The sequence below is a fragment of the Porcipelethomonas ammoniilytica genome, from assembly GCF_025567485.1.
GTDB classification, from domain to species: Bacteria; Bacillota; Clostridia; order Oscillospirales; family Ruminococcaceae; genus Porcipelethomonas; species Porcipelethomonas ammoniilytica.
The window spans coordinates 1-115,343 of record NZ_JAOQKH010000005.1; the positions used below are offsets into that span (position 1 = coordinate 1).

A 115,343-nucleotide genomic window follows, 5' to 3' on the forward strand; every position below is an offset into this window, starting at 1 on the left:
GTTTACAGTAATATTCCATATGGTATTGCTTGAAGGTACTGTTATCGAAATATTATTATTAGGTATCAGAAGTGAAAGATTAGAATTGGAAATTGCATTTTCAAAAGTAACCGTATTACTGTATCTTGAGCTTTGATTTTTAATATAATCTGTTGCAGTTTTTACTTGTTGATTTTTATCAGTCATTTCGCTGTCAGACCATGTCTGGTTTGTACCGTTAATTGTTGCGTTTAAAAACACACTTACAACCAACTGCTTTCCAGTACAATTTTTAGCAGATCCTCTGTTTACAAGGGAAGGATATACCCCTGTGGTACAATTACTAGTATAATAAGGCGTATTTAAGAAGCAATCATTACTAAAAGCTATACCGTCAAGAACATTGATATTATTACCGTTATATGTAGCCTTCGGATAATTTACAGTGGTTAAGCTGGTACAATCTGCAAATGCTCTTTTACCAAAATCTATATTTTTATATTTATTTATATTTACTGTTTTTAAAGAAGAACAGTTTTTGAAGGCTTCTAAACCTACAGAAAGAAAAGCCTGTGAATTGCCTTCAAATGTAACCTGAGTTAATGCAGTACATCCACGGTAAGCACCGTTACTAACACTCGTTACTGAATCTGGAATACTCAGTGATGTAAGACTCTGGCAGCCTTCAAAAGCAGATATATCAATAGAATATAAAGACTTTGGAAGAACTACACTTGATAAATTATAACAGTAAGAAAATGCATTTACTTTTATATCTGTTAAGTTTGAAGACAAATAATTAATGGATACAGTACGAAGGTTAGTACAAGTATAAAATGCTCCTAAATTAATTTTTTTTACAGAATCCGGAATTGAAATAGAAGTTAATGAAGAACAGTTTGAGAAGGAGAGAGACGGTATTTCTTTTAAAATTGAATTGGAGGCAAAAGATACCGTAGTTAGCTTTTTACAAAATTCAAAACAAGACGTAGACATGTTCTGTACGGTATTCGGAATAGAAACATATGTTAAATTACTGCATTTATAAAAACACATTTGACCAATGTTTTGAATTCCTGAAGAAATATAAACTCGTTTAATTGTACTATTCTCTCTGAAAGCATTATAACTCAATTTTTTAACAGTATATGTTATACCGTTATTGGTAATTGTAGATGGAATAGTAAGATATTCTGATGAACCTGTGTAACCTGTTATTGTTGCAGTTGTTCCTGAAACAGTGTAAACAAATCCTGAACTGGTCGTTTCCGCACTGGCTGATATTGATAGATTCTTAAATACAAGAATACTATCATTTGATGTAATTGAAAATGCAGCAATAAAAACAATGGAAAGTAAAGCAGATATAATTTTTTTCATAATGATTCTCCTTAAATTAATTTATTAAGCATGCTTATAAACACATTATATACCAAAAATTTACAGAAATCAACATATAAATATAAAATTAATTAAATATTTACATTATGTCTATATTTTGTATAAATATAAAGTGTAGAATATAAATGTAGTTTATGACTGTTTACCATCTTTTCATTAAAAGTCCCCACTTGACTTATTAAGTTCAAGTGGGGATTTTAATTTTTAAAGACTTTCTGTTGCGTATCTGACAGAACGATATTGGTAGCCTTGCTGAGCGTTTCATGTTAATGTTAAGTACGTGTATAAAATATTGATTAGTTTTTTATATAAGCGTTTTATGGTATATGCTTTACTTTGTTTTTTTGTTACAATTGTCGTAGTAAGTGTCGTAGTCGCAATTTTAAATAAAAATAACGCCGTTCACAATACCTTGTAAACGGCGTAGCTATGTGGTTTATGATGGAGCTGTTTAACGGACTTGAACCGTCGACCTCTTCCTTACCAAGGAAGTGCTCTGCCAACTGAGCTAAAACAGCATAAAATTGGTTGGGATAGGTGGATTCGAACCACCGGAATGACGGAGTCAAAGTCCGTTGCCTTACCACTTGGCTATATCCCATTGCAATGACTATAATATTATACCAAAAAAAAATAGAGATTTCAATAGTATAGAAAAAAATTAAAATATTTTTGGTAAAATTGACTGCTTATCGACCTTGAGTTTGTGCATTGTTGCTAAAAATAATTTACAAAAATATTGAAAAATAAAATACAACAATTGACAGTGGCTTAATTTTATGGTATAATTCATATATAGTTTAAAAAATTCGTATTCCTTTTTGGGAGTACGGATTTTTGATTCATAGAGGACGGTATTATTCAAGTAAAAAATCAAATGCGTAATAAACATGTTCATAATCAGAAAGGATTGATTTATAAATATGATAAAGGAAATTTCAAAAAGTATAAGGGAATATAAAAGAACTTCAATTGCCACTCCTGTATTGGTATCGTTAGAGGTTGTAATAGAGTGTATAATTCCGTTTCTCATTGCTAAGCTTGTAAATGAGATCAAATCAGGCTGTGAATTGAATTTAATAATCAAGTACGGAATAATACTGTTTATAATGGCTGTATTGTCTTTGCTGTTCGGAGCTTTAGCAGGCGCAACGTGCGCAAACGCTTCCTGCGGACTGGCAAAAAATCTCCGCAGGGACATGTTTTACAATATTCAGAAATATTCATTTGAAAATATTGATAAATTTCTGACTTCGTCGTTGGTAACACGTCTTACGACAGACGTTACTAATGTTCAGAACGCTTATATGATGATTATCAGGAGCGCTATCCGTGCGCCGCTTATGATAATTTTTGCATTGGTCATGGCTTTTATAATGGGTGGAAAAATGGCGTGGATATTTCTTTTTGTCGTACCGTTTCTTACAGTCGGACTGTCGGTGATTGTCTATAAAACTATGCCGCTTTTCCGGAAAGTATTCAAGAAGTACGACAATTTAAATAATTCCGTACAGGAAAATATCAAGGGTATGCGTGTAGTAAAGGCTTTTGTAAGAGAGGATTATGAACAGAAGAAATTTGATGCAGCCGCTTCGGACGTCTGCGCTGATTTTACAAAAGCAGAAAGAATTCTTGCATTGAATAATCCGCTTATGCAATTTTGTCTTTATGTAAATATGACCTTTGTATTGTCCTTCGGTTCTTATACTATTATTACGTCTCGTGGAATGGATTTAGACGTAGGTCAGTTTTCCGCTTTATTGACATATGGATTTATGATGCTTGCCAGCCTGATGATGCTGTCCATGATTTTTGTCATGATAACAATGGCCGCTGAATCTGGTAAAAGAATTGCAGAAATCCTTACGGAAAAGAGTACTCTTACCAATCCGGAAAATCCGGTTTATGAGGTTGCTGACGGTTCGGTTTCATTTGAAAACGTGAGCTTTAAATATTCTCTGAAAGCGGAAAGAAGAGCGCTTGCAGATATAAATCTGAAAATTAAGTCAGGGGAAACTATAGGTATTATTGGAGGCACCGGTTCGTCAAAATCGACGCTTATACAGCTTATTTCCCGTCTGTACGACGCTACGGAGGGTACTGTTAAGGTTGGAGGTATAGATGTGCGAAGCTACGATCTGGAAACTCTCAGAAATCAGGTAGCAGTAGTATTACAAAAAAATATTCTGTTTTCCGGTACGGTCAAGGAAAATCTTCGTTGGGGAAATAAAAATGCTTCTGATGAAGAATTAAAGGAAGCCTGCCGACTTGCATGTGCAGATGAATTTATCTCACAGTTTCCCGACGGTTATGATACATATATAGAACAGGGCGGTGCAAATGTATCCGGAGGACAGAAGCAAAGACTTTGTATTGCAAGAGCTTTGCTGAAAAAGCCGAAAATCCTGATATTGGACGATTCTACCAGTGCTGTAGATACAAAAACGGATTCCGGCATCAGAAAAGCCATGAGGGAGTATATTCCTGAAACAACAAAAATAATAATTGCTCAGCGTACTGCTTCGGTTGAAGATGCAGATAGAATTATCGTTATGGACGGCGGAAAAATCAGCGCTGTGGGAACTCATAAAGAACTGCTTGAAAGCAATGCAATATATCGTGAAATTTATACTTCTCAGAACAAGGCAGGTGACAATAATGAAGAATAAAAATGTAAAAAAAGGAGTTATCGGACGGCTGCTTAAAACTATGCATGGCTTTTATCCTGTTATGCTGCCGGTTACGGTTATATGTATTGTGTTCAGTGCGGTAGTCAGCTCTGTTCCGGCAATATTTATGCAGAACATCATTGCAGTCGTAGAAGAAAACTGGCAAAACGGCGATTGGGAGGCAGTAAGCTCAAAAGTTTTTCTTTATGTGGGAATTCTTGTCGTATTCTATATTTTGTCGCTGACGGCAGGCTTTGCGTATAATCAGCTTATGGCAATTATGACTCAGGGTACTCTCAAAAAACTGCGTGAAAAAATGTTCAACGGAATGCAGCGACTGCCTATCAAATATTTTGATACGAACAATCACGGCGACATTATGAGCCGTTATACAAATGATATAGATACTCTCAGGCAGATGATTTCTCAAAGCTTTCCGCAGCTGCTTATTTCTTCAATTTCAGTTATTACAGTTTTATGTCTTATGATCTATTACTGTTTATGGCTGACCTTAGTTGTTTTGACGGGCGTTGTAATTATGTATTTTATTACAAAGAAAATCGGCGGCGGTTCGGCAAAATATTTCTTTCGTCAGCAAACGGCGCTCGGAAAGGTTGAGGGGTTTGCCGAGGAAATAATGAACGGTCAGAAGGTCGTAAAGGTATTCTGCCATGAAGAAGAAAGCAAGGCGGATTTTGACAGGCTTAATGAAAAGCTTTTTTATGAATCCCAAAAGGCTAACAGATATGCAAATATTTTAATGCCGATTCTGAATAATATAGGTAACGTTTTATATGTTATCGTTGCTGTTGCAGGCGGAATACTTCTGGTTTTAGATGTGCCTAATATTAGCGTTTCAGGTATGGCGGTAAGCATTAGTATTATAGTACCGTTTCTGAATATGACCAAGCAGTTTGCCGGAAATATCAATCAGGTTTCCAATCAGGTCAATGCCGTTGTTATGGGAATGGCGGGTACGGAACGTATTTTTAATCTGATGGATGAGCAGCCGGAACAGGATAACGGATACGTTACTTTGGTAAATGCAAAGGAGGAAAACGGAGTTCTTACCGAATGCTCAGAAAGAACCGGATTATGGGCATGGAAGCATCCGCATACTGCCGAAGGAACTGTTACATATACCAAGCTGACCGGAGACGTTCGTTTGTTTGATGTAGATTTTGCATATACAGAGGGGAAAACAGTGCTGAAAAATGTCAGCATTTATGCAAAGCCGGGACAAAAGGTGGCTTTTGTCGGCGCAACAGGCGCAGGAAAGACTACCATTACTAATCTGCTTAATCGTTTTTATGATATTGCCGACGGAAAAATCCGTTACGACGGTATAAATATTAATAAAATTAAAAAGGCTGATCTGCGCCGTTCTCTGGGAATTGTCTTACAGGAAACAAATTTATTTACAGGTACGGTTATGGAAAATATACGCTACGGCAAGCTTGACGCAACGGACGAGGAATGTATTGCCGCCGCAAAACTGGCAGGCGCAGACGATTTTATAACACGTTTGCCTGACGGATATCAGACTTATCTTTCCGGTAACGGAGCTAATCTTTCTCAGGGACAGCGTCAGTTGTTATCTATTGCCCGTGCGGCGGCTGCCGATCCTCCGGTTATGATTCTTGACGAGGCGACCTCGTCTATTGATACCAGAACGGAAGCTATTGTACAGAAGGGTATGGACGCTCTTATGGAAGGAAGAACGGTATTTGTTATCGCTCACCGTCTGTCAACAGTTAAAAATTCTGATGTTATTATAGTACTTGACCACGGAAATATTATAGAACGGGGAAATCATGACGCACTTATTGCTATGAAAGGTCAGTATTATCAGCTTTATACCGGAGCTTTTGAATTGGAGTAAAAAATAACTTGATAAAAATTAAATATTATGGTATAATATTATTTTATAAGAAAGAGGCAAATGTAAAATAAATGAGTATATTAAATGTTGAACATGTAACACATGGTTTCGGCGCAAGACAAATTCTCGATGACGCTTCGTTTCGGCTTCTTAAAGGAGAGCATGTAGGACTTGTAGGCGCTAACGGCGAGGGTAAATCTACTTTTTTGAATATAATTACAGGTAAGCTTATGCCGGATGAGGGAAAGATAGAATGGTGCCGCCATATTACTACCGGCTATCTTGATCAGTACAGTACGCTTGAAAAAGGAAAAACTATATACGACGTTTTAAAAGATGCATTTCGTCATTTAAGCGGACTTGAACAGGAAATGCTGGAGCTTTATGATAAAATGTCAGACTGCACTGAAGAAGAAATGAATGAAATGATGGAATCTGTAGGAGAAATTCAGGATATTCTGGAAACTAATGGGTACTATACTATAGACAGCCGTATTTCCGAATATGCTAACGGTCTGGGACTTGGCGAGATCGGTCTCGACCGTGATGTTTCAGAGCTGTCCGGCGGTCAGCGTGCAAAGGTACTGCTTGCAAAAGTACTTTTGGAAAACCCTATGATTCTGATTCTTGATGAGCCTACTAATTTTCTTGATGAAAATCATATTAACTGGCTGAAGAATTTTCTTCAGAATTATTCAAATGCATTTATATTGGTTTCCCATGATATTTCTTTTTTAAACAGTGTAGTCAATGTTATCTACCATGTTGAAAATGCAGTTTTGACACGTTATACAGGCGATTATGAAAATTTTCAGCGTATGTATGCGCTGAAAAAGCAGCAGCTTGAACAGGCTTATGAAAAACAGCAAAAGGAAATTGCAAACTTGCAGGATTTTGTGGCTCGGAACAAAGCGAGAGCCGCTACAGCAAATATGGCGCGTTCACGTCAGAGAAAGCTTGATAAAATGGATGTTATTACTCTGGCAAAGGAAAAAATTAAACCGTCCTTTGATTTTCAATCTGCAAGAACTACCGGGAAGGTAGTAATTGACGCGGAAAATCTTGTTCTCGGATATGGGGAACCCCTGACCAGACCCATGAGTTTTCAGGTAGAACGTAATAAAAAAATTGCAATTAAAGGTGTTAACGGACTTGGAAAGTCGACTCTTTTAAAAACAATGCTTGGAATTATTCCGTCTGTGGAAGGAAGCGTTAAGCTTGATCAATTTACTGAAATATGCTATTTCGAGCAAGAGGAAATAGCTTCAGAAAAAACTGCGCTTCAGGAAATATGGGACGAATATCCGTCTATGACTAATGCGGAGGTTCGGGCGGCTCTGGCAAGATGCGGTCTTACTACCGAACATATTACTTCACAGGTACGTGTACTTTCAGGCGGTGAAAACGCAAAGGTTAGACTTTGCAAACTTATGTTAAGACCATGTAATCTTTTGGTACTGGACGAACCTACCAATCATCTTGATACAGATGCTAAAGAAGAACTTAAGCGTGCTGTGGCAGCTTACAGAGGTACTGTCGTTCTGGTTAGTCATGAACCGGAATTTTATATGGATATTGTAACGGATGTCTGGAATTTGGAGGAATGGACAACTAAGGTAATTTAACTTTTTATAAAAGTTATTGATTATTTTAAAATAAATTATAATCATTTTTTTATAAAACTCTTCCCATTTTGAGAAAATTATGGTATAATAAATATGATTATGTTATTAGTGGATAACCACTTTTAATTTCAGGAGGTTTTAGCATGAATATTAATGAACTTTACAGCCTTTGGTGTGAAAAAGCAGTTGATGATCCTGATTTAAAGCAGGAGCTTATTTCAGTTGCTGATGATTCCGAGGGTATTAATGATAGATTTTACCGTAATCTTGAGTTCGGAACAGGCGGCCTGAGAGGCGTAATTGGTGCAGGCACTAACAGAATGAATATTTATACTGTAAGAAGAGCTACTCAGGGATTTGCTGATTATATCAATGAAGCCTTTGATAAGCCTAGTGTTGCTATTGCTTATGACAGCCGTATTAAATCTGACGTTTTTGCAAAAGCTGCCGCAGGAGTATTTGCTGCAAACGGTATTCACGTTTACATATACGGCGAGCTTATGCCTACTCCTATGCTCTCGTTTGCGGTCAGAGAACTGAACTGTCAGGCGGGAGTTATGGTAACGGCCAGTCATAATCCGTCAAAATACAATGGATATAAGGCTTATGGAGCAGACGGCTGTCAGCTTAATCTAACGGACGCTGAAACAGTTATTAAAAAAGTTAATGCGCTTGATATGTTCGACGGAGTAAAGCATATCAAATTTGATGACGCTGTTGAATCGGGAATGGTCGAATATATCGGGCAGAGCGTTATTGATAAATTCTATGAAAATGTGCTTGCGCAGGGACTGAATACCAATCTGGTAGCAGACAGCGGTCTGAAGGTTGTTTATACTCCTTTGAACGGAACAGGAAACAAGCCGGTAAGACATATTCTTAATAAAATCGGAATAAAGAATGTTACTGTTGTTCCGGAACAGGAAATGCCCGACGGTAATTTTACAACCTGTCCGTATCCTAATCCGGAGATCAGGGAAGCTTTGGAACTTGGTCTTAAGCTATGCGATGAGGTAAAGCCTGACCTTCTTCTTGCTACAGACCCTGACTGCGACCGTGTGGGAATTGCTGTTCCTGACGAAAACGGTAATTACGTTTTGTTTAGCGGTAATGAGGTCGGAGCTATGCTGCTTGAATATATTTGCAGTGAAAGAACAAGACAGGGTACTATGCCTAAAAATCCGATAACTGTTAAGACAATTGTTACGACAGATATAATTAAGAAAATTGCTGAAAAATACGGCGTTGAATTAATTGAAGTGCTGACAGGATTCAAATTTATCGGCGAGCAGATCGGTATTCTGGAAAAACAAGGGGAAGAGGACAGATTTATATTCGGTTATGAAGAAAGTTATGGCTACCTTGCCGGAAGCTATGTAAGAGATAAGGATGCTGTAAATGCTTCAATGTTAATATGCGAAATGGCAGCATTTTACAGAATGAAGGGTATTTCACTTATTCAGGCTCGTGAAAATATGTATAAAACTTACGGAGTTTATTATCATACCCAGCAGAGCTTTACATTTGAGGGTAAAGCAGGTATGGAAAAAATGAATAGTATTATGGAAAATCTTCGTAAAAACTATGTGGCTGAAATAGGCGGTCTGAAAGTTATTCTTTTTGAGGACTATCTTGAAGGTATTTCAAAAAATGTTGAGACAGGTAAAATAACTGAAATCAAACTTCCTAAATCAAACGTTCTTGTGTTCGGACTGACTGATGGCGCTAAGGTTATTATCCGTCCATCAGGTACTGAACCTAAAATCAAGGCTTACTATACTGCTATCGGCGAAACGCAGTCAGATGCTCAAGCGCTTGAAAAGAAGCTTGCAGAAAGTTTTTCAAAGCTTATTAACTGATTTGGAATTTATACCAATTTTATATTAAATATTTTAAAGCAAATCTGTAAAAAGATTTGCTTTAATTTTTAAAAAACAATAACTTGTAAATGAAATTATATAAACCTATTGACAAGTTATGAAATCAGTGCTATAATTATATCAAAAGGAGGAGAAAAAGATGAAGAAAAGTGTTTATAGTCTGGTTTTGATGGACGATGTTGTCAATGCGATTGACGATATGGCGTATCAGATGAATACCAGCCGTTCCAATCTGATAAATCAGATCCTTGCCGAGCATGTTTCTTACATTACTCCTGAGATGAGAATGAAAGATATTTTTGATTGTGTCCGGACTATGATGGATAATCATTTTCAGATTCAGGGACAGGCGTCAGATGCTATGCTTTCAATACGCAGTCCGCTGAGATTTAAGTATAAGCCTACAATCAGATACCGTGTGGAGCTTCTTCGTGAAATGAAAGAAAGTACATTTGGATTTTTGTCTGTTTCTTTCCGTACTCAAAGCGTTCAGCTTATAAACGCTTTGGATTCATTTTTCCAATTGTGGTATGCAATGGAAAATAAATATATAGGAAAATATTTTGAGAACGGTATAGAATACGAATATTCTGACGGTAAATTTATAAGGCATTTAAAGATTGCGGAAAATGTCAGTCATATTGACAGCGATAAGCTTGGAAAAGCTTTAGGAGAATATATTCGTTTAATGGATTCAGAAATTAAAATTTATTTTGAAAATCTTGACTTTCCGGAATCAGCAGTTATAAAAGTGGAAAAACTTTATAATGAACATTTACCATATATGACGATTATTTAAGGAGGAAAAAATTATGAATGCACAGAAGCTTACTCAAAAATCAATTGAAGCTGTTCAGTCTGCACAGGATATTGCAATTGAATATCAGAATAATGCAATAGAGCCTGAACATCTTATGTATTCGCTTTTGAATCAGGAAAACGGACTGATACCTCAGCTTATGACAAAAATGAATATAGAAAATCAGTCGATCAGCAATTCAGTACTGTCAGTGATTTCTCAGATGCCTAAGGTTTCCGGAAGCGGAAGGCAAAGCGGCACAGTTTATATATCCAATGAAGCTGACAGGATTATGGTAAATGCTGAACAGCAGGCAAAAAATATGAAAGACGAATATGTATCTGTCGAACATATTTTTCTGGCGATTATTGAAAATCCGACTAGTAAGTTAAAAGAAATTTTAAAAGTATTTTCTGTAGATAAGAATAAATTTCTTAAAGTACTTATGGAAGTAAGAGGAAATACAAAGGTTACAAATCAGAATCCTGAGGAAACATATGACGTTCTTGCTAAATACGGTCAGGAACTGGTTGAGCTTGCAAGAAACAATAAGCTTGATCCTGTAATAGGCAGAGACAGTGAGATCAGAAATGTTATCAGAATCCTGTCAAGAAAGACTAAAAACAATCCGGTTTTGATCGGTGAACCGGGTGTTGGTAAAACTGCGATTGCTGAAGGACTTGCATTGAGAATCGTAGCCGGAGACGTTCCGGACAGCTTAAAAGATAGAAAGATTTTCTCACTTGATTTAGGTTCACTGGTTGCGGGCGCTAAATACAGAGGCGAATTTGAAGAACGTCTAAAAGCAGTACTTTCAGAAATAAAAAAGAGCGAAGGCAGAATAATACTGTTTATCGACGAACTTCATACTATTGTCGGTGCCGGAAAAACTGACGGCGCTATGGATGCCGGTAATCTTTTAAAACCGATGCTTGCTAGAGGTGAACTGCATTGTATAGGCGCTACTACTTTGAATGAGTATAGACAGTATATTGAAAAGGACGCAGCTTTGGAAAGGCGTTTTCAGCCTGTAATGGTAAATGAACCCACGGTTGAGGACACAATTTCCATTTTAAGAGGTTTAAAAGAGCGTTATGAGGTGTTTCATGGTGTTAAGATCCATGATCAGGCGCTGATTGCAGCCGCAACTCTTTCCGACAGATATATAAGCGATAGATTTCTTCCTGATAAGGCAATTGACCTTGTAGATGAAGCCTGCGCTATGATACGAACTGAAATAGATTCAATGCCTACAGAGCTTGATGAAATTTCAAGAAAAATTATTCAGCATGAAATTGAAGAAGCCGCACTGAAAAAAGAAGATGATAAAATTTCAGCGGAACATCTTGCAGAAGTACAAAAGGAACTTGCAGAAATGCGTGAAAAGTTTAACAGTATGAAAGCAAAATGGGAAAATGAAAAAAATGCAATTACTAAGGTACAGAAACTCAGAGAAGATATTGAACAGGTCAATGCAGATATTGCAAAGGCTGAAAGGGAATATAATCTTAACAAGGCTGCTGAATTGAAATATGGCAGACTTCCATCGCTTCAAAAGGAACTTGAAGAGGAAGAGGTTATTGCCGAAAAGGCAAAAAGCGGAGATTCATTGTTAAGAGATAAAGTAACTGATGAAGAGATTGCAAGAATAATTTGTAGATGGACCGGTATTCCAGTATCCAAACTGATGGAAGGGGAGAGAGAAAAACTTCTGAATCTCGAGGGAATACTTCATAACAGAGTTGTAGGACAAAATGAAGCTGTTGAAAAGGTAAGCGAGGCTATTCTGCGTTCAAGGGCAGGCATACAGGATCCTGACAGACCTATTGGTTCGTTCCTGTTTTTAGGTCCTACGGGCGTAGGTAAAACAGAACTTGCAAAGGCGCTTGCTCAGTCGCTGTTTGATGATGAACATAATATTGTTCGTATTGATATGAGTGAGTATATGGAGAAATTCAGCGTAAGCAGATTGATAGGAGCTCCTCCCGGATACGTAGGATATGAGGAGGGAGGTCAGCTTACTGAGGCAGTAAGAAGGAAACCTTATTCCGTGGTACTTCTTGATGAAATTGAAAAGGCACATCCTGATGTATTCAATATACTTTTGCAAGTTTTAGATGACGGACGTATTACGGATTCTCAGGGAAGAACTGTTGATTTTAAAAACACTATCATTATTTTAACTTCAAATCTGGGTTCACCGTATATTCTTGACGGTATTAATGAAAACGGCGAAATCAGTGAGGAGGCAAGAGAAAAAGTCGATGCACTTTTGAAACAGCAATTCAGACCGGAATTTTTAAATCGTCTTGATGAAATTGTTTTCTATAAGCCGCTGACAAAAGGTGAAATTTTCAGTATTATTGATCTTATGATTGGCGATTTGAGAAAGCGTCTTAAGGAAAATCAAATTGATGTTGAGTTTACTGATTCTGCAAAGAACTATATAGTGGAACAGGGTTATGACCCTAACTATGGTGCAAGACCGCTAAGAAGATTTTTACAGCGTAAAGCAGAAACATTGATCGCAAGGAAAATTATTGCAGATGATGTAGCGCCGAATACTACTTTAACAGTAGATTATGACGGTGAAAAACTATTCGTTAAGTAAAATAAAAAAGGCTCAGCATATTGCTGAGCCTTTTTATTTATATTATTTATTAATACTTCTCTTAACATAAGTTGTATGAAGTAATTCGTGAGCCTTATGGCTTCCCGGTTCACCGAGATAATTAGCATAAAGTTCCTTAATAACAGGGTTTTCATGTGATTTTCTTATAGTTCTGCTTGCGTCCAGATCATAAAGAACCTTTGCTCTTTCAGCTCTGATATCAGTAAAGTTTCTGATATTTGCAGGCTGTTGTGGCTGACCGCCGCCGTTTACACAGCCGCCCGGACATCCCATGATTTCAATAAACTGATAATCAGCTTCACCATTCTTAACTTTATTAAGAAGTTCTCTTGCATTTGAAAGTCCACTTGCAACTGCAACCTTGACATTCATACCAGCTACATCATATGATGCTTCCTTGATGCCATCAGTACCACGAACGTCATTGAAGTCTACGGAAGGAAGTTCTTCACCTGTAAGTTCTTCAACAGCAGTTCTCAGAGCAGCTTCCATAACGCCGCCTGTAGCTCCGAATATTACGCCTGCACCGGTTGACACACCCAGTGGATCATCAAACTTTTCATCAGGAAGTGCAAGGAACTGAATACCGGCACGTTCAATCATTCTTGCAAGTTCTCTTGTTGTAAGAGCAATATCAACATCCGGATAACCAGCACCGTCTTCATCGTCACGTCCGATTTCGAATTTCTTTGCAGTACATGGCATGATACTTACAGAAACTATATCCTTAGGATCAATGCCTTCCTTTTCGGCATAGTAAGATTTAACAATTGCGCCGAACATCTGCTGAGGAGATTTACAGCTTGAAAGGTTTTCTGTCATATCAGGGAAGTAGTGCTCACAGTACTTAACCCAGCCAGGTGAACATGAAGTAATAAGCGGAAGCTTGCCGCCGTTCTTTACTCTATCAAGGAATTCATGTGCTTCTTCCATAATTGTGAGGTCAGCTGAGAAGTTTGTATCAAATACCTTGTCAAATCCGAGTCTTCTTAAAGCAGCTGCCATTTTACCTTCAACATCTGTACCGATCGGCAGACCGAAAGCTTCGCCAAGCGCTGCTCTTACAGCCGGAGCTGCCTGAACAACAACATGTTTTGAAGGATCGGCTATAGCTTCAAATACTTCCTTTGTATTATCCTTTTCGGAAATAGCGCCTACAGGACATACGGCAATACACTGTCCGCATGAAACGCAGCTTGTTTCACCCAGTCCCATTTCAAAAGCACTTTCAATAACTGTATTGAAACCACGCTTATTAGCGCCGATTACGCCGATTCCCTGAACCTTTTCACAGACTGCTGTACAGCGTCTGCAAAGGATACATTTATTGTTATCTCTGTACATATGAGCAGCGGAATTATCAATTTCATATTCATTTTTAACGCCGTCATAAGCGCATTCGTCATCTACGCCCATATCTCTTGCCAGTTTCTGAAGCTCGCAGTTATGACTTCTTACACATGACAGACATTTTCTGTCATGATTTGAAAGTATAAGCTGAAGGGTCTTCTTTCTGGATTCAATAACCTTAGGAGAATTTGTCAGAACTTCCATTCCTTCGCTTACAGGGTAAACACAGGAAGCAACGATTCTGAAACCTCTTCCTTCATTTGCTTCAACTACGCAGATACGACAGGCGCCGATTTCATTGATATCCTTAAGAAAGCAAAGTGTAGGAATATCAATGTTAGCCATATGGGCAGCTTCAAGAATTGTTGTGCCCTTAGGTACAGAAATTTCCATACCGTTAATTTTAAGATTAATATTTTCCATTCTCTATTCCTCCACTATTTTTTGCTTATTGCACCAAATTTACATTTTTCGATACAAGCGCCGCACTTGAGACATTTATCCTTATCAATAACATGAGGAGTCTTAACAGCGCCGCTGATAGCTCCGGCAGGACATACTCTTGAACACAACGTACATCCCTTGCACTTTTCAGGGTCAATTTCAAAGCTTAACAGATGCTTGCAGACGCCGGCAGGACATTTTTTGTCTACAACATGCGCTACATATTCGTCTCTGAAGTAACGTAGTGTTGAAAGAACAGGGTTAGGAGCTGTCTGACCAAGACCGCAGAGAGAATTCTGTTTTATGTAATAGCAGAGTTCTTCAAGCTTGTCTATATCTTCGAGAGTACCCTGACCTCTTGTGATTTTATCAAGCATTTCGTACATACGTTTTGTACCGATACGGCAAGGAGTACACTTACCACATGATTCATCAACAGTAAATTCAAGGAAGAACTTAGCAATATCAACCATACAATTGTCTTCGTCCATAACGATAAGACCGCCTGAACCCATCATTGAACCAATACTGATAAGGTTGTCGTAATCGATCGGAATATCCATATGTTCAGCAGGGATACAACCGCCGGAAGGTCCGCCAGTCTGAGCAGCCTTGAATTTCTTACCGTTAGGAATACCACCGCCGATTTCTTCAATAACTGTTCTGAGAGTAGTACCCATCGGAACTTCAACAAGACCTGTATTGTGAATTTTACCGCCCAGAGCAAATACCTTTGTACCCTTTGATTTTTCAGTACCCATTGACGCAAACCAGTCAGCGCCGTTTAAGATGATCTGAGGAATGTTTGCATAAGTTTCTACGTTGTTAAGGATTGTAGGCTTCTGGAACAGACCTTTTTCAGCAGGGAATGGAGGACGAGGACGAGGTTCGCCTCTGTTTCCTTCAATAGAAGTCATAAGAGCAGTTTCTTCACCGCATACGAATGCTCCGGCACCAAGTCTCAGACCAATATCAAATGAGAAGTCTGTACCGAAAATATTATTTCCAAGAAGTCCGTATTCACGAGCCTGCTTGATTGCAATTTCAAGACGTTCAACAGCGATCGGGTATTCTGCACGAACATAGATATAACCTTGTGTTGCACCGATAGCATAGCCTGCAATTGCCATAGCTTCCAGAACAACGTGCGGATCGCCTTCAAGTACGGAACGATCCATAAATGCACCCGGGTCGCCTTCGTCGGCATTACAGCATACATATTTCTGATCGGCATCCTTTACAATGTTTCTTGCAAGCTTCCACTTCATACCTGTAGGGAAACCGCCGCCGCCTCTTCCTCTGAGGCCGCTGTCGAGGATCGTCTGGATAACATCGTCAGGAGTCATTTCAGTCAGGACTTTTGCCAAAGCCTGATAGCCGCCTTCTCCGATATATTCGTCTATATTTTCCGGATTAATAACACCGCAGTTTCTGAGAGCAACACGGTGCTGTTTTTTATAGAATGCTGTATCCTGAAGAGACTTGATACCGTTGTCTGTTACAGTTTCCTGATATACCAGTCTTGTAACAATACGGCCTTTGAGGAGATGTTCTTCAACGATTTCAGGGATATCTTCAACCTTAACCATTGAATAGAAAGTTCCCTCCGGATAAACTATCATAATAGGACCTAAAGCGCAGAGACCGAAACAACCGGTTTTAACAACCTGAACTTCTTCTTTGAGTCCATTTTTCTCTATTTCTGAAACAAGAGCTTTTTCAATTGCAGCGCTTCCGGAGGAAGTACAACCGGTTCCGCCGCATATTAAAACGTGTGAACGATACATAATTTTATTTCCTTTCAGCTGTGTAATAGCTTTTGACAGCAAATTTTTCGCAAGTTATACAGGATTTATTATCAGATTGTATATTCGGATACAACCTGTCCGCCGATAAGATGCTTTTCAATTACTTCTTTAGCTTTATCAGCATTCATGTTTACATATGTAACTTTGTCTTTTCCTTTTTCGAAAATTTCAACAATAGGTTCCAGCTGACAGTTTCCAATACAGCCGGTTTGTGAAACCATAACTTTTTCGATATTTTTTTCGGCAACTCCGTCTGCAAAAGCTTTAAGAACATCTCTTGCACCGGCAGCGATACCGCATGTACCCATTGCTACCAGAACTTTAGTACTGTCCGGATCTTCTGCCCTTAGTGTAACCTGATTTTTCATTTTATCTTTTATGGCATTTAATTCATCAATCTTCATTTTTTCCTCCTTGAACGGAAATTTTTTTCAGATAATCTGCAAAACATGCAGAATCAGCTTTATATATGTCAAAACACTTCAATTTATTTTCAAGATATTTTTTTTCTTCGTTTATTGTTCCGGCACTAAGAGAAAAATTTTCATAAAATCTATTAGTAAATTTTTCTGAATCACAGTTTACCGATACGCCGTTTATATCAATACAGACATAAAAATATATTTCCGGATTTGAAATAAACGCCGAGTATACGGTAGAAAAAATGTCGCCGACAGGGATACAGTTAATACTGTCAGTACAAAATACCGCCTTAATTTCAGTACCGTTTTTTTTATCGGATTCAACACTGAAATTTCCCCCCGACAGCTCGGCGGCATACTTAAAAAAAGGAATGCCTAAGCCAGCTGCTTTATTTTCTTTAGTTGTGAAAAAAGGATCAAAGCATTTGTGAAGCTGCATTTTTGTCATTCCCGATCCGTTGTCGCATATACGTACTGTTATTTCATTACTGTTTATAGGTTTAATTATATGTATTTCAATTATTGTTGCGGACGCATATAAGGAATTTTGTAAAATATCAAGAATATGAAGAGCAATTTCAGAGAACATATTTAGTCAGCATATTTTTTAAGGATATCATCTATATCGTCAACTGTTAGACGACCGTAAACATCTTCATTAACAGTCAGAACCGGTGCAAGACCGCAGGCTCCGATACAGCGGCATGCTTCCAGAGAGAATTTACCGTCAGGTGTACATTCACCGCCGGCGATGCCAAGCTTTTCCTGAAGCTTATTGAAAATATCGCCTGAGCCTTTAACATAGCATGCCGTACCAAGACAGACTGATATCTTATATTTTCCCTTTGGATTTAGTGAAAACTGAGAATAGAATGTAGCAACGCCATAAATTTTTTCCAGCGGAATATTTAATTCGTCAGAAATAATTGTTTGTACTTCAATGGGAAGATACCCATAAATATCCTGTGCTTTCTGAAGAATAGGCATTAGAGCACCTTTATCATTTTTCTTTTCGGCAATTACTTTCAATAACTCTTCTTTTTGTTCAGCAGTGCCATTAAAAGAAACAGTATTTTTGGTTTTACTCATTATTAAACCTCCTTGATAATATAAAGTATGCAAAAAAGCACACTCCTTATTAAAATTTTAACATATTTCGATCAGAAAATCCATAGATTATATGACTAATCAAATACTCATAATTTTGTTGATAATTAACAATAACGTTAATTTATTCACAAACATAAAAAATATCTGATAATTGTATTTTATATTGTTAAGTACTTTTATTTTTCTTAAAAATATGCTATAATCATTAAAAACATATGGATTGAGGAAATGTTATGGAAAAAATAAAATTACATTATACTGTAGATGACAGCGATTTCAGCAATATGGGTTTTGTATCAGGTGACGTTCAGGAAAAGCTGAAATCAAAGGGCTTTTCACAGGAAGTAGTACGTAAGGTTTCAACAGCATTGTATCAGGGCGAAATAAATATGCTTATTCATGCCGGCGGTGGCAAAATTGAAATAATTATTGACGATAAATGTATAATAATGATTTTAAAGGATAACGGTCCGGGTATTGAAGATATTGATAAAGCTCTTGAAGACGGTTATTCAACTGCCGACGAGCATGCCCGTTCTTTGGGATTCGGCGAAGGTATGGGATTCAGCAGTATGCAGAAATACAGTGATGAAATGCACATTTATTCTGAAGCCGGCATAGGAACTACATTGATAATGAAGGTATTTGTAAATGAAAATAAGTGATTTAATTAATAATAGAGCTTTTAAAATATATTTCTATAACGGGACAAACAGTATTATCAATAATATTGTATGCTCGGATCTTCATAGCTATGCCTTAAATAAATTAAATAATAATGATATATGGATTACAGTTATAGCTCATATGAATACTTTAGCGGTAGCTAAGCTTAAAAATATTGCCTGTATAATATTGGCAGATGGAATTAAACCTCCTCAGGATATTCTAAAAGCGGCTCAGGAACACAAAATTACAATTTTTTTAAGCCAGTATCCTGTTTATGAAACAGCCATAACGGTAAATAATATAATGAACGATAAATCAGTCAGGGAGGGGGAGTGATGAAAATTAGATATGGTTTATTGGCATTTGAATTTATAATACTTGCATTTTTTGCTTTGCCGGTATTGTCAAAGATATTAAATCCCGGAAATGCTTTTGGTATGCTTATATGTATTATTTTAATTTTGATAACGATTTTTTGGGAAAAATTCAGATTATTCTGTATGGAATTATGGAAGCATACGGGAGGAAAAATCATAATAATTTCAGTTTCTGCCGTTATAATTGCCGGACTTATATATGTTTTAGTTCTTACCGGATTAATGATTCATGCAAAGGAAAGAGTCCCTGACAAGGCGGACGCAGTTGTAGCACTTGGATGTAAGGTAAACGGAGAAAATCCCAGTAAAATGTTGAAAAGACGTCTTGATGCAGCCGAGATTTTTCTGTCGGAAAATGAAGATGTAATCTGTATTGTATCAGGCGGAAAGGGTGATGATGAAAAAATATCTGAAGCTCAGGCAATGAAAAATTATCTTGTGGAAAATGGTATTGAGCCTGACCGTATAATTATGGAGGACAAGTCTGTTAATACCTATGAGAATCTGGAAAATTCTTGCAGGATACTTGAAGAAATGGGCATAGGTAAAAATATTGCAATTGTAACAGACGGATTTCATCAATATAGAGCCGGTTTTATTGCTAAAAAACTAGGATATGAACCGTCGGCAATAAATGCGGTGACAGATTTTTATAATCTTACTTTGACGCCGACTTATTATGTCAGGGAATGGATGGCTGTCACTAATGAATATTTAAAGGAATTGAAGTAAAAAGTATTATCGGTTTCTAGTGAAATTTGGAAAACCCGTATCATAAAATGATACGGGTTTTTATGTTAATCGGTACTGTCTGTAAGCGTTGATATAAGTGTATTGTACAGGGAGTCATTACGCTGATCTGGAGGCGACAGGGGAGAATTAGTGTATAAACCGAAACTATTTTCATGGTAGGTGTGGTAATTAAAATTTATGCCGTATTGAAAACAAATATCAATTACATCTGATACCCATTGTTCACCGCCTCTGTTCTCTGAAAAGCAATTTATACCTGCGCCGAATTCACCGCAGTAAACCGGAACATTGTTATCAATTGAAAACTGAATATTATTAATAAGACTTGTTTCTATATAATTTTTGTCAAGAACATAGGCAGAATCAGAACTCCATACGTCTACACGTGGTCTTACAACAGCGTCCTTTTCAGCATTTACAACTTTAAAATATCCGCTTGCTTTATATTTATGTCCCTGAACTGCTGAGATATTGCTTTTTCCGAAATTAGCGTCGTCAGTAGTTCCGTATATGCAGATAGAAGTGTTATCGTCATACCCAATAGAAGTGCTCAGGTATCCGTTTCCGGAGCTGTTATTTGACCAGAAGTAGAATAAATTACTTTTGTTAAAATCGTCATAATAAACTGTTTTTATAAATTGACCGTTTTCATCATATTCGTCAATTTTTAAATTATCCGCATATGCAACACCGTTTTTACCGAGATTCTGCGCTTGAAAAACCAGACTCAGAATCTTATAATTATCATTGTTAATATTCATAAACGAGCTTTCTAGATACTGCCATTCTCCGTCGGACAGATCTGCCGAATCACCGTTAAAAGTAGCGTTCTCCCATTTGGAATCATAGGACATTGCCAGATTTTCATCAGGATATGAATAGTCATAGCCTCCTGTACCAGCCCAGTCAAATCCCTGATGAGTATAAATATGCGGTTCATAGTAATGAAATTCATAAACGATATTATCGCCGTTTACCCGTACGTAATTATTATCATCATTAAAATTGGCCCATTGAGATTGTCCGGTTTCAGTATCTTTTGCAGCGCAGAGCCTTTCGACAAATATAAGATGATTTTCATCTTCTGATCTTATACCGTCTGTAATTTGCTGAGCGAGCTTCTGCCATTGAGTAAGACAGTCTTCAGCAGTGGTGACGATAGGTACTACCGGTTCATTTACAATACCATATCCGAGGACTGACGGTTCGTTACTGTATCTTCTGGCTATTTCTGTCCATAGGGCAATAAGACGCTTCTGATTTTCTTCATTAGTCCATAGAGCCTCGCCGTTTCCCTGGGATTGGTAACCTCCCTGAGGATAATGCATATTGAACAGCAGTCTTATACCGTATTTTTTTGCCTGACTTATATTCTTATCAAGCCATTCAAATCCTTTTTCATTGTATGTATACGGGTTGCTGTCAGATTCAAATAATCCATAATTAATATAGAATCTAACGGAATTAAATCCCATATCGGCAAGTTCTTTATAGCTTTCTTCAGTGTGATGGAGGTTTTCAGGCGGATATGAAGGATTGCTCCATACATTATTTCCGAAAGCCATTCCTTTGATCATGTATTGTTTTCCGGTTTCATCGACAAGAAGCTTACCGTCTGCTTTTATAAATCCGGTATATCCGTCGGAGCTGACCAACATTCTTTTTAGTTTAATAAGGTCGAATATATTAACGTTTCCGTCATTGTTTATATCTGCATTTCCGCTGATAGTACATTCATTGTTAATCAGAAAATCAGATAAAATTTTTACATCATCAATGTCAACTGTCATATCGGAATTTAGATCGCCGTTAATTGTGTTATCATTAAACGCTCCATGTGCGTGTATAGCAAAACAGCTTACAAGAACGGCAGCCGCAACTAATGACCTGAATATTTTCATTATTTTCATATTATCAGCCTCCTTTATGAAATTTTAACATAAAATAAAGCATAAGTCAATAAATTTTGAACAATAAAGCAAAATTCCGCAGAAAATAATTTTACTGCGGAATTTTTGGATTTAATTTATTCGCCCAGTCTTATCATTTCATTAATACAAACCTTGGCTTTTTCAATTTCTTCCATATCCATTTTGATTTCAAACGCTTTACCGTTGTCCAGATTCTGCAAGGTTTTATAAACGTCCATAAGAGTAGTAAGCTTCATGTTAGGACATAAAATTTTCTTTGAAAGATTGTAAAATTCTTTATCCGGACATTTATACTGGAGATGTTCGGTAATACTTATTTCCGTACCGATAATAAATTCCTTATGGTCTGATTCCATTGCATATTTCATTATACCGGATGTTGAACCTATGTAGTCGGCGGCGTCGGTAACCTCCGGACGGCATTCCGGATGAACAAGTACCAAAGCTTCCGGATGTTTTTCTTTTACGCTTTTAAGGTCTTGCAATGTAACGGATGCGTGTACGGGACAACCGCCCTGCAAAAGTTTTATATCCTTGTCAGGAAGCTGTTTTTGTACATAGCTGCCCAGATTACAGTCAGGTATAAATAAGATTTTATTGTTTTTGATTCTATCTACAATTTTTACGGCTGTAGCAGATGTGACGCATACATCGCAGACTGTTTTTAATGCTGCGGTGGTATTTATGTATGCAACTACAGTACGGTCGGGTTCTTTTTCTTTTAACTGAGAGATTATAAAAGGGTCCATCTGTTCAGCCATGGGACAGCCTGCTTCTGAATTTGCAAGAAAAACTCTTTTATCGGGGGAAAGCATTTTAACGGTTTCCGCCATAAAGTGTACTCCGCACATGATAAAAGAATCGCAGTCATACTTTGCAGCTGCCGTACTTAAAGCATATGAATCACCTGTTTCATCGGCAATTTCAACAATTTCTTTTGCCTGGTATGAATGCGCAAGTATTACGGCATTTTTTTCTTTTTTTAATTTTAGTATTTCTTCTTGTATATTTTTTATCATAATACCCTCCGGAATAATTATTGTTTATTAAAATCTTCAGTATCTGAAGATTGTTTTTCATTGTTGCTTTCGGTTTTTGATTTTTTATTATTCAATAAGATTTTTTTACTTTTTTTATAAAGCTTAATAAATCTTGAAGGTGACTTTTTACTGCTTTTCTGTTCATCTTCGCATTTATAATATGCCGTTGAAACAGGTAATTTTTTTCTTTCCAGTTTAGTATTTACCCATTCTCTTATTATATTGTAAAATACCGCAAAAATAGGGATAAATACAATCATTCCAATAGGACCGAAAAGTCCTCCGCCTACAAAAATAGCAAAAATAATCCAGAAAGACGATAATCCAAGTGAATTTCCAATAATTTTAGGCCCTAGTATATTTCCGTCAAATTGCTGAAGAAGTAATATAAAAATAATGAAAATAATTGTTTTTTCCGGAGTGGTCAGAAGAATGAGGAGTCCGCACGGAACAGCTCCTATAATCGGCCCGAAAAACGGAATCATATTTGTTATACCTATAACAACGCTCAGAAGTACCGCATAATTTTTAAGTCCCATAAATTGGAGACCAATAAATGTAAGTATTCCTATAATAAAAGAGTCAAGCGCTTTACCGGTAAGAAAATGACTGAATGTATGGTTAGTTTGCGATGCAATTTTCAGTACAGTATTTCTGGGCCTTTCCGGAAGGATTGCGTATACGATTTTTTTAGCTTGTGCAATAAAGGTTTCTTTGTTGTAAAGAAGATAAATTGAGACAATAAGTCCTAAAAGGCAGTCCTTTAAACCGATTATAAAGGACCATGCGCTTCCTGTAACATTTGCAATAATACCGTCCTTTGCGATTAAGCTGTCTAGCATAGGTTCAAATTTTTTCACATAATCAAGAATAACATGCTGGATATTATTGAATTCGCTATTAAGAAAATCGTTGATTTTCGGATTCTTTTCAAGAATAGAGCTTATTTTATTAGTAAGAAAATTTTGAAGATTATTAAAATATGCAGGCAGACTTTGTATAAAATCTTCCAGAGTGTTTAATATTTCAGGAACGATAGAGCATACAATAGCGATAATAATGCCCAGCATTAATATAAGTGAAATTCCTATAGAAACAGTTCGGCTTATAGATCTGCACTTTTTTGTCCTGCGGAATAGCTTTTTTAAATGCTTATCACATAATATAACAAACGGATTTAAAATATATGCAAAAACTATTCCCCAGATTATCGGAGAGAGTACTTTAATTATTTTATGAATATAGTAAAGAAAAGTATTATATTTAAAAACTAAAGCCACCAGAAAAAGACATGCAGCAAAAACAAGTATACAGTATACCGCAACGGTATTGCTTTTAGTATTAAATTTAATTTTCATAGAAATCTCCATTTTCTCACAAACTTATAATTTAATTATACATCATTTTCTGAAAAAATGGAATACTTTTTTATAATGTTTTTTGTATAATTAGAAGAAAGATGTAATAAATATAATAATTATCATTACAGGTGCAAAGAATTTAATAAGAAATGTTAAGGTTTTTTTAAAATATACTTTATATAATCCGCCTGACGATAATTCTTCAAACATATTTTTGGTTTTCCAGATATACCCGACAAGTATGCAGATACATAATCCTCCTATAGGCATGATAATTTTATCGGACAATATCATCAGCATATCGAATATTGAATGACCGAAAAATCTGATCTTGTTAAAAATTCCAAAGGAAAGCGAAGCGGCAGTCCCTAGCAATATAAATCCTATACCGGGAATTATACACGCTTTTTTTCTTGACCATTTCATATTATCAATAAAGTATGATGCTATAACTTCAATTAATGAAATTGCCGATGTAACTGCGGCAAAAAATACCAGCAGAAAAAAAATAACAGCAAGATATTTACCGTACTTCATATGGTCAAAAACGTAAGGAAGAGTATTGAAAAGCAGTCCTGAACCGGCTGTGGGTTCGAGGTTAAATGCGAAAACAGCAGGAAGAATTGCAGTACATGCCAGCAAAGCTATGATCAGATCAAAAACAGGAATATATAAGGAATTTTTTTGTATATTTGAACTGCGGCTTAAATAGCTGCCGTAGGTGATAAGCGTACCCATTCCCAGACTCAGACTGAAAAAAACCTGTCCCATTGCGTTAAGCAATATAGAAAATATATCGGAAAAAGAACTTACCGCTGACAGATCGGGAATAATGAAAAATTTTAAACCGTTTAATGCGTTTGGCAATTTTATTACATTGATTGCAATTATTATAATAAATACTGCAAGCATAGGAAGAAAAATTTTGCTTATTTTTTCAATCCCTCCGGAAATTCCTTTCATTACGATTATAATACATATAATTGCAAAAGTAATATGCCATAAAATTGGTTCGTAAATAGATTCGGTAAAATTTTTAAAATATTCAGAAGGGTTATCTATTGATGAAGATATAATATATTTAAACAAGTATTTTAAAACCCATCCGCCTATAACGCTGTAGTAGCAGAGTATTATGAAAGCTCCCAGCACGCCTAATCCGCCTACGAATCCCCATCCGTTTTTTATTTTATTGCATGCGCCGATAGGATTCAAACGTGTGTTTCTTCCTATAGCCATTTCTGACATAAGTATAGGAGCGCCAAGTAATACTAAAAGGATCACATATGCTATAATAAAAATACCTCCGCCGTTCATTCCTACAACATAAGGAAACTTCCACAGGTTTCCTAATCCTACTGCCGAACCGGCCGCAGCCATAAGAAAACCGAAGTTTGATGACCACTGATCGCGTTTTTTCATAATAATTTTATTTACTCCATTCATTAACGTTATACTTTCTGCATTATTTTATGCAGTTATTGTAAAGTTATTAATTTAATTTTTAATTTGATATAATCTCTTTTCTTTATTTGAAAAATGTGATATAATAAACGTAAAGATTTTTTAAATTTATTTTATAGGGAGAGAAATCATGTCATCGCTATCATTTTACGAATTGAAAAGAAAAGCTTTAAAAAAATATTTCGGAAGAATGAATGAAAAACAGAAAGAAGCAGTATTTGCAGTAAACGGTCCGGTTCTTGTTCTTGCCGGAGCAGGAAGCGGAAAAACAACGGTTATTGTAAATCGTATTGCAAATATGATCAATTTTGGAGACGCTTATTATGACGACTCTTATCAGGGTAGTGCAGAGGACTGCCGCTTCCTTGAAAACTATATAAACGGCAGCGACGCCGATCTGGAACAGCTTAGGGAAACTATTGCAGTACGTCCTATAAAGCCATGGAATATACTTGCCATTACTTTTACAAACAAGGCTGCGGGCGAGCTTAAAGAAAGGCTTCGTACCCTTCTGGGAGAGGACGGAGATAATATCAATGCGGCAACATTTCATTCCGCATGCGTTAGAATATTAAGACGTGAAATTGATAAACTAGGATATCAGAGCAGTTTTACGATATATGATTCTGATGACAGTCAGCGAGTTGTCAAGGCATGTATGAATGAACTTGGAGTATCCGAAAAACAGTTTCCGCCAAGATCTGTTTTGTCTGAAATAGGCTTTGCGAAGGACAGGCTTATGGAGCCTGAAGATATGGCTGAGGACGCTGCAAATGATTACAGAAGGACAGTTATCGCAAAAATATACCGTGAATATCAGAAAAAATTATTTGCTTCAAATGCTGTGGATTTTGACGATATTATAAAGCTTACAGTAAAAATACTAAATGATTTTCCCGAAACTCTGGAATATTATCAGAACCGCTACAAGTATATTATGGTGGACGAGTATCAGGATACAAATCAGGCGCAGTTCAGACTGGTAAGTCTTTTATCTTCAAAGCATAATAATTTATGCGTTGTAGGCGACGACGATCAGAGTATTTATAAATTCAGAGGAGCTACGATAGAAAATATTTTAAGCTTTGAAAAACAGTTTGTCGGCAGCCGAGTAATAAGACTTGAACAGAATTACCGTTCGACTCAGACTATTCTTGACGCTGCCAATTCAGTTATTAAGAATAATTCCTCAAGAAAACCAAAAGAATTATGGACGGACAGCGGTCAGGGAGATAAAATAATATGGTATAAGGCTCAGGATGAGCGTGATGAAGCTTCTTTTGTAGCTTCGAAGGTTATGGAGTATGTTAAAAACGGCGGCAGATTTGGAGATAACGCCGTACTTTATAGAATGAATGCCCAGTCTAATCTCATTGAACAGGCATTTGTAAAAAGCGGAGTTCCTTATCGTGTGTTCGGAGGTATGAGATTTTACGACCGTAAGGAGATAAAGGATATTACTTCTTATATGGCAGTAATAAATAATAATAATGATTCCCTGAGAATGAGAAGAATTATAAATGAACCTAAAAGGGGTATAGGTGACAGTACACTTGCCCTTCTTGACGATATTACCGGAGATTTGGGTCTGACGCCTCTTGAAGTAATGAGGAATGCCGACGAATATCCTATGCTTGCCAAAAAATCTGCGGCTTTAAAGAAAACTGCGGCTATATTTGATTATCTTGCTGAATTTGCGGACGAAAATCCTTTGGACAAATTTTTTGATGAACTCCTGAAAAAAACAGGTTATCTGGAATATATGAAAAGTCTGGGAGACGAAGGCATCACAAGACTTGAAAATATTAACGAACTTAAATCTACTATTATTTCATATATGGAAGATGCAGAAGAACCTTCGCTTAACGGATTTCTTGAAGAAATCGCTCTTTATACCGATATTGATAAAATGGATGCGGATGCGGACGCCGTTGTTATGATGACTGTTCATTCAGCAAAAGGACTGGAATTTACAAATGTTTTTGCAGTGGGAATGGAAGACGGGATTTTCCCTAGCGGAAGATGCTTTGACAGTGAAGAAGAGCTTGAAGAAGAAAGACGTCTTGCATATGTTGCAATTACAAGAGCAAAAGAGCGTCTGTTTTTAAGCAGCGCTTCTCAGAGAATGCTTTTCGGAACAACACAGCGTAATTTCACATCAAGATTTATAAAAGAAATTGATAAAAATCTTATTGAAAAGAAAGATAATACTATTGTCGGCAAATCGGACAAGCCTCCTGTACAGGCGGTTAAGTCAATGAGCTTACAGCAGCAGCTTGCAAAAAATAAAAGTAAGTCTGTTCCTTCGGCTTCGGCAGCTTTATATTCTGCTGGAGAAAGAGTAAAACATAATATTTTCGGAGAGGGGACTATACTTAGTGTGAAGCAAATGGCAAGCGATGCTATGCTTGAAATTGCATTTGAAAAAGTGGGTACTAAAAAAATTATGGCAACATTTGCAAAATTACAGAAAATATAAAATAGCAAAAATTATACCCTCCGGAAAATTATCCGGAGGGTATTTGTTAATGCTCAGGAATTAGCATCCACAGCCACAATTGTCATTGCAGCCACAGCCGCAGCCATTATTGTTCATAGAACCATTGTTACCGCAGCAGCAGAACAAAAGAATTAAAATAATGATCCACCAGCAACTACCATTTCCTGAAAAACCGCATCCACAACCCATAATTAGCAACTCCTTTAATAAATAAAATGTATTGAAGCGGAAACTTTATTGTTTGAATCCGTTTCATAGTACATAATATGTTATAGTGAAAAATGTGTTACAGATTTATCGGAAGAAATTAAAATTAATTATTTGAATTACATCGACATATATCGCATTGATTTCGTGGCATACTTATTAATGGATTAATATGAAAGGTGAGTGGACTGATGAATAATAATTTTGAGATGTTTACAAGAAGAGCAGTAAATTCTATTGAAACGGCAATCGAAGCGGCGTCTCAGATGGGGCATACTTATGTTGGTACAGAGCACATTATATTGGGGTTTGTTCAGGAGGGCGGAAATATTGCGGCTTCTGTACTGAAATCAAATAATATAACGCTTAATGATATATACGATCAAATGGTATTGTTTATCGGCAAAGGTGAAAAAACACATCTGACATATGACAATTTTACTCCTGCATTGAGAAGAATATTTAACAGTGCAGCAGCTGCTGCGGAATCGTCGGGTACGAAGCTTGTAGGTACTGAGCATATTTTCATGTCGCTCTTAAAGGAACCCGGCTGCGGAGCAATGAGTTTTCTTAGGGCAATGGGAGCAAATCCGGCAAAGCTTTATAATGACTGTGCAGGCGCATATACAGGGGAGATACCGGCAGAGGTTTTAAAATACAGTCAGCCGGACAGAAAACAAATTCCCACACTTTATAAATACGGAAAAAGTCTTACAGAGGAAGCTCTTGAAAGAAAACATGATCCTCTTATAGGACGGGAAAAGGAAATTGAAAGGGTTTTACAGATTTTAGCAAGACGCAATAAAAATAATCCATGTCTTATTGGTGAAGCCGGAGTAGGTAAAACAGCTATAGTAGAGGGATTAGCACAAATTTTTGTAAGCGGAAAGGTACCTGATGAGCTTAAAAATAAAAATATTTTTTCATTGGATCTTACCGCAATGCTTGCCGGAGCAAAATACAGAGGAGATTTTGAGGAGAGAATAAAAACATGTATTGAAGAAGTAATTAATGTTGGCAACGTAATACTATTTATAGATGAAATTCATTCTATTGTAGGCGCCGGTGCGGCAGAGGGAGCAATTGATGCGGCTAATATTATTAAACCTCAGCTTGCAAGGGGAGAGATACAGATAATCGGCGCTACAACTATAGAAGAATACAGAAAAAATATTGAAAAGGATTCTGCTCTTGAAAGAAGATTTCAACCGGTACTGATAAGCGAACCTGATGAAGATCAGACATTTAATATATTAAAAGGTCTGCGTGAACAATATGAAAATTATCATAATGTAATAATAAGTGATGAGGTTATAAAATCTGCTGTGAATCTGTCTGTTAGATATATAAATGACAGATTTTTGCCTGATAAAGCAATCGATATTATTGATGAGGCGGCGTCAAAGGCTAAAATACGCGGAGCAAGGAAGGAATCATCAAGAGAAAAAAATGATGTCTTACAAATGACAGATGAATTTATTACATTAGAAAGTATTGAAAAGGCATTTAAAAAGAAATCAAAAAATTCCGTATTGCGTCCGGTAAAAATTACAGTTGACGATACGGCAGGCGTAGTTTCAGAATGGACGGGGATACCTGTAAAGAGTATTTCAAAGGATGAAGAAAGCAAATTATTAAATCTGGAAAGTAATCTGCGAAAAAGAGTTATCGGACAGGAAAAGGCGGTTTCTGCTATTGCCAAAGCAATAAGACGAAGCAGGACAGGTTTAAAAGAACCGAATAAGCCTATAGGTTCTTTTATTTTTATGGGTCCTACAGGGGTAGGTAAAACAGAACTTTCAAAAGCGGCGGCAGAATTTATTTTTGACAGTGAAAGAAATCTTATTAAAATTGATATGTCCGAATATATGGAAAAGCATTCTGTTTCAAAGCTTATAGGAGCGCCTCCGGGATATGCGGGATTTGATGAAAGCGGTACTCTTACCGATAAAATCAGACGTAAACCTTACTGTGTTCTTTTATTTGATGAAATTGAAAAAGCGCATCCTGAAGTATTGAATATTCTTTTGCAAATTCTTGAAGACGGAGTTCTGACAGATTCTAAAGGCAGGAAAACTGATTTTAAAAATACACTTATAATTCTTACTTCCAATATAGGTTCTGAATTAATGTCTGAAAGCGTCAGACTGGGATTCGGAGAAAATAATGATTCTGATGTCAACAGTAAGGTTAAATCTGAATTGAAAAGGCAGTTAAAGCCTGAATTAATTAACAGACTTGATGAAATAGTGATATTCAAACCTTTGGAGAAAGGCGATCTTAATGCAATTACCGTAAAGATGCTGAATGAATTAAAAGAAAGAGCTGAAAAAATAGGTATAAAGCTGAATTTTGACAGTAATGTTCCTGATGAACTTATTAATGAAAGTGAAGTAAAAAAATATGGTGCAAGGTATATTAAACGTTCTGTTTCGGAAAAAATTGAAAATCTTATTTCTCAGCAGCTTCTGGAGGGTCATATAAATAAAGGTGAAGAAATTGAAGTTATTTATGACGAGGGAGAATTTAAGCTTGCAAGTCCGCTTGTATATAATACTAATCCTTCGTAACTAAATTGGTATAAAATAACAAAACTCTTGCGAATATTGTATGAAATCGCTAACGGAGAATTTAATATTATGTACTGCCCACAGGCTTTGGTCTGTGGGTTTCTTTTTTTAACGGGTATTAAACCTGAAAAGTATAAAAATATAGGACATTTTTTCGAGCAGTAAAAAAAGACGGTTAATTCCGTCTCAATTATTTCTCTGAATAAAAAAACTTTACATAATTTTTTTTCTGACTATTTTATTTTTCTTTCCTGATAGTCATATCAGTTATAAATCTCATAAATATAATAAAAGATTTCGCAAAAGAACATAATTTGCGAAAATTTCTATAATACACTATCCTTTATTATAGCATTTAGTAATATAAAATGCAATAGCTTTTTGAAAAAAATTGGTATTGGAGGAGAATATGGACGGATATAATATTTATTTAAGACAAGATGGTCGTTGGGAAGGAAGAATTTCGCAGGGCAAAAAGGAGAACGGCAAACGAAAGTTCCTTTATATTTTTGGAAAAAGTAGGGAAGCAGTTAGAAATAAAATTGATGAACTGAGAAAAAATTCTATCCGCAGCACTTCAAAAACAGTCGATGAACTTTTTGGTGAGTGGTATAAAAGTATATGCTACAGGGTTAAGGAGTCAACCCTTGCAAATTATCGTACGAAGGCATTGAACCATATACTTCCCGAATTTGGGCATATTCCGGCATCGGATATCAATTCCGATAAGATGTATTCTTTTATAGAAAAGAAACGAAATGAGGGTTTATCAAACAGATATATAGGTGATATTATTGTACTAATGAAATCAGTTTTTAAATATGCTGTTAAGACCTACTGTATCTATAATCCTTTGGAGGGAGTGTCACTGCCGAGAAAGAAAACCTCTGACATAAGGCTTTTAGATAAAAAAGAACAGCTTTGTCTTGAAGAATATGTCTCTAAAATCCACAATTCAACAACCTTAGGCATAACTCTAGCCATGACAACAGGTATCAGAATTGGTGAACTTTGTGCACTTCAATGGAAAGACATTGACCTTGAAAAACGTATTCTGACCGTCAGTAAAACTGTTCAGAGAATACAACTTCACGAAGCAGACAGAAAGACTAAGCTTATAATAACAGAACCGAAAAGTGAATCTTCGAAGCGTATTATACCGATACCCGAAGTTGTTGTTGCTTTTCTCAAAGAAATGAGAGAAAATGATGAAGATTTTGTTGTTTCGGGTACTTCAAGGGTAATTGAGCCGAGGACAATGCAGTATCGTTTTGCTAAAATACTCAAAAACGTTAATTTGCCGTCAGTTCACTTTCATGCTCTGAGGCATATGTTTGCATCAAATTGTATAAGACTTGGCTTTGATATCAAGGCACTTTCTGAAATACTCGGTCATTCAAGTGTTGAAATAACGCTTAACCGCTATGTTCATTCGTCATTTGAACAAAAAACTGAATATATGAACCGTATAACTATTTGTGTATAAACAAGTTTATCGTGAAATATGTTCTTTTGCGAATTTTAATAATTGGTTATGAATGTATTATATCCAATTATATAGCTGTTATGAGACAATACCTGGCCAAAATCGGGGAAGCTGTGATTAAAAAGGTGTTATTTGGAGGAAATGAGTTTTTATGACTAGATTGAATTATAAAAAAGTACATATCCAATTTGATGAGATAAAAAGCTTTATAAGAAAAGTTGAATTTATTTTTGAAATTATGATTCTTTCATTTATTTTTTTTCTTATATGGAAATTCATGTATCATATACCGCTTTTGAGTGGCGGAGGTTATATTCTTATACTTATATATGCTTTTATTATGTTTATGCTTTTTTTGTATTCGGATGCTTTTAAATTCGGATATATGAAGTTTACAGATATAATTATATCACAGGGATTGTCAATAATTATTCTTAATTGTATTACATATTTTCAAATATGTCTTATAGCTCATAATATGATATCTTTTTTTCCTATAATACTTATGACTGTAATTGATATTGCAGCAGCGTTTTTATTATCGTTAAGTTTTACTGCAATATATCATAAATATTGTGTTCCGAAACATATGATAATGCTTTATGGAAGAGAAAATTCACTTCTTCTGAAGAAAAAAATGGATCAGAGAAAAGATAAGTATTGTATTGAACGTATGATATATTGTGATGATTATACTTTTGAAGAAATTATTACAGAATTTGAAAATTACGATGCTGTTATTTTAAATGACATTAAGGCAGAATTGCGCAATAAAATTCTTAAATACTGCTATAGTAACTCAATACGTGTATATTCCGTGCCAATTTTATCTGATATTATATATTCAGGAAGTAAAGATATAACCTTGTTTGACACCCCTCTCAAGCTTATTCATGGATGTGGTTTGAGTTTGGTGCAGCGTTTTGTAAAGAGAACTATGGACTTGATTTTTTGTTTAACAGCCATGATACCGTCATCTTTTATAATGCTTATTGTTGCGGCGGCTATCAAACTTGAGGATGGTGGAACGGTATTTTACCGTCAAAAACGTGTAACACGAAACGGCAAAAAATTTGATATTTTAAAATTTCGTTCTATGATTGAAGATGCTGAATCTGACGGAAAACCACATCCTGCCATAGATAATGATAACAGAATCACAAAAGTTGGAAAGGTGATTCGAGCATTGCGTATAGATGAGCTTCCGCAACTGCTTAATATAATTAAAGGCGATATGTCAATCGTAGGACCGCGTCCCGAACGTGTCGAGCATTGTGAGATTTACAGAAAGGATATTCCTGAATTTGAATTTCGCAACAAAGTTAAGGGCGGTCTGACAGGATATGCACAGGTATATGGTAAATACAATACAACAGCTATAGATAAACTCAGACTTGATTTAATGTACATTGAAAATTATTCATTTGCACTTGATATAAAGATAATACTTATGACCTTACGTATACTGTTTAAAAAAGAAAGTACAGAAGGTTTTTATGAAGCTGATAGCAGGCTTAAGGAAATAAAAGAGAAAGAATTATTGAGGAAGTGAAAGGAATATGAATTACAGTGTTTTAATGTCCGTATATTATAAAGAAAACCCGCAATATCTAAAGCAAGCTATTGATAGTATGTTAAATCAGACATTGAAGCCGGAACAATTTGTAATTGTTGAAGACGGAAAATTAAATGATTTTTTACATAAAATGGTGATGTTATATAAGGAAAAGTACAGCGATTTATTTACCGTTATTGAACTGAAGGTAAATGTAGGGTTGGGTATGGCACTTGATATCGGACTCCAGCACTGTAGAAACGAACTCGTTGCAAGAATGGATTCTGACGATATTTCGTTACCTGAAAGATGCGAGAAGCAGGTTAAGCTTTTTGAATCAGATGAAAATCTTGTGATAGTCGGTTCAAATATTGATGAATTCTGGGATAATCCGACAGAGATAAAATGCTCACGTGTTGTACCATCAGAGCATGAACAAATTGTTAAAAAAATAGGTCGTATTCAGCCATTTAATCATCCGACAATAATGTATAAAAAATCTGAAGTTATCAGGTGCGGCGGATATGGAAAAATCAGAAGAAAACAGGATAGGGATTTATTTTCCCGTATGATTAATATGGGCTGTAAAGCAAGAAATATAAATGAATCTTTATTGCTGTTTCGTTCCAATGCCGATAACTATAAAAGAAGAAAAAGCTGGACTTATTGTAAAAGTACAATTGAAGTAACATATGCAATATGGAAACGTGGGCATTGTTCGATTACGGATTTAATTTATGTAACAATAGGTCAAATGATTTTATTTTTTGCTCCCATGCCTGTTATGAAATTAATTTCGGATAAAATATTGAGGAGAAAAATAATATGAACATTATGTTTATTATACCACGTATGGGCGGCGGGGGTGCGGAGAGAGTAACCGCACATATTGCAAATTATCTTTCAGAGAATGATTATGACGTTACCTTAACAACTTTTATTTCCGGTGAATCGTTTTATTCATTGAATAAAGAGATAAATTATATTGGTGCGTCCTGCAATGTAAGTAAAAAATCTGTATTGCGACAGTTTAGTATGATAAAGGAATTGTTTAAGGCAGTAAAATATATATCAAAAATAATTGATGATATAAAGCCGGATGTTGTGATTTCAATGCTTACTACTGCTGATATTATAACTTATATGGTAAAAAAGTATGGAAAATATCATAATTTCAAATGGATTTCTTCTGAACGTGCTGCCCCTTCTGAACGAAACATTATTTATCAGCGAATTCTGAATAAAATATATCAAAGTACGGATATGTTTGTTTGTCAAGGGAACGTCATGTTTGATTATTACAGCTTTGTTCAAAATAGATGTATTATAGCTAATCCGTTGTTTTCATTAAAATTACCTGAAATTATTGAAGAAAGAAAGCCTATGGAAATTGTTGCATCAGGAAGACTTGACCCACAAAAAAATTTTTCTTTGTTGATAGAAGCTTTTAGTATGGTACTCAAGGAAATAAATATTAGTGTAACCTTAAAGATATATGGAGAAGGACCTCAAAGAAATACTCTTCAAAGTCAAATAAACGAGTTGCAGTTAGGTGATAAAATAATTCTTGAGGGAAGCGTCAGTGATTTGCATGATCGTATAAATGGTGCAGCTTTATTTGTTCTTTCTTCAAATTATGAAGGATTTCCAAATGTTTTGTTAGAAGCTATGGCAATGGGACTTCCGGTTATTTCTACTGATTTTCAAAGCGGAATTGCCCGTGAATTAATTGGCAGTGAAAACGGAATTATAGTTCCAGTCGGCGATGTGAGAGCATTGAAAAGCGCCATAGTAAAAATCTTGAACAATAAAATATATCGTTTAAAAATGCGTAAAAACAATCCTTATGTGAGAGAACAATATAATATTGATACTATTATAAAAAAATGGCTTAAAATTATTGAAATGAGATGAAAAAAATGAAAGATAAACTAATAAAGATACTTAAAAACCCGGGATACATTTTTATTGCACTCAGTCGTCTTGGTTTTTTCAAGAAAATGAATGATGAAAAATATCTTTGCATTGTTTACAAAATTAGAACTGGAAAAACGTTAAACCTTGAAAATCCGAAAACTTTTAATGAAAAACTTCAATGGTTAAAGCTTTATGACAGAAAAATCGAATATACCACAATGGTTGATAAATACGCAGTAAAACAATATGTTGCCGATAAGATAGGTGAGAATCATATTATTCCAACACTTGGAGTATGGGACAAATTTGAAGATATTGATTTTGATAAGCTTCCGAATAATTTTGTTTTAAAATGTACACATGATTCGGGTGGACTTGTAATTTGCAGAGATAAATCGAAGCTTGATATGAATGCTGCAAAAAAGAAATTAAATAAAAGTCTCAAACGAAATTATTTTTATGCAGGAAGAGAATGGCCTTATAAAGACGTAAAGCCGAGGATTATTGCGGAAAAGTATCTTGAAGAAAAAGGGAAAACTGTTCCGGAAGATTATAAGGTATACTGTATAAATGGTAAACCAATATATATTGTTGTTTTTCATAATCGTTTTAATCATGGTGAAGAACTTAGTGAAACGGTTTACAACACTGCGTGGGAACCACAGTATATTTCACTTGATGAACATTTTAAGGTAAGTAATATTGTTGAGTCGGTTCCGGAGTGCCTTGATAAAATGCTGAAATATTCTGAAATATTATCAGAAAATATTTGTCAATCCAGAATTGATTTTTATATAGTAAATAATCATTTGTATTTTGGTGAAATAACGTTATATACAGCTTCGGGATTTCAAAAAATGATACCGGAAGAAATGGATTATAAACTTGGACAAATGATAAAATTACCGAATAGGAAGGAAATAGAGTTGGTATAGTGGGGGATTTTGAAAAGAATCATGTATATATATATTCTGATATTTGTTTTTATTGCATACTTTTTCATGATTGAGAGAATGATTGAAACACGTCATGCAATTACATTTAATAGTTTATCTCACTCCAATTTAGAATGGAAAAGATTTTTTCAATTTTTATTTCTACTTATTATGTCTGTACTTTGGTTCATCTCAGCTTTTCGTGATGAACATATAGGGTCTGATCACGGAAATTATGTAGATGCATTTCATAATATAGAGAAGAATGGTGATGCATACTTTACTGAGAAAGGGTATGTGCTTTTAAACAAGATAGCCATAATAATAGGCGGTGGGACTGTTACTTTAACAATACTTGTAACCACTCTTATTTTATTGAATTTTATTATCTATATAAGAAAATATGTATCACCTGATTATTATATCTTTTCCATTTTAGTTTTTGTGTTCCAGCCTTATCTCTACATACAATGCTCTTTTAATATTATGCGTCAAGGGTGTGCCATTGCAATAGTTTTGCTGTCAATTCCTTTTTTACTTCAAGGAAAATGGGTGAAATACATATTTACTATTTTAATTGCTTCTACCTTTCATTCTTCAGTGTTAGTTATGCTTTTATTGATTTTATTCAGAAAAATTGATTTTACACCTACTTTAATACGGAGATTGGCAATAATTTGTTTGATTATGAATCTTCTCAATGTTGGAACGTTGGTTTTTAAGATTATTTCTCGTTATAGCTTATATGAAACATATGACGCATCTTTGCTGAATTTTAGACCGTATGTGTTTGCCATAACATTCATTGTTTTGTATTTTACGTCTATTTACTCTGAATTATATAAAAGTAAGGAAGAAAAAGTTCTTGTAGATTTATTTATTTTGAGCTTAGTATTTCTTATATTTGCTGTTCAAAATGATATGCTATACCGTGTGTATATTGTATTGGCTTTTATCTCTATTCCGGGAATAACAATTATTTGTAAAAACTTAAAAGGAAAAAGAAACTATATAGAATTATGTTTTGTCGGCTATTACTCTTTATTCTATATTTTCTATGTCTCTCTTTGGTATATCAACAATGATACTGCATATATGCCTTTTAAATTTATTTTTGAGTAAGAGGGAGAATTTATTATGAAAAAAGTAAACGACTTTATATATGACCCATTAAATTTTTCCTGTAGTTACCCAGAAAATAAAATTGTGAGGCTGAAAATAATATGAGTGATTCGAGAATAAAAAATTCAAAAAGGAATTTAAAAAGTGCAATAATTCTACAGATTATAAATATTATTTTACCTTTTGTTGTACGTACGCTTATTTTATATAAACTTGGTGAAGAATATCAGGGACTTAATGGTTTGTTTACATCAATTCTTCAGGTACTTAACCTAACTGATCTAGGTTTTTCTTCAGCTGTCGTTTATATTCTATATAAACCTATAGCAATTGGAGATAATGATACAGTTTGTGCATTGATATCATATTTAAAAAGGGTTTACAGAATAATAGGAATTGTTATTCTCGCTATAGGATTGATATTGCTTCCTTTTTTAAAATTTCTTATTAAAGGTTCGTATCCTGATGAAGTAAATATTTATTTATTATATCTTATATATCTTTCTAATTCTGTTATCTCATACTGGTTATTTGCATATAAAACTGCATTGCTTCTTGCAATGCAGCGTGCGGATCTTACAGATAAAATATCGAGCATAATTAAAAGCAGTATGTTTATTGTACAGGCTGTAGTTTTATTTGTATTTGGTAATTATTATGTTTATGTTATTTTTCTTCCGATATTTTCGATAATCAATAATTTATTAGTACAATTTGTTTCAAAAAAATACTTTCCACAAATCACTCCGCATGGAAAAATATCTGAAAATATAAAAAAAGAAATTACAAAGCAAGTCAAAGGTGTCTTCTTTAATAAGTTGTCTAATGTTTGCAGAAATACGATAGATACAATTGTAATTTCGTCATTGGTTGGACTAACAAGTGTTGCGATATATAATAATTATTTTTATATTTTTACAGCAATATATGGAGTGTCGCTGACAGTTTCAAATTGTATGCAGGCAAGTGTCGGAAACAGTATAGCAACGGAAGGCGTAGAAAGAAATTATAAGAATTTAATAAAATTTACTTTTATTTTTTCATGGTTAACAAGTATGTGTACTATATGTTTATGTTGTCTTTATCAGCCTTTTGTAAAAATATGGATGAGTGGCAACAAAAATTTGATGCTTTCTGATTTTAATATGTTTTTGTTCTGTACATATTTTTATGTAATAACATCATGCAATATAAGAAATTTATACGTAAGTGGTTCGGGTTTGTTTTGGGAGCTGAGACTATCATATTTTATGGAAGCAGCAGGAAATATAATTTTAAGCTTTGTGCTCGGTTATTATTTCGGAGTTACGGGAGTTTTACTTGCAACAATAATTACCATTGTGCTGTTTAATTTTCTGTCAAGGAATAGAGTGTTATTTAAATCATATTTCCAAAGAACAATAAAAGAGTATTATATCGACCATGTTTTATATTTATTTGTTACAATTGTAAATTGTATTTTAACATATACAATATGCTCGCTTATTCATATAGAAGGAATGGCAGGATTAATAATAAAGCTTCTAATTTGTCTGTCTATACCAAACGCTTTAAACTTACTTGTATATTTTAAAACCAAGCGTTTTAAAGAAGCTTTTAAATTTATTAAATCTGTATTTATAAGAAAAAATAAAATTTAGTTTCAGAGGTGCAAAATGCAAAATTTAGACAATCAAACAATACTTATAACAGGTACGGCAGGGTTTATCGGCAGCAACCTTACAAAGGAAATTATACATACCGCAAGCAATGTGACTGTTATTGGGCTTGACAGTGTAAATGATTATTACGATGTTTCACTCAAAGAATACCGACTAAATGAAATTGAAAATCTTGCAAAAGAAAAGAGTGGCTGCAATTGGAAATTTATCAAGGGAAATCTTGCGGACAAGCTGCTTATAGATACAATTTTCAGCGAATATACTCCAAAGATAGTTGTAAATCTTGCTGCACAGGCGGGTGTACGCTATTCTATAACAAATCCCGACGCTTACATAGAGTCAAATATAATCGGTTTTTACAATATCCTTGAAGCTTGCAGAAATTATCCAGTTGAACATTTGGTTTATGCAAGTTCGTCAAGCGTTTATGGTGGAAATACAAAGGTTCCGTTCAGTACTGATGATAAGGTTGATAATCCTGTATCGCTTTATGCCGCAACAAAAAAATCAAATGAGCTTATGGCACATGCATACTCAAAGCTTTATAACATTCCATCAACAGGTCTTCGTTTTTTTACAGTTTACGGACCTGCGGGACGTCCTGATATGGCATATTTCAGCTTTACCGAAAAACTTGTTAAAAGAGAGAAAATCAAGATTTTTAATTACGGCGACTGTAAGAGGGATTTTACTTACATAGACGATATTGTCGAGGGAGTTAAACATGTAATGGTTAAGCCGCCCGAAAAGAAAAACGGAAATGACGGACTTCCGATACCACCGTACAAGGTATATAATATCGGAAACAGCAGTCCAGAAAATCTTCTTGACTTTGTTCAGATACTCAGTGAGGAGCTTGTAAAAGCTGAGGTGCTTCCACAAAATTATAATTTTGATATGTATAAGGAGCTTGTGCCAATGCAGGCAGGTGATGTACCTGTGACATATGCCGATACATCAGACCTTGAAAGAGATTTGGGTTTTAAGCCGAAAACAAGTCTTCGTGACGGTCTGAGAAGCTTTGCCCAGTGGTATAAGGAATTTAACAGCAAATAGGAGATGATAAAATGAAAATAGCTGTAGCAGGAACAGGGTATGTCGGGTTGTCATTGGCTGTTTTGCTTGCACAAAATAATAGGGTTTATGCGGTTGATATTGTTCCGGAAAAGGTAGAAATGATAAATAACAGAAAATCCCCTATACAGGATGATTATATCGAAAGGTATCTTGTCGAAAAAGTGCTTGATCTTACAGCAACCCTTAACGCAAAGGAAGCTTACTCTGACGCTGATTTTGTTGTTATTGCGGTTCCGACAAATTATGACAGCAAGAAAAATTTCTTTGATACATCGGCAGTTGAAAATGTGATAAAGCTTGTAATGGAGTATAATCCTGAAGCGATAATGGTTATCAAATCGACCATTCCGGTAGGATACACAAAAAGCATACGTGAAAAAACAGGAAGCGGAAATATCATTTTCAGTCCTGAATTTTTACGTGAAAGTAAAGCGCTTTATGATAATCTTTATCCTTCAAGAATTATCGTGGGAACAGATATGGAAGATGAAAAACTTGTAAAAGCGGCACACATATTTGCAGATTTACTTTCTGATGGTGCAATTAAGGAAAATATTGATATTCTGTATATGGGATTTACAGAAGCTGAGGCTGTAAAGCTTTTTGCAAATACTTATCTTGCGTTGAGAGTATCTTACTTTAATGAGCTTGATACATATGCAGAAATTAAAGGTCTTGATACACAGCAAATTATTGATGGTGTATGTCTTGATCCTCGTATAGGAACACATTACAATAATCCGTCATTCGGATATGGCGGATACTGTCTGCCAAAGGATACAAAGCAGCTTCTTGCTAATTACAAGGATGTACCTGAAAACCTGATTGAAGCCATTGTTGAGTCAAATAAGACTCGTAAGGACTTTATTGCCGACAGAGTGCTTGAAAAATCAGGTTGGTACAGTACGGATGATGAATTTGACACAGGTATTGAAAAGTATGTGACGATTGGTGTTTATAGGCTTACTATGAAGTCAAACTCAGATAATTTCCGCCAAAGTTCAATTCAGGGAGTTATGAAAAGGCTTAAATCAAAGGGAGCAATAGTTATTATATATGAACCGACTCTCAATGACGGAGATACATTTTTTGGAAGCGTTATAGTTAATGATCTTGAAAGATTTAAGAAGATATCTGATGCAATTGTTGTGAATCGTTATGATAAATGTCTTGATGATGTATCTGATAAGGTTTATACACGAGATATCTTTATGAGAGATTGAAAGGAAATAAAAAATGGAGAATAGTTATACTATAAAAGAACTTATCGGATTATTTCTGAACAAAATCTGGATTATTATCATTGTAACAATAGCAGGCGGAATATTATCATTTGGATTTTCAAAGATGTTTCTCCCATTTGAATATTCATCCCATGTTTCCATGTATGTTCAAAGTTATACAGGAATTTCAGATCAGATGGCTGATCAGAATAATATCAGTAATTCCAAACAGCTTGTAAATACATACATGGAAGTATTAAAGGACGACGCTGTTATGGCAGCAATTGGTGAACTTCTTCTGGAGCAGTTTGATGAAGTAATACTTTCTGAAAATTTCACGTTTAATATGTCAGGTGAGATTGAAACTGAATCACTGCGCAAATGTATTGAGCTTAGTACTGTAACGGATACATCTGCCGTTAAGGTTATAGCAACTGCGAAAAATCCTGAAATTGCAGCTTCAATATGTAATAATCTTACATCAATAGCGCCTGAATATGTGGCAAAAGCGGTAGGTGTGGGTTCTATTAATACAATTGATAAGGCAAAGGTATATGAAACACCTGTTGCGCCTAATGTTATAAAAAACACATTACTTGGTATGGCAGCAGCATTACTGATAGTAGTAACGATTATTCTTATTACAGATTATTTTGACAATACTGTCAAGGATGTGGCATTACTTGAGAAAAAATACAAAAAAGCTATTATTGGTGAAATACAAGAATTTGCAGCGGAGAGAAATGATAAGTCTTCAAAAGATAATTACAGCAAGCTTACGGATAAGGATATTCCTTTTTATATTGTTGAAAGATATAAGTCTATCAGAACAAATGTAAATTTCTCTCTTGCAACATCTGATAAAAAAATATTTGCTGTATCTTCGGCGAATCCGTCTGAGGGCAAGTCTATAATTTCCGCAAACATTGCTATTGCGCTTGCACAGGGCGGAAACAAGGCACTTCTCATTGACGCAGATATGAGAAAAGCGGTTCAGCATAAAATATTTGAGATTAAAAATAAAAAGGGTCTTTCAACAGCTATCAGTAAAATGAATAAGCTCGATGAGTGTATTCAAAAGAATGTAATGGAAAATCTTGATGTAATGACATCAGGACCTCTCCCACCTAATCCGTCTGAGCTTTTAGCATCTGAAAATATGTTAGCTATACTTGATGAGCTTAACAAAAAATACCAGATAATTATTATTGATACACCGCCTGTTAATGTTGTTACAGATGCAATGGAGCTTGCAAAATGTGTATCGGGTATTGTTGTTGTATTATGTTATGGAAGAACAACTACGGAAGACATCGAAGCAGTTGTAAAGAAAATGGAATTTTCAAAGGTCAATATGCTCGGATTTATTCTTAATAGTATTAAGAATAAGCGTAGCGGAAGATATTATTCCAAATACAAGTATGATTATAAGCGTGGCTATGGTTATTACGGAGAAAAAACGGATAAAAATGAAACAAAGAATGAAAAGAAGTGAGGTTGAGAATATTGCGCACAGAATATCATTGTCATATACTGCCCGGAATTGATGATGGAGCGCATAATCCCGAAATGTCGTTGGAAATGCTTGAAATGATGCGTATGCAGGGAATTGAACGTGTTGTTGCCACACCGCACTTTTATGCACATCGTGAAAAATCGGTTGAAGATTTTCTTGAAAAAAGAAAGAATGCATACAATCGTATAAAGGAAAATAAATTTATAAAGAATATTATTTTGGGTGCGGAGGTTGCGATTGAACATGGTATTTCCGAAATGAAGGATATAGAAAAACTTGTAATTATGGGAACGAATTTAATTATGCTTGAACTGCCTTATCGTTCGTATGAAAAATGGATATCAGAGGAAATTTATAATATTTCAGCGGAGTACAATCTGAAAGTTATTATTGCTCATGTTCACAGATACTTTGAATATTACAGTAGTTCCGAAATTGAAAGAATACTTTCAATAAAGCCTGTATTTCAAGTAAATAACGAAGCTTTTGAAAACCGCAAGGAAAAAAGATTTATAAAAAATCTAATAAATGAAGAGAAAGAGATAGTTTTCGGAAGTGATGCACATAATTTGACAAGCAGAAAACCTAACTGGGATTTGCTGCAGAAAAAGGTGGATGTTTCCATTATAGAGACTTCGGATAAAATGCTTGAAAGGTATGCAAACTACATGGCAGTTAAAGTATAAGATTTATAATAATTATTCAATCAGAAAAAGATAGTATGGTTCACAGAAGTATTGGTTTTAGTTGTACACATTGAAAAGGGTTACAGAAAACAGCCAAAATTACGGTAAATACGTAATTTTGGCTGTTTTGCAATTAGATTTGTCGGAATTAATCGAATTATTTTTTAAGTTCTAAGGTTCATGCAATTATTTGATTGCAAATAACTATATACGTTGCCTTATTTCCTGATCACTTATAAAATTATCCAAGTGGAATCAATTCTGAAACTGTTGAATTGCCCTGAGAATCAGTAACAATAAACATACATACATAATTTTCAGGATTTTCTATTGGAGTTACTTCGAGTTCGTATCCAGATTTAAGATTTTGTTCAAATCCCATTAGTATTCCGGAATTTTCCCAGTCGAAAAACTGGAGGAGTTTGCCGTTATCATCTCTTGTAAGGTAGCTGCATCTGCCGACAACTGACATAATATTATAATCATCAATATCAAGCAGCTGTTTGTTTGCACGTTGAATTTCTTCGTCATCAGATGAAATAGGAACAGCGTTTCTTATTATTCCGTCAGGGTGTTCTTCATCTACAACGATCTGAAGATTTGCACTGGTTGTTGCAAAATCATCTTCTGTTTTAGTAAGTACGACTGAGGTAAGATATCTTTTTTCTGTAGAAGAAGAATCATTGTCAATTAAAACCATAGGAATATCGGAACGTTCTCCGGTTTCCTTATCTTTCATATACACCACATTATCGCTATAGTAAGCATGAAGAACTCCGTTATCGTCCATTTTTACATTTTTGCCGCCATGGATAAATACATACATATCTTCAGCACGTTCATCTTCTCCGGATTCAATAAAACCGCCTGCTTCGGCTTTGCAGAGAATATAGTATGCAGCTGTTCCGAAATTTTGCTGTTGTTCCTCTGTAAGCGCAAGAGAAATATCACTGCCGTTTTGAGAACCGTTTTCCGGAGTAATTTTTTCTACATTTGTTTCTGCTTCTTCAACTGTCCATTCATCAGCAATCTGTTCTCCGTTTTTTATAGAGTTGAATTTTTTAAGAAAGCTTGTATAACCTGAAGAAAAATCAATACTTTCTTGCATGGCTATGCAATATTCAGAATATTCGCTGTCTGTCTGATATGGATAACAGATGGATACGCCTCCTGCATTTGCAGTGTTGGTACGCATATACATTATCATATCGTTTATAGAGGTTATTGTTTCGTCAGCCGAAGCGTCAGAGTCGGCTGAAAGAAGTTCAAGAAGATTTGTTATGTCTACAAGACTGTAATTAAAGTCTGAACTATATGTACCGAAATCTTTTACATTATCACGGTTTCTTACCGCTTCAGGGTAGGTATTGCTATCAAGGTTACTATTAATATTTTCAAAAAATGCATTGAGCTGATCTTCAGCGGTCTGATATTTATTTAAATCCATACATGACAGTGTTAAATCGGAGTAAAACTTTGGATATTCTTCAAATACTGCTTCACTGAAATCCATATATGCATCAATGATTTTTTGACCTAATCTTGCACCGTCCATATCAGGTTCTGAAAGTGAAGAAAGAAACGAGTAATTCCAGCCCCAGCCCGGTTCAGTTTCCTGAGATGAGATTAAATAGTTGGAATAATCGGAAAATACATCAGCAACTTCAAGAGAACTCATAAGGCAAGCATCGAAACCGATCCATTCAAGTTTTTGACCTGACTGACCTACTGAATTTTCCAATGCGGACTGCATTTCAGGAAGTGTAAGCAAATCGTTGTAATTTTCATCTACACCAAATCCGAATACCGGTCCGGCGCCATGATTCCAGAGAATCAAGCCGTATTTATCAGTGTTGTAATTTTCAAGACCATATGAAATAAATTCACTTAAGGTATCCGCTTCACCCATATTTTTTGCGTCTGTGGAAGAAATTTTAGTAAAACCGTTTGATTCAAGCTTAAATATGGCGTTTTCATCAGCGTCAATTTCAGGTGTTTGCCATTGTGAAGCGCCGCCTGTATAAACAATTATGTTATTGTTATCAACATCCGGCATAGCCTCCTGCATTTCCTGTAAATCAAGAGAAGCATTGCCGTATTCAGACTCCAGATCAGAACCTACCATGTAAATCATAATAGTCTGACTATAAACTTTTCCAGTCGAGTCCAGCGTATCAAGATTATTTATAATATTGACTTCGTTTGACGGCGTAACACTAGTGCCTGATACATCGCTTGATGAAGAATCGTTTCCGAAAATATCTTTATTTGTTTTTTGAGTTTTGTCTGAATCCTTGCTGCATCCTGTTGATGCTGCTGTCAGAATCATAGCGGAAGTTAATGCTGCTAAAATTCTTTTCAGAATTAATGCTTTTTCTTTCATATAAAATCTCCTTTAATTAAACTTTTAATATTATATCACAAACATAAAATAAAGTCAATTAATTGGGATAATATTAAAATATATGAAATTTAAATAATCTGATAAAATAAACCGTGCTTTGTACAGTTCCATATAAGTTTTCCATGAGAAAAAGCCGGAATGCGTGTTTGCAAGTTCCATTCCGGATACTGTTTTCTTATTATCAGACTGTCTCCAGTTAAAAGTGCGACAAATGAAATGTAGTGTTCTTTTGTCATTTCGTGATTTGTTGAAATGAAATAATCAGTTTCAATATTTTCTATACTTAGTTTTTCTTGTTCATTAGCTTTTTGCGGTTCTGAAGCTGAGAGCTTTTTACCGCAGCAGGATATAGCGGCATCTTCTGAAGAAGTTATAATATTTCCGCATTGCGGACAGATATAGAATTTAGTTTTTTTCATATTTCCTCCTGTAATAGAATTTATATCAAGCTTACCTGACAACAGTTCTTCCAGATTTACTTCTAGTATTTTTGAAAGATCAGGGAGAAGCGATATGTCCGGACAGCCTAATCCCCGTTCCCACTTAGAAACGGTTTTATCACTGATATTCATACGTTCAGCCAATTGTAATTGTGTAAGCTGTTTTTCTTTTCTAAGCGTATAAATAAGATTTCCTATTTTAATATTATTCATGTGCTTTTCACCTCCGGAATTATTATAACATTATATTGATTTAAATACAATAAACGCTCCGTAGAGTTAACAAAAAAGAACAAGGACAGTTCAACTGTCCTTGTTTGTTAAAAAAAGCTAAGCTGACTCATTTCATATCCGGATTTATATGCTGAAATTATGTCCTTCATTTTGTAAATAATACCATATTTCAGACATTCGGATTCAAAGATTTTCCATAGTCTTCCGACATTTTGGATTGTACATTTATATGAATTACCGTAATATCTTATATATTTTTCACGAAGATTACTTTCCGGAAATATTACGTCTAATTTATCGAAAAAATATTCTCTTTGATTTTGCCGTAATGTTACGCCGAAGGAGGGATAAATAAATTTACCTCCGCATTTTGCCGTTTTATGAATAATATTTAAAATATTTTCTTCGTTATCCTCAATAAAAGGAAGAACAGGCATGAGAACTACTCCGGAAAATATACCGTGATTGCTAAGTGTACGCATTGCTTCAAAACGCTCGCTTGACAAAGAGACATGCGGTTCGATTTTTCTGCAAAGACTGTCGTCAGCGGCAGTTATGGTAAGCTTGCAGATAACAGGGGAGTGTTCTTTAATATTTTGAAGAATGTCGATGTCTCTTGTAATAAGAGCGCTTTTAGTGACAATGGAAATACCAAAATTAAATGCGTCGATCAGTTCCAGACTGTGTCTTGTAAGCTGGAGCTCTTTTTCAAAAGGATTGTAAGGATCACTCATAGCGCCTGTTCCGATAACGCCTGAGCGTACTTTTCTTTTCAGTTCGTCACGGAGCAGCGGCAGCACATCTTTTTTGGCTCTGACTTTATCGAAATTATCAATATTGTAGCATTCGCTGCGGCTGTCGCAGTAAATGCATCCGTGACAGCAGCCACGGTAAATATTCATATTATAATCTGTTCCGAACCATTCTGTACTTTTGCATTTAGTAAGAATAGTTTTAGCATCAATATATTCCATTAGTATCCCAGCGGTTCAGCAACAAGTATTACTTTTATTCTGTTTTTATGCCTTTGTTGTGCAGATACAAGGAAATTGCAGCATATTCTGTCGCTGCTGCTGCAACCGGAGGTCATGCCGGGACATGACTGTCCAAATGCGGCGCATTCGCCTGTTTCATTACAGTATGTTTTACAGTTCAGACGAACGGTATTCGCAGGCGCTGCTGTGGATTTAACACGGTTTATAGCTTCGTCCAGATTTTTTACAATTTTGTTATATCCGGCTACCACGATAACTGATTCAGGACCGTATGCTATTGCTGCGATTCTATTACTGTTTCCGTCAACATTATAAAGCTCGCCGTTTTCGGTGATTGCATTGGCGCTGGTGAAATAAGCATCGGTACTGAAACATTTAATGTAGAATTCTTTAATATTTTCCGGAGTAAAGTTTGCACGGTCTAAAAAATTATAATCAGGAGTTCTCAGTAAATCAATAATACCGCATTGAGTCAATGATACTGAGCCTCCGCTGCCTATAATATCACCCTTTTTTATAAGTGTTTTTACAATATTCAAAACTTCGTTTTTATTGTCTGCAATAAAAACCTGCATATTATTTTTTTCTAGCGCTTTTTTGGCTTTTTCCATTCTTAATTTTATTATTTTTTCGTAATTTTGGTCAGTCATATTTTTACCTCCATTTTATTATATAAAAAGGGTAAGAATTTCTTACCCTTTAAATTTGTTTATTAAGATGCTGTTTTAAAATCAAACGGATCATAACGCTTATAAGCCTTTTCATTTTTTTCTATACTATATCCTGCAACCCATTCGTTGAGCTTATCCTGTAGATCATCGGAGAACATGTTAAATCTAGTACTATTAGCTGATGTTTCGCTCCATAGATCTTCATCGGTCATACGTTCCGTTATGTCAAGTCTTACTGCCACATAAAGAGTGTCTTCATCTTCAATAATTTCCGGAATATTGGTTTTTGCATCGTTATATACCCAGTCATAGAATGTTTTTGAAGGAGTATACTGAATTTCTTCTTCTTTTGTATTTTCGTCGGTAGTAACTACGGAAATGATTGTTTCATTCGCATAAGGATTAGCAGTAGTAGTTTCTGATTCTTCACTACCGGCTTCGGAAACAGCCGTAGTAACTGTTGTTGTTTCAGATGATGAAGCTCCTTCGTTTTCAGCAGTTGTTACATCGGCTTCATTTTCTGATGTGTTTTCATTATCAGAAGTTGACGTTTCGGAAACAGTTTCAACTGAGGTTGTTTCTGTGACAGCTTCAGTAGCGGCTTCGGTTGTTGTTTCTTCACCGGCAGCTTCAGCTGCTTTATCTGCAACATATTTATCGTATTCCTCCTGCATAAGATCAAATTCTTCCAGCATTTTATCAGTAGAATCTGCATTTTTTGCACGTTTGAGGAAGTCGTCAGCCATGTCTGTAATTTCTTTTTTACCTGCCTCGTCAAGGTCGTTGCCTTCCGAGTCATGAAGATCCAGACCGATATATTTTACTCTGGCGTTATTTTCAATATAAAAGTTTTTTACATCCTCTTCTTTAACTCCTTCCGTACCGTTTTCACCGTAAAGAGCTTCAAAAATCTCATTGCTTTTATAAGTATTGGTCATTATTTCCTTTAATGATTCTTTTCCGATTCCGTTGCCTTCAAACATATCAGGATTATTTTCGTAAGCGCTTTCAACGCTTGATTCAATACTTTCTATATCGCTTTCTTTCAAAGACAATTCCATTTCATCAAATTTTTTCATAACGGCAACATGTTCAGCGCAGGCTGTTGTTGTTTTGTCTTCTACCCACTGTAAAAAATCCTTGTCGTTTATTTTGACCTTTTTAAGAGCTTTTTCATCAGTAACATCCAACTTTTCATTAGCTTTTTGAGCAAGATTTTTGGCTTCCTGAAACGCAGTATACTGATAATAAATATATACGCCTGCTTTGACCTGATATCCGTCAACAGTAAGTGCATAAGCAGTAGATTTGCCTGTACCGCATCCGGCGCATGATAAAACCATTGCAGACGCAATAATGCCGGTTAAAATTTTTTTTGCTTTCTTTAACATGATTATTCTCCTGTTCTGCCGCAGAGCAACGGTTTTTAAATAAATATTTCCTGCGGCTTTTAAAATATTTCAGAAATTCCGTTGCTGCCGTCTGTGATGGCGGACGGCATGCCAATTTTGATTTAATATTAATTCACATATTCAATATGCGAGGTGTTAATAAAATGTCAGATACTTTATAATTATACTATATTACTGCTTATAAGTCTATACTTTTATCAAATTTTTTTAAAATTTTCATAAAAATTTCAAAAATATTGAATAAATGAATTAAAAATGTTATAATATAAAATAACTATATATTAAATTGGAAGTGTTAAAAATGAAGGTACTTATAACAGGCGCCAGCTCGGGTATTGGAAGGGATATGGCGAGATATCTTTCAGAAAAAGGGTTTGAACTTGTCCTGACCGGCAGAAATATGAAAAAGCTTGAGGAATTAAAGAAAACTCTTAAATCAGATGCAGAATTAATATATTCCGATTTGTCTGAAGAAAATGCACCTTTTGTACTTTATAAGAAGTGTAAAGATAAGAACATTGATTTTCTTATAAATAATGCGGGATATGGATTATTCGGTGAATTTGACAAAACGGATATTTATGACGAACTGGATATGCTGAATGTCAATATACGTGCTATGCACATACTTACCAAGCTTTTTCTCAGAGACTTCAAACGCAGGAATTACGGAATAATTTTAAATGTGGCGTCCAGCGCCGGATTTATGACAGGTCCTCTGATGTCATCATATTACGCTTCTAAGAACTATGTTTTGCGTCTTTCTATGGCGATATATGAAGAACTTAGAAGAATCCGCAGCAATGTTAAAATAAGTGTTTTCTGTCCGGGACCTGTTGATACGAATTTCAATAACAGAGCCGGAGTTTCTTTCAGCGTTAAATCAATTTCCAGCGAGTACGCTGCAAGATATGCCATAGATAAATGTTTAAGCGGAAAAACTCTTATTATTCCGTCAGTTCAAATGAAGCTGGGAGTATTCTGCACGAGACTTGTACCGCAGAAATTACTCTCTGCCGTTACGTACAATATACAGCATAGTAAAAAGAAATAAATTAGGTTTAGGGAGTTTCGCTGTAATTTCCTAAAAATTTAAAATATTCAAGTTCGTCTGATAATTCTGTCAGAAGCGATTTTACCTGAGGATTTTTAATATTTCCTGTAAAATCCAGATAGAATATAACATCAAAACTGCCGTCCGCAATCGGGCGGTTTTCTATTTTTTCAAGATTCATATTATTGACAAAAAATTTTGTAAGCAATCTGTAAAGGCTTCCTTTTGAATTAGGAAGTTCAAGAGTTACTGCAATTGTGTTTGCATCGTCTGATATAAGAAAATCCTTTGAAATACAAATAAAACGAGTAAAATTCGGAATAACATTTGAAATATTAGATTCAATTATCTCCATATCATAGAGCTTAGCGCAGCTTTCAGAACAGATTGCCCCGCAGTCAAATCCGGATTCGCTTACATACTTTGCGGCAGTAGCGGTATTTTTTGATTCAACCGGTTCAAAACCGGATTTTTTCAGAAATCCGGAACATTGTTTGAGCGCTTGAGGATGTGAATAAACCTTTTTTATATTTTCAATTTTAGCACCTTTTTTTACGGCAAGACAGTTAGTGATTTCTACTTTTACGGTTTTTGCTATAAATACATTGTATTTTCTCATAAGGTCATAATTTTGAGTAACCGAACCGGCGGTGGAGTTATGTATGGGAATGATGCCAAACTGAATGTCGCCTTTTTCTACAGCCTCAAAAACATCTTCAAATTCCTGATAAAAAACGATTTCATTTTCGGAAAACAGTTTTCGTGCGGCAGCTTCGGAGTTTGAACCTGACGTACCCTGACAGCCGATCTTTCCGGTACAGTTCATATTAAGAGGAAGAGGATGGATAAAGTCCTTTTCCTTTAAAAGCTCCTGCTGCTGCAGACACTTGCTTATGTCCATAATTTCGGTAAAAAGCGCCGCCGAACCGTCTTTTAAATGTTCAGGGCTTCTGTCACGCACTTTTTTTATAATTTCCTTCTCTCTGCCTTCCTGAAAAATAGGCAGATTGTTTTCTTTTTTATAAAGCGCAACCTGACGGCATAGATCCATTCTTTTTTCAAATGCGCTTAAAATTTCTTTATCAAGCTTGTCAATATCGTTTCTTAATTGGTTTAAATCCATTTTTTCTTTCCTTTCATAATGCGTCTGAATATTATTATACATTTATTTTCCATAAAAATCAATCGTCAATTTGCTGAAATGACTTAATTTGACTTTTATAATTATAGTAAAATATTAATTTGACAAATCTAATAGTTTAATCCAAGCAGAAACAATTAATTTTATTAAATGAAAGCTGCTCTTTTGAGTACTCCTGCGGCTTATCATGCGATATATTAATAAGAATATCCAAATAAATATTGAGCATTTTATAACAAATTTTCCTGTAAGAAATATTATGAAAATATGACAATATTTGATAAATGAAAAGAAAATAATTTAATCAGTATGCTAAAATTGTTTATTTTTCCTTGACAATAATTTACTTGGGTGGTAAAATCATATTATAATAAAAAAGGAGGTCATTTATAATGACAAAGAAAAGAATTATAAGCTTGGCAACGTCAATGTTATGCGCTGCAAGTATTTGCGGGGGGGGGCACAGCCACTAACCGTTAATGCAGCATTATATAGCAGTGAAATGACTAGTGGTAATTTCCTGTATAAAAAAGTAGATGTGAATTATGATCATACATACGATTACATAGAGATAACCGGATGGACGTCAAATTCTGGTGAAAAGGTTGAAACATTAACAATTCCTACAGTAATTGACAATTTATCAGTACAGAGCATTCAAAGCAATGTTTTCTATGATAATAAGGATCTGTATGAAATAAATGTAAATTCATCAAATGAATACTTCAGCGCTTTAAACGGAGTTTTGTTTAACAAGGATAAGTCCGAACTTATCTGTTATCCGGCAGGAAGAAAAGTATCGACAAATTATGAAATTCCTGGTGTTGTAAAACATATAGGAATCGGTGCTTTTTACAACTGTTCAGTACTTGAAAATGTTGTTATTCCAACAAGTGTGGACAGTATAGGGGACAGCGCTTTTTATAATTGTTCCAGTCTGGAAGATATAGATATTCCGAGAAATGTATCAAGCGTGGGAGCTAATGCTTTTAAGGGAACAGCAATGTTAAATTATCAGATCGCAAATGCAGGTCCTTTATACTATGCGGATACATGGGTAATAGGCAGTACAAGCGGTATTGAAACTATTATTGACGGATCAACTCCTATAAAATCAGGTACAACAGGTATTGCAGATAATACGTTCAGAGGCTGTACCAAGCTTTCAAACGTTGCAATTCCTAACACTGTTAAGTATATCGGAGATTCCGCATTTGAAAACTGCGGCGAATTGGCTATAATTACTATTCCTTCAAGTGTTGAAAGTATCGGCGGATATGCTTTTTCAAATTGCAGCCGTCTTACTACAATGGATATTCCTAACAATGTAAAGAACATGGGAAACGGTGTTTTCTATAATTGTACAAAGCTTTCTGAAATCAAGCTCTCAACTAGCTTAGGTGCTATTGGCATCAGCGCTTTTGAAGGCTGTAAGCTTCTGACAGCCGTAGATATTCCGGCAAGTGTAGCTTCTATTGGAGATAAGGCTTTTTATGGCTGCTCAGGACTTAATACTATAACAATTAATAATGCTAAATGTGAAATTTATGACAGCGGTAATACAATCAATAAAACTCCGATCACAATTTGCGGCGCTAAGGGTTCAACAGCTGAAAGCTATGCTACAAAGTACAATAAGACATTCAAGGAAGTAAGCAGCAGCGGCGTTAAAGGCGATGCTAACGGAGACGGTGTACTTCGTGCAAGCGATGCGGCATTTATAGCAAAGAAGCTTGCTGAGGCTTCAATTTCCGGCAGTAAGGTAACAATTACAGCTTATCCGAATGCAGATTTTAACGGTGACGGTAAAATAACAGCTGCAGATGCTGCGGCAATTGCAAAATATCTTGCAGAACAGAGTATTAAAAAGTAATAAATACAAATTAATGCGGACGTGTAAAAGCGTCCGCTTTTTTGTATTTAGAAAACTCTCAGATAAACTCAGTTACATAATATAAACAATTTCTGATTATGTTCAAGATATTCAAATTAAATTTTGAAAACACAGTATTATCAAACTGAAATTAATAAGTGTAATCTAGTTTGTTACGGATCTGATTTACGGTGGGTAAATGAAGATGATAAAATAAAGCTTCGTCTCGTAAAAAGCGACCATGAAGTACTTATAAAGCTTTTTAATTGTTGGTCATTAGCATAAAAAAATTTAAAAAAGCTTAAGATTAATTGAAAAATAAGCATATGAACTGTGCTGATGTTGTACGTATGTGCTGATGTGTTTGTGCTTTAGCACGATTTGAAAGTGAAATATTTTATGCAGTTTGTAGAAAAATACCATAAATTAAAAAAAGTTTCGGTCAAATCTATAAGAAGTAACATAAATGACTGACTTCATTGACAAGAACTTCATTTAATTGATATAATATAGACAGTTAAAGAACATAAATCGACAATAGAAAATGAGCAGGCAGCGTCGCCGTAATATGGCAGGACGCTGTCTGCTTTTTTATTTAACTGAGAGGACTGATAGTATGGCTGAGATGGCAAGAAATGATGTAGAAATTATGCTTGATAACGTAGGCATGATTTACACAGCAGCAGATGGGAAAGATGTACAGGCGCTTACAAGTGTGAGTATGAACATACAAAAAGGTGAATTTATTTCTCTTTTAGGACCGTCAGGCTGCGGAAAAACAACGCTTCTGCGAATTATTGCTGATTTGCTTCAGCCAACGTCCGGCAGAGTTGAAATTGGCGGTGAAACTCCAAGAGAAGCTCGTCTGAAACGAAAATACGGAATGGTATTCCAGAGCGCAGTTCTATATGATTGGAGAACAGTGATCAAAAATGTTGAGCTGCCCCTTGAAATAACTCATCAATCCAGGGCAGAACGGCATGAAAGAGCTTTGAAAATGCTTGAACTTGTAGGACTTACTGAGTTTCAGAATCATTATCCTCGTCAGCTTTCCGGAGGTATGCAGCAGAGAGTCGGTATTGCAAGAGCTCTGGCGCTTCAGCCGGAGATACTGCTTATGGATGAACCTTTTTCGGCTCTTGATGAATTTACAAGAGAAAAGCTTCATATCGATCTGCTTAAGATCTGGAGAAAAACCAATAAGACTATCATATTCGTTACACATAATATTTCCGAGTCCGTATTTCTTTCCGACAGAGTATGCGTGCTGTCACCTCATCCCGGAAGATTATCCGCTGTAATTGATATTGATTTACCCAGACCGAGAACTATGGACATTAAGGATACTCCTGAATTTACAGCGCTTGTTTCAAAAGTAAGAAACAGTTTTGAGGGCGTTTAAGGCGGTGATTTAATTGAAAAAGGTTAAAAAGATACTCACATCGAAAATATTTGTAATATTTATCTGGATTGCGGCTCTTTTCGTTTTATGGGAAGTATGCGCCGCACACGTTGCAGAAACCAAACGTACACCGGAAAACATTCTTCCTCATATCAGCGGTATAATCAATTCATTGCTGAGTGATAAGAAAATAAACGGCAGTCAGACGGCTTTGCAGATGGTACTGGAAAATGCCGGAGCAACACTTTCACGTGCCGGAGTGGGTTACTTAATAGGAATTGCGTCTGGTTTTGTACTGGCTCTTTTGATGAGTCTTTCCGGAATTGTTGAAAAGATTGCGTTTCCGTATCTTATGCTTATTCAGTTAATTCCGATTCTCGGCATGGCTCCGATCATAAATGCAATTACCGGAGATATCGCAGTAAGCCGAATTGTAATTGCAGCAATACTTACATTCTATCCGGTTGCAACAAATACACTTGCAGGTTTCAAGTCGGTACAGAAAGAAAAGCATGAACTGATGTATTCATATGCTGCCAATAAATTTCAGATTTACACCAAAACAATGATACCGGCATGTATACCGTATTTCTTTACAGGGCTAAAAATTTCTGCTCCAATGGCAATAACAGCGTCAATTCTGGTTGATACTCTTCAGGGCGGAATCGGACTTGGCTGTCTGCTTTCACAGTCTCTAAAAGGGGCAATGACAAGGTATGTTTTCTGGGATATCGTATTTTTCAGCGCTGTTATCGGCATACTCAGTTTCTATATAATGGGAGTGGCTGAAATGATACTTTGCCCATATAAACGCACAGGAAAATCTAAAAAGAAAGGGTGAGAACAATGGCAGTACTGAAAAAGAAAAAAAGAAAATCAGCTGTTGAGTCAGTATTATATCCGGCGCTGTTCGGTGTTCTCATTATAGTTATGTGGCAGACGGGAATACTGCATAAACTTCTGAAAACAGATGAATATATATTACCGTATCCCACAAGGATCATCAGTATTATTTTTGAAAATAGCGACAAAATAATGACTAATGTATGGGCGTCGGTTGAAGTGGCAGTCTGCGGACTGATTTTAGGTTCGCTGTTGGGCTATATCATAGCAATTATAGCTGCAATTTTTCCGATCTACGGAAGCGGCGGGCTTACAATAGTATCAGCATTTAATGCTATCCCTATCGTTGCTCTTGCACCTGTTATTATTAACTGGACTAAAGATGTCAGTGAACAGGCAGAAATACGAAGCATGGTTGCGAAGATAATAGTGGTAACTGTGGTAAGTATGGCGTCAATGAGTGTCAATGCTTACAGGGGACTTACAGAACTTACGCCTTTCTCACATGATCTTATGAAAACCTATGCTGCAGGAAAAATTACAGAATTTGTAAAGCTGCGCCTGCCAAACAGTATTCCGTATATATTTACTGCTCTCAGAGTAAGCGTTCCGGGTAGTGTAATAAGCGCTCTGGTAAGTGAATATTTTGCAGAGTATATTATCGGAGTAGGCAGACAGATCCGTGAAAATATTCTTATTGCACAGTATTCAACAGCCTGGGCTTATATAATTACAGCTTGTATAATAGGCATATTGATGTATGCAGTTCTTATGATAATTGAGTCGGTATTGTTAAGGAAACGCAGATAAAATGTGTTTCTGATAATATAAATAATCCCATTAAACAGGAGGAATTTATTATGAAAAATTTAAAGAAAACACTGGCGGCAATTGCGGCATTAACAATGGTAACGGCATCTATGTCTGGATGCGGATCATCGGAGGATAAATCATCAGGTTCAACAGCATCATCTTCCGGAGAAAGCGTTTCTTCATCATCAGTATCAGAAGAGAGCAATGGGGAAATGTCTAACGAAGAAAGAATCATTTCGGCAGCTCAGGAAGGAAAAGTCGGTAACTGGGGACTTGGAAATGAATATGAAATCCTTGCTCTGCTCACAAAGTACGGTCAGGATACGACATATCTTTCTCAGTCATTTGATATGGACGGATTTGACGACGGTTCAATTACTCTTGCTTCAGCCATGACATACAATGAACTTGGTCTTGTAGTAAACGACTACGAAGGCGGCTACGGCTACGGTGATACAGTCGGCACAATTGATATGAACGATGAAGGTGTTGCAATGCTTGAAGATAATCTCTTCTGTACTAAAGAATTTGCAGAGTCAAATCCGAATACTGTAAAAGCATTTGTTTATGCTTCAATGGAAGGTTGGAAATATGCCTGTGAACATCCTGATGAAGCGGCACAGATCGTTTATGAGGCAGGTTCTTCTGTATCTTCTGACCATCAGGCATATATGGCATCAGAAGTAAAGAAACTGGTTGAGACTGATACAAAGGGTAATATTGTTACTGATTACGGAAAAATGGATGAGGAGGCTATGCAGCAGACTCTTGATCTTGCTAAGCAGTATATTTCACTTGATGACAGCGCTGCTGCTGAAAAGTTACAAACACTCACACTTGATGATATCCGTGATACATCTTATTGGGAATCCGGAATGGCAAAGGATTTTGGTGAGCCTGAAAAGAAAGACGTTTCTGTACAGCTCAAATGGCTGCCGCAGTGTCAATTTATGGGTTATTTTGTAGCTGAAGCAAAGGGTTACTATGACGAAGTAGGACTTAATGTTGATATTATCTCCGGCGGCGGTGACATCGGCGAAACAACAGCAGTAAACAATGGTACTGTTGACTTTGGCGTAACATGGGTATCCAACCTTATTTCCGCAAACGCAGGCGGTATGGATCTTCTTGAAGTTGCACAGGTTTATCAGCGTTCCGGACTTGTTCTGGTATATAAGAAATAATTGATTTATACTCTGTATGGACGGGCATTGCCCGTCTGTCAGAATTTCTGAAAGGAGTAAAATTGCTATGGATATGATTATAAAAAACGGTACAGTTGTAACTGATTCAGAAATGTTCAGAGCTGATGTTGCTGTCAAGGACGGAAAAATTGTTTCTATCGCTGAGAGCATCAACACCGGTGGCTGTAACAATGTTTTAGATGCAGAAGGCAAGCTTGTCCTTCCGGGCGCTATTGACGCACACACTCATCTGGCAATGCCATTTGGCGGAACCATTTCCTCTGATGATTATTTTGCCGGAACAAGGGCCGCTGCCTGCGGCGGTACTACAACGGTATTTGATTTTGTATTGCAGGATTTCGGCGAATCAATGGTTGACGCCGTTAAACGCCGTGACGCTCTCTGTGCCGGAAACGCTGCTGTGGATTATTCTTTTCATGTAGCTGTAAAGGATGTCAGCAACAGACTTATTGATACTATTGAAGATTGCGTGAAATTCGGTGTACCTTCATTCAAGGTGTTTATGGTATACGATTTTGGTGTGACAGACGGCGTATTTTATCAGGTACTGCAAAAGGCAAAAGAATGCGGTGCGCTGATAGGAGTTCATGCAGAAAATAATGAAATGGTGAATATGTTCACAAAGCAGTTCCTTTCAGAAGGCAAAACAAGTGCATGGTATCACTATATGTCTCGTCCGGAGTTTGTCGAGGGAGAGGCAGACGAAAGAGCAATTCAATGGGCAAAGGCTGTGGGGGTTTCGCTGTATATCGTACATCTTGCCAATAAACAGGGCGTTGAGGCGGTAACAAAGGCAAAAGATGAGGGCTACACTATCTATGCAGAAACTTGTCCGCAGTATCTTGAATTTACAAGTGATGTTTATAAGCGTGAGGACGGCAGAAATTTTGTATGTTCTCCTCCGATGAAAGGCGAGGAAAGTCGTCAGGCGCTTTGGGAAGCAATCAGACGAGGCGATATTGATACAATTGCGACTGACCATTGCCCTTTCCAGTCATATGAAAAAGACTGGGGTAAGGATGATTTTTCAAAGATTCCAAATGGCTGTGCGGGAATTGAAAACATGTATCCTTATATGCTGTCCGCAGCAAACGAGGGGAAAATACCATATACTAAGGCTGTGGAGCTTTGCTCAGCAAATCCTGCAAAAATTTTCGGCTGCAAAACCAAAGGCAGTATAGCTGTGGGCAAGGACGCTGATATCGTGATTTATGACCCTTCAGTTGATTTCACTATCACAAATGATAAAATGCATTCAGATTGCGACCATACTATCTGGGAGGGTGTAAAAGTACATGGCTATCCGGTTAAGACCTATTCAAGAGGTAAGCTTGTATATGAAAATGGCGAATTCAGAGGCGAAAAGGGATGGGGAAAATTTATTAAGTGTTCTCTTATATAATGAAATTGCAGAAAGGAGGCTGATGATATGTTCAGATTAAAAGAAGAAGCGGCACGTTGTCTGCTTTGTTTGGAAGGCGCTTGTACTGCTGCATGCGAAAAAGGGTTTGATCCTGCAAGGGCTGTCAGAGCCATTCGTTTTGAAAATGAAGCTGGGGCAGGAAACTTTATTGATAAGGGAGTATGTTCCGAATGTACAGGAAATTGCGAAAACGTTTGTATTCATTATGACAGACCTATAAGAATACGTGAAATGGCATCAATGCTGCCCGAAGTGGCTGAACTTACACAAAAGCCGGATCTTTCAATAGATTTCTGTGGAGTTCACTGCGAGAATCCGTTTTTTCTGTCATCATCAATTGTGGCAGGGGATTATGAAATGTGTGCTAAAGCGCTGGATATGGGTTGGGCAGGAGTGGTTTATAAGACGGTAGGATTTCTTATACCGGAGGAGGTTTCGCCGAGGTTTGATGCAATAGGCAAGGAGGGAACACCTTTTATTGGCTTTAAAAATCTTGAACAGATTTCTGACCATGAGCTATCATATAATCTTGATGTGTTCAGAAAATTAAAGAAGAATTATCCGGATAAGGTTCTGGTAGTTTCCATAATGGGGCAGAATGATGAGGAATGGGTAAAGCTTTCTCAGCTCGTTACCGAGGCGGGAGCTGATATAATTGAGTGCAATTTCAGCTGCCCGCATATGTCCGGTGAAGGTCTCGGCTCTGATGTTGGGCAGAACCCTGAACTTGTAAAGCATTATACGCAGCTTGTTAAATCGGCAACACATCTGCCTGTTCTGGCAAAGATGACGCCCAATATCGGCAATATGGAGATTCCGGCAATGTCAGCCGCAGACGGGGGAGCTGACGGAATTGCCGCTATCAATACAATTAAAAGCATAATCGGAATAGATCTTGAAACTATGTCAGGCTATCCGTCAATTGGCGGAAAAAGTTCAGTATCGGGATATTCAGGAAAAGCTGTAAAACCAATTGCTCTGCGTTTTATCAGTGATCTTGCTCACTGTGAGAGACTTGACGGACTTGAACTTAGCGGTATGGGAGGAATTGAATCCTGGCATGATGCTTTGGAATTTATTCTTCTCGGATGCAGGAATATACAGGTTACTACGGCAGTAATGCAGTATGGCTACCGCATAATCGACGACCTTATATCCGGTATGGGAAATTATATGGTGACCCATGGAATCAGCAGTATTTCAGAGCTTGTGGGAGCAGCAGTTGACAATATAATTCCGGCAGATGAGCTGGATAGAAATACGCTTATTTTTCCTCATCTGAATAAAGCGAAATGTCTCGGCTGCGGCAGATGTGTAATATCATGCAGCGATGCTGGACATCAAGCGCTTAAAATGGTTTCAGGAAAGGCGGCGCTTAATGCTAAAAAATGCGTAGGCTGTCATCTGTGTATGCTGGTATGTCCTGTTGAGGCAATTGATAATAAAGGAATAAGAATTTCTAAACCCCAATAGTATAATATACTTCAAAGAGGTGATGAAATATGGCAATTACATTATCTCAGCTTTGTGCCAACACTGAGAAAAAATACTCAATGAAGCTTATTGCAGGACATGCAGGAATGGGAAATACTGTACGTTGGGTACATATAATTGAAGATAGTGAGGTACCTGATTTTCTGCATGGTAATGAGTTGATTTTTACTACAGGTATCGGTCATGTCGGAAATGAATGGCTGAAAAGTTTTACTGTCAGTCTGAAAAATAAAGGTGCAATAGGACTTGTTGTCAATATCGGTCCATACATCTCCTCTGTTCCGTCTCAGGCAATAGTATTTTGTGAACAGAATGGTTTTCCACTTTTCACAATACCATGGAAAACAAGGATTATAGATATTTCATATGAATTCTGCCGCAGGATAATAGCCAATGAAAAGCGTGAAAGTACTATTGCCGACGCTTTTCGTGGAATAATCAGGAATCCTGCCACTGCGGATGATTACAGTTCCATGCTTAATCGAGCAGGCTTTTATGATGACAGCTCCTATACGGTAATATCGCTGAGTATACTAAGGAGAAGCGTTTCAATTACGGAATCTGTTGTCAGAACAACAGATATGTCTCTCTGGCGTATGCTGAAAAAATCCGGAAACCATTCTTCGCTTTTTATGAAAGAAGGCGACCTGGTTGCAGTTAGGCAAAACTGTTCGGAAGAGGAAATAGTAATGTTTTGTGAACTTTTAAGACCAATTGCCGAACAGTCTGCTGATACTGAAATTTATATCGGAGTTTCAGAAAGCGTAAGAGGTTTTGCGGAAATTTCTCAGGCTTATGAACAGTCGTATGCAGCAATGCTGACTGGACGCATAAAAGGCAAAGAGCGTGTGTTTTACCGTGATATCGGTCTTATGAAACTGATATTCGGTGTAAAGGATAAAATGATACTGTCATCATTTGCAGAAGAAAATTTAGGAGTGCTCCACAGGTATGACTCTGAAAAAAATACTGATTATTGCAGTATTCTGAGAAAATATCTGGAGCTTAACGGAAGTGTGCTTGAAGCGGCGGCAGAAACAGGAGTTCACCGCAATACAATTAATTATAAAATCAGGGCAATACGTGAAATACTCGGACGTGAGCTTGATGATCATACAAAAAGTATGCTGATGCTTGCATACCTTATTGAAGATGTGCTTGACATATATGATAACTTAAACGGAGGTAATAAACAATGAGCGCTGAATCAATCAAATATAACCACTGCACCTACAATCTGCAGTCATGGGCAAAACAAAAAGGACTTAATCCTGTTCCGATTGAAAAGGCCGATGGTATCTATATGTGGGATTTTGACGGTAACCGCTATACGGATATGTCTTCCCAGCTTGTTAATCTTAATGTGGGTCACGGCAACCGTGCCATTATAGATGCAATTAAGGAGCAGGCTGAAAAATACTGTTATCTCTCGCCCTCTTACGGAAGTGAACCCAGAGGCGAGCTTGCTAAAATGATTATCGGGCTTATGCCTGATAACATGGGAAAGGTTTTTTTTACAAACGGAGGAGCTGATGCAAATGAAAATGCGGTCAAAATCGCAAGAATGTATACCGGCAGACAGAAAGTATTTTCACGTTACAGGAGCTATCATGGCTCTACATACGGCGCAGGAAACCTGACCGGAGAACCAAGAAGATATCCTCTTGAACCTGGTGCACCGGGATTTGTAAAGTTTTTCGACCCATATATTTACAGAGAAAAAATCAGATTTGCAACTGAAGAAGAAGCCTCAGAATACTATGTTGCAAAGCTGCGTGAACAGGTAATTTACGAAGGAGCAGATAATGTAGCCGCAATCGTTATGGAAACTATCACAGGTTCAAATGGTGTAATTATTCCTCCGAAAGGTTATCTCAAAGGTGTACGTGCAATATGCAATGAATTCGGTATCATGATGATATGCGACGAGGTCATGGCAGGTTTCGGCAGAACGGGTAAAATGTTTGCATTCGAGAACTTTAACGTTAAGCCTGATATCGTAAGTTTTGCAAAAGGCGTTACCTGCGGTTATGTTCAGCTGGGCGGCGTTGTTGTCTCCAAAAAAATCGCTGAATTTTTTTATGATCACCTTCTTTCCTGCGGACTTACATACAGCGGTCATCCGCTTGCCTGTGCAGCAGGTGTTGCCTGCCTTAACTTCTATAAAGAGGCGAATATACTTGAAAATGTAAATAAATCGGGCGCAGTTTTAGGAGAATGCCTTGAGGAATTGAAATGTAAACATGAGAGTGTCGGCGATGTGCGTTATATCGGACTTTTCTCAGCAATCGAACTTGTCAGGGACAGGGAGACAAGAGAGCCGCTTGTACCATATGGAAAGGATCCGGAGGGAAAAATGGTAAAACTTATTGGCATGCTCAAAGCAAAAGGCTTTATGACTTATTCTCATGAGAATATGATACTCATTTCACCGCCGCTTATCATTACTCCTGAACAGGTTCGGGAAGAAATGGCAAAAGTAGATGAAGTTCTTGATGAAGCCGATAAAATGATTAAATAAATATTGAAAGGACGGTCTCTATGGTTAAAGAACACTACAGCGATGCCGTAAACTGTGCATTGTCTGAATATATAACACCAGCAAAGTTCAGAACGGTTTTGTTTGAGCAGCATAAACAGCCTGGAGGGATCACAGAAGTTCCGGTTGAAATAACGTTAAGTAAGGAGACCGTAAAAAAACTGAGCTTCAGAGTTTCGTGTGACGGTATGCTTTATGGATTTGCAAGAATAAAGCCGCTTATAAGAGAAAAATTCGGGGCAGAAGCAGTAAAAATATATATCAATGACTGGGAAGTTAAATTTATTCTTGTGTTTGAGTTGGAAAACGAGAAAGAAAAAGCATTTTATATAAAGCAGGAAGAAGTAATAGAACTGCTTGAAAACTGCTGTCGTGTACCTCAGCAGCAATCGTTAAAATAACTGAAAGGGAGTCTTAATTTATGTATACATGCAGCGAAAAGAGAATGGAAGACAAAATCAGAACATTCAGCCAGTTTGGTAATGCCGGACACGGGGGAATTACCAGATATTCACTGTCTCCGGAAGCAATTATGGCAAGAAACGAGTTCAGAAATCGCATGGAAGCAATTGGTGCTGTAATTGAAATTGATGATGTTGCAAATATGTACGCTACGATCCCGGGCAGTGATCCTGACGCAAAAAGAATAGTTATGGCATCTCACTGTGATTCCGTTAAAAACGGCGGCAACTATGACGGTATCCTCGGCGTAATGAGCGCTATGGAGGTGCTGGAAACTGTTGTAGCTGAAAATATCTCTCACAGGCATCCTCTTACAGCAATGATTTGGACTAATGAGGAAGGTTCACTTTATCCGCCGGCAATGATGTGTTCCGGAATTGTTTGCTATGATTATCTTCCTGAAGATATTCGCAGCAAATTCAGATATGAAGATATGATGAAGTCACAGAGTATTCTCGATTCAACAAAGACATTCGGTGAAGCTCTTGAAAAATCAGGATTCAAAGGAAATATTAAATACCGTATCAGTCCGGAAAAATATCAGTATATGTTTGAAACTCATATTGAGCAGGGACCTATTCTTGAAGATGCCGGAAACGATATCGGAGTTGTAGACTGTGTACTTGGAATGTTCAACTATCGTCTGAAATTCTACGGTCAGACAACTCACGCCGGAACATTTCCTATGCTTAAGAGACGTGACGCTTTTCTTGCCGCTTCACAGGCTCTATGCTACCTTCATGAGGAAATTGACAAGCTTGGTTACAGTGACCTTGTCTATACTACTGGTGAAGTTGTATGTCACCCCTGCGTACATACTTGTGTACCAGATTTCTTTGATTTTTCATTTGATGCAAGACATGAAAATCCGGAAGTTCTTAAAAAGGTTCTGGCAATTGTAAAAAGCTGTGCCGATAAAACATGGGCAGGTTGTACATGTGAGGTTGTAAAGGCATGGAACAGAGATACTGTTTACTGGGATAAAAAGCTTGTAGAATATGTAAAAGAGTCAGCAGAGGAGTGCGGAATCAAGCATCAGTACATTCATTCAGGCGCAGGACATGATGCACAGTTTGCAGCATATATGCTGCCGACTACAATGATTTTTGTTCAGTCAAAGGACGGTCTGTCCCATTGTGAACCTGAATTTTCATCAGTTAAGCACTGTACAGAAGGTGCAACTGTAATGCTCAATGCTGTACTAAAAGCTGATAATGACTGAAAAATAATATAGTATATCCGGGCGGATAGTATATTCTGCCCGGATTTTTAGAATTTGTTCTTAAATGAAAGGAGTTAACAGGAAATGGGTATGGAATTTAATGCTCCCAGAAGAATTTTAACAGGTGAAGGCTGTCTTGCAGATGCAGAAAAATATTTTAGTTCTATGGGGAAAAAAGCGTTTATAGTTACAGGAAAGCATGTTAAAAAGCTTGAATGTTTCACACAAGTTATGGGTTTTCTTGATAAAAATGGCATACAGTATACTGTGTACAGCGGAATTACAGGTGAGCCGGACGATAAAATGATAGATGAAGGTGTAAAGCTTTACAAAAGAGAGAAATGTGATTTTTTGATCGCCGTAGGCGGGGGAAGTCCTATGGATTCAATGAAGGCCATTGCTGCTCTTGTGACAAACGGAGGAAAGATTTCCGACTATATGGGAAAAACTATAACAGGCAAAATACCGCCTATGGCAGCTATTCCGACTACAGCCGGAACAGGTTCTGAGGCAACTCAGTTTACTGTTATTACTGATAGTGAAAAAGGAATTAAAATGCTGTTAAAGGGAGCAGTATTAGTACCTGAACTCGCTGTTATAGATCCTGTTTTTACAATTTCTTCTCCTAAGAGCGTTACTGCATCTACCGGACTTGACGCTCTTACTCATGCAGTTGAATCTTATACATCAAGGAAAGCTCAGCCTTTGACAGACACTGTATCTCTTGATGCAGTAAAAAGAATTTTCAGATATCTGCCTGTTGCTTATAAGGACGGAAACAATATGGAAGCAAGAACACAGATGTCTATAGCCGCTTTGGAGGCAGGAATGGCAATCAATAATGCGTCAGTAACGATAGTTCATGGAATGAGCCGTCCTATTGGCGCCTTGTTTCATGTTCCTCACGGACTTTCCAATGCCATGCTGCTTGAAAAGTGCATGAGTTTTGCTGCCGATGGTGCATATGGAAAATTTGCCGAGCTTGGACGAGCTATAGGGGCTGCTGACTCTGCAATGAGTGACAGATCTGCTGCTGAAGCGTTTGTTTCAGCTTTGGGAGAAATGTGCAGTATCTGTGAAGTTCCTACTTTATTAGAATACGGAATAGATAAGAGTGAATTTATGGCGGCGGCGGATAAAATGGCAGCGGATGCTGTTGTAAGCGGAAGTCCTTCAAATACAATAAAAGAAATTTCTAAAGAGGATATACTTGAAATTTATGCATCTCTTTGGAATTGATATTATTATAAGTGATATAGCTGTTTACCTTATTGTTTAAATGATATAAAAAATGTGTGTTATCACAAAATGGTGATGCCTGATTAGTACAAATTAAACAGAGAAGTTATTAAATCTGATAATTCAGAAGTTTTTTCTTTAATCAATTAGATTAATACAAAAATAAACTGTGGTTTTTACACCGCAGTTTTATTTTTGGTATTTAGAAAATCTCCGGCGAGGTCGGGGGTTGCTTATTATTTATAAAAAAACAAAAATTCTATATAAATGTAATTTATCTATTGAAAGTTATGTGTGCTTTGTGCTATAATAAAATATAAATATATTTTTGAGGATGTGTTTTTTTGCGTATTCTTGGAATTGATCCCGGTTATGCTATTGTGGGATTCGGAGTCGCAGATTATTCCGGAATGAATTTTGCACCTGTAGAATATGGTGCAATTCTGACGGAAGCCCATACGGATTTTTCTCAGCGTCTTAAATGTATTGCAGATGATATGGATTATATTCTGGAAAAGTTTGAACCGGATTGTTTATCAATTGAAAAACTGTTTTTTACTAACAATCAGAAAACGGCAATTGATGTAGCACAGGCAAGAGGAGTAATAGTACTTTCGGCTGTAAGGCATGGCATATCAATATATGAATATACGCCGTTACAGGTAAAACAGGCGGTCGTAGGGTACGGCAAGGCTGAGAAAAAACAGGTTATGGATATGACCAGACGTATTTTAAAGCTTGAACAGATTCCGAAACCGGACGATGCCGCAGATGCTTTGGCTCTTGCAATCTGTCACGGACATTGCTGTAAAGGAATAAGATAAAATAAGTAATAAGTAAGGTGAAATGAATGATTTATAGTGTTAGAGGAAAGCTTACACATAAAGAACCGTTTCTGGCAGTTGTGGAGTGTGCAGGCGTTGGGTATGCGTGCAGAACTACATGTTCAACTTCTGCACAGTTGGGGGAAACCGGTAAAGAAGTATATTTGTATACATATCTGCATGTCAGAGAAGACAATGTGGAGCTTTTTGGATTTTATTCAATGCAGGAGTTAAACTGCTTTAAAATGCTTATATCTGTATCCGGAGTAGGTCCGAAGGCGGCCCTGTCAATTCTTTCGGATATTGATGCTCAAAGATTTGCACTTACTGTAGCGTCAGGCGATAGTAAGGTATTTACCAAAACAAAGGGCGTAGGCCCTAAGCTTGCTCAGAGAATAGTACTGGAACTGAAAGATAAAATTGCAAAGGAAAGTATTACAGCTTCAGATATAAAATCTTCAGGCAGTGTTTTTGTACCTGAGGGGGATAACTGTGCTGAAGCGGTTTCGGCGCTTATGGTTTTAGGATTTTCCCAGGAAGAGGTTGCCGCTGCCGTATCAAAAATAGATACATCTCTGGATACGGGAGAAATTGTAAAGCAAGCACTGAAAATAATAGGTAAAAAATAATAATCACGGAAAGGTGAAAATCAATTGATAGAAACAGGAGATATGGAGTTTGAGAGCAGGGCGGTTGCTCCAGAGTACACTGAATCGGATGCAGAAACGGAATTTACGCTTCGTCCTCAGACTTTACAGGAATATATCGGGCAGGATAAGGTAAAAGAAAATCTTGCTATTTATATAGAAGCGGCAAAACGAAGGGGAGAACCTCTTGATCATGTACTGCTGTACGGTCCTCCGGGATTGGGTAAAACTACTCTTGCCGGAATTATCGCTCATGAAATGGGTGCAAATCTGAGGATAACCACCGGTCCGGCTATTGAAAAACCCGGAGACCTGGCAGCACTGCTTACTAATTTATCTGCAAATGATGTTCTTTTTATAGATGAGATTCACAGATTATCACGTTCAATTGAGGAAATACTCTATCCGGCACTTGAGGATAATGCTCTTGATATTATAATAGGCAAGGGACCGTCTGCACGTTCAATACGTGTGGATCTTGAAAAATTTACACTTGTAGGAGCTACAACCCGTGCAGGACAGCTTACATCTCCTCTGCGTGACAGATTTGGGATTGTTCAGCGTCTTGAGCTTTACAGTCATGAACAATTGAGTGATATTATAAGAAGAAGCGGTACTATTCTGGGAATCCCTTGTACTTCGGACGGCGCTCTGGAGATCGCAAAGCGTTCGAGAGGAACGCCGAGAATTGCAAATAGATTTTTAAAGCGTGTAAGGGATTTTGCAGAGGTTATGGGAGACGGAGAGATAACGGGAGATATTGCGTCTATCGCTCTTAACAGACTTGAGGTTGATTCACTTGGACTTGACAGTCTTGACAAGCGAATGCTTACAATGCTTATAAAAGGATACAACGGCGGTCCGGCAGGACTGGAAACGCTGGCGTCCGCTATCGGAGAAGAAGCAATAACGCTGGAGGACGTGTGTGAACCGTTTTTGATGCAGCTTGGATTTCTTGCAAGAACTCCAAGGGGAAGAGTAGCAACAAAGCTTGCTTATGCTCATCTGGGATTTTTAAAAGATGATGAGAATGAGGGACAGCTGACATTATAAATTTTATTATGAGACAGGAGATATTGTCAAATGGGAAGATTATTTGGAACTGACGGTGCAAGAGGAGTAGCAATTACAGAACTTACTTGTGAAACTGCAATGCAGATAGGAAAAGCGGCGGCTATTGTACTTACAAAGAAAACAAAACATAAACCTACGATTTTTATAGGTAAAGATACAAGAATTTCGTCAGATGTTCTTGAAGCGGCTCTTGCAGCAGGTATTTGTTCGGTCGGAGCAAATGCTGAGATACTCGGAGTTGTTCCGACTCCGGCAGTTGCGGCTCTTGTTGAACAGAAGGGTGCAGACGCAGGCGTTATGATCTCAGCATCGCATAACAGTTTTGAATTTAACGGTATTAAGCTTTTTTCGTCAACAGGTTACAAGCTGTCAGATGAAATGGAAGAAGAAATTGAAGAGTTGATTTTAGACAGACCTCAGGATATGAAGCTTGTTTCACATGGAGAAGTAGGTAAAATTACATATTACCGTGACGCACAGACGGATTACATTCGCTATATTATGAAATCTATAAAGGGTAATCTCACAGGACTCAGAATTGCCATTGACTGTGCAAACGGAAGCGCTTCCGCAACTGCAAAAAGACTTTTTGAGGGACTTGGAGCAAATGTTTATGTTATAAATTCTTCTCCGGACGGTACAAATATTAACGATAACTGCGGTTCAACTCATATTGGAAATCTTATGCAGTTTGTTGTGGATAAAAAATGTCATGCCGGTCTTGCCTTTGACGGTGATGCGGACAGATGTCTTGCTGTAGACGAAAAGGGTCAGCTTATTGACGGTGACAAGCTCATGGCTATTTGTGCAAAGGCTTACAAGGAACAGGGAAAACTGAAGAAAAATACCGCTGTTGTTACTGTTATGAGTAATCTGGGATTTACTTATTTTGCTAAGAACAACGGTATAAAAATGCAGACTACTAAAGTCGGCGACAGATATGTACTAGAAAAAATGCTTGACGGCGGATATAATTTGGGCGGCGAGCAAAGCGGTCATATTATTTTCCTTGACGAAGCCAATACTGGCGACGGTCAGCTTTCAGGCGCAAAGGTTCTGGAAATACTGGCTGAATCCGGAAAAAAAATGTCGGAGCTTGCGTCTGTAATGGAGCATTATCCACAGGTTATGATAAATGTCAAAATAAGTCCTCGTGACAGGGAAGTCTGGAAAAATGACAGTCAGATCACAGACCTTATTGAGCATTATGAAAACGAACTTGGCGACAGCGGAAGAATTCTGGTAAGAGAAAGCGGAACAGAACCGCTTATAAGAGTAATGCTCGAAGGAAAGGACTTTAAGCAGATAAACGAATACGCTATTGCAATTTCGGAAAAAATAAAGGAACGTGCCGGAAGAAGATAATAGCGGGGACGTTAAGAAGCGTCTGTGGAAAAATAAACAGTAAAGGACTTAAGGACTATGCGTATCGCACAGAACTGGAAAGAATATAAAATAATAGATACTACATCACAGGAAAAGCTGGAGTCATGGAACGGTAATATTCTTATACGTCCAGATCCGCAGATCATATGGAAAACTCCGAAAAAATCTCCGCTGTGGGATAAGGCAATGGGACATTATCACCGTTCCTCCAGCGGCGGCGGAAGCTGGAGCTTTTCAAAAAAACCTCCAGAGTCATGGGAGATGTCTTATAAGGAACTGAAATTTCTTATAAAGCCTACAGGTTTTAAGCATACCGGACTATTTCCCGAGCAGGCAGTAAACTGGGATTTTATGTCCGATAAAATAAGAAATGCCGGACGTGAAATAAATGTTCTGAATCTTTTTGCTTACACGGGAGGAGCAACCCTTGCCTGTGCGGCAGCAGGAGCAAACGTATGTCATGTTGATGCATCTAAGGGTATGGTTAGTTGGGCAAGAGAAAATGCAGCTCTTTCAGGTCTGACTGAAAAACCGATTCGTTGGATAGTGGACGATTGTGAAAAGTTTATTGCAAGAGAGATCAGACGCAGTAGGAAATATGACGCCGTTATCATGGATCCTCCAAGCTACGGCAGAGGTCCGGGCGGAGAAGTATGGAAGCTTGAGGACTGCGTTTTCGATCTTGTTAAACTCTGTACCGGAGTTTTAAGCGATGATCCGCTTTTCTTTTTGATAAATAGCTATACGACTGGGCTTTCACCGTCGGTTATGGGATATATTTTAGGAGAAACTATTTGTCCGCAGTTCGGTGGAAATGTTACATTTGATGAAATCGGACTTCCGGTTGAAGAAAGCGGACTTTGCCTTCCCTGTGGTTCAACGGCAATATGGCAGAAAGGATAGCGGATATGGAAAATTTTGCGGAATCACTCAATCTTGATTTTAAATATGATGGGGAAGAAGAATTTGTTTTAAAGGATATAAACTTAAGTTTTAAGCAGGGTGAAATGACCGCAGTTCTGGGTCATAACGGGTGCGGAAAATCTACCTTTGCAAAGCATCTTAACGCTATTTTGCTGCCTAGCGGCGGTACTGTTTACATTGACGGTATTGATACAAAGGACGAAAACAGAATTTACGATATACGTCAGCGTGTTGGAATGGTCTTTCAGAATCCTGATAATCAAATAGTTGCGACTATTGTGGAAGAAGATGTGGCTTTTGCCCTTGAAAATCTGGGAGTAGAACCTAATGAAATCCGCAGACGTGTTGATGAGGCTTTAAAAGCAGTGGGAATGTATGAATACAGAATGCATGCCCCTCATCAGCTTTCGGGAGGACAAAAGCAGAGAGTTGCAATTGCGGGGATAATTGCTATGCGTCCTCGATGCATCGTTCTGGACGAGCCTACAGCCATGCTTGATCCGAAAGGAAGATCGGAAGTTATGAAAACCGTTAAGGAGCTTAACAGTAAGTACGGAATAACAATAATTCTGATTACTCATTATATGGAAGAAGCTGCACAATGTGAAAGAATAATCGTAATGGATAAGGGAAAGGTTCTGATGGATGACAGTCCGAAGCAGGTATTTTCCCGTGTTGAGGAGCTTAAAGCTGTGGGACTTGACGTTCCTCAGGTGACAGAGCTTGTATATGAGCTTAATAAATACGGTTTAAAACTTGATACTCATATTATAAATGAAAATGAATGCTGCGATGCACTGCTGACACTGCTTTCATGATTTTGGAGACGGTAAAAAAGGAGCTTGGAAATTGGCAATACTGAAAACTGAAGAATTGACTTATGTTTACAGTCAGGGAACGCCTTTTGAAAAAACGGCGGTTGACCATGTAAATCTTGAGATAGAAAAGGGAGAATTTGTCGGGGTAATAGGTCATACAGGTTCGGGCAAATCTACTATGATTCAGCATTTTAACGGTCTGCTTAAGCCTACATCAGGAAAAATATATCTTGACGGTGAAGATATCTGGGCAGATAAAACAAAAATACGTCAGGTGCGTTTTAAAGTGGGACTTGTTTTCCAGTATCCTGAATATCAGATATTTGAAGATACAGTATATAAGGATATTGCATTCGGTCCTAAAAATATGAAGCTCAGTGAGAATGAAATTGACGGACGAGTCCGCAGAACTGCTTTGTCGGTGGGTCTTACGGAGGACATTCTTGAAAAATCTCCATTTGAGCTTTCCGGAGGACAGAAACGTCGTGTTGCAATTGCCGGAGTTATGGCAATGGAACCTGAGGTGCTTATACTGGACGAGCCTACAGCGGGTCTTGATCCTCAGGGACGTGATATGATCTTAAATCAGATAAACAATTATCATAAAACAACAGGATGTACTGTTTTGCTTGTTTCACACAGTATGGAGGATGTTGCGAAATTTGCTTCAAAAATTCTTGTTATGAATGATTCAAAAGTTTTCTGTTATGATAAAACAGCCGAGGTATTTAAGCGTTCGGAAGAAATTTCAAGTATGGGGTTATCAGTGCCGCAGATAGCCCGTGTATTCAATATATTAAAAAATAAAGGAATTAGTTTTGATGAAGAGGTTTATACAGTAAAATATGCCAAAGAACTTATAATTCAGGAATTGAAAAAAAGGGGGAAAATCTGATGATAAAAGATATTACTTTAGGACAGTATTTCCCCGGAAACAGCATGGTTCATAGACTTGATCCAAGATATAAAATTATTATTTCCGGTATTTTTATTGCAATGCTTTTTATAGGTGATCATGTAATATGTCTGGAGATCGGAGCAGTTTTTGTCGCTATGGCGCTTATCCTTTCATCAATTCCGTTAAAAATGATAGTGAAAAGTATAAAGCCTATTATACCGCTTCTGCTTTTTACATCATTGTTTAATATTTTTTTTATTTCCGGCGGTATGCCGATTTTTGAATGGAAATTTATAAAAATTACCGATGCTGCTGTTCATACAACGTTTTTTATGTTTGTAAGAATAATTCTTCTGATTGCCGGAACTTCACTTCTGACTTACACTACTTCTCCTATTGCGCTTACAGACGCAATTGAAAGACTGCTGAGTCCGCTGAAAAAAATTAAGGTTCCGGTTCATGATCTTGCTATGATGATGACTATAGCTTTAAGATTCATTCCTACTCTCATAGAAGAAACGGATAAAATAATTTCTGCCCAAAAGGCAAGAGGCGTTGATCTTGACGGAGGTAAATTAATGGACAAGGTAAAGGCAGTAGTACCGATTATAATACCGCTTTTTGTGTCTGCCGTAAGAAGGGCAAGCGAGCTGGCAACAGCTATGGAGTGCCGATGCTACAGAGGCGGCGAGGGACGCACAAAAATGCGCCAACTGAAAAGCGGCGCAGCCGATTATGTATCCCTTATGATTTCAATTCTATTTTTGGCTTCAGTTATATTTATAAATGCAATGAATTAGGAAAGGGTAAAAAACGATGGATAACAAAAAGACGCCTGTTCAGAAGGGGCAGAATAAATTTTCTGCCGGCAGAAAACACAGGTTTACTGATATATTATTATATAATAAAAAAGGTGAAACAAGAGTTTTTCTGATACTTTCATTTCTGATTCCGTTTATTTTGATTTGGATAATGTTTTCACATTTTGAAGTGCATCCGTTCGGGGATAAACAGATTCTTGTAACAGATCTCTGGCATCAGTATTTTCCGTTTTTTAAGGAAGAACATGATAAGCTGCAAAACCTTTCATCATTACTGTATTCATGGAATACCGGTATGGGAACAAATTTCCTTTCTGTAATGTCCTATTATGCGGCAAGTCCACTGAATCTTTTGGCAGTATTTTTTCCGATGGAATATTCAAGAGACGCTATGACTCTTTTCCTTACTATTAAGATCGGCTGTGCAGGATTATTTTTTGCAATTTTTTTAAAGCATACTTTTAAAAGAAATGATATTTCGATTGTTGGATTTTCATTATTATATGCATTATGCAGCTATATAATGGGATATTACTGGAATCTTATCTGGATAGATACCGTAGCGTTACTGCCGCTTGTAGTATTGGGTACGATTTTAATTGTAAGAGAAGGAAAATATAAGCTATATGCTGTTTCCCTTGCACTGTCACTTATTGCTAATTTTTATATCGGACTTTTTACATGTATTTTTACCGTTATGGTTTTTGCGGCGGCATCAATTATAAAGTGGCAGGGAATAAAAGGTACTTTTATACGTCTTGGTCAGATAGCCGGAGCAACGGTAATCGGACTCGGAATGGGCGCTTTTATTCTTATTCCTGCTTATCTAGCGCTTCAGCTTACTAACAGCGTTGACAATCAATTTCCTCAAATGATATCTTTTTATGAACCGTGGCTGAAAATGATTTCAAATGTAATAGGGTATCATGAACCTACTGCAAAGGAAGGTCTGCCGAATTTTTACTGCGGAATGTTTGCAGTAATTCTGCTTGGAGTATTTTTAATAAACAAGAAAATAAAAATAAGAGAAAAAATTATAACAGTTTTATATCTTTCATTTATAATTGTAAGCTGTAATATGAATATATTGAATTACATCTGGCATGGATTTCACTTTACCAATATGATTCCTTATAGATTTTCATTTATTTTTTCATTTATACTTGTGGCGGCGGCATACAGAGCGTTTACAGTAATAACGGAAGATATACAAATTTTTGATATTCTGGCGCTTTCGGCTATGACATTTATAATCGCACTTGTAGCTTACAGAGATCAGACTGAAAAAGCGTTGATTTACAGTATTATTACATGTTTTGTTTATACTGCTGTAATGTTTATTTACGAAAGAAAAATTATAAATAAAAATATCATGAGATATCTGATATGTGCGGTATGCACGGTAGAAATGGGAATCAATGCATATAACGGAGTGTCAACTGTTACTACTACTACGTATAGTATTTATCCTAAAAATAATGAGGAAATTCAAGCATTAATTGATTATACTGAAAGAAATGACGGTGATTTTTACCGTACGGAGCTGACTTCAACCTATACGATAAATGATCCGGCTCTTTACGGATTCAAGGGCGTTTCACAGTTTTCTTCGACTGCTAACGTAAGCGTTACAAGATATCTTGAAAGTCTCGGACTCATGGCGTCGGCTGCCGGAAACAGATATTATTATACTCAGTCCACTCCGATTATCAATGCGTTTTTGAATATTAAATATCTTATGGCGCATGACGGCTATTCCGGAGACGAAACATATCTTGATGAGGTTTCAAGCGAAGGTACTGTTAAGCTTTATAAAAATAATGCTTATTTGCCGATAGGCTTTGCGGCGGATAAATCAATAATGAATTATATTGGCGAGTCAAAGGAACAGGTTGAAAATCAGAATGAATTATTCAGACTGGCAACAGGTCTTGATGAAAATGTCTTTACGGCAGTGTCTATAAAGGATGTGGGGCATAAGGGACTTAATGTTGTTAAGCAGTCTGTTGGAAATTACAGCTATCAATATAATAAACCGGAAGACGGAAGTGATGACTGTTATGTCAAATATAATTATACGGTACCTGATGACGGACCTGTATATGCAGTATTTTTCTTTGATAATACCAATGGTTTTCAAGTTAAAAAGGACGGCGTAACTGTTCACAGCTTCGGCAATCAAAAGTATAAAAATGTAGCGGCTCTGGGAAATTTCAAAGCCGGAGATGTAATTACTTTATATTCTAATGTTGAAAAAGAGAAAAGCGGCAGTGGAAAAGTTCTTGTTTATCAGGCGAATGAAGAGCTTTTAAGACAGGGTATCGAAAAGCTTTCAAAGGGAGGAATTGCCGTTTCCGATTACAGCGATACCGAAATCAAAGGTACGTTTACCGCTGAGAATGACAGTGTTTTTTACACTTCTATTCCATATGACGGAGGATGGAAGGTTTATATTGACGGAGAAGAAGCGGAGGTAACTCCTTTAAAAAATGCTGTAGTATGCGTACCTGTTACTGCCGGTAGTCATGAAATCAGATTTAAATACTGTCCGCCGGGATTTGCAGCCGGAGCTGCAATTACTGTCGGTTCCGTAATAGTATTTGCAGCGATTTGGATTCTTGAGAAAAAATACAGAAAAAAAGTTAAGACTTTAAATTGTGAAACGGAGAAGTCCGATGCGGAATCTTAAAGTAATTATGGCGTACAGGGGAACTAATTATCATGGTTTTCAGTATCAGGATAATGCACTGACAGTTCAAGAGGTTGTTCAAAAGCATGTTTCCTCTGTGCTGAACGAAAGAGTAATCATAAATGGCTGTTCAAGAACGGATACGGGCGTTCATGCCAATAATTACTGCTTTTCGGTTTTGACGGAAAGTAAAATACCTCCAAGAAATTTTGTAAGGGGAGTAAACGGCAGACTTCCCGATGATATTTCAATTTTGTCCTGTGAGGACGTTCCGCTTGATTTTCATGCAAGATTTTCATGTAAGGCAAAAGAATATGTTTATTTGATTCATAACAGCGAAAGTAAAAATCCGTTTACGACGGATCTGGCTTATCATTACAGAAGACCTGTTGATATTGAACTGATGCGTAAAACTGCCCGAAAATTTGTCGGCACTCATGATTTTCGGGCGTTTTGCTCAGGATATAATGAAAATAAATGCACAGTTAGAACAATTTATAATTTTGATGTAGAAATTAATGGCGAATTGGTGAAAATGCTTGTAAAAGGCGATGGTTTTCTGTATAATATGATTAGGATCATGGTAGGAACTCTTTTAGCTGTAAATGAAAAAAAGATCTGGACTGACGATATAGAAAGTATTATGGAATCCGGCGACAGACAGCGTGCAGGAAAAACCGCACAGCCTCACGGTCTTTATCTTAATAGAATTTTTTATTGAACAAACGATTTAAGGGGACATATGGTTGATGGAAAAAAATATAAAAGATGTTGATATTGTTATTCTGAGACGACGAAGAAAACGCCGCAGACAGATGGCTAAATTTATAGCTTTTATTTTGTTGGCTTCAATTATTTTCGGTTTGTATGTTAAACGGGACGTATGGTTTCCGAAGCTTGAAGGAATCGGCAGTAGATTTCAAAGTGTAAAATCAAGCGGCGGGGAACTGTCGGGAGAAAATTTTCCTTTAAATATTTCCGGAGGTATTGATTATCAGGTCGGAAATCTAAACGGTTATCTGGCAATTTTAAGCGACGCTTATATTTATATTTACACAGAAGACGGAGAATTGTATGAAGAACGTCAGCATGCGTATGCAAATGCTATGCTTCAGACCTCCGGAAAAAAGGCTCTGATATATGAGTCCGGAGGAAATAAATTCAGGATTGACAATAAAAGAAAAAATCTTTATACTAAAAAGATGGAGCAGAATATTATTTTTGCCAGGATCAGTGAAAATGGCAATGTGGCTGTAATAACAACATCGGATACATATATATGTAAGCTTACGGTTTTTGACGATTCAGGTGAAGAAATATACAGCAGGAATTGTGTTGAAAGAGTTATTGATCTGACATTTAATGAAGACGGTACAGGGTGCATACTTGCAACAAGCGATGCTGCCGATGGCGAGATCATATCAAAGATCATATCAGTTTCATTTGATTCTAAAAAAGATAAATGGACTTCCGATGCACTGAATACAATGTGCCTGAAAACATACTATGACAGGAACGGTATACTGGTACTTGGAGATACCAAATGTGCATATTATAGTAATAATGGCGAGCTTTTAACTTCTTATGATTATCCAAGCAGTCTTGTTGACTGGGATTATCGTGACGGTAAAATAGCAATGCTTTTTGAAAATGAAATTAAACGTCAGAATTATTTTACTACTATAGACAGTGAAAAAAGAGAACCTAATCAAAATGAATTTTCAAACAGCAGTGCGAATTGTATACGTATATCTGGCGGGCAGGTTTTGATATTGTCAAAAGAAGGTATAATAAAATACGATTTTAATGGCGGAGGAGAAAAAAATATAAGTTCCGAAAGCGCTTATGAAAAGTTTATATTGATTGATAATTATATCTTCCTTCTGGGATATGACAGAATAGACAGAATAGAATATAAAGGATAATGAAACGGAGTGTTAGAACAACATGGGAGAAAAGTTCTGGTGGATATATGATATCATATCGGTTGTTGTAATCATATTTTTTGTTTTCAGCGGCGCCAGAAAAGGGTTTTCAAAAATTTTAATTACTGCGCTTGGCTGTGTGGCATCAATAGCTGCCGCTTTGTTTATTGGCAGTAAAACCACTGATTTTATTTATGACAAATTTTTTATAAAAAATAATGTAAAATCTGTTGAGGAAGCTCTTGAAGATTATCAGCCCGAGGATGTCATAAAAACAATAATTGAGAGTAATGAACTTTCGGGAGTCTTAAGTAATGAAAAAATAGAAGCAATTTTAAAAAGCGGAAACAGTATTGACAAGCTGTATGATTATGCAAACAGTGAAGCAGGTAATATTGTCAGCTCACCTGACGTATTCGATGCAGATATAATCAACGGCTTTGCTGAAGCATTTGCCAATCAGATAGGAATCAATCTTCCGCCTTATGTGGTAAATGAAATTACGAAAAATGTAAGTAATAATGAAAAGCTTTTTAATTCAATGATTGATATGTTAATGAATCATCCTCAGGAGGTACCTGAATTTATTGAAGAAAATTACATAAGAGAACCTGCTAAGCGAATTATAAATGCAGCTGTTTTTCTTATAGTGTTTTTTATTCTTATGACGATTATAACTATTGTTATTAACAGGACTGTTAATTTTGGATTGTTAAACGGATTTGACAGGCTTGATAAATTTGCCGGCGGAATTTTAGGCATTATTGAGGCCGCAGCGGCAATTATGATAATAGCGGTAGCTGTAAAAATGATGATAAATATTTCTGAAAGTGACAATTCATTTATAAGTATGAATGCAGTTGAAAAAACAAAAATTTTCAGATATTTTTATCAATTATTATAGAGATATTTAGGAACTTAGAATTTAGAAAGGTGTTTATGTTATGGTATTATGCAGCAGATGTAAAAAAAGACCGGCAGTTGTTTTCATTACTTCAATGCAGGGAAATGAAAAAAAGAACGAGGGGCTTTGTATGGTTTGCGCCAAGGAATCCAATATTCCTCAGATTTCAGAATATATGGAACAGATGGGAATAACTGATGATGATCTTGAACAGATGTCTGATCAGATGATGGAAATTCTTGACGGAGACGGATTTGAAATGGGAGGTGCAGAAACATTGCCGCCTTACATACAGAATATGTTGGACAATGCAGGATTAACCGGACTAAAGTCGGTTCTTTCTGAAAAGAATAACGATAGGAAAAATCCTCCGGCGGAGAAAAAGTCCGGTTCTGCAAATTCAAGAGCAAATAAAAATACGGAAAAAAACAAAAAGAAAAAAGAACTTAAATTTCTGGATAATTACTGTACTAATTTGAATCAGCGTGCAGAAGAAGGCAAGCTTGACAACATTATAGGACGTGATAAGGAGATTTCAAGAGTAGTACAAATCCTTTCAAGAAGACAGAAAAATAATCCGTGTCTTATTGGTGAACCCGGCGTTGGTAAAACTGCAATTGCCGAAGGAATAGCTCAGAGAATTGTCTCGGGAAACGTACCTTTTAATCTGACAGATAAAAAGGTTTATTTGCTGGATCTTACTTCTCTTGTTGCTGGAACCCAGTTCAGAGGACAGTTTGAGAGCCGTGTTAAGGGACTGGTAAATGAAGTTAAATCCGAAGGGAATATTATTCTTTTTATTGACGAGGTTCATAATCTTGTGGGTACAGGTGATTCAGAGGGTTCAATGAATGCGGCAAATATTTTAAAGCCTGCACTTTCACGCGGAGAGGTACAGGTTATCGGCGCTACGACATTTGGTGAATACAGAAAATATATTGAAAAGGACAGTGCTCTTGAAAGACGTTTTCAGCCTGTTACTGTAAATGAACCTACTGTTGACGATACGGTTGAAGTGTTAAAAGGAATAAAAAAATATTATGAAGCTTATCATAAGGTAAAAATCAGCGATGAACTTATAAGAATGTGTGCAGTGCTGTCTGAGAGATATATTCAGGACAGATTTTTACCGGATAAGGCGATAGATCTTCTTGACGAAAGCTGCGCATGTACATGTATACGCACTCCTGAGCTTGCAAAGCATGACGAGGAATCAAAAAGACTGAAAACTCTGATTGAAATGGAAAAATCCATGGAGGAGGAAAAAGAGCCTAACTATGAAGCGCTTGCAGAGGTTAAGGGTGACATTATCCGTGTTAAAGCCGAATTGGAAGAACTTGAAAAGGTTACTTCCAATATTCAGGTACAGGAAACAGATCTTGCAAAGGTTATTGAGCTGTGGACGGGTATTCCGTCATCTAAAATTGCTGAATCAGAATTTTCTAAAATGGCAAAGCTTGAAGATAATTTGAAGAAGCATATAGTGGGTCAGGACGAAGCAGTCAAGCTGTTGTCGGAGGCAATTAAGCGTACAAGAGTTCAGCTTAACAAGAGAAGAAGACCGGCGTCGTTTATTTTTGTAGGTCCTACCGGAGTAGGAAAAACAGAGCTGGTAAAGGTTTTATCCAGGGAACTTTTTGACTCTACTGAACCGCTGATCAGACTTGATATGACCGAGTATATGGAGAAGCATTCTGTTGCAAAAATGATCGGCTCACCTCCCGGATATGTAGGTTACGATGAAGCAGGCCAACTTACTGAAAAGGTAAGAAGACAGCCATATTCTGTAGTACTTTTTGATGAGATAGAAAAAGCGCACCCGGACGTTATGAATATTCTTCTTCAGATTCTTGATGAGGGTAAAATCAACGATGCACAGGGAAGAACGGTAAATTTTGAAAATACAATAATTGTAATGACATCTAATGCCGGTTCTACAGATAAAACAACAGGTTTAGGATTTAATAAATCTGCCGAGGAAATTTCTAAGGAAAAAGCAATGAAAGCTTTAAGAGATTTTCTCAGACCGGAATTTATAAGCAGAATTGATGAAATTGTCGTATTCAGACCGTTATCTCAGGAAAATTTTGCATCTATTGCAGGACTGATGCTTGACGAAATGAAAGAACCGCTTGCAGAAAAAAATATTATTTTTAAATATGATGAAAAATCTCTTGAACTGATTGCAAAAATGGCATTTGGAAAGAGTTATGGTGCGAGAGATATCAGAAGAGTTATCAGACAGGAAATAGAGAATAAGATTGCGGATATAATAATAGAAAAATCAGGAACTATAGCGGGTATAGGTGTTTCTGCTGAAAATGACAAAATAAAAGTTGAATATATGTAAATACTATTTTTAGAACCTGTTTATTAAAACAGGTTCTAAAAAATAGTGATAAGGATGCTTTTTAGAATAAGGAGTAAAATATTATGGATGAACAGCTTAAAAAGCAGATAGAAGAATTTCGTGAGAAAACTGAAAAATTCAGCAAAGGGGAAATAAATGTAGCAGAATATAAATCGTTTTCCGGAAAGTTTGGCAGCTATGCACAGAGAGGAGCTAAATCAGGAATGCTAAGGCTTCGCTTGGCAGGCGGACAACTGTCTAAGGAAAATTTTAAATCTCTTATTGACTTGTGTGAAAAATATGATATAAATCATATTCACTGTACTACATGCCAGACCTTTCAGCTGCATGATTTACCATTTAATATTATTGCAGACGTTATTACAGATGCTATAGAAAATGGATTTTACTGTATCGGCGGCGGGGGAGATTTCCCAAGAAATGTTATGGTATCACCGCTTTCAGGAGTGGAAAAGGATGAAAATTTTGACGTTTTTCCGTATGCTCAGAAGGCTGCCGATTATCTTATAAGTCAGATTGAAACGGTGAAAATGCCAAGAAAGCTGAAGGTTTGTTTTTCTAATTCCCCTGCAAATGCTGTTCATGCAACTTTTCGTGATTTAGGATTTGTATCTCGTCCGGACGGTAAATTTGATGTATATTGTGCTGGTGGTATGGGAGCTAATCCACGTATGGGAGTAAAAATCGCCGAAAAAACAGACGGAACTCAGGTTCTTTATTATGTTAAAGCAATGATCAGTTTTTTCTGCAAATACGGTAATTATGAGGTTCGTTCCAAGGCCCGTACCCGTTACATTCAAGAGGAACTTGGCGACGAGTTTACAGAGAAATTTAATATTGAGCTTCATAAAGCTTTAGATGAAGGCGGATTGGACTGTAACATAACAGAAAATAAGGTGACAAAAATCGGCTGTAAAGCAGAAATCAATTCAAGACGTATTATAGAACAGAAACAGAAAGGCTTGTATGCTGTTAAATTTCACCCGATCGGGGGAATTTTAAATGTAAATATTTTAAAAGACTTATTTAATACAATAAGAGATATGCCTGATGTTTCACTGCGTATATCGCCTGATGAGACTATTTATATTATAAATTGTGACGGTATGGAAGCACAGGAGATACTGAAAGCTACAGAATGCAGTGCTAAGACGGATATTGAAGAATCTGTTGCATGTATTGGAGCGTCTATATGCCAGCAGGGACTGCGTGATTCTCAAGAACTTTTAAAACAAATAATTGAAAAAGTAAAGCCGTTTAATTTTCCTGCTGACGCTTTGCCGGTACTTCACATAAGCGGCTGCAGATCTTCATGCGGTACTCATCAGATCGGCAAAATTGGATTTCACGGAAAAGTTAAAATGATTGATAAAAAGCCTCTGCCTGGTTTTGCAGTATCAATCAGTGGAAATGATGAACAAGGTAATGAAAATTTCGGAGAAGAACTGGGAGTTATGGCATCTGATGATATACCGGAATTTGTAATTGAGCTTGGAAAAGCAGTTACAGAATCAGGTATGGATTATGAAAAATTTGCCTCTGAAAAAGAAAGCGTTTTAAGAGAAATTATAAATAAGTATGTATAATTTTGGTAAATAAAAAATAAACAAATTAAATAATGGATCTACCAGATAGAATGATTTTTCTTTTTTAATAATATAAAAACCATTTAAAGATTTTTTTCTCTTTAAATGGTCTTTGTATATTCCGGTAAAAAAGCAGAGTATAGTTATTTTTTCAATATTCAGTTTTTTACAGGAGCTAATTATATTAATTTTTATTAATTTTCATACATCTCATTGCGTTGAGTATGGCTATTACTGAAACGCCGACATCGGCAAATACAGCCGCCCACATATTAGCCAAACCAACAGAACCAAGAATTAAAATGACAATTTTAACTGTAAGTGCAAAAATTATATTTTGATATACAATTTTGAGGGTTTTCTTTGATATATTTATTGCATCAGAAATTTTTGACGGCTTATCATTCATAAGAACAATATCGGCGGCTTCAATGGCAGCGTCTGAACCTGCGCCCATGGCGATTCCAATATCCGCTCTTGAAATTACCGGAGCATCGTTAATACCGTCCCCGACAAATATAAGCTTACCTTTTTCAGAGGTTTCATTCAGAAGTTTTTCAACCATGTCAACCTTATCACCGGGAAGAAGTCCGCAGTAAACTTCGTCAATTTTCAATTCCTCGGCAATGTGTTTGCCGACTTTTTCTGAGTCTCCGGTAAGCATAACAGTCTTTTTGATTCCGTTTTTCTTGAGAGATTGGATAGTCTGCTTAGAATCCGGTTTGATCTCATCTGCAATAATTATATGTCCTGCATAAAAATTATCTACGGCAATATGAACAGAAGTGCCGACATGATGACATGAATGCCAGTCTGCACCAATATCGTTCATCAGCTTATCATTGCCTATACATATTAACTTACCGTTTATTGTGCATTTAATACCACGACCTGCTATTTCCTCGTAATTTTTAATTAATGAACTGTCAGTATCAGAGCTGTATGCTTCGCATATGGATTGTGCAATAGGGTGATTGGAAAAGCTTTCCGCCATAGCTGCATACTCCAAAAGCTGACTTTCAGAAATTTTTTCCGGATGAACAGCAGTCACTTTAAAAACGCCTTTTGTCAGTGTTCCTGTTTTGTCAAACACAACAGTTTCTGCTTTTGAAAGTATTTCAAGATAATTTCCGCCCTTTACAAGTATACCGGATTTTGAAGCTCCTCCGATTCCTCCGAAAAAGCTCAGAGGTACTGAAATAACAAGAGCGCAAGGGCAGGAAATAACTAAGAATATCAGCGCTCTGTTTATCCATTTAGCCCATTCGCCTGTAATGAAAGAGGGGATAAGCGCTAACGCAAGCGCCGCAAATACAACGCAAGGCGTATAGTATTTTGCGAATTTAGTAATAAAATTTTCAGCTTTTGATTTTTTACTGCTGGAATTTTCAACTAAGTCCAGAATTTTTGAAACCGTTGATTCGCCGTATTGTTTTGTAGTGCGGACTTTAAGCATGCCGCTGAGATTGATGCAGCCGCTGATAACGCCGTCACCGGCTGCCACATCTCTTGGCATTGATTCTCCGGTAAGAGCAGAGGTATCAATACTTGAGTTTCCTTCTTCAACAATACCGTCCAGAGGGATCCGTTCGCCGGGCTTTATTACCGTAATGCTTCCGATCTCAACTTCTTCAGGAGCAGTTGAGATAATTTGTCCGTTTATTTCTACGTTTGCAAAATCAGGACGTATATCCATCAATGCGGCAATGGATTTTCTGGAACTGCCTACAGCATAGCTCTGAAAAAATTCTCCTATCTGATAGAACAGCATTACCGCAGTACCTTCATCGTAATCTCCCGTACCGTTGCAGTAACCCAGTACAAAAGAACCTATTGTTGCAATAGACATTAAAAAATTTTCATCAAAAATCTGACCGTGAAGAATGTTTCTTGCAGATTTTAAAAGTATGTCGTAGCCGATTATAAGAAAAGGAATCAGTGCGGCAACAAGCTGTAAATACTTATTATTGATCGGGATAAATACGACTGTCAGAAATAATATAAAGCTTATAATTATTCTTGCAAGCATTTTTTTTTGCTTTTTACTCATAATACACCTCGATTACTGTTAAAAAATAATTTTACAGTCCGGTTCAATTTTTTTGCAAATCTTTACGGCTTGTTTCATAATTTTATCAAATTTTTCTTCATCTGCGCAGATAGTCATTTTTTGAGTCATAAAGCTAACATTTGCAGATTCAACGCCTTCGATCTTAGAAATTGCATTTTCCATTTTTGCAGCACAGTTTGCACAATCCAGGTCTTCCAATTTAAATACTTTTTTCATAATAATCTCCATTCTATGGTTTGAACCATTAAAAATTTATTCATTTATATGCTCTAATCCCTGATTGATGATACTGCATACATGATCGTCAGCCAGGGAATAAAAAACATTTTTGCCTTCCTTTCGGCATTTTACAAGCTTATTAGTTTTGAGAATTCTTAACTGGTGTGAAACAGCAGTCTGGCTGACATTCAGCAGCTGCGATATATCACAAACGCAAAGCTCAGCTTCAAAAAGCGCATATAGAATTTTTATTCTTGTTGAATCTCCGAAAATCTTAAATAATTCAGCTAAATCATATAAGGTCTCGTCATTTGGTATACTTTCCTTAACTATTTTTATATTGTCTTCATGCATACATAAGAATTCGCATTTTTCTATATTTTTTTCATTTTCCATCATATAAACATCCTTTCATATGAATATCTGTTCATATATTAACATATATTTTTTTTATTGTCAATATGTTTATGATAAAATTAAATAAATTATTTAAATAGGCCTGCCATCTAAATATATTATTACCGTTTTTTCTTCCTGATTTTTGTAAGAATAATTGAATATATCAATTATTTAAAAATGAATTATATATAAATAATATTAGGTTATAATAAAAGCGCAGAAAATATTCTGCGCTTTATAAATTATTTTGATTCAAGCGTACCGTGCGAAAGTGACTTTAAGTAAGCGTTAATAAATCCGTCAAGATCGCCGTCCATAACAGCGTTAATATTGCCGGTTTCAAAATTGGTTCGGTGGTCTTTGACCATGGTATAAGGCATAAAAACATATGAACGGATCTGTGCGCCCCAAGCAATTTCCTTCTGAACTCCTTTAATATCGGAAATTTTTTCAAGGTGTTCTCTTTCTTTAATTTCAATAAGCTTGGATTTAAGCATTTTCATAGCGTAGTCTTTATTCTGGAACTGGCTCCTCTGGGTCTGACAGGCTACGACAATACCAGTAGGGATATGAGTAAGACGTACTGCTGATGAAGTTTTATTGATATGCTGACCGCCTGCGCCGCTTGCTCTGAAAACGTCCATTTTCACTTCTTCAGGACGTATATCGACTTCGATAGTATCATCAATCTCAGGCATTATTTCAATAGCGGCAAAGGAAGTGTGGCGTCTGCCCGAGGAATCGAAAGGAGAGACCCTTACAAGACGGTGTACGCCGGCTTCAGATTTAAGAAAACCGTACGCATTGATTCCTTCAACCAGTATTGACGCACTTTTGATACCGGCTTCGTCTCCGTCAAGATAATCAAGAAGACTTACTTTGAAATCATGGCATTCTGCCCATCTATTGTACATTCTGTAAAGCATTTCCGCCCAGTCCTGCGCTTCCGTACCGCCTGCGCCTGCATGGAAGGTTATTATGGCGTTTTTACTGTCATATTCGCCGGTAAGAAGCGTTGCAAGCTTCTGATTTTCAAGTTTTTTCTTAAAATCTTCAAGTCCCTCTGAAATTTCTTCGGCAGAGCTTTCATCGCCTTCTTCAATAGAAAGTTCTGTTAGAGTTATGAGGTCGTCAAGTTGTGATGACAGTGATTCCAAGCTTGAAATTTTATTTTCGATTGCTTTTGTCTTTTGAAGAACCTGCTGAGACTTTTCAAGATCGTCCCAGAATCCGGGTTCAGCGGCTTTGTTTCTGAGCTCCTCAAGCTCTACCTTGGAATTTTCAATGTTAAGAACATCTGATAATTCCTTGATTTCCGGAATATATGAGGAAAGTTCAGTTTTTAATTCATCTAATAAGATCATGAGTACTCCTTTATAATAATATATTTATTTAATTTTTAGAGATATAATTATTTTACAGTAAATACATATTACATTAAACTCCTTTTTCCATTTTCTACTTATTTATTATACTACAAAATTATCCCGACTGCAAATTTTTTTGTTTTTTTCTTGAAAGTGTTTGAAAATTAATAAAAATGTGTTATAATAATATACAATATAGTCGAATAAAAAATGGGGAGGAAAAATCAGTGTCAAATTTTACAGGTTCAAAATGCATAATATGTGAAAATGAATTCAATGATAATGACGATATAGTCGTATGCCCCGAGTGCGGAACTCCTTATCACAGGGAATGTTATCAGAAGGAGGGTAAATGTGTTAATGTAAGACTTCATGACCAAGGCAAAAGCTGGTCTGATAGCGAGTATGCAGATAATGAAAATTCACGTAAGAAATGCGCTCACTGCGGAACTGTGAACAAACCGCATGCTATTATTTGCGAAAACTGCGGTGCTTCGATGGTCGACGGACTGGATTTTCAGCAAAATGATCAAAACGGAAGCTATTCCGGTTCAGCGCCTAATATGAATCAGGGGTTTAATCCTTACGGTGCGGGATTTAATCCCGATGATAAATATTGCGGAATGAATCCCGATGAAGAATTTGATGATATAAAGCTGTCAGAGGCGGCTGAATTCATAGGTACGAATAAGTTTTATTATCTTACATTGTTTAAAAGAATGAAAGAAACAGGAAAGAAAATTTCCTTAAATGCAATATGTCTTCTTTTTCCTCAGTTTTTCTTTGCAAACAGAAAAATGTGGACGGAGACTATTTTAACAATTATTGTTACAGTTCTTTTATCAATACCTTACATGATATATTCTATGTATCTTATTGGGACTTCATATGATTTGCCGTATTCTATTAATATAAATACGGATTCATTTGAAATAATAGTGACTATTGCCAATTATATGACTATGGCGTTCAGAGTTATTTTGTGCCTGTTTGCAAATTGGCTTTACTATCGTCATATGATCAGGAAAGTTAAAACTATAAAAAATACTGCCGGAGATGATTCAGTACAAAAAATTAAAGTTTCCGGCGGGACAAGCTTTTTAAATATAGTTATTGCATTCGGTGTTCAGTTTTTGCTGACTGCCGCTGCTTTCCTGTGTTTTATATATTTAAAATGAGACTGGAGGATTACAATGAAAATAAGAAAAGCTGTTATTCCGGCTGCCGGATTGGGAACAAGAGTTCTGCCTGCTACAAAAGCCATTCCTAAGGAAATGTTTCCTATAGTGGATAAACCGGCTATTCAGTATATTGTTGAAGAAGCGGCAAAGAGCGGTATTGAGGATATATTGATCATCACAAGCCGAGGAAAATCTGAAATGGAAGATCATTTCGACAGAATGCCGGAGCTTGAAAGCAAGCTTATTGCCGGCGGAGAAAGTAAACGTTTAATGCTTGAACAGGTGGTAGATGTAACTAAGCTTGCAAATATAACTTATGTAAGACAAATGGAGCAGAAGGGTCTGGGGCATGCGGTTTTGCAGGCAAAAAAGTTTGTGGGAGATGAACCTTTTGCAGTACTGTACGGGGATGATGTAATAATCGGAGAAGATCCGTGTATCGGTCAGCTTATAAGAGCTTATGAAGATACCGGGATGTGCGGTGCTGTAGGAATTAAAGAGGTTTCAGCACAGGACATTCAAAAATACAGCTCAATGAAAGTAGAGCCCTTGAAAGATAATATTTTTAAAGTAGTCGACATGATCGAAAAACCCGGACCAAAGCAGATTTATTCACTCTATTCCATATTGGGAAGGTGTGTGCTTCCTGCTGAAATTTTTGATATTCTGGAGAATATTTCTTATGGTGCAGGCAATGAACTTCAGCTTACTGACGCTATGAAAATTCTTGCAAAGCGTTCGGGATTTGCAGGAGTGGATTTTACCGGCGTTCGGTATGATATGGGCAATAAGCTGGGAATTTTAAAAGCGTCTGTTGAAGTTGGAATTAATCATCCTGAGATTGGTGGGGAATTCCGCAGTTATCTGAAAGAAATTGCAAAAAGTTTGTAAAACTCTTGACAAATGCTGAAAAAAGGAGTATAATAAACTTGTTATCCTTGCTCGTATATTATGACGGGCGGAATCCAGAAGGAGGTGTATTTACATGGCAAAAATATCCGAAAAGTATGAAGCAATGGTTGTATTCAGCGTTAGCGTCGGTGAAGACAATGTTAAGGGTCTTGTAGAAAAGTTCAAAACTCTTATTGAAAACAACGGTACAGTTGAAGAAGTTAATGAATGGGGCAAGCGTAAGCTGGCTTATGAAATTGACGATCAGACTGAAGGCTATTATGTACTCTATACTTTTGAATCAAAACCGGATTTTCCGGCAGAATTTGAGAGAGTACTGAAAATCACAGACGGTGTTATGCGCTCAATGATTACTGTAAAGTAATTTTTCAGCCAGACGGGAGGACTTCAAATGCTTAACAAGGTTATTATAATGGGCAGGCTTACTGCTGACCCTGAACTCAGGCAAACGCCTTCGGGTATTTCAACATGCCGTTTTTCTGTAGCGGTTGACAGGGGATACAAATCCAAGGATACCGGAGAAAGACAGACGGATTTTATTCGTGTTACTGCATGGAGGCAGACTGCTGAATTTGTAAGCAGATATTTTTCCAAAGGTAAGATGATTATTGTTGAAGGAAGTCTGAGAAATAATGACTATACTGATGCAAACGGCGTAAAGCATTATTCTATGGACGTTCAGGCGGATAATGTTTCGTTTGGTGAAAGCAAGTCGGCATCAGCAAACGCTTCGGGAATAGGAAATGTAAGCAATTTCCAGCAGCCTAATGTGCAGTCGGTTTCTCAGCAGACAGCAGCTCCGCAGAGTCAGCCAGTTGAAGAATCTATACAGCTTGGTGATTTGGGAGACTTTGAAGAGATCCTCAGTGACGGAGAAGTTCCGTTTTAATTGACTTTGTATTTAAAAGGAGGCTAATGTAATGGAAAGAGAAAGAAATTCTCGCGGTGCAAAGAGACCACGTAAAAAGGTTTGTATGTTCTGTGCTGACAGAGTTGAAGAAATTGATTACAAGGATATCGCAAGACTCAGAAAGTGCATGACTGACAGAGCTAAGATTCTGCCAAGACGTGTTACCGGTACATGCGCTTATCATCAGCGTCAGCTGACAGTGGCTATAAAGAGAGCAAGATATGTTGCACTTCTGCCATACGTAAGCGAATAATATAAAATCATGGAGAAGCATTTAAGCTTCTCCTTTTTTGTTTCTTTTTACATACATAATCATGGCTGCCAAAGGTATAAGCTATGTAATGACTGTAATAAATCATTTTTTATAAGTTATTTTATTTTTCTGATTGCAATTACTGCGGCAATTACTGCATTTTCCGCATCCTTTTCCCTGTAATTGGTTTTTGATGTTTTTTATCACATAGTACAAGCAAAAAGCTATAAAAATAACACATATTAAAGAAATTAATATACTTATAAAATTCATAATATACTCCTATTGTTATATATTTATCAAAATATTTCCTGCTTGATATACAATGAATGAAACTGCATATGCGGTTATGGTTTGAATAACTGCAATTCCCAGAGCCCATTTTATACTTCCGGTTTCTCTTTTTATAGTTGCGAAAGCTGATATGCACGGCATATACAGTAATGAGAAAACCATAAAGGAACAAGCGGAAACAGGTGTAAATACTTCAGAAATTATGGTTGTAAGAGCAGCCGTACTGTCGGTAGAGTAAAGCATGCTCATAGTTGAAACAACAGCTTCTTTAGCAGCTATTCCTGATAGAAGCGATACTGCTGCCTGCCACGTTCCAAATCCAAGAGGCTTTAGAAAAGGCGCTATTACAGAACCTAAAGCGGCAAATATACTTTCTGAACTATTTTCTGCGAATTTGAGTGACGGTGAAAAATTTTGAAGGATCCATATTAACACGCTCAATGACAGAATAACGGTACCTGCTTTTACAATAAAACCTTTAGTTTTATCCCAAGTATTTTTTAATACAGATTTTAACAGCGGACGGCGGTATGGAGGCAGTTCCATAACAAAAGAAGCCTTATTGTTTTTGAATATGGTTTTTCGGAAAATCAAACCCATAATTGCAGCCATTATGATTCCGGTAATATACATGCTGAAAACTGCAAGTCCCTGATAGGATTTAAAAAATGCACCTGCAAAAAGCGCATATATAGGTAATTTAGCTCCGCATGACATAAATGGGATAAGCATAATTGTCATGCGTCTTTCATTTATATTTTTCTGGGTCCTTGCTGCCATTACTGCGGGGGTTGTACAGCCGAATCCCATAAGCATTGGTATGAAAGATTTACCTGATAGTCCCAGTTTTCTCAAAAATTTATCTGTCAGAAATGCAGCACGTGCCATATAACCGCTGTCTTCCAGTATTGAAAGGCATAAAAATAATATAGCAATTTGAGGAAGAAAGACCAGTATACCGCTTGTGCCGCCAATGATACCGTCGGTTATTAGATGCAAGGTCCATTCAGGAGCGCCGGCAGCTGTCAGTATGAATGAAACAGAAGGAATTATTAGATTTTTAAAAAATATTTCTATTATATTACTTAAAAATTTACTGACAGAACCGAATGTTATAGTAAACATAAAAAATATTATAAAAAAGAATATTGGATAAGCTAAGAATCTATTGGTGACTATAAGATCAATTTTATCTGATAAGGTTACTCTATCATTTCTTTTTGATTTTGTAACAGCTTTTGAGACTAAGTTTTCAATATACTGATATCTTGAATCAGCTATAAGTGACTCTCTGTCTGCATAGGGAGAAAGTAACTCATATTCATTAATGATATTATTAATTTCAGTTTTTTGTTTATCTGATAGATTTATGTATTTTTCATACGATTTATCGCCTTCAAGAATTTTAGAAGCAAAATATGGATAAGGCTTATCTTCCGGATTATTTTTGCTGACAATTACAGAATAAACTTTATTAAGAGCATTTCTTGTTGTGCGGTTATAGTCTATTTCAATGGGCTTGCTGGCACAGTTGATCATACGGTGTATTTCATTAATGATGCAATCAATATTTTCATCATTCCGAGCGGAAATGGGGATAAAAGGTATTCCTGTTAATTCGGTAAGATAACGGCAGTCAATATTCATTCCGGAGGCGGTTACATCGTCCATCATATTTACTGCAATAATCATGGGAATATTTAACTCTGTTAGCTGAACTGAAAGATACATATTTCGTTCGAAATTAGTTCCGTCTATTATATTTATAATTAAATCCGGTTTTTCATTTAAAAGAAATTCCTGGGTTATTTTTTCCTCCAAGGAATAAGGGGATAGGGAATAAATACCGGGTAAATCTATAATATTGTAATCCGTATTTTTAAGTTTTCCTGCTTTTTTTTCAACAGTGACTCCTGCCCAGTTTCCTACATACTGATTACTGCCGGTAAGTAAGTTAAAGAGCGTGGTTTTACCGCAATTTGGGTTACCGATTAAAGCAAGGTTACGGGACATTATAATACCTCCGCAGGTTTTACAATAATTTTTTTTGCTTCTGAGCGTCTTATTGACAACTCATAGCCACGAAGTCTTATTTCTATGGGATCGCCCAAAGGTGCTGTTTTTATTACTTTTATTATTATTCCGGGGGTTATTCCCATGTCAATCAACCGGCGTTTAAGAACGCCTGTGAGGTTTGTTCGGATAACTTCGGCGCTATGACCGCATTTGATATTGTTAAGAGTTGTTTCATTCATCTGTTCCTCCAGAAAAAATTCTTTTTCATTATTTTATGCTTTGAAAAAATAATATATTTCAATTGTTAAATAATATTTTTATTTCAGACAGTATGATGATTTTTGGACAAAAAAATATAAAAAAATAAAAAATAAACATATATTTTTCACAAAAATTTCACTTGACAAATTGTAGAAATTGTTATAAAATTAACAAGTAGAAGGACGAAAGTCCTGATCGAAAAAATTACATAAATGGAGGATAAAACTATGGCTAGATTTACGTTACCACGTGATCTTTATCACGGTAAAGGCGCACTTGAAAATCTAAAAACTCTTACAGGTAAAAAAGCAATTGTTGTGGTAGGCGGCGGTTCAATGAAGAGAAACGGTTTTCTTGATAAGGCGGTAAACTACCTTAAAGAAGCCGGAATGGAAGTACAGCTTTTTGAAAATGTAGAACCTGATCCTTCAGTTGAAACAGTTATGAAAGGTGCAGATGCTATGAAGGCATTTCAGCCTGATTGGATTGTTGCAATGGGCGGCGGTTCTCCTATTGACGCTGCTAAAGCAATGTGGGCATTCTATGAATATCCTCAAACGTCGTTTGAAGATCTGATAACGCCTTTTAATTTTCCAACGCTTCGTACTAAAGCTAAATTCTGCGCAATTCCGTCTACATCGGGTACTGCAACTGAGGTTACGGCTTTTTCAGTAATAACAGACTATTCAAAGGGTATTAAATATCCGCTTGCCGACTTTAATATAACTCCTGATGTTGCAATTGTTGATCCAACTCTTGCAGAGACTATGCCTAAGAAGCTTACAGCTCATACGGGTATGGACGCTATGACTCATGCAATTGAAGCTTATGTTTCAACACTGCATTGTAACTATACAGATCCTCTGGCTCTTCATGCAATTAAAATGATTCATGAAAACCTTAAGAAATCTTATGATGGCGATATGGATTCAAGAGCTGCTATGCATGATGCACAATGTCTGGCAGGTATGGCGTTTTCAAATGCACTGTTGGGTATTGTTCATTCAATGGCTCATAAAACAGGAGCAGCATTTACAGGCGACCATATTATACACGGCTGTGCAAATGCCATGTACCTTCCTAAGGTAATTAAATATAATTCCAAAAATGCCGAAGCGGCGGAACGATATGCTGAAATTGCTAAGTTCATTGATCTTAAGGGCAGTACTACAGAAGAATTGGTTGACGCACTTATTGCAGAGCTTAGAAGTATGAACGATCAGCTAGATATTCCGCAGGCTATTAAGTTCTATGGCGCAGGTGGAGTTAAAGCCGATTCAAGTGTAATTGATGAAAAGGAATTTATGGAAAAGCTTCCTGAAACTGCAAAAAATGCAATTGCCGATGCATGTACAGGTTCTAATCCTCGTCAGCCAAGTCAGGAAGAAATGGAAAAGCTTCTGAAGGCTTGCTTTTATGATCTTGAAATTGATTTCTAATACAATCTGTTCCTTGTTGAAAATTGAGTAATGATAATATGAAAAGGCTGCATAGGTTTTATGCAGCCTTTTTCTTATTTGTCATTAACTATATTTTTATATTCCCTCCAAATTAAAATCCGGAGTATACTCTGCTGATGCAGAAGTTTTATCTTGTGAATAGCCGTTTAAACCGAATTCTATTATTCGGTTTAGTACTGAATTATATTCAAAGTTTGTGATTTTTCTGTTTATTTCAGGAATAATATTATTGTTATAATCTGGAGTATACTGGCTCATCAGACTTATCATAAAAGAATCTGACGGAAGATTTTCTGCAATCCAATTAATTATTTTTATAGAATCATGACGGCAGCCGGGGAGTATAAGATGTCTGATAATCAGTCCTTTTTTCAGAAGCAGTCCGTTCCATACCAAATTTGGCTGCTGGTTATGCATTTCGAGAATTGCTTTGGACGCAAATTCAAAATAATTTGCCGCATGAGAATATTTTCCAGATAGATCAGATGAAAAATATTTTAAATCAGGAAGATAAATATCAATATAACCTTTAAGCAATTTTAAAGTTTCTACACGTTCATATCCGCTGCTGTTATATACGATAGGAATAATCAGTTTGTGCCTGACCTGATCAAGCGCTTTTATAATATAAGGTACAAAGTGTGTAGGACTGACCAGATTAATATTATCAGCTCCCTGTTCCTGCAGTTCAAGAAATATATCGCCAAGTCTTTGAACGGTTATTTCTTTGCCGAAATTTGCATGACTTATTTGGGAATTCTGGCAAAAACAGCATTTAAGAGAACATCCTGAGAAAAATACGGCTCCAGAACCGTTTCTGCCGCTTAAAGCAGGTTCTTCCCATAAATGCAGACCAGCTTTTGCGGCTTTTATTTTGTCGTTTGCACCGCAGAAACCTGATGTTTTACTTCTGTCGGTTCTGCACATTTTTGGACATAGCGTACAGCTAGAAAAATTATAATTCATGATATAATTTGTCATTTCCTAAACGTTGGGCAAAATGTGTGTATCCAAATTCACATAAAGTTTCTATTTTGCCGTTTTGGCGAAGAACTGTAATAGACGGCAGATTTATTCCATTAAAAGTATTATTTTTAACAGTAGTATAAATTGCCATATCACAGAATACCAGTTTATCGTTAATATTAAGCGGTGTATCAAAAGAATAATCTCCGATTATATCGCCTGCAAGACAGGTATTTCCTCCTAGACGGTAGGAGTATTTTTTTTCATCAGGCTGTCCGCTGCCGATTATATTTGGACGATAAGGCATTTCTAATACATCCGGCATATGACAAGCGGCAGAAGCGTCCAAAATAGCAATATTTATATCGTTTTCAATAATATCCAGAACACTGGCAACCAGATATCCTGCATTCAGTGCAACGGCTTCACCGGGTTCAATATAAACCTGAATTCCATACTTTTGTTTAAAAAACATAATACAATCAATTAATTTTTCAATATCGTAATCATCTCTTGTAATATGATGACCTCCGCCAAAATTTATCCATTTCATATGTTTAAGGTATTTTCCGAACTTTTCATCAACGACTTTAATAGTACGTTCCAGTGTATCGGAATTTTGTTCGCACATTGTATGAAAGTGCAGACCGCTGATACCGTCAAGCTTACTTTCATCAAAATTTTTCAGTGTTACGCCCATTCTGGAATATTTGAAGCACGGATTATAAATATCCGTTTCTATTTCAGAGTATTCTGGATTTATTCTTATTCCGCATTCAATATTTCTTCCGCTGTTTTGAACAGTATTTTTATGCATATCCCATTGACTAAAGGAATTAAACACTATATGATCGCAGATCTTTACGATTTCTGCCATATCTTTTTCAGTAAAAGCCGGTGCAAAAATATGGTTTTCAGCATAAGGCATATAATTATGACAAAGCATAGCTTCATTTATACCGCTTGCGGTTGTTCCTGCAAGATATTTGCCTATTAACGGATAAAAATTAAAATTTGAAAAAGCTTTCTGTGCAAGAAGTATTTTGCAGTCTGTTCTATCCTGTACGGTTTTGAGTATTTCAAGGTTTTTAATTAGCTTTGCTTCGTCTATGACGTAGCATGGTGTTTTAATTAAATTTGTATTAAACATAACCAGATACCTTAATTACAATTATATAAATTTTACAGCTGTTCCGTAAACCAATATTTCAGCGGCTCCCTGAACGACAGAAGAAGTTGTATAGCGAACGTTTATTATAGCGTCTGCTTGAAGTTTTTCAGCCTCTTTAATCATTCTGTCGGTTGCAAGGTCTCTTGCTTCATTCATCATTTCGGTATAAGCCTTTAACTCTCCGCCGATAATAGTTTTAAAACTTTGAGTTATATCACGTCCTATATTTTTGCTTTGTATAGTACTTCCCTTAACTAGAGCAATTGTCTCCAAAGTTTTTCCTGTTATATAATCAGTATTTACCAATATCATAATATTTTCTCCTGCTGTTTTTATAAATTAATCAACCAATACCGGATCAAAATTTTCTTTCCATGGAAGTCCCCATTTGTTAAGAGCGTCCATAAAAGGATCCGGATCAAATTCTTCTACATTGTATACTCCGGCTTTTTTCCATTTTCCTGTCAGCACCATCATAGCGCCTATCATTGCAGGTACGCCGGTTGTATATGAAACAGCCTGTGAGCCGACTTCTTTGTAGCATTCCTGATGGTCGCAAACGTTGTAAACATAATAGTTAACAGGTTTTCCGTCTTTAAATCCCTGACAGATACATCCAATATTGGTTTTACCAACAGTTCTGGGACCCAGTGAAGCAGGGTCGGGGAGTACTGCTTTTAGAAATTGCAGAGGAACGATTTCTTTACCCTCATACATTATAGGTTCAATAGAAGTCATGCCTACATTTTCAAGACATTTCAGATGAGTAAGATAGCTTTGACCGAATGTCATAAAAAATCTTATACGTTTTATACCCTTAATATTGATAGCAAGGGATTCAAGTTCTTCATGATGAAGAAGATACATATCCTTTTCGCCGACCTCGTCAAAATTATAAACTCTTTTGATTTCCATTGGTTCAGTTTCAACCCATTTGCCGTTTTCAATATAACTGCCCTTTGCTGAAACTTCACGTATATTGATTTCCGGATTGAAATTTGTAGCAAACGGATAACCATGGTCGCCGCCGTTGCAGTCCAGAATATCAATATAATTTATTTCGTCAAAGTAGTGCTTTTGTGCATAGGCAGAAAAAACGCCTGTAACGCCGGGGTCAAAACCGCAGCCCAATACAGCAGTAATTCCGGCTTTTTCAAATCTTTCTTTATAATCCCACTGCCATTTATATTCAAACTTTGCGGTGTCTTCTGGTTCGTAATTTGCCGTATCAAGATAATCTGTTTTGGTTGCCAGACATGCATCCATAATTGTCAGATCCTGATAGGGAAGCGCTACGTTTATTACAATATCCGGTTTTTCTTTATTGATTAATGCTACCAGTTCATCTACATTATTTGCGTCAACCTGAGCGGTTGAAATTTTTGTTGAAGTTTTATCCTGTAATTCTTCCTTGAATTTATCACACTTTGATTTTGTTCTGCTTGCTATGCAGATTTCAGTAAACACTTCGCTGTTCTGGCAGCATTTATGAATTACAACGCCTGCAACGCCGCCTGCGCCTATAATTAAAGCTTTAGACATTTTTATCAGTTCCTTTCAAATTTGATTAATAACAATCCCAGTTGTATATTACATCACTGAAATCAAGATTTTTAAGTTTTGCGCTGTTAATAAAGAAGTTACAGATTCCGGCGTCCCCCCATAAAATTCTATCTTTTCCGTCACCGAATTCACTGTCAAGCTGTAACATAAGAAAATCATAAGAAGTATCTTCTTCTCTTGGATCTTCCTGTGTAAATGCAGGATAACCGCCGATTTTGTGTCCGAATCCGTTAGTATCGCCGTCAATATCATCAATGTCAGTTGTAATGTCATAATAGGATTCTATTTTGTTATTTGTATTAAGCTGATTATATTTTTCAACAAATTTTGTTTCAAAATGACAGTCGCAAACTGATAATGAATCCTCATCGGTATTGAATATCAAACCGTATTCGCCGCTGACCGGAAACATTTTATCATTATCAAATTCATTTTCTTCAAATTTTGCTTTTATTTCGTTTTCGGTCACGCTTGTATCAATGTCATTATAATAAATAATTCTAAAGGAATCCTGTTTAGTATTGTTGTCAAAATCTGCTCCGCAAAGATCATTATTCAAAATCCAGAACTGTAAAAGTCCGGTTTTGGGAAATTCTTCAATGGAAACCTTTGAACAGTCAATTTGTGCAAGAAGTCTTAGCTGCCTGCCTTTACTGTCGGCAGGAAATTTTTCATTGTGGGGAATGTATCCCAAACCTCCGACTTTACTTTCAAATATTGACGGTTTATCGTCATTAAGCTCCATTTTAACGCATGGTACTTTTGTTTCAGCTTTTAACTGACGGTATGTTTCCAGTGCATATTTTTCTTCATCATTTTTTGAATCGCTTGATTTTTTTTCGTCCTGACCTGTATTGTATTCGTCAATTTCTTCAGTCAGACTGTCTTTTTTATTTTTGAAAATATCAAATAGTCCCATTTTATTTCTCCTTGTAAAAATACAATAAAATTTCTCTTAAAAGCTTGCATGCAAGGGCAGTAGATGCACCGCTCTGGTCGAGCATAGGGGAGAGTTCATTAACATCAATACCTACAACGTTTAGTGCGGAAACAGACTTTATTGCAGACATAAGTTCTGTAAAGCTTACTCCTCCCGCTTCAGGCGTACCAGTACCTGGGAAACATGACGGATCAAGAACATCAAGGTCAAGCGTAAAATATACGGGTTTATTTAAAATTTTTTCTGCAATTTTTTCAAGTCCTGTAAAATCAAATTTATTTGTGGTAACATGGTTTTTACCCCATAGAAATTCTTCACGGTCTCCGCTTCTTATACCAAATTGAAAAATTTTACCGTCTCCAACAAGTTCATGGCATCTTCTCATAACACATGCGTGAGAAAGCTTTTGCCCAAGATAATCATCTCTCAGATCTGCATGTGCGTCAAAGTGAATTATATGCAGATCAGGATATTTCTTTACTGCCGCACGCACTGCTCCAAGTGTTACAAGATGTTCTCCGCCTATCATACACGGAAGTTTACCGCTGCCGAGTATTTTTGAAGAAAAGTTTTCAATATCATTCAGTGCTGATTCCGGACTTCCGAAACAAAGCTCAAGATCACCGCCGTCAAAGACTTTAATATCAGTAAGGTCTTTATCCTGATATGGACTGTAAGTTTCGATTCCGAAGCTTTCGTTTCTCATAGCAGAGCTTGCAAAACGAGTTCCAGGACGGTATGATGTAGTACTGTCAAATGGTGCACCGAAAATAACGATTTTACTTTCGTCATATTCGCTGTCGCAGCCTATAAAAGTATGAATATTTTTTTCCATTTTATTTATGTTCTCCTGATTCTCTTAACTGATCTCTTACATTATTTGGAATAGCAAAGCAACCTGTATGTAGTATAGTGTTGTAATATTTTGTTTTAATTCCCAGACTGTTCCACCAATCCGCTTTTAAATCAGTTCTTGGATCGTATTTTTTTGAAGCGAATCCAAAAAGCCAGTGTCCTGATGGATATGTAGGGATATGAGCCTGATAAACCAAAGCTATAGGAAAAGTTGATTTGATTCTGCTGTGCGCTCTTTTCATTGAATTGGCATAGGAAGTGTAGAAAGTACTTTCATGCTGATTGACAAGTATTCCGTCATCTTTAAGAGCCTTGAAACAGTTGCCGTAAAATTCCTTTGTGAACAGTCCCTCGCCCACGCCGAAAGGATCGGTTGAATCAACAATAATAAGGTCATATTCATTTTCTTTGTTGCGTACAAATCTCAGTCCGTCCTGATAAAAAATGTGTACTCTTGGATCTGTAAGACGGCAGGCGGTTTGCGGCAAATACTCACGACAAATTTCTACAACCATTTCATCAATTTCAACCATATCAATATTTTTTATATGATTGTATCGTGTTAACTCTCTTACTGTGCCGCCGTCTCCTGCGCCAATAACAAGTACGTTAGTTATATCAGGATTTACAGCCATTGGAATATGAGTAATCATTTCATGATATATATACTCGTCTTTTTCAGTTACCATTAAGTATCCGTCAAGAGTCAGTATACGTCCGAATTCCTTTGATTCAAAAATATCAATACGCTGATACTCACTTTCAGCACTCCTTAAATGTTTATCGACCTTTATGGAAAATTTTACGTTGTCGGTATGATTTTCCGTATACCAAAGTTCCATTATTTATCCTCCACCACATTTATGTTTTCAATTTTCATATCCTGTGTACCGGTCATAAAACAGCCTTTTTCCTTGGCATAATTTATGTAATTTATAATTTCATCTGTTATTTTTTCACCTGGCGCCAGGATCGGGATTCCCGGAGGATAACACATTACAAATTCTCCGCACACCATACCGCTGCTTTGATTTATCGGTACGGATCTTTTATTACTGTAAAAGGCTTTTTGCGGAGCGGTAATAACTTCCGGATTGATATATTCGTGATCGAACATTCCTGTTTTATCTTTGGAATATAGACGCTTTATTTCAGACAGTGATGATATAAGACGTTCAATTTCCAGTGCTCTGTCTCCGGCAGAAATAATGGCGAGAATATTGCCGATATCACCGAATTCAATTTGTATACCGTAATCATCACGCAGTATATCGTATACCTCAATGCCTGCAAGACCTATATCACGGGTGTGTACAGAAAGCTTTGTTTTATCAAAATCGTAAAAAGCGTTATTATCGCAAAGTTCATTTCCGAAAGCATAATAGCCGCCCAGCTTGTTTATTTCGTTTCTGGCATATTCGGCAAACTGTACTGTTTTTTTGAAAATTGATTTTCCATTTAGGGCGAGATTTTTTCTTGCAATATCCAATGATGAAATAAGAAGATATGAACCGCTTGTAGTTTGAGTAAGGTTGATAACCTGTCGTACATAATCGCTGTTAATATTTGATCCGCAAAGCAAAATGGAACTTTGAGTAAGCGATCCGCCGGTTTTATGCATGCTGACAGCAGCCATATCAGCTCCTGCAGCCATACCGGAAACAGGCATATTTTCTCCGAAATAAAAATGAGTACCGTGAGCCTCGTCCACAAGGGCGAGCATATTATTTTCATGAGCTATACGGACTATTTCACGAAGATCTGAGCATACGCCGTAATATGTTGGATTATTTATAAGAACAGCTTTTGCGTCCGGATTTTCGGCAATAGCTTTTTTAACGTTTTCAACAGACATGCCCAATGGGATACCAAGTTCCTTGTTTGTACCCGGATTTACATACACAGGAATAGCGCCGTTTACAACAAGTGCATTTATAGCGCTTCTGTGAACGTTTCTCGGCATAATTATCTTGTCTCCGGATTTGCAGGCGGTCATGATCATTGTCTGAACTGAGCCTGTAGTACCATTTACTATAAAAAATGCAGTTTTTGCGCCGAAAGCTTCAGCTGCCAGATCCTGAGCTTCTTTGATAACTGAAACAGGGTGGCAGAGGTTGTCCAGCGGTTTCATGGAGTTTACGTCGGCTTTAAGACAGGATTTACCAAGAAAATCGGTGAGTTCGGAATTTCCTCTGCCGCCCTTATGTCCCGGAACGTCAAAGGGAACGACTCTGTTTTGCAGGTGCTGAGTCATAGCTTCCAGTACAGGAGCCTTACTTTGAGAAAATATCATAGTGAAAGCCTCCTATCAGTAAATATTCATTCCGCTGAAAATCTCAATCATTTCTCTTCTTAAGCTGTTGGTAATATCAAGTCTTTCTTTAGGAGGCAGTTCATACACATCAGTATTGAAGAGATAATTCTGGAGCTGAATTTCTTTAATCAGCATTTTAGTATGAAAGATATTGGATTGATATACGTTTACATCTATAGCATCGTATTTAGTAAGTGTTTTTTCATCAATGTAATCCTGAATTGATGTAATATCGTGATCTATATAATATTTTTTGCCGCACATGTCTCGTGTAAAACCTCTGACACGGTAATCAATCGTTATAATATCAGAATCAAAACTGCTGATAAGATAGTCTAAAGTATTCAGAGGAGAAATTTCTCCGCATGTTGAAACATCAATATCAACTCTGAATGTACATACAGTATTTTCCGGATGGGATTCAGGAAATGTATGGACAGTAACATGACTTTTATCAAGGTGAGCGTGTATAGTGTCATTCTGACCGAAATTAAGTCCCTGATTACAGGATTTGTCAATGTTTTCCGGACTGACATGTCCTTCTGCGATAAGAATATTTACAGAAGCCCCTTGAGGATCATAGTCTTGTTTTGATATATTTAAAATGGTAGCACCAATCATTTTGGTTACGTCACATAGTATTTTTGTAAGGCGTTCAGAGTTATACTGTTCGTCAATATATCTGATATAATCAATTTGTTCACGTTTACTTTTAGCATAGCAGACATCATAAATATTAAAGCTTAAAGTCTTTGTTAGATTATTAAATCCATACAATGCCAACTTTTTTTCCAACCCTAACATCACGGCCTTTCAATTAAATTATATTTTGTTTACAGGAATTTATTTTATCATATTTTCTTATGAAATGCAATGATATTTGTAATATTTAACAGATTTTTTTTAATGTTTTTATAATTTGAGAAAAAATCTCCCGAATACACAAAGGACGGGAGATTATTATAAATTAAATATTATTTATCTGATTATAAAAGAATCATATTTCATTTCCTCAAATGTACTGAAAATAGTTTCTATTTGTTGATTTGTCAGTGTAAGGGAAGTGATCTCAGGAATAAACGACGTTTTATATATTGAGTTTTCTGTCTCCTCACAAATCGTTTTTATTTTTTCACTGATTGTCATGGAAGAAAAATCAATTTTTTTACCGTTACATACAATTTCCGAATTAAACTTACTCAGATCAATTTTAAGTACATATTTTTGGGTATTCAGCAAAATGGGCTGAAAAGCTTCACAGGTTCCGGTCAGCATGTCGTAAGCCGATATTTCTATCCACATTTTACTTCCTTTGTCCTCGGCAGTTTTATTCATTGAATTTACAATGTCTATTAAATTAAGGTAGCGGTCGCTGTCAGTGACGCTTTCACCGATTTCATTGAGTGCATTTTCACTGAATGCCGGATATTCGACATTTGTGCTTATAATATATTCAAATCCTGCCTGAGCGATTTCTCCGCTGAGAGAGGATAAGTATTCCCTAGTATCGGAAGAAGCCGGATCTATCCACGGCTTGCCTTTATCCTTTTGTGGGGAATCAAGCCATAATGTTTTTGTTGATTTAATTAGAAAGCCTGCGTTTTTGTTTGCTTTTGGATATAAATTATCCTGCATTGCATTGACGGAAGCAACCGGAGTAAAACCGTAGCTTTTTACAGCTTCAGTTATTGAAGATATTGGAATTTCATTACCGGATTCTGCAAGAACAGCACCTTCGTTTGATGAATTATAATTTAGTTTTCCGCCTTCTATTTTCAAAGGGATAACGACCATATTATAATTTTTATCTACTTTATCAAGAATACTGTCAAGTGCTTCAAGACTTTCTATTTCCATATCCTTTATCCAATACGCTTTAGTTCCTTTTGAAATATTTTCAGTATCCTTGCCGTAGCTTTCTGTAATTACAGTACTGTCTGGGGAACTGCTGCTGTTTTTAACTTCTCCTATTTCACCGAAGGGCTTTGCAACGCTGTATCCGATAACAATAAAAAATGATGCGATTAAGAGGGTAAAAAACAGCGATAAGATGTTTCCGGCAAGATGAGGATGCCGTTTAGGTTTATATACGTTTTTTTTCTTTTTCATTTTTGTGTCTCCGATAAATGTATTTTACTAAAAAATAACACACTTAAAATTTTAATGAATAAAATAATTATATATTGTTTTTCTGGCAATTATAATAATGGAGGATAAGTAATGACAATTAATAAATTAAATGATTATGCAATAAAGATATATCTTGATAAAAATGATATGGATAGATTTGATATAAATTTTGCGTATATAGACACCGAGTGTATAAAAAATCTGATACTTATACTTTCAGATGAAATTAATGAATTATTGGGGATAGTAATAAATAATGAGAAATTGTATGTTGAAGTTTTTTCAAAGAAAAACGGATGTCTTATTTTTATTTCATGTTCTTCAAAAATTTCAGAGAAAAGACGTATAAGAAAAAACATTATATGTCAGTTTGAAAATTTTGAATCCCTGAAGGGTTTATGTGATTACCTAAGCATTAATTTTCCGTCCAGTATAAAATTCAGTAAGCTGTACTGTAATAATCATTATATCAGATTGATTTTAGGTATTAAAGACGATTTAGATAAAATTGTAAAGATTTCGTCGTCATATGGCATTATCATCAGCGGTAATGAAATAAATACAGGAGCGACTAACGAATATTTTAAGTGTGTTTATGATGAGGAAGCTGTTGAAAAGGTGTCACTGTTCACCAGTGAGTGAGGCAACAGCATCTTGTAAATTTTTACTTTTAAATATATAGCTTCCGGCAACCATTATATCTGCTCCGGCATTTCCGGCAAGAGCGGCAGTTTCAGCATTTATGCCGCCGTCAACTTGTATTTTAACATCGAGATTGTGTTCTGAAATATATTTTTTTGCGGTATGTATTTTTTTTAGTGTATCAGTAATAAAAGACTGTCCCCCGAATCCGGGTTCCACGGTCATAATAAGCAGTAAATCTATTTTGTCAAGATAAGGTATAACATCTTCAAAAGGAGTATCGGGTTTAATGGACAGTCCTACTTTGGCATTTGCTTTTTTTATTGCTTTGATAGTATCATCAGTATTGCTGGCGCTTTCTATATGAAATGTAATAATATCGGCTCCGTTTGCGGCGCATTGTCCGATATATTTTAGCGGATCTGCGATCATAAGATGTACGTCAAGGCACATATCGGAATATTGATCGACAGCTTTTAAAACAGGAAACCCAAAAGAAATATTATTTACAAATATTCCGTCCATTACGTCAAAATGAATCATATCGGCGCCGCTGTCTTTTACTTTGTCAAGTTCTTCTTTAAGATTGAGGAAGTCGGCGCTGAGTATTGAAACAGACACTAATTTTTTCACGATTTAACCTCCGAGTCTAATAAATGTGCAAATTTCCTGTAAAAACAGGCTCAATATTTATTATATATGAAATTTTCAATAACGTCAATAAAAATAAAGTTTAATTAAAGAATTATTCTCCTGATTCTGTAATAGACTTTAATAAGTCAACTTGTCAGGAGGAAAATAAATGAATAAGCATAAAATTATAAGGGACACGTTTTTTCTGACAGCAATTGAACTGATACTTCAAGGCTTGTCTTTGCTTTTAAATGTTTTTGTAACCAGAAAACTTGGTTCCTCATTTATGGGTATGATTTCTTTGATCGGATCGTTTTTTGGTTTCGTGACAATTATATCCAGCGGAAATATTTATTTAAGTTCAAGCAGATTTATTTCCGAAGAAATAGGGAAGAAAAACGGTAATCCAAATAAAGTATTCAAGTATTCCGTAGTGAGCTCTGTAACGTTAAGCATTGTAATAGGAATAATAGTATTTTCTTTTTCTGAATTAATAAGTACAAGAATTCTTAAAACGGATCAGTTAATTGTTCCTATAAGAATTCTGGCAATGATACTGCCTGTTGCTTCTATAAATTCGAGTTTAAAAGGATACTTTAATGCTGTAAGGAACGTTTCAGTAGCAGCAGCCGGAAGTACATTGGAATTTCTGGTTAAATCAGGGTTATTTGCATTTTTTGCAGAATTTATGATTTTGAACGGAAAAATTAATACGCTTACTGCATTTGCAGTCAGTATAGCTGCCGGACAAATTGTAAGCTGTCTTGTTCTTGTGTTTTTTTATCTTAAACTGCATAAGTCGTGCGGATGTGAATGCTCAATACGTTTTCAAAAGTTTGTTGTTTCATCTGTTCCGATTTTTTTCAACAGTATCGTTACCTCTGTTCTGAGCAGCGCCAATGACGCCCTTGTTCCGCTGACTTTAAAGCAATACGGTAATTCTACTTCCGAAGCTTTCAGTCAGTTTGGTATATTTGAAGCCATAGTTATTCCGGCATTGTTTTTTCCGTCCAGTATACTTTGCAGTTTGTCCGGTATTCTAGTTCCCGAACTGGCAAGAGAACGCAGTGCGGATAATTCTGCCGGAAATGCAAGACTTATAAATAAAGTATTGAGATACACTTTCAGTTTTTCTATTTTTACAGCGGTGATTTTTTTATGTTTCGGCAAAGAAATAGGTTATATTATGAGCGGAGACTATTTTGCAGGAAAAATTATTTCTATTTTAGCTCCGGCAGTACCTTTTATATATCTTGAAATAATACTTGAAGGTATATTAAAGGGAATGGGTAAGCATAGTTTTTCTTCGCTGAATTACCTTGTTGAGTATACCATCAGAATTTCAGTACTGCTTATTTGCGTTCCGATATTCGGATTTTACGGTATAGTAATATCTTATTTGGCTAGCAATATAGTATGTAATATAACCAGAATGATTATGATAATTAAAATAACCGGAATAAAATTCAGTTTTTCAGATAATCTTATAATACCGATTATTTCAGCAGTATTATCAATGCAGATCGTTGCTGTAACAGATAGGTTAATACATCTTGATAATCTGAATTTTTTAGTTGAAACAATTATATTTGCCTGCCTTACACTTGTTCTTTACATAGTTATACAAAAGCTTATTTACCGACTTACGGAAGATCGTTTGGAATTGGAATTAAGATAAATTAACCCGCCGTTACAGGCGGGCAATTTTTTAATATAAATTTACATTCTAAGATCTGCACCTATGTCTTTAAGTGCTTTCAGTACCTTTTTCATAACTGAATCAGCCTGTTCATCTGTGAGTGTACCGTCATGAGAACGCATGCTGATAGAATAGGAAATACTTTTCTTTCCTTCTTCGATCTGCTTACCTTTATATACGTCAAATAATGTAACCTTTTCCAGAACTTTTCCTGCCGCTTTTTTTATGGCCTTTTCAATTGATGCGGCTGGAAGGTTATCATCGCATATAAGACTCAAATCTCGTGTAGTAGCAGGGAATTTCGGCATAGGCTTATATGTTACTTCCTTTTCAGAAAGTTTCAGCATTTCGGGAACATTAAGCTTTGCCGCATAAACCTTGACTTCAATTCCGTAGTTTTCCGCAACATCAGGATGGATTTCACCAAGAATACCGATTGCTTTGCCGTCCTTTAAAATTACGGCGCTTCTTCCCGGGTGGAAAGCACTTGCTTCGTCAAAAGCGTCTGAATCGGAAGTTCTTACATAATCACAATCATAAATTCTTATTGTTTTAAGCAGAGCATCTGCAACACCCTTGATATCATAGAAATCTATATTGCCGCCGTACATACCGATAGCAAGACGAAGCGGTTCTTCAGGAAGCTTATCAGCTTCAGTAGGGAGGTATTCCTTACCCAGTTCAAATAATTTTGCTTCTGCATTTCTGTTGTTATAATTTTTTGAAAGAATTTCAAGCATTGACGGAATAATCGTAGTTCTCATAACGCTTGTGTCTTCACCGAGTGGATTGATAATTGTTTCTGTTTTTCTGAGTTTGCTGTCAGCGGGAAGGTTTATTTTATCAAAATACTTTGGTGAAATAAATGAAAATGTAGAAATTTCATAACAACCGAGAGCGGTCATTGTATTTTCAATAGTTCTTGTGAATTTCTGTTCCGGAGTGTATTCAGCTTCGGCAACACCCTTGAAAGGGGTAGACGGAATATTGTTGTATCCGTATATCCTTGCAACCTCTTCTGCAATATCGGCTTTGTATTCTATGTCAATTCTGAAGCTTGGTGAGATAACTTTACCGTTTTCAACAGAAAATCCCAGAGAATTCAGATATTTGATCATATCGGTTTCCGAAATATCAGTACCAAGGAAATTGTTAATCCATTCCGAGCTAAAATCAACTGTTTTAAGATTTTTATCTGTAAAATCCTTATCTATAACAGTTTTAACAACTTCGCCTGCACCAAGCATTTCAACAAGTTCAAAGGCTCTGTTTAAGCAAGTCATGCTGATAAGAGTATCAACGCCCTTTTCATAGCGAGCGGAAGCGTCTGATCTAAGACCGAGTTTCTTTGAAGTTCTTCTTACCTGAACTGGTTCAAAGTAAGCTGATTCAAATACTACTGTTGTTGTATCGTCCATGATTCCGCTGTATTCGCCGCCCATTACACCGGCAACTGCAACAGGCTTTTCGGAGTCTGCAATAACAAGCATTTCATCTGTTAATTCACGTTCGACACCGTCAAGTGTAGTGATCTTTTCACCGTTTACAGCATTTCTGACGTTGATATGTGAATCCTTTACATATCTTAAATCAAAAGCATGCATAGGCTGACCGTATTCCAGCATTACGTAATTAGTAATATCAACAAAGTTGTTTATCGGTCTGATACCGCTTGCTCTGAGTCTTTCTCTCATCCATCTTGGAGACGGTTCGATTTTAACATTTTTTACGATACCTGCACAATAACGCTTGCAGCTTTCAGTGTTTTTTATATCCACTTTGAGCATTTCATTGATATCCCCGTCAATGCCTTTAAAAGACGGTACGGGAATATTAAGCGGCAGATTAAAGGTTGCAGACGCTTCTCTTGCAAGACCTGTAACAGAGAGACAGTCAGGACGGTTTGAAGTAATTTCAAATTCAACGGAAGTATCGTTAAGACCTAAAGCTTCATGAATATCTTCACCGATATTGCAATCTTCTTCAATAATAAAGATACCGTCTTCAATAGCGTAAGGGAAATCGTGTACTGTAAGACCAAGCTCGCCTAAGGAGCAAAGCATACCGTTGCTTTCAACACCTCTGAGCTTACCTTTTTTTATTTTGATTCCGCCCGGAAGGGTAGATCCGTCCAGAGCAACCGGAACAATATCGCCTGCTTTAACATTCGGAGCGCCTGTAACGATCTGGATCGGAGCGTCTTTTCCCACTTCCACCTGACATACAACAAGATGATCAGAATTTTCATGAGGAACAACGGAAAGAAGCTTTCCGATGACAACATTTGAAATTTCACTGCCCTCAGTTTCATAGCCTTCGACTTTTGAACCGCTCATAGTCATTTCATGGCAGAACTGCTTTATATCTATATTTTTTAGATCGACATAATCGTTGATCCATTTCATTGATAAATCCATACTTTACCTCCTATTAAAACTGTTCTAAGAATCTTAAGTCATTTTCAAAAAGAAGACGCATATCGCTTATATTAAATCTTCTCATGACGATTCTTTCAAGACCCATACCGAAAGCAAATCCCGAATAAACACTGCTGTCAATACCGCAGCCTTCAAGAACCTTAGGATGAACCATACCCGCACCGAGAAGTTCAATGTAACCTTCTCCCTTACAGATACGGCAGCCTTCGCCGTGACAGTTGAAGCACATAACATCAACTTCTGCACTTGGTTCAGTAAACGGGAAGTGATGAGGTCTGAGTCTGATCTTGCAGTCATTGCCGTAAAGCTTTTTCATAAGAGTTTCTAAAGTACCTTTCAGATCAGACATAGTAATTCCCTTATCAACAACAAGTCCTTCGATCTGGTGGAAAAGAGGGGAGTGTGTAGCATCAACAGCATCTGAACGGTAAACGCAGCCAGGTGAAATAATTCTGATAGGAGGCTTCTGGTTTTCCATAACATGTACCTGTACGGAAGAAGTCTGAGTTCTCAGAAGAATATTGTCTGTGATGTAGAATGTATCCTGTGTATCTCTTGCAGGATGGTCAGGCGGAAGATTAAGTGCCTCGAAGTTATAGTAATCATATTCGACTTCAGGACCGTCTGCAACACTGAATCCCATACCGAGAAAGATTTCTTTGATTTCATTTTCAACAATTTTCAGCGGATGTAGTTTACCGATGCTTTGTTGTTTGCCGGGAAGAGTAATGTCAATTGATTCCGCAGCCATTTTGCGTTCTTTTTCCTTGGCTTTGAGCGCTGACATTTTACTTGTAATGGCTTCTTCAATATCCTGTCTTACCTTATTTGCCAGTTGCCCTATTACCGGACGCTCTTCAGCAGAAAGCTTTCCCATCTGTTTTAAAATAGCAGTAAGTTCGCCTTTTTTACCGAGATATTTGATTCTCAGTTCGTCCAAAGCTTTTATGGAATCGCTTGAGGACGCTTCTGTCATAGCTGCATTTTCAATATTTTCCAGCTGCTGTTTCATTAAATCACCTCATAAAAATATAAATTATTTGTCGGATTATAATATAGAGCAATCAGTTAAAGACTGCATAAAAAAAGCCCTGCCCTAAACAGGACAAGACATACTTGCTTATAAACCACCCATTTCTAAAGAGCCGACACTCTCCGATCTTTAACGCAGATCATACGTCAGAACTTACAATATATTTAATTAATAAATAATACTTCGGTTCTGCCACTCGTGAGTGAACTTCAGTATTCCTGAAAACGAAACAGCTTTCAGCCGCAGACTGTTTCTCTCTGAAGTTTTATAATGGGAATACTTACTCTCTCAGTCAGCATGTTACTTTATATTATATACAATTATTAAAAAAAAAGCAAGTGTTTTGTTGAAGTTTTTTTGAAACTGTGTTATAATTAACGTAATAACGGATTCACATAAATGAAATGATTTGTAAAAGGGAGAATTTATATGGATACATATGCTGAACAATTAGTAGTAAAACAAACAAATTCCTCAGATCAGATGAAAAAATTCGGTATTGCTGCCGGCGGAGTATTGTTAATTGCTGTGCTTTTGTACGTTACAATATTTATTATGCCGATTGCTTTTATAGCCGCAGTCGGGGCAGCATATGGAGCCTACTGGCTGCTTAAGGGAATGAATATTGAGTATGAATACACGGTTACAAACGGTTCGCTTGATATTGATAAAATTATAGCAAAACGCAAAAGAGTAACGCTTCTTTCTGTAGATGTGAAGGAATTTACTGATTTTGGAAGCTATAATTTTCAGAATGATAATTTCGGAGGTACTACTATTTTAGCAGTAGGAGATGAAGAAAAACCGTTTTTTGCAGATTTTAAAAATGAGCAGTATGGTACGGCAAGATTAATTTTTTCACCTAATGAAAAAATTTTACAATGTATTAAACCATATTTACCAAGAACCATAAAATATAGATAAGGAGTAAAAATATGTCAGTATTACAAGAATTGATAGTAAAATTTAACAAAAATAAAAATCAGGAGTTATATATACGAATTATTAAAGAAATTCAAAATATTGAAAAAATATGGGTTGCTTTTTCAGAAGCTTCAAATAATTACTATTTAGGCAACGAAAAGGGAAGAGCGGCAGCGTATATTTTCAGTGAGAAGGATTACTTTGACAAATATTATGTATATGCTGAGCAAAGAGGTATTAAAGTTAAATCTGTGGAAAATACTTCAGAATATAGAATGGCATTTTTGGGAGATCTGTACAGATGCGGATTTGAATGTATTGTTATAGATAATGGTCAGACATATCTGACATTAGATTTATTTGATATTATTCAAAAGCCGGATATTGAAAATATGCCTAAAGATACAAAGCTTATAGTGAATAGGGATCTTATGAGAACATTTAACTGGTTTTTACAGGAGAATTCCAAGCAGCCGGCAAATCCTCAGATGTGGCAGCTTTTATTCAGTGAGATATTCAAGGCAGAATATATTATTCCGGCAGATACTTCTAAGATTAAATTAGGTAAAAATACGGGAAATGAATTTAATATGACGGATGACAGTCAGATTGCATTTCCAATGCTGCAAAACGGGGACGGAAAAACTTTTTATCCGTTCTTTACAGACTGGAATGAGCTGAGAAAATATGATATGGAATCAAAATATACCGGTATGGCAGGAAGTTTTAAGGACATGCAGAGTTTTGCCGGAAAAGCAGACGGTATAGTTATAAATCCATATGGCGCTAATTTTATTTTAAATAATGAAATGCTTGAAAGTATTGCAGAAACGGTAAAGAATTTCAGTAAAGAGACTTCAAAGGTTTCTGTAGGGGATCCGAAAAATTATCCGTTGGAAATGGTCAGAAAAATTTCAGAGTGCCTCTGGGAAAAGGATTATATTGAGGCTGCATATTTGAAGATTATGCTTAAAGATGGTAAAGAAAGCTATCTTGTAGCGCTTGAGGGAAAGCTTCCTGACAATCCGACTTCATTGTATAATGAAATTGCAGAAAAAGCCTTGCCTTCCGCTGATAAAATGCCTATAGACTTTATTGACTATTCATCAGATTTTGCTCAGAGAGCATTTAAGGGAGCGTCGGCGTTTTATAAGAAAAAGTATTGATTTTTACAAGGTGGTGAAAATATGATAATAGTTACACCGGAACAAATGAAATATCTTGAGGCGGAAGCAGATCGGAACGGTAATACATATGAAATGCTCATGGAAAAAGCAGGTGAGCGTTTGGCTGAAAAAATAATCAGTATAATTAACATAGAAAAAAATAAGGATAAAAATCATATATTTGATATTATTTTTTTATGTGGTAACGGTAATAATGCAGGAGACTGTTTTGTGGCGGCAAGATATCTTAAACAGTATGGGATTGATTCCGCTGTGACACTTCTTTGCGGAGAGCCGAAAACTGAAATCGCAAAGCTTAATTTTTCACGCATAAATCAAGTCGAAATAATTTATGATGAAAATATACTTTTAAATAGGATATCAAAACATAATCAATGTCAAATTATTGTAGACGGTGTGTTCGGTACAGGTTTTCACGGTGAGCTTCCGGAACATGTACGCAGAATTTTTGACGTTTGTCAAATCAAAAAATACTGCGGACATGAAATAGGACGTCAATTCACTGTAATTGCTGCGGACGTTCCAAGCGGAGGAGACTGCTGCACTGGAAAAATATCGGAGGGTACTCTCAAAGCGGATTATACAGTAACCTTCGGATTTGAAAAGTTTGGTATGACGCAGTATCCGCTGAAAGAATACTGCGGACAGATATCATGCGCAGATATAGGTATTCGGAAGGAGTATACAGAAAATTTTGATTATATAATACGACGTGCAAACAGCTTCGAGCTAAAATATATAATTCCGCCGAAGAAATCAGATTCCCATAAAGGAAACTATGGAAGACTGCTTATTGTGTGCGGCAGTGAAAAAATGCCGGGAGCATGTATTATGGCGGCTGAAGCAGCAGCAAGAAGCGGAGTCGGACTGTTACAAATTGCCACGGTAAAGGCTATCACCCCAGTAATTGCAAGCCGTCTTCCGGAGGCTATGCTGGAACCTCTTGAATCAGATGAAAACGGTTTTATATCGGTAAATAATTACGATAAAATTATAAATGCGGCAGAAAAAGCTACAGCCGTACTTATTGGCTGCGGTTTGGGAGTAGCGGACGGTACCAGGGAATTGGTAAAAAAGCTGCTTAAAAATTTAAATTGTCCGATAATTTTAGACGCAGACGGAATAAATTGCATATCGGACAGCATAGATATTATTAGACAGGTTAAGTCAAGCATTATATTAACGCCTCATCCTGCTGAGATGGGCAGAATATGCGGAAAGAGTGCGGCGGAAGTACAGTCTGACAGATTGAATACCGCTTTGAATTTTTCAAATGAATATAATGCGATTGTTGTATTAAAGGGAGCCGGAACAGTAATTGCTGAAAAAAATAATGTTTATGTTAATCAGACCGGAAATCCCGGAATGGGAAAAGGGGGCAGCGGTGATGTTTTAAGCGGAATAACAGCTTCTCTTGCGGCACAGGGAATAAGTGCGGTGAATTCCTGCGTTTTGGGTACTTTTATTCATGGCATGGCAGGGGATATGGCGGCTGAAAATAAATCAATGCAGAGCATGACTGCTATAGATATTATCAGCGAGTTGCCGGAGGCATTTAAAAATATAATGAGTGATTAAGCAAAGGAATGTAAAGCTTTAATAAAAATTTAAAGGAGCTTTATATGAAGAAAGTTGTTGTTTTATTAGTATCGTTTGTAATGATGATCGGTCTTTGCGCATGCGGAAGTAAAAATAATGTTAAGTTTGAACCTAAGCTTAAT

97 protein-coding genes, 2 tRNA genes and 2 pseudogenes (1 of these 101 running past the window's edge) are annotated in these 115,343 nt (G+C 36.5%); 63 read left to right on the plus strand and 38 right to left on the minus strand.

Features of this window, described 5'->3' with window-relative positions; genetic code table 11:
- The 3 genes from OCV67_RS05225 to OCV67_RS05235 all read right to left on the minus strand — a co-directional run.
- On the minus strand, positions 1 to 1,359 hold a 1,359-nt coding region (locus OCV67_RS05225; RefSeq protein ID WP_147642936.1), incomplete at its 3' end, for a leucine-rich repeat domain-containing protein.
- A gap of 463 nt (positions 1,360 to 1,822) precedes the next feature.
- A tRNA-Thr gene (locus OCV67_RS05230) sits at positions 1,823 to 1,898 on the minus strand.
- Between the two features lie 7 nt (positions 1,899 to 1,905).
- Positions 1,906 to 1,981: transfer RNA gene (locus OCV67_RS05235), tRNA-Gln, on the minus strand.
- 322 nt (positions 1,982 to 2,303) lie between these two features.
- On the opposite strand from OCV67_RS05235, the gene OCV67_RS05240 reads away from it, so the two are divergent.
- The 6 genes from OCV67_RS05240 to clpB all read left to right on the plus strand — a co-directional run bounded on the left by OCV67_RS05240 (position 2,304) and on the right by clpB (position 12,846).
- Positions 2,304 to 4,049 (plus strand): ABC transporter ATP-binding protein, encoded by a 1,746-nt coding sequence (locus OCV67_RS05240; RefSeq protein ID WP_147642937.1) that lies wholly within the window; start codon positions 2,304 to 2,306, stop codon positions 4,047 to 4,049.
- On the plus strand, positions 4,039 to 5,931 hold the full coding sequence (locus OCV67_RS05245; protein ID WP_147642938.1) for an ABC transporter ATP-binding protein: 1,893 nt from the start codon (positions 4,039 to 4,041) through the stop codon (positions 5,929 to 5,931). The genes OCV67_RS05240 and OCV67_RS05245 overlap by 11 nt, the downstream gene beginning before the upstream one ends.
- Positions 5,932 to 6,002: 71 nt before the next feature.
- Positions 6,003 to 7,556 carry an ABC-F family ATP-binding cassette domain-containing protein gene (locus OCV67_RS05250; RefSeq protein ID WP_147642939.1) on the plus strand — a complete coding sequence of 518 codons (1,554 nt, stop codon included), beginning with the start codon at positions 6,003 to 6,005 and terminating at the stop codon, positions 7,554 to 7,556.
- A 143-nt stretch (positions 7,557 to 7,699) separates the two neighbouring features.
- Positions 7,700 to 9,415 carry a phospho-sugar mutase gene (locus OCV67_RS05255; RefSeq protein WP_147642940.1) on the plus strand — a complete coding sequence of 572 codons (1,716 nt, stop codon included), beginning with the start codon at positions 7,700 to 7,702 and terminating at the stop codon, positions 9,413 to 9,415.
- Positions 9,416 to 9,575: 160 nt separating this feature from the next.
- The gene (locus OCV67_RS05260) at positions 9,576 to 10,235 is read left to right on the plus strand and encodes a hypothetical protein (RefSeq protein WP_147642941.1); all 660 of its coding nucleotides are present in this window, start codon (positions 9,576 to 9,578) and stop codon (positions 10,233 to 10,235) included.
- A 13-nt stretch (positions 10,236 to 10,248) separates the two neighbouring features.
- A complete protein-coding gene (gene clpB, locus OCV67_RS05265) occupies positions 10,249 to 12,846 on the plus strand; it encodes an ATP-dependent chaperone ClpB (protein WP_178085009.1) in 2,598 nt (865 codons plus the stop codon).
- Positions 12,847 to 12,888: 42 nt separating this feature from the next.
- On the opposite strand, the gene OCV67_RS05270 is transcribed toward clpB, so the two are convergent.
- The 5 genes from OCV67_RS05270 to OCV67_RS05290 form a co-directional block, all read right to left on the minus strand.
- On the minus strand, positions 12,889 to 14,640 hold the full coding sequence (locus OCV67_RS05270; RefSeq protein ID WP_147642943.1) for an NADH-dependent [FeFe] hydrogenase, group A6: 1,752 nt from the start codon (positions 14,638 to 14,640) through the stop codon (positions 12,889 to 12,891).
- A gap of 14 nt (positions 14,641 to 14,654) precedes the next feature.
- Positions 14,655 to 16,448 carry an NADH-quinone oxidoreductase subunit NuoF gene (locus tag OCV67_RS05275; RefSeq protein ID WP_147642944.1) on the minus strand — a complete coding sequence of 598 codons (1,794 nt, stop codon included), beginning with the start codon at positions 16,446 to 16,448 and terminating at the stop codon, positions 14,655 to 14,657.
- A 71-nt stretch (positions 16,449 to 16,519) separates the two neighbouring features.
- Positions 16,520 to 16,873 (minus strand): (2Fe-2S) ferredoxin domain-containing protein, encoded by a 354-nt coding sequence (locus OCV67_RS05280; protein ID WP_147642945.1) that lies wholly within the window; start codon positions 16,871 to 16,873, stop codon positions 16,520 to 16,522.
- Positions 16,863 to 17,480 carry an ATP-binding protein gene (locus OCV67_RS05285; RefSeq protein WP_147642946.1) on the minus strand — a complete coding sequence of 206 codons (618 nt, stop codon included), beginning with the start codon at positions 17,478 to 17,480 and terminating at the stop codon, positions 16,863 to 16,865. Before OCV67_RS05285 ends, OCV67_RS05280 begins: the two co-directional genes overlap by 11 nt.
- 2 nt (positions 17,481 to 17,482) lie before the next feature.
- Positions 17,483 to 17,980: an NADH-quinone oxidoreductase subunit NuoE family protein gene (locus OCV67_RS05290; protein ID WP_147642947.1), complete on the minus strand. Its 498-nt coding sequence runs from the start codon at positions 17,978 to 17,980 to the stop codon at positions 17,483 to 17,485.
- A 254-nt stretch (positions 17,981 to 18,234) separates the two neighbouring features.
- Here OCV67_RS05290 and OCV67_RS05295 point away from each other — a divergent pair, with 254 nt between their 5' ends.
- From OCV67_RS05295 to OCV67_RS05305, 3 genes are read left to right on the plus strand one after another with little or no spacing between them, the layout of a single operon-like run.
- On the plus strand, positions 18,235 to 18,666 hold the full coding sequence (locus tag OCV67_RS05295) for an ATP-binding protein (RefSeq protein ID WP_147642948.1): 432 nt from the start codon (positions 18,235 to 18,237) through the stop codon (positions 18,664 to 18,666).
- On the plus strand, positions 18,653 to 19,006 hold the full coding sequence (locus OCV67_RS05300; RefSeq protein WP_147642949.1) for a DRTGG domain-containing protein: 354 nt from the start codon (positions 18,653 to 18,655) through the stop codon (positions 19,004 to 19,006). Before OCV67_RS05295 ends, OCV67_RS05300 begins: the two co-directional genes overlap by 14 nt.
- A complete protein-coding gene (locus tag OCV67_RS05305; RefSeq protein ID WP_147642950.1) occupies positions 19,006 to 19,779 on the plus strand; it encodes a YdcF family protein in 774 nt (257 codons plus the stop codon). Before OCV67_RS05300 ends, OCV67_RS05305 begins: the two co-directional genes overlap by 1 nt.
- A gap of 65 nt (positions 19,780 to 19,844) precedes the next feature.
- Here the strand turns inward: OCV67_RS05305 and OCV67_RS05310 are convergent, their stop codons facing one another.
- The 4 genes from OCV67_RS05310 to OCV67_RS05325 form a co-directional block, all read right to left on the minus strand.
- Positions 19,845 to 21,710: a cellulase family glycosylhydrolase gene (locus tag OCV67_RS05310; protein ID WP_147642951.1), complete on the minus strand. Its 1,866-nt coding sequence runs from the start codon at positions 21,708 to 21,710 to the stop codon at positions 19,845 to 19,847.
- Positions 21,711 to 21,826: 116 nt separating this feature from the next.
- Positions 21,827 to 22,750 (minus strand): quinolinate synthase NadA, encoded by a 924-nt coding sequence (gene nadA, locus OCV67_RS05315; RefSeq protein ID WP_178085010.1) that lies wholly within the window; start codon positions 22,748 to 22,750, stop codon positions 21,827 to 21,829.
- 17 nt (positions 22,751 to 22,767) lie between these two features.
- A complete protein-coding gene (locus OCV67_RS05320) occupies positions 22,768 to 24,129 on the minus strand; it encodes an AI-2E family transporter (RefSeq protein ID WP_178085011.1) in 1,362 nt (453 codons plus the stop codon).
- 90 nt (positions 24,130 to 24,219) lie between these two features.
- A complete protein-coding gene (locus OCV67_RS05325; protein ID WP_147642954.1) occupies positions 24,220 to 25,554 on the minus strand; it encodes a sodium-dependent transporter in 1,335 nt (444 codons plus the stop codon).
- 232 nt (positions 25,555 to 25,786) lie between these two features.
- Between OCV67_RS05325 and OCV67_RS13700 the strand changes: the two are divergent.
- From OCV67_RS13700 to OCV67_RS13710, 3 genes and pseudogenes are all read left to right on the plus strand, one after another.
- A pseudogene (locus tag OCV67_RS13700) lies at positions 25,787 to 26,683 on the plus strand (ATP-dependent helicase); the annotation flags it as partial.
- 39 nt (positions 26,684 to 26,722) lie between these two features.
- Positions 26,723 to 27,703, plus strand: a pseudogene (locus tag OCV67_RS13705) (ATP-dependent helicase); the annotation flags it as partial.
- A gap of 150 nt (positions 27,704 to 27,853) precedes the next feature.
- A complete protein-coding gene (locus tag OCV67_RS13710) occupies positions 27,854 to 28,075 on the plus strand; it encodes a hypothetical protein (RefSeq protein WP_394802683.1) in 222 nt (73 codons plus the stop codon).
- 60 nt (positions 28,076 to 28,135) lie between these two features.
- On the opposite strand, the gene OCV67_RS05335 is transcribed toward OCV67_RS13710, so the two are convergent.
- Positions 28,136 to 28,285 (minus strand): hypothetical protein, encoded by a 150-nt coding sequence (locus OCV67_RS05335; RefSeq protein WP_178085012.1) that lies wholly within the window; start codon positions 28,283 to 28,285, stop codon positions 28,136 to 28,138.
- 209 nt (positions 28,286 to 28,494) lie between these two features.
- Here OCV67_RS05335 and OCV67_RS05340 point away from each other — a divergent pair, with 209 nt between their 5' ends.
- The 12 genes from OCV67_RS05340 to OCV67_RS05395 all read left to right on the plus strand — a co-directional run bounded on the left by OCV67_RS05340 (position 28,495) and on the right by OCV67_RS05395 (position 44,051).
- Complete coding sequence (locus OCV67_RS05340) at positions 28,495 to 30,873, plus strand: ATP-dependent Clp protease ATP-binding subunit (protein ID WP_147642956.1); 2,379 nt, start codon at positions 28,495 to 28,497, stop codon at positions 30,871 to 30,873.
- A 409-nt stretch (positions 30,874 to 31,282) separates the two neighbouring features.
- Complete coding sequence (locus OCV67_RS05345; protein ID WP_147642957.1) at positions 31,283 to 32,359, plus strand: site-specific integrase; 1,077 nt, start codon at positions 31,283 to 31,285, stop codon at positions 32,357 to 32,359.
- Positions 32,360 to 32,510: 151 nt separating this feature from the next.
- Complete coding sequence (locus OCV67_RS05350; RefSeq protein ID WP_147642958.1) at positions 32,511 to 33,911, plus strand: exopolysaccharide biosynthesis polyprenyl glycosylphosphotransferase; 1,401 nt, start codon at positions 32,511 to 32,513, stop codon at positions 33,909 to 33,911.
- Between the two features lie 7 nt (positions 33,912 to 33,918).
- Complete coding sequence (locus tag OCV67_RS05355) at positions 33,919 to 34,743, plus strand: glycosyltransferase (RefSeq protein WP_147642959.1); 825 nt, start codon at positions 33,919 to 33,921, stop codon at positions 34,741 to 34,743.
- Entirely contained in the window at positions 34,740 to 35,828 is a 1,089-nt protein-coding gene (locus OCV67_RS05360; protein WP_147642960.1) for a glycosyltransferase, read from the plus strand. Before OCV67_RS05355 ends, OCV67_RS05360 begins: the two co-directional genes overlap by 4 nt.
- A gap of 5 nt (positions 35,829 to 35,833) precedes the next feature.
- Positions 35,834 to 36,766 (plus strand): ATP-grasp fold amidoligase family protein, encoded by a 933-nt coding sequence (locus OCV67_RS05365; RefSeq protein WP_147642961.1) that lies wholly within the window; start codon positions 35,834 to 35,836, stop codon positions 36,764 to 36,766.
- Between the two features lie 78 nt (positions 36,767 to 36,844).
- Positions 36,845 to 37,888: an EpsG family protein gene (locus OCV67_RS05370; protein ID WP_178085014.1), complete on the plus strand. Its 1,044-nt coding sequence runs from the start codon at positions 36,845 to 36,847 to the stop codon at positions 37,886 to 37,888.
- Between the two features lie 101 nt (positions 37,889 to 37,989).
- Positions 37,990 to 39,528 (plus strand): lipopolysaccharide biosynthesis protein, encoded by a 1,539-nt coding sequence (locus OCV67_RS05375; RefSeq protein WP_147642963.1) that lies wholly within the window; start codon positions 37,990 to 37,992, stop codon positions 39,526 to 39,528.
- Between the two features lie 15 nt (positions 39,529 to 39,543).
- Entirely contained in the window at positions 39,544 to 40,605 is a 1,062-nt protein-coding gene (locus OCV67_RS05380; protein WP_147642964.1) for an NAD-dependent epimerase/dehydratase family protein, read from the plus strand.
- A gap of 11 nt (positions 40,606 to 40,616) precedes the next feature.
- A complete protein-coding gene (locus tag OCV67_RS05385; RefSeq protein WP_147642965.1) occupies positions 40,617 to 41,849 on the plus strand; it encodes a nucleotide sugar dehydrogenase in 1,233 nt (410 codons plus the stop codon).
- 13 nt (positions 41,850 to 41,862) lie between these two features.
- The gene (locus OCV67_RS05390) at positions 41,863 to 43,344 is read left to right on the plus strand and encodes a polysaccharide biosynthesis tyrosine autokinase (RefSeq protein WP_147642966.1); all 1,482 of its coding nucleotides are present in this window, start codon (positions 41,863 to 41,865) and stop codon (positions 43,342 to 43,344) included.
- Positions 43,345 to 43,355: 11 nt separating this feature from the next.
- Positions 43,356 to 44,051, plus strand: a complete 696-nt coding sequence (locus OCV67_RS05395; protein WP_147643088.1) for a CpsB/CapC family capsule biosynthesis tyrosine phosphatase — start codon at positions 43,356 to 43,358, stop codon at positions 44,049 to 44,051.
- A 241-nt stretch (positions 44,052 to 44,292) separates the two neighbouring features.
- On the opposite strand, the gene OCV67_RS05400 is transcribed toward OCV67_RS05395, so the two are convergent.
- The 5 genes from OCV67_RS05400 to OCV67_RS05420 form a co-directional block, all read right to left on the minus strand.
- Positions 44,293 to 46,434 (minus strand): clostripain-related cysteine peptidase, encoded by a 2,142-nt coding sequence (locus OCV67_RS05400; RefSeq protein ID WP_147642967.1) that lies wholly within the window; start codon positions 46,432 to 46,434, stop codon positions 44,293 to 44,295.
- Between the two features lie 89 nt (positions 46,435 to 46,523).
- Positions 46,524 to 47,108 carry a helix-turn-helix domain-containing protein gene (locus OCV67_RS05405; RefSeq protein ID WP_147642968.1) on the minus strand — a complete coding sequence of 195 codons (585 nt, stop codon included), beginning with the start codon at positions 47,106 to 47,108 and terminating at the stop codon, positions 46,524 to 46,526.
- Between the two features lie 107 nt (positions 47,109 to 47,215).
- Positions 47,216 to 48,103 (minus strand): SPL family radical SAM protein, encoded by an 888-nt coding sequence (locus OCV67_RS05410; RefSeq protein ID WP_147642969.1) that lies wholly within the window; start codon positions 48,101 to 48,103, stop codon positions 47,216 to 47,218.
- Positions 48,103 to 48,774, minus strand: a complete 672-nt coding sequence (locus OCV67_RS05415) for a lactate utilization protein (protein ID WP_147642970.1) — start codon at positions 48,772 to 48,774, stop codon at positions 48,103 to 48,105. Before OCV67_RS05415 ends, OCV67_RS05410 begins: the two co-directional genes overlap by 1 nt.
- Positions 48,775 to 48,836: 62 nt before the next feature.
- On the minus strand, positions 48,837 to 50,186 hold the full coding sequence (locus OCV67_RS05420) for a hypothetical protein (RefSeq protein WP_147642971.1): 1,350 nt from the start codon (positions 50,184 to 50,186) through the stop codon (positions 48,837 to 48,839).
- Between the two features lie 322 nt (positions 50,187 to 50,508).
- Between OCV67_RS05420 and OCV67_RS05425 the strand changes: the two genes are divergently transcribed.
- The gene (locus OCV67_RS05425) at positions 50,509 to 51,261 is read left to right on the plus strand and encodes an SDR family NAD(P)-dependent oxidoreductase (protein WP_147642972.1); all 753 of its coding nucleotides are present in this window, start codon (positions 50,509 to 50,511) and stop codon (positions 51,259 to 51,261) included.
- A 7-nt stretch (positions 51,262 to 51,268) separates the two neighbouring features.
- Here the strand turns inward: OCV67_RS05425 and OCV67_RS05430 are convergent, their stop codons facing one another.
- On the minus strand, positions 51,269 to 52,426 hold the full coding sequence (locus OCV67_RS05430; RefSeq protein ID WP_262644318.1) for a bifunctional chorismate mutase/prephenate dehydratase: 1,158 nt from the start codon (positions 52,424 to 52,426) through the stop codon (positions 51,269 to 51,271).
- Positions 52,427 to 52,904: 478 nt separating this feature from the next.
- Here OCV67_RS05430 and OCV67_RS05435 point away from each other — a divergent pair, with 478 nt between their 5' ends.
- The 26 genes from OCV67_RS05435 to OCV67_RS05560 all read left to right on the plus strand — a co-directional run bounded on the left by OCV67_RS05435 (position 52,905) and on the right by OCV67_RS05560 (position 83,784).
- Positions 52,905 to 54,275, plus strand: coding sequence for a leucine-rich repeat protein (locus OCV67_RS05435; RefSeq protein ID WP_178085015.1), 1,371 nt, complete (start codon positions 52,905 to 52,907; stop codon positions 54,273 to 54,275).
- A gap of 616 nt (positions 54,276 to 54,891) precedes the next feature.
- Positions 54,892 to 55,677, plus strand: coding sequence for an ABC transporter ATP-binding protein (locus tag OCV67_RS05440; protein WP_147642974.1), 786 nt, complete (start codon positions 54,892 to 54,894; stop codon positions 55,675 to 55,677).
- 13 nt (positions 55,678 to 55,690) lie between these two features.
- Positions 55,691 to 56,518: an ABC transporter permease gene (locus OCV67_RS05445; protein WP_147642975.1), complete on the plus strand. Its 828-nt coding sequence runs from the start codon at positions 55,691 to 55,693 to the stop codon at positions 56,516 to 56,518.
- A gap of 5 nt (positions 56,519 to 56,523) precedes the next feature.
- Entirely contained in the window at positions 56,524 to 57,330 is an 807-nt protein-coding gene (locus tag OCV67_RS05450) for an ABC transporter permease (RefSeq protein ID WP_178085016.1), read from the plus strand.
- Positions 57,331 to 57,380: 50 nt separating this feature from the next.
- On the plus strand, positions 57,381 to 58,517 hold the full coding sequence (locus OCV67_RS05455) for an ABC transporter substrate-binding protein (RefSeq protein ID WP_147642976.1): 1,137 nt from the start codon (positions 57,381 to 57,383) through the stop codon (positions 58,515 to 58,517).
- A 16-nt stretch (positions 58,518 to 58,533) separates the two neighbouring features.
- A complete protein-coding gene (hydA, locus tag OCV67_RS05460) occupies positions 58,534 to 59,940 on the plus strand; it encodes a dihydropyrimidinase (RefSeq protein WP_147642977.1) in 1,407 nt (468 codons plus the stop codon).
- Positions 59,941 to 59,967: 27 nt separating this feature from the next.
- A complete protein-coding gene (gene preA / locus OCV67_RS05465) occupies positions 59,968 to 61,434 on the plus strand; it encodes an NAD-dependent dihydropyrimidine dehydrogenase subunit PreA (RefSeq protein ID WP_147642978.1) in 1,467 nt (488 codons plus the stop codon).
- 29 nt (positions 61,435 to 61,463) lie between these two features.
- Positions 61,464 to 62,654, plus strand: coding sequence for a PucR family transcriptional regulator (locus OCV67_RS05470; RefSeq protein WP_147642979.1), 1,191 nt, complete (start codon positions 61,464 to 61,466; stop codon positions 62,652 to 62,654).
- Entirely contained in the window at positions 62,651 to 63,976 is a 1,326-nt protein-coding gene (locus OCV67_RS05475; RefSeq protein WP_147642980.1) for an aminotransferase class III-fold pyridoxal phosphate-dependent enzyme, read from the plus strand. Before OCV67_RS05470 ends, OCV67_RS05475 begins: the two co-directional genes overlap by 4 nt.
- A 20-nt stretch (positions 63,977 to 63,996) precedes the next feature.
- Complete coding sequence (locus tag OCV67_RS05480) at positions 63,997 to 64,395, plus strand: hypothetical protein (protein ID WP_147642981.1); 399 nt, start codon at positions 63,997 to 63,999, stop codon at positions 64,393 to 64,395.
- 20 nt (positions 64,396 to 64,415) lie between these two features.
- Positions 64,416 to 65,678 (plus strand): Zn-dependent hydrolase, encoded by a 1,263-nt coding sequence (locus OCV67_RS05485; protein ID WP_147642982.1) that lies wholly within the window; start codon positions 64,416 to 64,418, stop codon positions 65,676 to 65,678.
- Positions 65,679 to 65,762: 84 nt separating this feature from the next.
- Complete coding sequence (locus OCV67_RS05490; protein ID WP_147642983.1) at positions 65,763 to 66,917, plus strand: iron-containing alcohol dehydrogenase; 1,155 nt, start codon at positions 65,763 to 65,765, stop codon at positions 66,915 to 66,917.
- Between the two features lie 344 nt (positions 66,918 to 67,261).
- The gene (gene ruvC, locus OCV67_RS05495) at positions 67,262 to 67,741 is read left to right on the plus strand and encodes a crossover junction endodeoxyribonuclease RuvC (protein WP_147642984.1); all 480 of its coding nucleotides are present in this window, start codon (positions 67,262 to 67,264) and stop codon (positions 67,739 to 67,741) included.
- Between the two features lie 26 nt (positions 67,742 to 67,767).
- Entirely contained in the window at positions 67,768 to 68,370 is a 603-nt protein-coding gene (gene ruvA / locus OCV67_RS05500) for a Holliday junction branch migration protein RuvA (RefSeq protein WP_147642985.1), read from the plus strand.
- A gap of 42 nt (positions 68,371 to 68,412) precedes the next feature.
- Positions 68,413 to 69,441, plus strand: a complete 1,029-nt coding sequence (ruvB, locus tag OCV67_RS05505) for a Holliday junction branch migration DNA helicase RuvB (protein WP_147643091.1) — start codon at positions 68,413 to 68,415, stop codon at positions 69,439 to 69,441.
- A gap of 30 nt (positions 69,442 to 69,471) precedes the next feature.
- Positions 69,472 to 70,827, plus strand: a complete 1,356-nt coding sequence (gene glmM / locus OCV67_RS05510; RefSeq protein WP_147642986.1) for a phosphoglucosamine mutase — start codon at positions 69,472 to 69,474, stop codon at positions 70,825 to 70,827.
- 57 nt (positions 70,828 to 70,884) lie between these two features.
- Complete coding sequence (locus OCV67_RS05515) at positions 70,885 to 71,751, plus strand: class I SAM-dependent methyltransferase (RefSeq protein WP_147642987.1); 867 nt, start codon at positions 70,885 to 70,887, stop codon at positions 71,749 to 71,751.
- 5 nt (positions 71,752 to 71,756) lie between these two features.
- On the plus strand, positions 71,757 to 72,590 hold the full coding sequence (locus OCV67_RS05520) for an energy-coupling factor transporter ATPase (RefSeq protein ID WP_147642988.1): 834 nt from the start codon (positions 71,757 to 71,759) through the stop codon (positions 72,588 to 72,590).
- Between the two features lie 31 nt (positions 72,591 to 72,621).
- Positions 72,622 to 73,485 (plus strand): energy-coupling factor transporter ATPase, encoded by an 864-nt coding sequence (locus OCV67_RS05525; protein WP_147642989.1) that lies wholly within the window; start codon positions 72,622 to 72,624, stop codon positions 73,483 to 73,485.
- Complete coding sequence (locus tag OCV67_RS05530) at positions 73,485 to 74,288, plus strand: energy-coupling factor transporter transmembrane component T family protein (RefSeq protein WP_147642990.1); 804 nt, start codon at positions 73,485 to 73,487, stop codon at positions 74,286 to 74,288. Before OCV67_RS05525 ends, OCV67_RS05530 begins: the two co-directional genes overlap by 1 nt.
- 16 nt (positions 74,289 to 74,304) lie before the next feature.
- Positions 74,305 to 76,998, plus strand: coding sequence for a YfhO family protein (locus OCV67_RS05535; protein WP_147642991.1), 2,694 nt, complete (start codon positions 74,305 to 74,307; stop codon positions 76,996 to 76,998).
- Positions 76,985 to 77,719: a tRNA pseudouridine(38-40) synthase TruA gene (gene truA, locus OCV67_RS05540; protein ID WP_147642992.1), complete on the plus strand. Its 735-nt coding sequence runs from the start codon at positions 76,985 to 76,987 to the stop codon at positions 77,717 to 77,719. The genes OCV67_RS05535 and truA overlap by 14 nt, the downstream gene beginning before the upstream one ends.
- 28 nt (positions 77,720 to 77,747) lie before the next feature.
- Positions 77,748 to 78,923: a DUF5711 family protein gene (locus OCV67_RS05545; RefSeq protein WP_147642993.1), complete on the plus strand. Its 1,176-nt coding sequence runs from the start codon at positions 77,748 to 77,750 to the stop codon at positions 78,921 to 78,923.
- Positions 78,924 to 78,945: 22 nt separating this feature from the next.
- Positions 78,946 to 79,827, plus strand: a complete 882-nt coding sequence (locus OCV67_RS05550) for a CvpA family protein (protein WP_147642994.1) — start codon at positions 78,946 to 78,948, stop codon at positions 79,825 to 79,827.
- Positions 79,828 to 79,867: 40 nt separating this feature from the next.
- Positions 79,868 to 82,177: an ATP-dependent Clp protease ATP-binding subunit gene (locus tag OCV67_RS05555; protein WP_147642995.1), complete on the plus strand. Its 2,310-nt coding sequence runs from the start codon at positions 79,868 to 79,870 to the stop codon at positions 82,175 to 82,177.
- Between the two features lie 83 nt (positions 82,178 to 82,260).
- A complete protein-coding gene (locus OCV67_RS05560; RefSeq protein WP_147642996.1) occupies positions 82,261 to 83,784 on the plus strand; it encodes a nitrite/sulfite reductase in 1,524 nt (507 codons plus the stop codon).
- Between the two features lie 184 nt (positions 83,785 to 83,968).
- Here OCV67_RS05560 and OCV67_RS05565 read toward each other — a convergent pair whose 3' ends face one another.
- The 4 genes from OCV67_RS05565 to prfB all read right to left on the minus strand — a co-directional run bounded on the left by OCV67_RS05565 (position 83,969) and on the right by prfB (position 87,837).
- A complete protein-coding gene (locus OCV67_RS05565) occupies positions 83,969 to 85,834 on the minus strand; it encodes a heavy metal translocating P-type ATPase (protein ID WP_147642997.1) in 1,866 nt (621 codons plus the stop codon).
- Between the two features lie 18 nt (positions 85,835 to 85,852).
- Positions 85,853 to 86,071, minus strand: coding sequence for a cation transporter (locus OCV67_RS05570; protein WP_147642998.1), 219 nt, complete (start codon positions 86,069 to 86,071; stop codon positions 85,853 to 85,855).
- A 36-nt stretch (positions 86,072 to 86,107) separates the two neighbouring features.
- Positions 86,108 to 86,470: an ArsR/SmtB family transcription factor gene (locus OCV67_RS05575; protein ID WP_337485103.1), complete on the minus strand. Its 363-nt coding sequence runs from the start codon at positions 86,468 to 86,470 to the stop codon at positions 86,108 to 86,110.
- 245 nt (positions 86,471 to 86,715) lie between these two features.
- On the minus strand, positions 86,716 to 87,837 hold the full coding sequence (prfB, locus tag OCV67_RS05580; protein ID WP_147643000.1) for a peptide chain release factor 2: 1,122 nt from the start codon (positions 87,835 to 87,837) through the stop codon (positions 86,716 to 86,718).
- A gap of 230 nt (positions 87,838 to 88,067) precedes the next feature.
- On the opposite strand from prfB, the gene OCV67_RS05585 reads away from it, so the two are divergent.
- From OCV67_RS05585 to rpsR, 5 genes are all read left to right on the plus strand, one after another.
- Complete coding sequence (locus OCV67_RS05585; protein WP_178085017.1) at positions 88,068 to 89,018, plus strand: RING finger protein; 951 nt, start codon at positions 88,068 to 88,070, stop codon at positions 89,016 to 89,018.
- Positions 89,019 to 89,033: 15 nt separating this feature from the next.
- Positions 89,034 to 89,912, plus strand: a complete 879-nt coding sequence (locus tag OCV67_RS05590) for a UTP--glucose-1-phosphate uridylyltransferase (RefSeq protein WP_147643002.1) — start codon at positions 89,034 to 89,036, stop codon at positions 89,910 to 89,912.
- A gap of 94 nt (positions 89,913 to 90,006) precedes the next feature.
- A complete protein-coding gene (gene rpsF, locus OCV67_RS05595) occupies positions 90,007 to 90,297 on the plus strand; it encodes a 30S ribosomal protein S6 (protein ID WP_147643003.1) in 291 nt (96 codons plus the stop codon).
- 27 nt (positions 90,298 to 90,324) lie between these two features.
- Positions 90,325 to 90,822, plus strand: coding sequence for a single-stranded DNA-binding protein (locus tag OCV67_RS05600; protein WP_147643004.1), 498 nt, complete (start codon positions 90,325 to 90,327; stop codon positions 90,820 to 90,822).
- A gap of 31 nt (positions 90,823 to 90,853) precedes the next feature.
- A complete protein-coding gene (gene rpsR / locus OCV67_RS05605; RefSeq protein ID WP_147643005.1) occupies positions 90,854 to 91,096 on the plus strand; it encodes a 30S ribosomal protein S18 in 243 nt (80 codons plus the stop codon).
- 288 nt (positions 91,097 to 91,384) lie between these two features.
- Here the strand turns inward: rpsR and feoB are convergent, their stop codons facing one another.
- Both feoB and OCV67_RS05615 read right to left on the minus strand, forming a co-directional pair.
- Positions 91,385 to 93,403, minus strand: coding sequence for a ferrous iron transport protein B (feoB, locus tag OCV67_RS05610; RefSeq protein WP_147643006.1), 2,019 nt, complete (start codon positions 93,401 to 93,403; stop codon positions 91,385 to 91,387).
- A complete protein-coding gene (locus tag OCV67_RS05615; RefSeq protein ID WP_147643007.1) occupies positions 93,403 to 93,645 on the minus strand; it encodes a FeoA family protein in 243 nt (80 codons plus the stop codon). Before OCV67_RS05615 ends, feoB begins: the two co-directional genes overlap by 1 nt.
- A 249-nt stretch (positions 93,646 to 93,894) precedes the next feature.
- Between OCV67_RS05615 and OCV67_RS05620 the strand changes: the two genes are divergently transcribed.
- Positions 93,895 to 95,106, plus strand: coding sequence for an iron-containing alcohol dehydrogenase (locus OCV67_RS05620; RefSeq protein WP_147643008.1), 1,212 nt, complete (start codon positions 93,895 to 93,897; stop codon positions 95,104 to 95,106).
- 96 nt (positions 95,107 to 95,202) lie between these two features.
- On the opposite strand, the gene OCV67_RS05625 is transcribed toward OCV67_RS05620, so the two are convergent.
- The 10 genes from OCV67_RS05625 to OCV67_RS05670 form a co-directional block, all read right to left on the minus strand.
- Positions 95,203 to 96,093, minus strand: coding sequence for a radical SAM protein (locus OCV67_RS05625; protein ID WP_147643009.1), 891 nt, complete (start codon positions 96,091 to 96,093; stop codon positions 95,203 to 95,205).
- Positions 96,083 to 97,243, minus strand: a complete 1,161-nt coding sequence (gene nspC, locus OCV67_RS05630; RefSeq protein ID WP_147643010.1) for a carboxynorspermidine decarboxylase — start codon at positions 97,241 to 97,243, stop codon at positions 96,083 to 96,085. Before nspC ends, OCV67_RS05625 begins: the two co-directional genes overlap by 11 nt.
- Before the next feature lie 21 nt (positions 97,244 to 97,264).
- Positions 97,265 to 97,576: a YbjQ family protein gene (locus OCV67_RS05635; protein ID WP_147643011.1), complete on the minus strand. Its 312-nt coding sequence runs from the start codon at positions 97,574 to 97,576 to the stop codon at positions 97,265 to 97,267.
- A gap of 27 nt (positions 97,577 to 97,603) precedes the next feature.
- Positions 97,604 to 98,806, minus strand: a complete 1,203-nt coding sequence (locus OCV67_RS05640) for a saccharopine dehydrogenase family protein (RefSeq protein WP_147643012.1) — start codon at positions 98,804 to 98,806, stop codon at positions 97,604 to 97,606.
- Positions 98,807 to 98,831: 25 nt separating this feature from the next.
- Positions 98,832 to 99,746 (minus strand): YwqG family protein, encoded by a 915-nt coding sequence (locus tag OCV67_RS05645; RefSeq protein WP_147643013.1) that lies wholly within the window; start codon positions 99,744 to 99,746, stop codon positions 98,832 to 98,834.
- Position 99,747: 1 nt separating this feature from the next.
- Positions 99,748 to 100,602 (minus strand): agmatinase, encoded by an 855-nt coding sequence (gene speB / locus OCV67_RS05650; protein WP_147643014.1) that lies wholly within the window; start codon positions 100,600 to 100,602, stop codon positions 99,748 to 99,750.
- Position 100,603: 1 nt separating this feature from the next.
- Complete coding sequence (gene speE / locus OCV67_RS05655; RefSeq protein ID WP_147643015.1) at positions 100,604 to 101,464, minus strand: polyamine aminopropyltransferase; 861 nt, start codon at positions 101,462 to 101,464, stop codon at positions 100,604 to 100,606.
- Positions 101,464 to 102,915: an aminotransferase class I/II-fold pyridoxal phosphate-dependent enzyme gene (locus OCV67_RS05660; protein ID WP_147643016.1), complete on the minus strand. Its 1,452-nt coding sequence runs from the start codon at positions 102,913 to 102,915 to the stop codon at positions 101,464 to 101,466. The genes speE and OCV67_RS05660 overlap by 1 nt, the downstream gene beginning before the upstream one ends.
- Before the next feature lie 15 nt (positions 102,916 to 102,930).
- On the minus strand, positions 102,931 to 103,743 hold the full coding sequence (gene speD, locus OCV67_RS05665) for an adenosylmethionine decarboxylase (RefSeq protein ID WP_178085018.1): 813 nt from the start codon (positions 103,741 to 103,743) through the stop codon (positions 102,931 to 102,933).
- A 171-nt stretch (positions 103,744 to 103,914) separates the two neighbouring features.
- Positions 103,915 to 105,045 carry a putative glycoside hydrolase gene (locus OCV67_RS05670; RefSeq protein WP_147643018.1) on the minus strand — a complete coding sequence of 377 codons (1,131 nt, stop codon included), beginning with the start codon at positions 105,043 to 105,045 and terminating at the stop codon, positions 103,915 to 103,917.
- A gap of 111 nt (positions 105,046 to 105,156) precedes the next feature.
- On the opposite strand from OCV67_RS05670, the gene OCV67_RS05675 reads away from it, so the two are divergent.
- Positions 105,157 to 105,708 (plus strand): adaptor protein MecA, encoded by a 552-nt coding sequence (locus OCV67_RS05675; protein ID WP_147643019.1) that lies wholly within the window; start codon positions 105,157 to 105,159, stop codon positions 105,706 to 105,708.
- On the opposite strand, the gene rpe is transcribed toward OCV67_RS05675, so the two are convergent.
- Complete coding sequence (gene rpe / locus OCV67_RS05680; RefSeq protein WP_178085019.1) at positions 105,688 to 106,341, minus strand: ribulose-phosphate 3-epimerase; 654 nt, start codon at positions 106,339 to 106,341, stop codon at positions 105,688 to 105,690. The two genes, OCV67_RS05675 and rpe, sit on opposite strands and share 21 nt — an antisense overlap.
- Before the next feature lie 169 nt (positions 106,342 to 106,510).
- Between rpe and OCV67_RS05685 the strand changes: the two genes are divergently transcribed.
- Positions 106,511 to 108,019: an oligosaccharide flippase family protein gene (locus OCV67_RS05685; RefSeq protein WP_147643021.1), complete on the plus strand. Its 1,509-nt coding sequence runs from the start codon at positions 106,511 to 106,513 to the stop codon at positions 108,017 to 108,019.
- Between the two features lie 41 nt (positions 108,020 to 108,060).
- Here the strand turns inward: OCV67_RS05685 and pheT are convergent, their stop codons facing one another.
- Positions 108,061 to 110,457 (minus strand): phenylalanine--tRNA ligase subunit beta, encoded by a 2,397-nt coding sequence (pheT, locus tag OCV67_RS05690; protein WP_147643022.1) that lies wholly within the window; start codon positions 110,455 to 110,457, stop codon positions 108,061 to 108,063.
- 13 nt (positions 110,458 to 110,470) lie between these two features.
- Positions 110,471 to 111,490 (minus strand): phenylalanine--tRNA ligase subunit alpha, encoded by a 1,020-nt coding sequence (gene pheS / locus OCV67_RS05695; protein ID WP_147643023.1) that lies wholly within the window; start codon positions 111,488 to 111,490, stop codon positions 110,471 to 110,473.
- A gap of 450 nt (positions 111,491 to 111,940) precedes the next feature.
- On the opposite strand from pheS, the gene OCV67_RS05700 reads away from it, so the two are divergent.
- The 4 genes in view from OCV67_RS05700 to OCV67_RS05715 are tightly spaced (at most 44 nt apart) and all read left to right on the plus strand, a layout consistent with a single transcriptional unit that may run on beyond the window.
- Positions 111,941 to 112,435 (plus strand): DUF6106 family protein, encoded by a 495-nt coding sequence (locus tag OCV67_RS05700; protein ID WP_147643024.1) that lies wholly within the window; start codon positions 111,941 to 111,943, stop codon positions 112,433 to 112,435.
- Positions 112,436 to 112,446: 11 nt separating this feature from the next.
- Entirely contained in the window at positions 112,447 to 113,601 is a 1,155-nt protein-coding gene (locus OCV67_RS05705) for an enhanced serine sensitivity protein SseB C-terminal domain-containing protein (RefSeq protein WP_147643025.1), read from the plus strand.
- A 21-nt stretch (positions 113,602 to 113,622) separates the two neighbouring features.
- Positions 113,623 to 115,200, plus strand: a complete 1,578-nt coding sequence (locus OCV67_RS05710; protein ID WP_147643026.1) for an NAD(P)H-hydrate dehydratase — start codon at positions 113,623 to 113,625, stop codon at positions 115,198 to 115,200.
- 44 nt (positions 115,201 to 115,244) lie between these two features.
- Positions 115,245 to 115,343: the 5' end (the start) of a hypothetical protein gene (locus OCV67_RS05715; protein ID WP_147643027.1), read on the plus strand. It continues 552 nt past the right edge of the window; only the first 99 of its 651 coding nucleotides appear in the window; its start codon is at positions 115,245 to 115,247; the stop codon falls past the right edge of the window.

Bases quoted from the DNA above. Each gene is read 5' to 3' on its own strand.
- OCV67_RS05240 (WP_147642937.1), top strand. From the start codon at position 2,304: ATGATAAAGGAAATTTCAAAAAGTATAAGGGAATATAAAAGAACTTCA.
- OCV67_RS05245 (WP_147642938.1), top strand. From the start codon at position 4,039: ATGAAGAATAAAAATGTAAAAAAAGGAGTTATCGGACGGCTGCTTAAA.
- OCV67_RS05250 (WP_147642939.1), top strand. From the start codon at position 6,003: ATGAGTATATTAAATGTTGAACATGTAACACATGGTTTCGGCGCAAGA.
- OCV67_RS05255 (WP_147642940.1), top strand. From the start codon at position 7,700: ATGAATATTAATGAACTTTACAGCCTTTGGTGTGAAAAAGCAGTTGAT.
- OCV67_RS05260 (WP_147642941.1), top strand. From the start codon at position 9,576: ATGAAGAAAAGTGTTTATAGTCTGGTTTTGATGGACGATGTTGTCAAT.
- clpB (WP_178085009.1), top strand. From the start codon at position 10,249: ATGAATGCACAGAAGCTTACTCAAAAATCAATTGAAGCTGTTCAGTCT.
- OCV67_RS05270 (WP_147642943.1), bottom strand. From the start codon at position 14,640: ATGGAAAATATTAATCTTAAAATTAACGGTATGGAAATTTCTGTACCT.
- OCV67_RS05275 (WP_147642944.1), bottom strand. From the start codon at position 16,448: ATGTATCGTTCACACGTTTTAATATGCGGCGGAACCGGTTGTACTTCC.
- OCV67_RS05280 (WP_147642945.1), bottom strand. From the start codon at position 16,873: ATGAAGATTGATGAATTAAATGCCATAAAAGATAAAATGAAAAATCAG.
- OCV67_RS05285 (WP_147642946.1), bottom strand. From the start codon at position 17,480: ATGTTCTCTGAAATTGCTCTTCATATTCTTGATATTTTACAAAATTCC.
- OCV67_RS05290 (WP_147642947.1), bottom strand. From the start codon at position 17,980: ATGAGTAAAACCAAAAATACTGTTTCTTTTAATGGCACTGCTGAACAA.
- OCV67_RS05295 (WP_147642948.1), top strand. From the start codon at position 18,235: ATGGAAAAAATAAAATTACATTATACTGTAGATGACAGCGATTTCAGC.
- OCV67_RS05300 (WP_147642949.1), top strand. From the start codon at position 18,653: ATGAAAATAAGTGATTTAATTAATAATAGAGCTTTTAAAATATATTTC.
- OCV67_RS05305 (WP_147642950.1), top strand. From the start codon at position 19,006: ATGAAAATTAGATATGGTTTATTGGCATTTGAATTTATAATACTTGCA.
- OCV67_RS05310 (WP_147642951.1), bottom strand. From the start codon at position 21,710: ATGAAAATAATGAAAATATTCAGGTCATTAGTTGCGGCTGCCGTTCTT.
- nadA (WP_178085010.1), bottom strand. From the start codon at position 22,750: ATGATAAAAAATATACAAGAAGAAATACTAAAATTAAAAAAAGAAAAA.
- OCV67_RS05320 (WP_178085011.1), bottom strand. From the start codon at position 24,129: ATGAAAATTAAATTTAATACTAAAAGCAATACCGTTGCGGTATACTGT.
- OCV67_RS05325 (WP_147642954.1), bottom strand. From the start codon at position 25,554: ATGAAAAAACGCGATCAGTGGTCATCAAACTTCGGTTTTCTTATGGCT.
- OCV67_RS13710 (WP_394802683.1), top strand. From the start codon at position 27,854: ATGAGCTTACAGCAGCAGCTTGCAAAAAATAAAAGTAAGTCTGTTCCT.
- OCV67_RS05335 (WP_178085012.1), bottom strand. From the start codon at position 28,285: ATGGGTTGTGGATGCGGTTTTTCAGGAAATGGTAGTTGCTGGTGGATC.
- OCV67_RS05340 (WP_147642956.1), top strand. From the start codon at position 28,495: ATGAATAATAATTTTGAGATGTTTACAAGAAGAGCAGTAAATTCTATT.
- OCV67_RS05345 (WP_147642957.1), top strand. From the start codon at position 31,283: ATGGACGGATATAATATTTATTTAAGACAAGATGGTCGTTGGGAAGGA.
- OCV67_RS05350 (WP_147642958.1), top strand. From the start codon at position 32,511: ATGACTAGATTGAATTATAAAAAAGTACATATCCAATTTGATGAGATA.
- OCV67_RS05355 (WP_147642959.1), top strand. From the start codon at position 33,919: ATGAATTACAGTGTTTTAATGTCCGTATATTATAAAGAAAACCCGCAA.
- OCV67_RS05360 (WP_147642960.1), top strand. From the start codon at position 34,740: ATGAACATTATGTTTATTATACCACGTATGGGCGGCGGGGGTGCGGAG.
- OCV67_RS05365 (WP_147642961.1), top strand. From the start codon at position 35,834: ATGAAAGATAAACTAATAAAGATACTTAAAAACCCGGGATACATTTTT.
- OCV67_RS05370 (WP_178085014.1), top strand. From the start codon at position 36,845: ATGATTGAAACACGTCATGCAATTACATTTAATAGTTTATCTCACTCC.
- OCV67_RS05375 (WP_147642963.1), top strand. From the start codon at position 37,990: ATGAGTGATTCGAGAATAAAAAATTCAAAAAGGAATTTAAAAAGTGCA.
- OCV67_RS05380 (WP_147642964.1), top strand. From the start codon at position 39,544: ATGCAAAATTTAGACAATCAAACAATACTTATAACAGGTACGGCAGGG.
- OCV67_RS05385 (WP_147642965.1), top strand. From the start codon at position 40,617: ATGAAAATAGCTGTAGCAGGAACAGGGTATGTCGGGTTGTCATTGGCT.
- OCV67_RS05390 (WP_147642966.1), top strand. From the start codon at position 41,863: ATGGAGAATAGTTATACTATAAAAGAACTTATCGGATTATTTCTGAAC.
- OCV67_RS05400 (WP_147642967.1), bottom strand. From the start codon at position 46,434: ATGAAAGAAAAAGCATTAATTCTGAAAAGAATTTTAGCAGCATTAACT.
- OCV67_RS05405 (WP_147642968.1), bottom strand. From the start codon at position 47,108: ATGAATAATATTAAAATAGGAAATCTTATTTATACGCTTAGAAAAGAA.
- OCV67_RS05410 (WP_147642969.1), bottom strand. From the start codon at position 48,103: ATGGAATATATTGATGCTAAAACTATTCTTACTAAATGCAAAAGTACA.
- OCV67_RS05415 (WP_147642970.1), bottom strand. From the start codon at position 48,774: ATGACTGACCAAAATTACGAAAAAATAATAAAATTAAGAATGGAAAAA.
- OCV67_RS05420 (WP_147642971.1), bottom strand. From the start codon at position 50,186: ATGTTAAAGAAAGCAAAAAAAATTTTAACCGGCATTATTGCGTCTGCA.
- OCV67_RS05425 (WP_147642972.1), top strand. From the start codon at position 50,509: ATGAAGGTACTTATAACAGGCGCCAGCTCGGGTATTGGAAGGGATATG.
- OCV67_RS05430 (WP_262644318.1), bottom strand. From the start codon at position 52,426: ATGTATAATAATATTCAGACGCATTATGAAAGGAAAGAAAAAATGGAT.
- OCV67_RS05435 (WP_178085015.1), top strand. From the start codon at position 52,905: ATGACTAGTGGTAATTTCCTGTATAAAAAAGTAGATGTGAATTATGAT.
- OCV67_RS05440 (WP_147642974.1), top strand. From the start codon at position 54,892: ATGGCTGAGATGGCAAGAAATGATGTAGAAATTATGCTTGATAACGTA.
- OCV67_RS05450 (WP_178085016.1), top strand. From the start codon at position 56,524: ATGGCAGTACTGAAAAAGAAAAAAAGAAAATCAGCTGTTGAGTCAGTA.
- OCV67_RS05455 (WP_147642976.1), top strand. From the start codon at position 57,381: ATGAAAAATTTAAAGAAAACACTGGCGGCAATTGCGGCATTAACAATG.
- hydA (WP_147642977.1), top strand. From the start codon at position 58,534: ATGGACGGGCATTGCCCGTCTGTCAGAATTTCTGAAAGGAGTAAAATT.
- preA (WP_147642978.1), top strand. From the start codon at position 59,968: ATGTTCAGATTAAAAGAAGAAGCGGCACGTTGTCTGCTTTGTTTGGAA.
- OCV67_RS05470 (WP_147642979.1), top strand. From the start codon at position 61,464: ATGGCAATTACATTATCTCAGCTTTGTGCCAACACTGAGAAAAAATAC.
- OCV67_RS05475 (WP_147642980.1), top strand. From the start codon at position 62,651: ATGAGCGCTGAATCAATCAAATATAACCACTGCACCTACAATCTGCAG.
- OCV67_RS05480 (WP_147642981.1), top strand. From the start codon at position 63,997: ATGGTTAAAGAACACTACAGCGATGCCGTAAACTGTGCATTGTCTGAA.
- OCV67_RS05485 (WP_147642982.1), top strand. From the start codon at position 64,416: ATGTATACATGCAGCGAAAAGAGAATGGAAGACAAAATCAGAACATTC.
- OCV67_RS05490 (WP_147642983.1), top strand. From the start codon at position 65,763: ATGGGTATGGAATTTAATGCTCCCAGAAGAATTTTAACAGGTGAAGGC.
- ruvA (WP_147642985.1), top strand. From the start codon at position 67,768: ATGATTTATAGTGTTAGAGGAAAGCTTACACATAAAGAACCGTTTCTG.
- ruvB (WP_147643091.1), top strand. From the start codon at position 68,413: ATGGAGTTTGAGAGCAGGGCGGTTGCTCCAGAGTACACTGAATCGGAT.
- glmM (WP_147642986.1), top strand. From the start codon at position 69,472: ATGGGAAGATTATTTGGAACTGACGGTGCAAGAGGAGTAGCAATTACA.
- OCV67_RS05515 (WP_147642987.1), top strand. From the start codon at position 70,885: ATGCGTATCGCACAGAACTGGAAAGAATATAAAATAATAGATACTACA.
- OCV67_RS05520 (WP_147642988.1), top strand. From the start codon at position 71,757: ATGGAAAATTTTGCGGAATCACTCAATCTTGATTTTAAATATGATGGG.
- OCV67_RS05530 (WP_147642990.1), top strand. From the start codon at position 73,485: ATGATAAAAGATATTACTTTAGGACAGTATTTCCCCGGAAACAGCATG.
- OCV67_RS05535 (WP_147642991.1), top strand. From the start codon at position 74,305: ATGGATAACAAAAAGACGCCTGTTCAGAAGGGGCAGAATAAATTTTCT.
- truA (WP_147642992.1), top strand. From the start codon at position 76,985: ATGCGGAATCTTAAAGTAATTATGGCGTACAGGGGAACTAATTATCAT.
- OCV67_RS05545 (WP_147642993.1), top strand. From the start codon at position 77,748: ATGGAAAAAAATATAAAAGATGTTGATATTGTTATTCTGAGACGACGA.
- OCV67_RS05550 (WP_147642994.1), top strand. From the start codon at position 78,946: ATGGGAGAAAAGTTCTGGTGGATATATGATATCATATCGGTTGTTGTA.
- OCV67_RS05555 (WP_147642995.1), top strand. From the start codon at position 79,868: ATGGTATTATGCAGCAGATGTAAAAAAAGACCGGCAGTTGTTTTCATT.
- OCV67_RS05560 (WP_147642996.1), top strand. From the start codon at position 82,261: ATGGATGAACAGCTTAAAAAGCAGATAGAAGAATTTCGTGAGAAAACT.
- OCV67_RS05565 (WP_147642997.1), bottom strand. From the start codon at position 85,834: ATGAGTAAAAAGCAAAAAAAAATGCTTGCAAGAATAATTATAAGCTTT.
- OCV67_RS05570 (WP_147642998.1), bottom strand. From the start codon at position 86,071: ATGAAAAAAGTATTTAAATTGGAAGACCTGGATTGTGCAAACTGTGCT.
- OCV67_RS05575 (WP_337485103.1), bottom strand. From the start codon at position 86,470: ATGGAAAATGAAAAAAATATAGAAAAATGCGAATTCTTATGTATGCAT.
- prfB (WP_147643000.1), bottom strand. From the start codon at position 87,837: ATGATCTTATTAGATGAATTAAAAACTGAACTTTCCTCATATATTCCG.
- OCV67_RS05590 (WP_147643002.1), top strand. From the start codon at position 89,034: ATGAAAATAAGAAAAGCTGTTATTCCGGCTGCCGGATTGGGAACAAGA.
- rpsF (WP_147643003.1), top strand. From the start codon at position 90,007: ATGGCAAAAATATCCGAAAAGTATGAAGCAATGGTTGTATTCAGCGTT.
- OCV67_RS05600 (WP_147643004.1), top strand. From the start codon at position 90,325: ATGCTTAACAAGGTTATTATAATGGGCAGGCTTACTGCTGACCCTGAA.
- rpsR (WP_147643005.1), top strand. From the start codon at position 90,854: ATGGAAAGAGAAAGAAATTCTCGCGGTGCAAAGAGACCACGTAAAAAG.
- feoB (WP_147643006.1), bottom strand. From the start codon at position 93,403: ATGTCCCGTAACCTTGCTTTAATCGGTAACCCAAATTGCGGTAAAACC.
- OCV67_RS05615 (WP_147643007.1), bottom strand. From the start codon at position 93,645: ATGAATGAAACAACTCTTAACAATATCAAATGCGGTCATAGCGCCGAA.
- OCV67_RS05620 (WP_147643008.1), top strand. From the start codon at position 93,895: ATGGCTAGATTTACGTTACCACGTGATCTTTATCACGGTAAAGGCGCA.
- OCV67_RS05625 (WP_147643009.1), bottom strand. From the start codon at position 96,093: ATGAATTATAATTTTTCTAGCTGTACGCTATGTCCAAAAATGTGCAGA.
- nspC (WP_147643010.1), bottom strand. From the start codon at position 97,243: ATGTTTAATACAAATTTAATTAAAACACCATGCTACGTCATAGACGAA.
- OCV67_RS05635 (WP_147643011.1), bottom strand. From the start codon at position 97,576: ATGATATTGGTAAATACTGATTATATAACAGGAAAAACTTTGGAGACA.
- OCV67_RS05640 (WP_147643012.1), bottom strand. From the start codon at position 98,806: ATGTCTAAAGCTTTAATTATAGGCGCAGGCGGCGTTGCAGGCGTTGTA.
- OCV67_RS05645 (WP_147643013.1), bottom strand. From the start codon at position 99,746: ATGGGACTATTTGATATTTTCAAAAATAAAAAAGACAGTCTGACTGAA.
- speB (WP_147643014.1), bottom strand. From the start codon at position 100,602: ATGGAAAAAAATATTCATACTTTTATAGGCTGCGACAGCGAATATGAC.
- speE (WP_147643015.1), bottom strand. From the start codon at position 101,464: ATGGAACTTTGGTATACGGAAAATCATACCGACAACGTAAAATTTTCC.
- OCV67_RS05660 (WP_147643016.1), bottom strand. From the start codon at position 102,915: ATGATATTTTCTCAAAGTAAGGCTCCTGTACTGGAAGCTATGACTCAG.
- OCV67_RS05670 (WP_147643018.1), bottom strand. From the start codon at position 105,045: ATGAAAAAGAAAAAAAACGTATATAAACCTAAACGGCATCCTCATCTT.
- OCV67_RS05675 (WP_147643019.1), top strand. From the start codon at position 105,157: ATGACAATTAATAAATTAAATGATTATGCAATAAAGATATATCTTGAT.
- OCV67_RS05685 (WP_147643021.1), top strand. From the start codon at position 106,511: ATGAATAAGCATAAAATTATAAGGGACACGTTTTTTCTGACAGCAATT.
- pheT (WP_147643022.1), bottom strand. From the start codon at position 110,457: ATGGATTTATCAATGAAATGGATCAACGATTATGTCGATCTAAAAAAT.
- pheS (WP_147643023.1), bottom strand. From the start codon at position 111,490: ATGAAACAGCAGCTGGAAAATATTGAAAATGCAGCTATGACAGAAGCG.
- OCV67_RS05700 (WP_147643024.1), top strand. From the start codon at position 111,941: ATGGATACATATGCTGAACAATTAGTAGTAAAACAAACAAATTCCTCA.
- OCV67_RS05705 (WP_147643025.1), top strand. From the start codon at position 112,447: ATGTCAGTATTACAAGAATTGATAGTAAAATTTAACAAAAATAAAAAT.
- OCV67_RS05710 (WP_147643026.1), top strand. From the start codon at position 113,623: ATGATAATAGTTACACCGGAACAAATGAAATATCTTGAGGCGGAAGCA.